At 40.4% G+C, this 115,343-nt stretch carries 103 protein-coding genes, 2 tRNA genes and 5 pseudogenes (1 of these 110 only partly in view); 81 read left to right on the forward strand and 29 right to left on the reverse strand.

Annotated elements, in window-relative coordinates:
• Positions 1-431: 431 nt before the first annotated feature.
• The 7 genes from N1I87_RS03635 to N1I87_RS03665 all read left to right on the forward strand — a co-directional run bounded on the left by N1I87_RS03635 (position 432) and on the right by N1I87_RS03665 (position 6,603).
• Entirely contained in the window at positions 432-1,337 is a 906-nt protein-coding gene (locus N1I87_RS03635; RefSeq protein ID WP_341095252.1) for a LysR family transcriptional regulator, read from the forward strand.
• A 144-nt stretch (positions 1,338-1,481) separates the two neighbouring features.
• Positions 1,482-2,513, forward strand: a complete 1,032-nt coding sequence (locus N1I87_RS03640) for an LLM class flavin-dependent oxidoreductase (protein WP_341095250.1) — start codon at positions 1,482-1,484, stop codon at positions 2,511-2,513.
• Entirely contained in the window at positions 2,503-3,843 is a 1,341-nt protein-coding gene (locus N1I87_RS03645) for an LLM class flavin-dependent oxidoreductase (RefSeq protein WP_341095248.1), read from the forward strand. Before N1I87_RS03640 ends, N1I87_RS03645 begins: the two co-directional genes overlap by 11 nt.
• A gap of 13 nt (positions 3,844-3,856) precedes the next feature.
• Positions 3,857-4,117, forward strand: a complete 261-nt coding sequence (locus tag N1I87_RS03650) for a glutaredoxin family protein (protein WP_341100679.1) — start codon at positions 3,857-3,859, stop codon at positions 4,115-4,117.
• A gap of 331 nt (positions 4,118-4,448) precedes the next feature.
• Entirely contained in the window at positions 4,449-5,288 is an 840-nt protein-coding gene (locus N1I87_RS03655; protein WP_048622751.1) for an amino acid ABC transporter substrate-binding protein, read from the forward strand.
• A gap of 34 nt (positions 5,289-5,322) precedes the next feature.
• Positions 5,323-6,027: an amino acid ABC transporter permease gene (locus N1I87_RS03660; protein WP_327803577.1), complete on the forward strand. Its 705-nt coding sequence runs from the start codon at positions 5,323-5,325 to the stop codon at positions 6,025-6,027.
• Between the two features lie 21 nt (positions 6,028-6,048).
• On the forward strand, positions 6,049-6,603 hold the full coding sequence (locus N1I87_RS03665) for an amino acid ABC transporter permease (protein ID WP_341100681.1): 555 nt from the start codon (positions 6,049-6,051) through the stop codon (positions 6,601-6,603).
• 137 nt (positions 6,604-6,740) lie between these two features.
• Here N1I87_RS03665 and N1I87_RS03670 read toward each other — a convergent pair whose 3' ends face one another.
• The gene (locus N1I87_RS03670) at positions 6,741-7,907 is read right to left on the reverse strand and encodes an IS256 family transposase (protein ID WP_341100373.1); all 1,167 of its coding nucleotides are present in this window, start codon (positions 7,905-7,907) and stop codon (positions 6,741-6,743) included.
• A gap of 291 nt (positions 7,908-8,198) precedes the next feature.
• Here N1I87_RS03670 and N1I87_RS03675 point away from each other — a divergent pair, with 291 nt between their 5' ends.
• From N1I87_RS03675 to N1I87_RS03725, 11 genes and pseudogenes are all read left to right on the forward strand, one after another.
• Entirely contained in the window at positions 8,199-8,969 is a 771-nt protein-coding gene (locus N1I87_RS03675; protein WP_341095243.1) for an amino acid ABC transporter ATP-binding protein, read from the forward strand.
• Positions 8,970-8,992: 23 nt separating this feature from the next.
• Positions 8,993-9,532 (forward strand): GNAT family N-acetyltransferase, encoded by a 540-nt coding sequence (locus tag N1I87_RS03680; protein WP_327803580.1) that lies wholly within the window; start codon positions 8,993-8,995, stop codon positions 9,530-9,532.
• Positions 9,519-10,693, forward strand: a pseudogene (locus tag N1I87_RS03685) (amidohydrolase). The gene N1I87_RS03680 and the pseudogene N1I87_RS03685 overlap by 14 nt, the downstream one beginning before the upstream one ends.
• Positions 10,694-10,907: 214 nt before the next feature.
• A tRNA-Leu gene (locus tag N1I87_RS03690) sits at positions 10,908-10,990 on the forward strand.
• A gap of 613 nt (positions 10,991-11,603) precedes the next feature.
• Positions 11,604-12,867 (forward strand): annotated as a pseudogene (gene ltrA / locus N1I87_RS03695) (group II intron reverse transcriptase/maturase).
• A 334-nt stretch (positions 12,868-13,201) separates the two neighbouring features.
• A complete protein-coding gene (locus N1I87_RS03700; RefSeq protein WP_341095240.1) occupies positions 13,202-13,891 on the forward strand; it encodes a CoA transferase subunit A in 690 nt (229 codons plus the stop codon).
• Between the two features lie 38 nt (positions 13,892-13,929).
• The gene (locus N1I87_RS03705; protein WP_341097250.1) at positions 13,930-14,604 is read left to right on the forward strand and encodes a CoA transferase subunit B; all 675 of its coding nucleotides are present in this window, start codon (positions 13,930-13,932) and stop codon (positions 14,602-14,604) included.
• Positions 14,605-14,999: 395 nt separating this feature from the next.
• Positions 15,000-15,570, forward strand: a pseudogene (locus N1I87_RS03710) (nucleotidyltransferase family protein).
• Between the two features lie 136 nt (positions 15,571-15,706).
• Positions 15,707-16,333, forward strand: coding sequence for an FMN-binding negative transcriptional regulator (locus N1I87_RS03715; protein ID WP_341095239.1), 627 nt, complete (start codon positions 15,707-15,709; stop codon positions 16,331-16,333).
• Positions 16,334-16,483: 150 nt separating this feature from the next.
• A complete protein-coding gene (locus N1I87_RS03720) occupies positions 16,484-17,122 on the forward strand; it encodes a LysE family translocator (RefSeq protein WP_341095238.1) in 639 nt (212 codons plus the stop codon).
• A 317-nt stretch (positions 17,123-17,439) separates the two neighbouring features.
• A complete protein-coding gene (locus N1I87_RS03725; RefSeq protein WP_341095237.1) occupies positions 17,440-18,762 on the forward strand; it encodes an APC family permease in 1,323 nt (440 codons plus the stop codon).
• 258 nt (positions 18,763-19,020) lie between these two features.
• Here N1I87_RS03725 and N1I87_RS03730 read toward each other — a convergent pair whose 3' ends face one another.
• From N1I87_RS03730 to N1I87_RS03745, 4 genes and pseudogenes are all read right to left on the reverse strand, one after another.
• Positions 19,021-19,218, reverse strand: coding sequence for a hypothetical protein (locus tag N1I87_RS03730; protein ID WP_341095235.1), 198 nt, complete (start codon positions 19,216-19,218; stop codon positions 19,021-19,023).
• A 13-nt stretch (positions 19,219-19,231) separates the two neighbouring features.
• Positions 19,232-19,435: pseudogene (locus tag N1I87_RS03735) on the reverse strand (IS1595 family transposase); the annotation flags it as partial.
• A 369-nt stretch (positions 19,436-19,804) separates the two neighbouring features.
• Entirely contained in the window at positions 19,805-20,311 is a 507-nt protein-coding gene (locus tag N1I87_RS03740; protein ID WP_340397121.1) for a GNAT family N-acetyltransferase, read from the reverse strand.
• A 262-nt stretch (positions 20,312-20,573) separates the two neighbouring features.
• Positions 20,574-20,906 (reverse strand): nuclear transport factor 2 family protein, encoded by a 333-nt coding sequence (locus N1I87_RS03745; RefSeq protein WP_340397129.1) that lies wholly within the window; start codon positions 20,904-20,906, stop codon positions 20,574-20,576.
• Between the two features lie 151 nt (positions 20,907-21,057).
• On the opposite strand from N1I87_RS03745, the gene N1I87_RS03750 reads away from it, so the two are divergent.
• The 5 genes from N1I87_RS03750 to nfsA all read left to right on the forward strand — a co-directional run bounded on the left by N1I87_RS03750 (position 21,058) and on the right by nfsA (position 24,986).
• Positions 21,058-21,131: transfer RNA gene (locus N1I87_RS03750), tRNA-Gly, on the forward strand.
• A gap of 114 nt (positions 21,132-21,245) precedes the next feature.
• Positions 21,246-22,379: a tRNA epoxyqueuosine(34) reductase QueG gene (gene queG, locus N1I87_RS03755; protein ID WP_341100683.1), complete on the forward strand. Its 1,134-nt coding sequence runs from the start codon at positions 21,246-21,248 to the stop codon at positions 22,377-22,379.
• 65 nt (positions 22,380-22,444) lie between these two features.
• Positions 22,445-23,308, forward strand: a complete 864-nt coding sequence (locus N1I87_RS03760; RefSeq protein ID WP_341095229.1) for an amidase domain-containing protein — start codon at positions 22,445-22,447, stop codon at positions 23,306-23,308.
• Between the two features lie 56 nt (positions 23,309-23,364).
• Positions 23,365-23,838 carry a tRNA (uridine(34)/cytosine(34)/5-carboxymethylaminomethyluridine(34)-2'-O)-methyltransferase TrmL gene (trmL, locus tag N1I87_RS03765; RefSeq protein WP_327824899.1) on the forward strand — a complete coding sequence of 158 codons (474 nt, stop codon included), beginning with the start codon at positions 23,365-23,367 and terminating at the stop codon, positions 23,836-23,838.
• A gap of 398 nt (positions 23,839-24,236) precedes the next feature.
• Entirely contained in the window at positions 24,237-24,986 is a 750-nt protein-coding gene (gene nfsA / locus N1I87_RS03770) for an oxygen-insensitive NADPH nitroreductase (RefSeq protein ID WP_341095227.1), read from the forward strand.
• A gap of 97 nt (positions 24,987-25,083) precedes the next feature.
• On the opposite strand, the gene N1I87_RS03775 is transcribed toward nfsA, so the two are convergent.
• Entirely contained in the window at positions 25,084-25,290 is a 207-nt protein-coding gene (locus N1I87_RS03775) for a hypothetical protein (RefSeq protein ID WP_412677288.1), read from the reverse strand.
• Between the two features lie 416 nt (positions 25,291-25,706).
• A complete protein-coding gene (locus tag N1I87_RS03780) occupies positions 25,707-27,077 on the reverse strand; it encodes an IS110 family transposase (protein WP_341100685.1) in 1,371 nt (456 codons plus the stop codon).
• 66 nt (positions 27,078-27,143) lie between these two features.
• On the opposite strand from N1I87_RS03780, the gene N1I87_RS03785 reads away from it, so the two are divergent.
• The 4 genes and pseudogenes from N1I87_RS03785 (at position 27,144) to N1I87_RS03800 (ending at position 33,615) form a co-directional block, all read left to right on the forward strand.
• Positions 27,144-28,520 (forward strand): ISLre2 family transposase, encoded by a 1,377-nt coding sequence (locus N1I87_RS03785; protein ID WP_341100688.1) that lies wholly within the window; start codon positions 27,144-27,146, stop codon positions 28,518-28,520.
• Positions 28,521-29,266: 746 nt separating this feature from the next.
• Complete coding sequence (locus tag N1I87_RS03790; protein ID WP_048622773.1) at positions 29,267-31,162, forward strand: PrkA family serine protein kinase; 1,896 nt, start codon at positions 29,267-29,269, stop codon at positions 31,160-31,162.
• Positions 31,163-31,458: 296 nt separating this feature from the next.
• Positions 31,459-32,711, forward strand: a pseudogene (locus N1I87_RS03795) (glycosyltransferase family 4 protein).
• Positions 32,686-33,615 carry a hypothetical protein gene (locus N1I87_RS03800; protein WP_341095225.1) on the forward strand — a complete coding sequence of 310 codons (930 nt, stop codon included), beginning with the start codon at positions 32,686-32,688 and terminating at the stop codon, positions 33,613-33,615. The pseudogene N1I87_RS03795 and the gene N1I87_RS03800 overlap by 26 nt, the downstream one beginning before the upstream one ends.
• A gap of 206 nt (positions 33,616-33,821) precedes the next feature.
• On the opposite strand, the gene N1I87_RS03805 is transcribed toward N1I87_RS03800, so the two are convergent.
• Complete coding sequence (locus N1I87_RS03805) at positions 33,822-34,163, reverse strand: hypothetical protein (RefSeq protein ID WP_341095223.1); 342 nt, start codon at positions 34,161-34,163, stop codon at positions 33,822-33,824.
• Between the two features lie 570 nt (positions 34,164-34,733).
• Here N1I87_RS03805 and N1I87_RS03810 point away from each other — a divergent pair.
• The 9 genes from N1I87_RS03810 to N1I87_RS03850 all read left to right on the forward strand — a co-directional run bounded on the left by N1I87_RS03810 (position 34,734) and on the right by N1I87_RS03850 (position 44,819).
• Positions 34,734-35,639, forward strand: coding sequence for an NAD-dependent epimerase/dehydratase family protein (locus N1I87_RS03810; protein ID WP_341100692.1), 906 nt, complete (start codon positions 34,734-34,736; stop codon positions 35,637-35,639).
• A 673-nt stretch (positions 35,640-36,312) separates the two neighbouring features.
• Entirely contained in the window at positions 36,313-37,689 is a 1,377-nt protein-coding gene (locus tag N1I87_RS03815; protein ID WP_341100688.1) for an ISLre2 family transposase, read from the forward strand.
• A gap of 226 nt (positions 37,690-37,915) precedes the next feature.
• Positions 37,916-38,314, forward strand: a complete 399-nt coding sequence (gene tnpA / locus N1I87_RS03820) for an IS200/IS605 family transposase (protein ID WP_003352529.1) — start codon at positions 37,916-37,918, stop codon at positions 38,312-38,314.
• 11 nt (positions 38,315-38,325) lie between these two features.
• Positions 38,326-39,438 (forward strand): RNA-guided endonuclease InsQ/TnpB family protein, encoded by a 1,113-nt coding sequence (locus N1I87_RS03825; protein WP_003353586.1) that lies wholly within the window; start codon positions 38,326-38,328, stop codon positions 39,436-39,438.
• Positions 39,439-39,570: 132 nt separating this feature from the next.
• A complete protein-coding gene (locus tag N1I87_RS03830) occupies positions 39,571-40,200 on the forward strand; it encodes a DUF1796 family putative cysteine peptidase (RefSeq protein ID WP_341100693.1) in 630 nt (209 codons plus the stop codon).
• 114 nt (positions 40,201-40,314) lie between these two features.
• Positions 40,315-41,265 (forward strand): SDR family NAD(P)-dependent oxidoreductase, encoded by a 951-nt coding sequence (locus tag N1I87_RS03835; protein WP_341100695.1) that lies wholly within the window; start codon positions 40,315-40,317, stop codon positions 41,263-41,265.
• 544 nt (positions 41,266-41,809) lie between these two features.
• Positions 41,810-42,979, forward strand: coding sequence for a sporulation protein YhbH (yhbH, locus tag N1I87_RS03840; protein ID WP_341100697.1), 1,170 nt, complete (start codon positions 41,810-41,812; stop codon positions 42,977-42,979).
• A 1,253-nt stretch (positions 42,980-44,232) separates the two neighbouring features.
• The gene (locus N1I87_RS03845) at positions 44,233-44,529 is read left to right on the forward strand and encodes a DUF2089 family protein (protein WP_327798257.1); all 297 of its coding nucleotides are present in this window, start codon (positions 44,233-44,235) and stop codon (positions 44,527-44,529) included.
• A gap of 2 nt (positions 44,530-44,531) precedes the next feature.
• Positions 44,532-44,819, forward strand: a complete 288-nt coding sequence (locus N1I87_RS03850) for a hypothetical protein (RefSeq protein WP_327798256.1) — start codon at positions 44,532-44,534, stop codon at positions 44,817-44,819.
• A gap of 190 nt (positions 44,820-45,009) precedes the next feature.
• Here the strand turns inward: N1I87_RS03850 and N1I87_RS03855 are convergent, their stop codons facing one another.
• The gene (locus N1I87_RS03855) at positions 45,010-45,156 is read right to left on the reverse strand and encodes an aureocin A53 family class IId bacteriocin (protein WP_327798255.1); all 147 of its coding nucleotides are present in this window, start codon (positions 45,154-45,156) and stop codon (positions 45,010-45,012) included.
• 96 nt (positions 45,157-45,252) lie between these two features.
• Positions 45,253-45,399 carry an aureocin A53 family class IId bacteriocin gene (locus N1I87_RS03860; RefSeq protein ID WP_327798254.1) on the reverse strand — a complete coding sequence of 49 codons (147 nt, stop codon included), beginning with the start codon at positions 45,397-45,399 and terminating at the stop codon, positions 45,253-45,255.
• A 342-nt stretch (positions 45,400-45,741) separates the two neighbouring features.
• On the opposite strand from N1I87_RS03860, the gene N1I87_RS03865 reads away from it, so the two are divergent.
• The 7 genes from N1I87_RS03865 to N1I87_RS03895 all read left to right on the forward strand — a co-directional run bounded on the left by N1I87_RS03865 (position 45,742) and on the right by N1I87_RS03895 (position 53,010).
• Positions 45,742-46,242: a PH domain-containing protein gene (locus N1I87_RS03865; RefSeq protein WP_412677291.1), complete on the forward strand. Its 501-nt coding sequence runs from the start codon at positions 45,742-45,744 to the stop codon at positions 46,240-46,242.
• A 20-nt stretch (positions 46,243-46,262) separates the two neighbouring features.
• Positions 46,263-47,759, forward strand: coding sequence for a PH domain-containing protein (locus N1I87_RS03870; RefSeq protein ID WP_341100702.1), 1,497 nt, complete (start codon positions 46,263-46,265; stop codon positions 47,757-47,759).
• A 231-nt stretch (positions 47,760-47,990) separates the two neighbouring features.
• A complete protein-coding gene (locus tag N1I87_RS03875) occupies positions 47,991-49,172 on the forward strand; it encodes an IS701 family transposase (RefSeq protein WP_003353085.1) in 1,182 nt (393 codons plus the stop codon).
• Between the two features lie 1,083 nt (positions 49,173-50,255).
• Entirely contained in the window at positions 50,256-50,462 is a 207-nt protein-coding gene (locus N1I87_RS03880; protein ID WP_003353240.1) for a DUF1657 domain-containing protein, read from the forward strand.
• Between the two features lie 238 nt (positions 50,463-50,700).
• Positions 50,701-51,714: a stage V sporulation protein AD gene (spoVAD, locus tag N1I87_RS03885; RefSeq protein WP_048622782.1), complete on the forward strand. Its 1,014-nt coding sequence runs from the start codon at positions 50,701-50,703 to the stop codon at positions 51,712-51,714.
• Between the two features lie 195 nt (positions 51,715-51,909).
• Entirely contained in the window at positions 51,910-52,116 is a 207-nt protein-coding gene (locus tag N1I87_RS03890; RefSeq protein WP_048622783.1) for a DUF1657 domain-containing protein, read from the forward strand.
• A gap of 33 nt (positions 52,117-52,149) precedes the next feature.
• Positions 52,150-53,010 (forward strand): DUF421 domain-containing protein, encoded by an 861-nt coding sequence (locus N1I87_RS03895; protein ID WP_341100704.1) that lies wholly within the window; start codon positions 52,150-52,152, stop codon positions 53,008-53,010.
• Between the two features lie 674 nt (positions 53,011-53,684).
• Here the strand turns inward: N1I87_RS03895 and N1I87_RS03900 are convergent.
• The 4 genes from N1I87_RS03900 to N1I87_RS03915 form a co-directional block, all read right to left on the reverse strand.
• Positions 53,685-55,079: a peptide MFS transporter gene (locus tag N1I87_RS03900; RefSeq protein WP_341100705.1), complete on the reverse strand. Its 1,395-nt coding sequence runs from the start codon at positions 55,077-55,079 to the stop codon at positions 53,685-53,687.
• A 374-nt stretch (positions 55,080-55,453) separates the two neighbouring features.
• On the reverse strand, positions 55,454-56,755 hold the full coding sequence (locus N1I87_RS03905; RefSeq protein WP_341100706.1) for an NCS2 family permease: 1,302 nt from the start codon (positions 56,753-56,755) through the stop codon (positions 55,454-55,456).
• 518 nt (positions 56,756-57,273) lie between these two features.
• On the reverse strand, positions 57,274-58,272 hold the full coding sequence (locus tag N1I87_RS03910; protein ID WP_048622788.1) for an inorganic phosphate transporter: 999 nt from the start codon (positions 58,270-58,272) through the stop codon (positions 57,274-57,276).
• Positions 58,273-58,288: 16 nt separating this feature from the next.
• Positions 58,289-58,906 carry a DUF47 domain-containing protein gene (locus N1I87_RS03915; RefSeq protein ID WP_341100707.1) on the reverse strand — a complete coding sequence of 206 codons (618 nt, stop codon included), beginning with the start codon at positions 58,904-58,906 and terminating at the stop codon, positions 58,289-58,291.
• Between the two features lie 196 nt (positions 58,907-59,102).
• Between N1I87_RS03915 and N1I87_RS03920 the strand changes: the two genes are divergently transcribed.
• Both N1I87_RS03920 and N1I87_RS03925 read left to right on the forward strand, forming a co-directional pair.
• Positions 59,103-59,936: an aldo/keto reductase gene (locus tag N1I87_RS03920; RefSeq protein ID WP_341100708.1), complete on the forward strand. Its 834-nt coding sequence runs from the start codon at positions 59,103-59,105 to the stop codon at positions 59,934-59,936.
• A gap of 119 nt (positions 59,937-60,055) precedes the next feature.
• The gene (locus N1I87_RS03925; protein WP_341100430.1) at positions 60,056-61,417 is read left to right on the forward strand and encodes an IS1182 family transposase; all 1,362 of its coding nucleotides are present in this window, start codon (positions 60,056-60,058) and stop codon (positions 61,415-61,417) included.
• A 23-nt stretch (positions 61,418-61,440) separates the two neighbouring features.
• Here the strand turns inward: N1I87_RS03925 and N1I87_RS03930 are convergent, their stop codons facing one another.
• Positions 61,441-63,087: an IS1182 family transposase gene (locus N1I87_RS03930; RefSeq protein ID WP_340397600.1), complete on the reverse strand. Its 1,647-nt coding sequence runs from the start codon at positions 63,085-63,087 to the stop codon at positions 61,441-61,443.
• A 188-nt stretch (positions 63,088-63,275) separates the two neighbouring features.
• Here N1I87_RS03930 and N1I87_RS03935 point away from each other — a divergent pair, with 188 nt between their 5' ends.
• Positions 63,276-64,457 (forward strand): IS701 family transposase, encoded by a 1,182-nt coding sequence (locus N1I87_RS03935; RefSeq protein WP_040037972.1) that lies wholly within the window; start codon positions 63,276-63,278, stop codon positions 64,455-64,457.
• Between the two features lie 253 nt (positions 64,458-64,710).
• Here N1I87_RS03935 and N1I87_RS03940 read toward each other — a convergent pair whose 3' ends face one another.
• Positions 64,711-65,619, reverse strand: a complete 909-nt coding sequence (locus N1I87_RS03940) for an RluA family pseudouridine synthase (protein WP_327824907.1) — start codon at positions 65,617-65,619, stop codon at positions 64,711-64,713.
• 360 nt (positions 65,620-65,979) lie between these two features.
• Between N1I87_RS03940 and N1I87_RS03945 the strand changes: the two genes are divergently transcribed.
• The gene (locus tag N1I87_RS03945; RefSeq protein WP_270584763.1) at positions 65,980-67,539 is read left to right on the forward strand and encodes an IS1182 family transposase; all 1,560 of its coding nucleotides are present in this window, start codon (positions 65,980-65,982) and stop codon (positions 67,537-67,539) included.
• A gap of 125 nt (positions 67,540-67,664) precedes the next feature.
• Here N1I87_RS03945 and N1I87_RS03950 read toward each other — a convergent pair whose 3' ends face one another.
• From N1I87_RS03950 to N1I87_RS03960, 3 genes are all read right to left on the reverse strand, one after another.
• A complete protein-coding gene (locus tag N1I87_RS03950) occupies positions 67,665-68,135 on the reverse strand; it encodes a thioredoxin family protein (RefSeq protein WP_341100709.1) in 471 nt (156 codons plus the stop codon).
• Entirely contained in the window at positions 68,132-68,560 is a 429-nt protein-coding gene (locus tag N1I87_RS03955) for a disulfide oxidoreductase (RefSeq protein WP_340396191.1), read from the reverse strand. The genes N1I87_RS03950 and N1I87_RS03955 overlap by 4 nt, the downstream gene beginning before the upstream one ends.
• Positions 68,561-68,992: 432 nt before the next feature.
• Positions 68,993-69,241 (reverse strand): YhdB family protein, encoded by a 249-nt coding sequence (locus N1I87_RS03960; protein WP_270583374.1) that lies wholly within the window; start codon positions 69,239-69,241, stop codon positions 68,993-68,995.
• Positions 69,242-69,628: 387 nt separating this feature from the next.
• On the opposite strand from N1I87_RS03960, the gene N1I87_RS03965 reads away from it, so the two are divergent.
• From N1I87_RS03965 to N1I87_RS03990, 6 genes are all read left to right on the forward strand, one after another.
• On the forward strand, positions 69,629-71,050 hold the full coding sequence (locus N1I87_RS03965) for a SpoVR family protein (RefSeq protein WP_341100711.1): 1,422 nt from the start codon (positions 69,629-69,631) through the stop codon (positions 71,048-71,050).
• 274 nt (positions 71,051-71,324) lie between these two features.
• Positions 71,325-72,494, forward strand: coding sequence for an IS256 family transposase (locus N1I87_RS03970; protein WP_341100451.1), 1,170 nt, complete (start codon positions 71,325-71,327; stop codon positions 72,492-72,494).
• A 230-nt stretch (positions 72,495-72,724) separates the two neighbouring features.
• The gene (locus N1I87_RS03975; RefSeq protein ID WP_341100712.1) at positions 72,725-73,480 is read left to right on the forward strand and encodes an ABC transporter ATP-binding protein; all 756 of its coding nucleotides are present in this window, start codon (positions 72,725-72,727) and stop codon (positions 73,478-73,480) included.
• Positions 73,477-74,226: an ABC transporter permease gene (locus N1I87_RS03980; protein ID WP_341100713.1), complete on the forward strand. Its 750-nt coding sequence runs from the start codon at positions 73,477-73,479 to the stop codon at positions 74,224-74,226. Before N1I87_RS03975 ends, N1I87_RS03980 begins: the two co-directional genes overlap by 4 nt.
• A 116-nt stretch (positions 74,227-74,342) precedes the next feature.
• A complete protein-coding gene (locus N1I87_RS03985; RefSeq protein WP_341100714.1) occupies positions 74,343-74,918 on the forward strand; it encodes a transposase in 576 nt (191 codons plus the stop codon).
• A gap of 48 nt (positions 74,919-74,966) precedes the next feature.
• A complete protein-coding gene (locus N1I87_RS03990) occupies positions 74,967-76,175 on the forward strand; it encodes an MFS transporter (protein ID WP_341100715.1) in 1,209 nt (402 codons plus the stop codon).
• 241 nt (positions 76,176-76,416) lie between these two features.
• Here the strand turns inward: N1I87_RS03990 and N1I87_RS03995 are convergent, their stop codons facing one another.
• Both N1I87_RS03995 and N1I87_RS04000 read right to left on the reverse strand, forming a co-directional pair.
• Entirely contained in the window at positions 76,417-77,220 is an 804-nt protein-coding gene (locus tag N1I87_RS03995) for an IclR family transcriptional regulator (protein WP_327824910.1), read from the reverse strand.
• Positions 77,221-77,288: 68 nt separating this feature from the next.
• Entirely contained in the window at positions 77,289-78,053 is a 765-nt protein-coding gene (locus N1I87_RS04000) for an IclR family transcriptional regulator (protein ID WP_340396194.1), read from the reverse strand.
• Between the two features lie 267 nt (positions 78,054-78,320).
• Between N1I87_RS04000 and N1I87_RS04005 the strand changes: the two genes are divergently transcribed.
• The 7 genes from N1I87_RS04005 to N1I87_RS04035 all read left to right on the forward strand — a co-directional run bounded on the left by N1I87_RS04005 (position 78,321) and on the right by N1I87_RS04035 (position 85,207).
• On the forward strand, positions 78,321-79,760 hold the full coding sequence (locus tag N1I87_RS04005; RefSeq protein WP_445285680.1) for an aldehyde dehydrogenase: 1,440 nt from the start codon (positions 78,321-78,323) through the stop codon (positions 79,758-79,760).
• Positions 79,761-79,851: 91 nt separating this feature from the next.
• Entirely contained in the window at positions 79,852-81,225 is a 1,374-nt protein-coding gene (locus N1I87_RS04010; protein WP_044899598.1) for an IS1380-like element ISGsp2 family transposase, read from the forward strand.
• A 256-nt stretch (positions 81,226-81,481) separates the two neighbouring features.
• Positions 81,482-82,267 (forward strand): 2-keto-4-pentenoate hydratase, encoded by a 786-nt coding sequence (locus N1I87_RS04015; protein ID WP_341100718.1) that lies wholly within the window; start codon positions 81,482-81,484, stop codon positions 82,265-82,267.
• Positions 82,268-82,287: 20 nt separating this feature from the next.
• Positions 82,288-83,172 (forward strand): acetaldehyde dehydrogenase (acetylating), encoded by an 885-nt coding sequence (locus N1I87_RS04020; RefSeq protein ID WP_327798199.1) that lies wholly within the window; start codon positions 82,288-82,290, stop codon positions 83,170-83,172.
• Between the two features lie 13 nt (positions 83,173-83,185).
• The gene (dmpG, locus tag N1I87_RS04025) at positions 83,186-84,196 is read left to right on the forward strand and encodes a 4-hydroxy-2-oxovalerate aldolase (RefSeq protein WP_341100720.1); all 1,011 of its coding nucleotides are present in this window, start codon (positions 83,186-83,188) and stop codon (positions 84,194-84,196) included.
• 12 nt (positions 84,197-84,208) lie between these two features.
• Positions 84,209-85,000: a 2-keto-4-pentenoate hydratase gene (locus N1I87_RS04030; protein WP_341100722.1), complete on the forward strand. Its 792-nt coding sequence runs from the start codon at positions 84,209-84,211 to the stop codon at positions 84,998-85,000.
• An 18-nt stretch (positions 85,001-85,018) separates the two neighbouring features.
• Positions 85,019-85,207 (forward strand): 4-oxalocrotonate tautomerase, encoded by a 189-nt coding sequence (locus N1I87_RS04035; RefSeq protein WP_341100723.1) that lies wholly within the window; start codon positions 85,019-85,021, stop codon positions 85,205-85,207.
• A gap of 347 nt (positions 85,208-85,554) precedes the next feature.
• Here the strand turns inward: N1I87_RS04035 and N1I87_RS04040 are convergent, their stop codons facing one another.
• The gene (locus N1I87_RS04040; RefSeq protein ID WP_341100725.1) at positions 85,555-86,340 is read right to left on the reverse strand and encodes an arylamine N-acetyltransferase family protein; all 786 of its coding nucleotides are present in this window, start codon (positions 86,338-86,340) and stop codon (positions 85,555-85,557) included.
• Between the two features lie 294 nt (positions 86,341-86,634).
• On the opposite strand from N1I87_RS04040, the gene N1I87_RS04045 reads away from it, so the two are divergent.
• The 19 genes from N1I87_RS04045 to fumC all read left to right on the forward strand — a co-directional run bounded on the left by N1I87_RS04045 (position 86,635) and on the right by fumC (position 109,589).
• Positions 86,635-88,011, forward strand: coding sequence for an ISLre2 family transposase (locus N1I87_RS04045; RefSeq protein ID WP_341100726.1), 1,377 nt, complete (start codon positions 86,635-86,637; stop codon positions 88,009-88,011).
• A 284-nt stretch (positions 88,012-88,295) separates the two neighbouring features.
• Positions 88,296-88,496 carry a twin-arginine translocase TatA/TatE family subunit gene (locus N1I87_RS04050; protein WP_341100728.1) on the forward strand — a complete coding sequence of 67 codons (201 nt, stop codon included), beginning with the start codon at positions 88,296-88,298 and terminating at the stop codon, positions 88,494-88,496.
• A 45-nt stretch (positions 88,497-88,541) separates the two neighbouring features.
• Entirely contained in the window at positions 88,542-89,354 is an 813-nt protein-coding gene (gene modA / locus N1I87_RS04055) for a molybdate ABC transporter substrate-binding protein (protein WP_341100729.1), read from the forward strand.
• Positions 89,355-90,020, forward strand: coding sequence for a molybdate ABC transporter permease subunit (gene modB, locus N1I87_RS04060; protein WP_048622808.1), 666 nt, complete (start codon positions 89,355-89,357; stop codon positions 90,018-90,020).
• Positions 90,021-90,505: 485 nt separating this feature from the next.
• Positions 90,506-92,455, forward strand: a complete 1,950-nt coding sequence (locus tag N1I87_RS04065) for a transglycosylase domain-containing protein (RefSeq protein WP_053083216.1) — start codon at positions 90,506-90,508, stop codon at positions 92,453-92,455.
• Positions 92,456-92,566: 111 nt separating this feature from the next.
• On the forward strand, positions 92,567-92,791 hold the full coding sequence (locus N1I87_RS04070; RefSeq protein WP_341100730.1) for a hypothetical protein: 225 nt from the start codon (positions 92,567-92,569) through the stop codon (positions 92,789-92,791).
• Positions 92,792-93,255: 464 nt separating this feature from the next.
• A complete protein-coding gene (gene ilvE / locus N1I87_RS04075; protein ID WP_003353203.1) occupies positions 93,256-94,158 on the forward strand; it encodes a branched-chain-amino-acid transaminase in 903 nt (300 codons plus the stop codon).
• A gap of 19 nt (positions 94,159-94,177) precedes the next feature.
• A complete protein-coding gene (gene ilvD, locus N1I87_RS04080) occupies positions 94,178-95,845 on the forward strand; it encodes a dihydroxy-acid dehydratase (RefSeq protein ID WP_327824936.1) in 1,668 nt (555 codons plus the stop codon).
• Between the two features lie 355 nt (positions 95,846-96,200).
• On the forward strand, positions 96,201-97,916 hold the full coding sequence (ilvB, locus tag N1I87_RS04085; RefSeq protein WP_341100732.1) for an acetolactate synthase large subunit: 1,716 nt from the start codon (positions 96,201-96,203) through the stop codon (positions 97,914-97,916).
• A complete protein-coding gene (gene ilvN, locus N1I87_RS04090; protein WP_048622812.1) occupies positions 97,913-98,434 on the forward strand; it encodes an acetolactate synthase small subunit in 522 nt (173 codons plus the stop codon). Before ilvB ends, ilvN begins: the two co-directional genes overlap by 4 nt.
• 17 nt (positions 98,435-98,451) lie before the next feature.
• Entirely contained in the window at positions 98,452-99,477 is a 1,026-nt protein-coding gene (gene ilvC / locus N1I87_RS04095; RefSeq protein ID WP_445285681.1) for a ketol-acid reductoisomerase, read from the forward strand.
• Positions 99,464-101,008 (forward strand): 2-isopropylmalate synthase, encoded by a 1,545-nt coding sequence (locus tag N1I87_RS04100; RefSeq protein WP_341100735.1) that lies wholly within the window; start codon positions 99,464-99,466, stop codon positions 101,006-101,008. Before ilvC ends, N1I87_RS04100 begins: the two co-directional genes overlap by 14 nt.
• A gap of 18 nt (positions 101,009-101,026) precedes the next feature.
• Entirely contained in the window at positions 101,027-102,127 is a 1,101-nt protein-coding gene (leuB, locus tag N1I87_RS04105; RefSeq protein ID WP_341100736.1) for a 3-isopropylmalate dehydrogenase, read from the forward strand.
• A gap of 102 nt (positions 102,128-102,229) precedes the next feature.
• Complete coding sequence (gene leuC / locus N1I87_RS04110) at positions 102,230-103,642, forward strand: 3-isopropylmalate dehydratase large subunit (RefSeq protein WP_270583396.1); 1,413 nt, start codon at positions 102,230-102,232, stop codon at positions 103,640-103,642.
• A 13-nt stretch (positions 103,643-103,655) separates the two neighbouring features.
• Positions 103,656-104,258, forward strand: coding sequence for a 3-isopropylmalate dehydratase small subunit (leuD, locus tag N1I87_RS04115; protein ID WP_341100738.1), 603 nt, complete (start codon positions 103,656-103,658; stop codon positions 104,256-104,258).
• An 851-nt stretch (positions 104,259-105,109) separates the two neighbouring features.
• Complete coding sequence (locus N1I87_RS04120) at positions 105,110-106,510, forward strand: anthranilate synthase component I family protein (protein ID WP_341100739.1); 1,401 nt, start codon at positions 105,110-105,112, stop codon at positions 106,508-106,510.
• Positions 106,507-107,106 (forward strand): aminodeoxychorismate/anthranilate synthase component II, encoded by a 600-nt coding sequence (gene pabA, locus N1I87_RS04125; RefSeq protein ID WP_341100740.1) that lies wholly within the window; start codon positions 106,507-106,509, stop codon positions 107,104-107,106. Before N1I87_RS04120 ends, pabA begins: the two co-directional genes overlap by 4 nt.
• Positions 107,103-107,966: an aminodeoxychorismate lyase gene (gene pabC / locus N1I87_RS04130; protein ID WP_048622817.1), complete on the forward strand. Its 864-nt coding sequence runs from the start codon at positions 107,103-107,105 to the stop codon at positions 107,964-107,966. Before pabA ends, pabC begins: the two co-directional genes overlap by 4 nt.
• A 249-nt stretch (positions 107,967-108,215) precedes the next feature.
• On the forward strand, positions 108,216-109,589 hold the full coding sequence (gene fumC, locus N1I87_RS04135; protein WP_048622818.1) for a class II fumarate hydratase: 1,374 nt from the start codon (positions 108,216-108,218) through the stop codon (positions 109,587-109,589).
• 141 nt (positions 109,590-109,730) lie between these two features.
• On the opposite strand, the gene N1I87_RS04140 is transcribed toward fumC, so the two are convergent.
• From N1I87_RS04140 to N1I87_RS04150, 3 genes are all read right to left on the reverse strand, one after another.
• Positions 109,731-109,949, reverse strand: a complete 219-nt coding sequence (locus tag N1I87_RS04140) for an alpha/beta-type small acid-soluble spore protein (RefSeq protein WP_048622819.1) — start codon at positions 109,947-109,949, stop codon at positions 109,731-109,733.
• Positions 109,950-110,254: 305 nt separating this feature from the next.
• Positions 110,255-110,443, reverse strand: a complete 189-nt coding sequence (locus tag N1I87_RS04145; RefSeq protein ID WP_327798215.1) for a hypothetical protein — start codon at positions 110,441-110,443, stop codon at positions 110,255-110,257.
• Positions 110,444-110,672: 229 nt separating this feature from the next.
• Positions 110,673-111,479: a YheC/YheD family protein gene (locus tag N1I87_RS04150; RefSeq protein ID WP_341100741.1), complete on the reverse strand. Its 807-nt coding sequence runs from the start codon at positions 111,477-111,479 to the stop codon at positions 110,673-110,675.
• A 122-nt stretch (positions 111,480-111,601) separates the two neighbouring features.
• On the opposite strand from N1I87_RS04150, the gene N1I87_RS04155 reads away from it, so the two are divergent.
• Positions 111,602-112,252 carry an IS607 family transposase gene (locus tag N1I87_RS04155; protein WP_270584269.1) on the forward strand — a complete coding sequence of 217 codons (651 nt, stop codon included), beginning with the start codon at positions 111,602-111,604 and terminating at the stop codon, positions 112,250-112,252.
• Positions 112,215-113,393 carry an RNA-guided endonuclease InsQ/TnpB family protein gene (locus tag N1I87_RS04160; RefSeq protein WP_341100743.1) on the forward strand — a complete coding sequence of 393 codons (1,179 nt, stop codon included), beginning with the start codon at positions 112,215-112,217 and terminating at the stop codon, positions 113,391-113,393. Before N1I87_RS04155 ends, N1I87_RS04160 begins: the two co-directional genes overlap by 38 nt.
• A gap of 45 nt (positions 113,394-113,438) precedes the next feature.
• Here N1I87_RS04160 and N1I87_RS04165 read toward each other — a convergent pair whose 3' ends face one another.
• From N1I87_RS04165 to N1I87_RS04180, 4 genes are all read right to left on the reverse strand, one after another.
• A complete protein-coding gene (locus N1I87_RS04165) occupies positions 113,439-113,927 on the reverse strand; it encodes a hypothetical protein (RefSeq protein ID WP_341100744.1) in 489 nt (162 codons plus the stop codon).
• On the reverse strand, positions 113,911-114,924 hold the full coding sequence (locus N1I87_RS04170) for a YheC/YheD family endospore coat-associated protein (RefSeq protein ID WP_341100746.1): 1,014 nt from the start codon (positions 114,922-114,924) through the stop codon (positions 113,911-113,913). Before N1I87_RS04170 ends, N1I87_RS04165 begins: the two co-directional genes overlap by 17 nt.
• Before the next feature lie 144 nt (positions 114,925-115,068).
• Positions 115,069-115,287 carry a hypothetical protein gene (locus N1I87_RS04175; protein WP_341100748.1) on the reverse strand — a complete coding sequence of 73 codons (219 nt, stop codon included), beginning with the start codon at positions 115,285-115,287 and terminating at the stop codon, positions 115,069-115,071.
• 47 nt (positions 115,288-115,334) lie between these two features.
• Positions 115,335-115,343, reverse strand: the end of a protein-coding gene (locus N1I87_RS04180) for a YheC/YheD family endospore coat-associated protein (protein WP_341100751.1). Its footprint extends 1,347 nt past the window's final position; only the last 9 of its 1,356 coding nucleotides appear in the window; its start codon lies off the right edge, out of view; it ends in the stop codon at positions 115,335-115,337.

The raw sequence follows: 115,343 nt of genomic DNA on the forward strand, positions 1-115,343 counted from the left end.
TTCATTCGATGACAGATTGGATAAAGGCCTGTTTTTTCTTTTGCAGAGGGCGGTAAAAATCGCTTTTGTAATCGCATGAGGGTTTATTTCTCCTAAAATATACATTTAAGCTCAATTGATGAGGATTTTAAGCTTTTTGGTGAAACGGATATCAGCAAAACATCGGTTCTCGTAATCAAAAAAAGAGCAAAGAGTCAAAGGCGTATGTATTAAAGGGGAAGGTACTTTTATAGGTTGGAATAAAGCACGATCTCTTACGGTTCAATTAACTGAATTCACTTTATTTATGAAATTTTTTAAAATATACTTTACTAATCGGAATAATATGATTAAAATAAAAAAACAAAATAACGTAGAATTGACGTTCAATAACTCCTGATGCATCTATGTTCGGGAGCTTTTTATTTTTTATTAAAAAAGGGGTGGAGAAGATGAACATTGATCATATTGAAGCTTTTATGTATGTCGTCCATTTTAACAGCATTCATAAAGCAGCGAACGCTTTGTTTTTATCACAGCCAACGGTTACGGCGCGGATCAAAGCATTGGAACGAGAATTGGATACAGAACTGTTTGAACGGGAGGGTAGAGGCATCAAGCTGACGGAAAAGGGGGAAATGTTTATTCCGTATGCTGAGCAGATTATCCGCACTTTTCAGCAAGGAAAAAAACTATTGAAAAAAAGAGCGGATCAGGAAGAGGTAGTCATTGGGGCCAATATCATTACATCTCAATATTTTATCCCCATTGCACTGCCGCTTTGGAAAAAAGCACATCCGGAACTCCGGTTTAAATTTATTTCAGCGTCTAACGAGGTGCTAGTAGATAAGCTGCTCCAAAAGCAGATTGATGTGGCGTTCATGAAAGAAGTGTCGCATCAAGCATTGCAGCATCAACCGCTTCTTGACAATTCAATACGGCTTGTCGTAAAGCCGGGACATCCTTTTCAGTTTCAGTCAAAGTTATCCGCACAGCAATTGGCTCTTGAACCAATGGTCTTTTTTGAATGCGGAGCGTTCGACTGGAATCGTGTACACAAAATTTTTGAAGTGGCGAACGTGGAACCGCGAATTGAATTTCACGTGGATCATCTTGAAGTGGCAAAATCACTCATTCAAAGCGGCAACGGGTTCGGATTTCTGCCATATTTATGCGTTAAACATGAACTGGAAACAGGCCAGCTGGTGGAAGTCAATGTCGATCATTTGATGATGCTGAAACAGCATATTCATGGAACATATTATGGACCGGAGCTTCCTTTTTTATGGAATGACATTCTTTTGTCGATTGAACAATTTGAAAAGAATGCTGTTTCATCATTCTCTCAAACAAATTGATAAATTTTATTAATGAATCGCTTAAATCTTTCTATCGCTTGAAGTATTGCTTTTTCGCTATTTCCGATGATAGGATAAATACCAACAAATAAAACAAATTAATCACACCTGTAAACTGAGAATAAAAACAGGAGGAAAATGGATATGAGTTATCAGCTTGGATTGTTAGATCAAAGCCCGATCCTTGAAGGCTTTTCAGCTGTTGAAGCCTTGCAGCAAACCGTTCGCTTGGCCCAAAAAGCAGAAGAATGGGGTTACTCGCGCTTCTGGGTGTCGGAGCATCATCATTCGGAACAGGTAGCGGGGTCGTCTCCGGAAGTTTTAATGTCATATTTGCTTGCCAAAACGAAGTCGATTCGCATCGGATCAGGAGGAGTCATGCTTCAACATTATAGTCCTTTTAAAGTTGCGGAAAATTTTCATGTTTTGTCTACTCTTGCTCCCGGAAGAGTCGATCTTGGGATCGGGAAGGCTCCGGGCGGCCTGCCGTTATCGACAAAGGCGTTGCAGTTTGGCACCGTGAATGACGGACAAGATTTTGAAGAAAGGTTTCTTTTTTTGAAAAAATTAATTGAAAATTCAGTGGATGAAGATCATCCGCTCGCCGGTATTGAAGCGACACCTATACCGCCGGAAAAACCCAACCTTTTTTTACTCGGGGCCAGTCGCAGAAGCGCTCAGCTGGCAGCTGACCTTCAAGTTCCTTTTGTATTCGCCTTGTTTATTAATGGCGACGTAAAGGTGCTTGAAGAATCGGCGCACGTTTATCGCAACGGCTATCCGGACGGACGTTTTCTGCTATCCCTTGCAGCAGTCGCTGCCGATTCGCAAAAAGAGGCCGAAGAACTGGCGAAAGATCAAAAAATGTATAAAGTCCATCTGCAAAGCGGACGTATTGTCACGGTCTCTACATTGGAACAAGCACATGCTTTCGGCAAACAAGCGGAGCAATCTTATGAAGTAGAGGAACAAGCGAGCTATATCATTGCCGGAACCTCCGTCTATGTAAAAAAAATCTTAAATAAATTCCATGCATCCTATCAAGTGGATGAATTTATTTTGCATTCCCCTGTTCAAAAGGTAGAAGAACGGATTCGGTCTTTTCAGCTGTTAAGTCCAAACGGCTCGAATGACAACTCTTTAACCGAAGAAGAGGGTGAAACTTATGTCTCATAAAAAACAGATTCAATTTGGGATTATGTTGCACGGCCCGGGAAGTCATATGAACGCCTGGAAAGATCCAAGTGTTCCAAAAGATGCCAGTGTTAACTTTCAGTATTACAAGTCTATTACTCGACAAGCTGAAGAAGCCGGATTTTCTTTCGCTTTTGTTGCAGATGGACTATATATAAATGAAAAATCCATTCCTCATTTCTTGAATCGGTTTGAACCCATCACCATCTTATCTTCTCTCGCGTCAGTAACATCGAGAATAGGGCTGGTCGGTACGATATCAACCACTTACAGTGAGCCATTTACGGTTGCCCGCCAGTTAGCATCGCTGGATAAAATCAGCGAGGGACGTGCTGGATGGAATGTTGTCACTTCTCCTTTAGAGGGATCTGCAAAGAACTACAATAAAGGTGAACATCCATCGCATTCTCTACGATATGAGATAGCGGCAGAATTTTTACAAGTAGTAAAAGGATTGTGGGATTCATGGGAAGACGATGCTTTTATACGAAATCGGCAAACCGGACAGTTTTTTGATCGAAATAAGGTTCATGTATTGAATCATAAAGGTCGTTTCTTTTCTGTCGAAGGACCGTTAAATATTGAACGTTCGAGTCAAGGGCAGCCCGTCATATTTCAAGCAGGTTCTTCTGAAGCCGGTAAAAATTTGGCTGCAAAAGAGGCGGATGCTGTTTTTACCAATGCAGAAACGCTCGAACAGGCCCAAGCTTTTTATAAGGATGTAAAACTGCGGGCAGAAGCAAACGGACGGAGCAGAGACGAGATTCTCATTTTCCCGGGGATTCATCCGATTGTCGGTGCAACTATAGAAGAAGCGGAAGAAAAATACGAAGCGATTCAAAACCTTGTGTCGATTGAAGAAGCTCTCGATTATTTAGGACGATACTTTGATCACTTCGATTTCAGTGTATTTCCGCTTGATGAGCCGTTTCCTGATATAGGCGATGTCGGGAAAAATAGCTTCCGGTCGTCAACCGATCAAATTAAGCAAAATGCCCGCGAAAAGAACTTAACGCTTCGAGAAGTGGCCTTGCAAGTTACGACACCGAAAAGCGTTTTTTTCGGTACGTATGAGCAAGTAGCCGATCAATTGATTGCCTGGGTGGAAGGAAATGGAGCGGATGGATTTATTTTTGCCCCGCCTGTTCTCGGCAGCGGCTTAACCGATTTTATCCGGCACGTCATTCCGATTTTGGAAGAACGCGGCTACTACAGCAGGGAGTACAGAAGTGAAACATTAAGAGGAAACTTAGGACTGCCGTTTAAAGAAAATCGCTATGTAAACAAAAAAGAAAATCATTTTATTAACTAGGGAGGAACGATAAATGGGAGAGAAAGCGTTATCAGTAGTGGTTTGGGCAAAAGAAGGATGTCGTTATTGTGAAGAAGTAAAACAATTTTTAGAAGAAAAAGGTATTCGTTATCAAACGGTGGATGTAACCAATCATGATGAACTCCGTGATATTTTAGAAATTAAATATGGTATCTGGCATGTACCAATTGTTGAAATCGGTCGTGGAGACGTGTACGAAGGTATCACGCAAATCGGGATCACAAATCTTGAAAAAGCATTGAGTACTCATTAGTAATCATATGTTTCATTTTTGATTTAAAACCGACTAAATGAATTTGTTTAATGATGATTAATAAAAGTTCGCCTGTCTTTGCGATAAAGCTTTATAAGCGTGCCGGCATATTCATGAGTACAATATAAATTTTTTATATCAAACTAGCTTACTATAGTTGGCAATCTATTACTTTTTGATTGCTATTTGTTGAAAAAGGATGTGTGTTCTTTCATCAAGTGTTTTCCGTTTTTTACAACAAACGATACGAGAAAATGAGCTAACACTGCCCTTTTCGGCAAAAATTATTAAGAACCGATTGTGAGCAGAAATGGTGAGTGGAGGAAAGAGGATGAAGAAAAAGATCTGGTTTATTGTGACATTGCTATTTACATTTTTTCTGGGAGCTTGCTCGCCAAAAGAAGGAGCAGTTTCATCAACTGATGCCAATGCAGATTCGAGTTCCAAAGATACAAAAAAAGGGGTACAAACCATCATCGTTGGTACCGGAACACAGTTTCCTAATATATGCTTCCTTGATAAAAACGGAAAATTGACTGGATATGATGTAGAGCTCGTTCGTGAAATTGACAAAAAACTTCCTGAATATCAGTTTAAATTTAAAACGATGGAATTTTCTAATCTATTATTAAGTCTTGAAACAAGAAAAATTGATTTTATTGCCCATGAAATGGAAGTAAATAAAGAGAGGAAAGCCAAGTTCCTGTTTAACAAAGTTCCTTACAATGTTTTCCCTCTAAAAGTAGTGGTTCATAAAGATAATAACGATATTAAATCGATTAAAGATTTAAGAGGTAAAAAAGTCGTCGTAAGTGCCACAAGCAATGCGGCCGTTTTTCTAGAAAAATACAATAAAGATCATAATGCAGGCATTAATATAGTGTATTCTGGCCAGGGATCAGATGATACAGTCAACCAAATACGTACAGGAAGGGCAGATGCGACCATTTCAACACCATTTGCCGTTGATTTCTTGAACAAATCAGCTGATGCACAAGAAAAAGTAGTGGGCAATACCCTTTCCGACTCGAAAGTGTATTTCTTATTTAGAAAGGATGAAACGAAACTTCAAAAACGTGTTGATGAAGCTCTTCGAGAACTGAAGAAGGAAGGCGTTGTGAAAAAATTGAGCCAAAAATGGCTGGGAGCGGATTACTCAGTTGGGTTTTAATTTGAACGATGAAATAAAAGGAGGGATTTAAGGATTGGGTAAAGCATTTGACATTACATTAGTCGGTGATTTTATACCACAGCTTATTCAATATTTGGGTGTCACTCTTCAAATTTTAGCCGTTTCTATTGTACTTGGAATCATTATAGGAATCATAGCCGCTATCTTGCGGCTTTTCCGCATTCCAATTTTGTCGCAGCTGGTGGTCGTCTATGTTTCTTTTATTCGTGGCACACCGATATTAATTCAGCTATTTTTGATTTTTTACGGTATCCCTTCATTATTTCAATTAATCAATATCGATTTGTCAAAAGTGGATCCTTTATATTCTGTCATTGTTGCTTATGCATTCAATAATGGCGCCGTTTTTTCCGAAATATTTAGAGGAGCCGTGCAAGCCGTTGATTATGGACAAACGGAAGCTGCGTATTCTGTCGGGATGAGTGAGTCGCAAAATTTTTTCCGCATCATTGTTCCTCAAGCCGTTGGTATTGCATTCCCGAATATTGCCAACACCGTTATTAGTTCGCTGAAAGATACATCTTTAGCCTTTACGATCGGTGTGATGGATATGGTTGGTCGAGGAGAAACATTGATTGCTTCCACAACTCACGCACTGGAAGTATATATTTCACTTTCAGTTATTTATTACATTGTGGTTGTCCTTCTTGAAAAAATATTCTGTTGGTTTGAAAAACGGGTAAATCGACATAAGTCCGGGGAAGTTTCTTCGGTATAGCCAAAACGGTGTAAAGGAGGGATGGAATTGGTCATTGATATTCCTTTTATATGGACGGCATTGAAGGAAATTATTAAAGCACTTCCGCTAACTTTGATGCTGACAGTCATACCACTTATTGTTGGATTTTTCATTGGACTGGTTGTAGCTCTTATTCGCGTGTATGAAGTAAAGGGGTTGTCTGCTGTTGCAAATGGATATGTTTCGTTTTTACGAGGAACTCCAATTATTATGCATATAATGCTCATTTATTTTGGGCTGCCGATGCTCCTCCAAGCGGCAGCTCCGAAATTAGCCATTTCATCTATTCCCGTTAGTGTATTTGTACTGACAGCTCTTTCATTAAGTGCCGGCGCCTACTTATCTGAAGTCATTCGCTCAGGCATTATTTCTATTCCGAAAGGCCAGGCTGAAGCAGCGTATTCAGTTGGTATGAGCACGTTTCAAATGATGGTTCGCATTATTCTTCCACAGGCTTTGTCGCAATCCATTCCTAATTTTACTAATATTTTTATCGGTTTTTTGCACACAACCTCTATTGCGGTACCGTCAAGAATTTTGTGTAATGTAAGATAGATAGGGTATCTCTGAAATAGATTTAGAATAGAGGGGAAGACTGGTTTCCTCCATACAGGAGACTGAATATTCAGTCTCCTGTATGGAAAGAGAGAATCCCCCTTATAAAATCAACCTCATTGATTTACATTATTTGGTTAATTATAACGTTCTTCAAACATTCGTTGAAGGGCTTCATGTGCTTCGGCAAATCCTCGCAATTTTCGTCCTGCCCATTTCTCATTAAAATCTTGGATGGTCAAATACACGACTTTTTCAGCGGCTTCTAAACTACTCAAACTGTTCATCGGCTTTAGACGTTTCCGAATCTCTTTGATCGTTCGTTCAATGGCATTGGTCGTGTAAATCACACTTCGAATACTGCTTGGATAATCCATAAATGTAAGGAGGACATCCAACTCATTGGCCCAAGATTGAACTTCTCTCGGATACTTGTTCGACCATTTCGACTCAAACTGTTGAAACATCTGTAACGCCATCTCCTTATTCGGTGCGCGATAAATCAGTTTGAGATCCTCTGCCACTTCAAATTGATCTTTTTTCCGAACACGATTTAAGGTATTACGTACTTTGTGAACGACACAGCGCTGCACATCGGCTTTCGGATAAACCGCCTTAAAGGCTTCCTCTAGCCCCGGAAGGCCATCAAATACGCCCAGAAGCACTTCCTGTAATCCTCTCTTGTAGAGATTGTGGAGAATCTCTTGCCACCCATAGGCACTTTCTTGTCCTCCTACGAAGAAGTCGAGAATTTCACGATACCCTTCTTCGTTTACACCTAACACGACATAAATGACCTCTTTTTCTACCGTATCTCGACGAAGTTTCACGTACAACCCATCCAAATATAAGACCGAATAACGCTTGGGTAGGGGGCGATTATGCCATTTCTCGATGTCTTCCCTTACCACATCCGTGATATGGCTAATCGTTGTTGGTGAGTAGGCATTTCCTAAAATTCGTTCGATAAACTTGCCAATTTCACGCGTACTCATCCCACTTTGATACATCTTGATGACGGCTTCCTCGAGCCAGCCGGTATGGCGTTGGTAAGGGGCAAACAGCTGCGTTTGAAATTCCCCGTTTCGGTCTCTTGGAACAGAAAGTCCTTCGATACGACCATACTGCGTGTCTAGGTTTCGATGGTAATAGCCGTTTCTTCTATTCGACGTTCCCTCTTGTTCCATTTCGAGGAAAGTCTGGATTTCTTCCTTCATGATCAGCTCTAATTTTTCCTTTACAAACTCACGAATAACGTTTTCCAGTTGATTCATCCAATCTATATTCGATATACTTTTAGACATAGGTAGGGTACTCCTTTCTCTAAGATTTTTGCCAAATCAGAGAATACCCTACCTTTTTCTTTTGGTCTAGCCAAATGCTTGACACAAAATTTTATACATCATCTCTATTGCCTTTATAGTTTCAGAAAAAGAATTGACGGGAGCAGCAAAAATTGTTGCATCAAATAATTTAAAGTTCCTCGAAGCATACATCGCAGCGGGAATCATTTATTGGGTGGTTACAATTCTAGTTGAATCGATTTCATTGTTATTGGAGAAAAAAGCCACATTCTATGCTAGGGGAGGGGTTCGATGATTTATTTACACGGTATAAAAAAAGCATTTGGGAATCATGAAGTTTTAAAAGGGATAAATTTGACTATCGAAAAAGGAAAAGTCGTTACAATTCTAGGTCCAAGCGGTTCCGGGAAAACGACTCTGTTAAGGTGCATAAATTTTCTTGAAAAACCGGATGAAGGAATCGTTCAGGTAGGTGATGTAAAGGTTGAAGCAGCCAAAGCAAACAAAAAAGAAATTCTTTCATTAAGAAAACAATCAGCGATGGTTTTTCAACATTATAATTTATTCGCTCATAAAACAGTCCTTGGAAATGTAATGGAAGGACTGATTGTGGCTAAAAAAATGAATAAAAAGGAGGCGAGGGAACGGAGCGAACAGGTGCTTGAAAAAGTCGGATTATTGGATAAATTAAATTATTTTCCAAGTCAACTTTCGGGAGGTCAGCAGCAACGTGTCGGCATTGCTCGTGCTCTTGCGTTAAATCCGGAAGTGATTCTTTTCGATGAACCGACTTCGGCGCTTGATCCCGAGCTTGTCGGAGAAGTACTGGCTGTCATTAAAAATATTGCCGATGAAGGGATTACCATGCTTATTGTGACACATGAAATGAATTTCGCCCGCGATGTATCGGATCAAGTGTTGTTTATGGATGGCGGATTGATTATAGAAAAAGGCTCGCCCTATGAGATTTTTACAAAGCCAAAAGAAGAACGGACACGAAAATTTTTAAAGCGGATTTCAGGGGAACCGTCTGTCAGCTGGCTTCAGGAAACAGCACATTAAATAAGAAGGGAAGGATTGTAAACGTGATCCATAATGTACAGATACGTGACATGTTGGTTGAGGAAAAAGAAGTAGTTCGTCAGCTTCTAATTGACAGCTATCGCCAGTATGAGTCTGAATATCAAGATCCCGATGTTTGGACCGAATATTTAGACCATATTGCGTTTTCTGTGGATAATCCGGATGTGGATCGGATTTTGGTGGCGAGAAGCGGGCGGGATATTCTCGGGACGCTGCAGCTGTTCGAGTCCTCGGAAAAGGCGTATGACCGGCCGGAACTGAACATCTTTTCTCCGATCGTACGGCTGTTGGCGGTTCATCCGAAGGCAAGAGGACATGGAATTGCACAAAAATTGTTAAAAGAGAGTATTCGATATGCGCAATCAAAAGGAGCGGCAAATTTGTATTTGCACTCAAGCGATAAAATGCAAAAAGCCATACAGTTGTATGAATGGCTCGGATTTAAACGAGATAAGTCCAAGGACTTTCAAAACCATGATATTTTAGTTAAGTGCTTTCGATTTGATATTAAAAAGGAGGCATCCGTTTATGAGTCCATCTAGTCTGGAAGACCGCTTAATTGCGATCCGACGCCATTTGCATCAATATCCGGAGTTGTCAAAAGAGGAGTTTGAAACGACAAAATCGATCGAGAAGTGGCTTCGTGAAGAGGATATTGACATCAGAGAAACTTCGCTAAAAACGGGTGTTTTTGCGGACATAAAAGGGAAAACACTCGGGCCTACGATTGCCGTACGCGCGGATATCGATGCACTTCCAATTGAAGAAAAGACAGGTTTGCCCTTTTCGTCCAAAATAAAAGGAAAAATGCATGCGTGTGGCCATGATTTTCATACTGCGGCTGCCATTGGTGCCGCTTATTTATTAAAAAAGCATCAGTCCGAATTAAATGGAACAATCCGTCTTCTCTTTCAGCCGGCTGAGGAATCAGGTGCAGGTGCAGATAAGGTAATCAAAGACGGTCAGCTTGAAAACGTCGATGCAATCATTGGTCTTCATAACAAACCGGATTTGCCGGTGGGGACGGTCGGGCTCAAAAATGGTCCATTGATGGCAGCGGTTGATCGATTTCAAGTGGTCATTCGCGGAACAGGATCTCATGCAGCCTTGCCGCATAAAGGAAAAGATCCCATTATCGCGTCCGCACAGCTTATTACCGCTCTGCAAACGATTGTCAGTCGGAACGTATCACCTTTTCAAAGTGCAGTGGTCAGTGTAACAAAATAGAAGGTGGAAGCACATGGAATGTCATTCCGGAGGATGTAACGCTTGATGGCACAATCCGGACATTTGATTCCGTCATTCGTGAAGAAGTGAAAGAGCGCTTTTATACAGTGGTGGAGCATATTGCGAAGGTTTATGCACAGGAATTTGTGATTCGCTGGTTTGCTGGACCGCCTCCGCTCATCAATGATGAAAAGGTGACTGAAACGGCACGCCGATCAGCGCAAAATCTATCCCTTCATGTCATTGATCCGGAACCGTCAACAGCCGGAGAAGATTTCTCTTACTACTTACAGCAAATTCCCGGAACATTTGCCTTTTTCGGGTCAAACGGAAACGAAGATTGGCATCATCCATCATTTACTGTTGATGAAAAGGCCATTATCAAAGCTGCTTATTTTTTATATGAAACAGCTAAAAACCTGCTTATTGAATACAGCCAAGTTAAGGAGAAACAAAAGAGCCATTCAACTTTCTGAAATGGACCGAATCCCCCGACGTAGACTGATAACAAAAAGACATTTTTCATGTTCTTAAGAGTCTGCATAGAGGGGGATTCTTTATAAAAAAAGGGCCATTCTAAAAAATGATATGTCTTTAAAACACTTTTATATTTGTAAAAAAAGATATGGACATTTTATATAAAATGTATTAAGATAGTACTTGTCTGAAAAACAACTATAAAAACATTAGGCCGATGTGGCGGAATTGGCAGACGCGCACGACTCAAAATCGTGTTCCCTTGTGGAGTGTGGGTTCGACTCCCACCATCGGCATCATACTTAACGAAAAGCCTGTAAAGTCAATGCTTTGAGTCGTTCAGAGCATTGACTTTTTTGTGTGCGCCCGGCATGGGTGTAATCTATAGGGTGAAAGTCCCGAGCTGCGAAGGCAGAAGTAGCAGTTAGCTTAACGCAAGGGTGTCCGTGGTGACGCGGAATCTGAAGGAAGCGGGCGGCAAACTTCCGATCTGAGGAACACGAACTTCATATGAGGCTAGGTCACACTGGGTGAGTTTGCACAACAAAACAAAGCCCTTTCTGCCGAAGGTGATACAGAGTAAATGAAGCAGATGGATGGAAGGAAAGATTACACTCTTACCCGGGGAGGTCTGATGGATACGTGAAGTACCCTTCATAACCTACTTAGTGATAAGTAGCTGAGCCATCAGAAGTCAGCAGAGGTCATAGTACGAATTGGTCTAGAACAATTCGGAAGGACTGAACAATTAAGAGAGAATAGCCCTTTGCATTCAGTGTGTCATGTTGAACACAGAAAACGTAGTACCTCACTTGAGGAAGGAAACGGTGAATTCCGTGGGGGACCTCTTGGAGGGTGGAGTGACCACTGGCATAAGAAGATAAGCTATTCACGGAAGGAAGAATAACAATGCTTTTGAATCAAATCCTGTCACGGGAGAATATGCTTTTAGCTTTACAAAGAGTAGAAAAGAACAAAGGTAGCCATGGAGTAGATATGATGCCCGTACAAAACCTACGTCAGCACATAGTCGAAAACTGGATATCCATTAAAGAAGCAATTCTCAAAGGGTACCTATGAACCAATGCCTGTTCGAAGAGTCGAAATCCCGAAACCTGATGGCGGTGTTCGGTTACTAGGTATTCCAACCGTAACAGACCGTTTGATTCAACAAGCAATTGCCCAAGTATTATCGAGGATATATGACCCTATGTTCTCCGAACATAGTTATGGGTTTCGTTCAAATCGAAGTGCTCATGACGCAGTTAGGAAAGCAAAAGGCTATATCAGAGATGGTTATAGATGGGTAGTAGACATGGATTTAGAAAAGTTCTTCGATCGAGTGAATCATGACAGGCTGATGAGTACATTAGCCAAGACTATTAAAGAAAAGCCACTATTGAAGCTAATCCGCAAATATCTACAAGCTGGTGTCATGATTAATGGTGTGGTATCTAGGACAGAAGAAGGGACGCCGCAAGGTGGCCCCCTAAGCCCTTTACTTTCGAATATTGTACTAGATGAACTAGACAAAGAATTAGAGAAAAGAGGGCATAAATTTGTTCGTTATGCCGATGACTGTAATATTTACGTGAAGTCAAAACGGGCTGGTGAAAGAACCATGGCTAGTGTCAAACGATTTATTGAGGGAAAACTTCGTCTAAAAGTCAACGAGAAGAAATCTGCGGTTGACCGACCATGGAAACGAAAGTTTCTAGGATTTAGTTTTACACCTTCAAAAGAGCCAAAAGTTCGGATTGCCAAGCAAAGTCTAAAACGAATGAAGAAAAAGGTGCGAGAAATCACGTCAAGAAAAATACCATACCCAATGGAATATCGGATTAAGAAACTTAACCAATATCTACTTGGATGGTGTGGATATTTTGCATTAGCAGACACAAAGAGTATCTTTGAAGATTTGGATGGCTGGATTCGACGAAGACTCCGGATGTGTTTATGGAAAAACTGGAAGACCTCAAAGACCAGGATACGCAACCTCATAAAACTAGGAGTTCCTGAATGGAAAGCTTATGAATGGGGGAACAGTCGCAAAGGTTATTGGCGAATCTCAAAAAGTCCCATATTACACAGAACCCTTGGAAACTCCTATTGGAGTAACCAAGGGCTTAAAAGTCTACAGAAACGTTATGAATTCTTGCGTCATTTATCTTGATTGAACCGCCGTATACGGAACCGTACGTACGGTGGTGTGAGAGGACGGGGGTTAATCACCCCCTCCTACTCGATTCTAGTCGATGAATGACATAAACGGATGAAGAGTGACAACGTCCACGTCATCCAATTGCTGCTAGCTGACCAAAAAAGTTTGTGCTTAAAAAGAGAGGGGTTTGTCGTTCAAATGAGATGTTGTCATTTTTTCATTCAATGAACCGTAAGATAGAAACAACTGCCAGACCATTTTTTAGTATTCGCGTATTGGCGGGAGTCAAGATGACGCCATCGTTTCTATAAGAGAAGAATCGCAGAAGGAGGAGTCCGGAAAGAACATGAAAACGATATTTAATAGTTTTGAAGAGGCGATTCAAGATATTCAAGACGGCATGACTATTATGGTGGGCGGTTTCGGTCTCGTAGGGATTCCTGAAAATTTGATTAAAGCGCTCGCCGAATCGGGTGTAAAAGATTTAACAGTGATTTCTAATAACTGTGGTGTAGATGATTGGGGATTGGGGCTGCTTTTAAGAAATAAACAGATCAAAAAAATCATCGGTTCTTATGTTGGGGAAAATAAAGAATTTGAAAGACAAGTTTTATCGGGAGAAGTGGAAGTGGAACTGATTCCGCAGGGAACATTGGCGGAAAGAATTAGAGCAGGAGGAGCTGGAATTCCTGCATTCTATACTCCTGCTGGTGTAGGCACCCCCATTGCGGAAGGACGTGAAGTCAGAACCTTCCAAAACAAGAAATATTTATTGGAATACGGGATGACGGCCGATTTTAGCTTGGTTAGGGCTGCAAAAGGAGACAAAATGGGAAATCTTATTTACAACAAGACGGCTAGAAACTTCAATCCTATGATGGCAGCAGCCGGAAAAGTAACGATTGCGGAAGTAGAAGAATTATACGAAATCGGTGAACTCGATCCGGATCAAATTCATACGCCGGGAATTTATGTTCAACATCTTGTAGTCGGAAAACAAGAAAAACGAATAGAACGATTAACCGTCAGCCGTTAAGAAGTGATGGATTTACCTAAAGAGGAGGGATGCAAAACATGGTGGTGAAAGAAGATAAAACGAAAATACGTGAAAGAATTGCTCGCAGGGCGGAAAAGGAAATCCAAGACGGATATTACGTGAATTTAGGGATAGGGATGCCGACGTTGGTCGCGAACTATGTTTCCGAACATAAACAGATCGTATTGCAGTCAGAGAACGGTTTACTAGGAATAGGTCCTTATCCCAAGAAAGAAGAAGTAGATCCGGATCTCATTAATGCGGGAAAAGAAACCGTGACGGCTATAAAGGGGGCATCTTATTTTAGCAGTGCAGAATCTTTTGCCATGATTCGAGGCGGGCATCTTGATTTAGCGATTCTCGGGGGCATGGAAGTTTCTGAAACAGGAGATTTGGCTAACTGGATGATACCCGGAAAAATGATTAAAGGGATGGGGGGAGCCATGGATTTGGTCCATGGTGCCAAGCGGATTGTCGTGATTATGGAACATACGAATAAATATGGTGAACCGAAAATTCTAAAAAAATGCTCCTTGCCATTAACAGGACAAGGTGTCGTCAACCGGATTATTACGGACCGAGCCGTAATCGATGTCACAAAAGAAGGATTAAAGCTAGTGGAAGTCGCAAAAGGATATACAGTTGAGGAAATCATTGAATCTACTGAACCAAATTTAATCGTTCCTGACGATATTTTGCTAAACGCTTTTTAATTGATTGAGGGGTAAAAGGATTCAAAATCGTAAAAATCGAAGAAATGCACGACTGGAACCATTTTCATAAGCCTTCCTTTCTACAGGAAAATGGCAGACGAGGACGATTTAAAGTCATCTTCCCTTTTTGGTGTGCAAGTTGACTCTAAACACCGGCAATCCTATTCCATTCTTTTTTCAAGAGACTTCTACCATTGCAGAAGTCTTTTTTTGTGCGCTTGATATGGGTACAGTAACAGTCTATGGAATTGGAAGGAAAATTTATGATCTCGAGAACCGAAAGTTTTATAAACGGCTAGGTAAATTGAATGGGACTGCATAATAAGGTGTACTGCCGGAGACGTATTTTGCTTTTATAATGATAGAAGTATACGTTTGATGGGAGGGGATGAAGGGTGATGATTCAAAATGAGAAAGAGATCATTCAACTGATAAAAGAAGATGAGTGGATGATGGATATATTAAGAGCAGTAAAATCATTGCATTTACCTGATTGGTGGGTCTGTGCCGGATTTGTTCGTTCGAAAATATGGGATGTGTTACACGGCTTTAAAGAAAGAACGCCTATTTCAGATATCGATGTCATCTATTTTGATGATGGCAATACGGACGAATTAGAAGAAAAGAAGTTAGAAATGAGATTAAGAAATATATCCTCCCTGACATTCCTTGGTCAGTGAAAAATGAGGCAAGGATGCACGTTATCAATAGTATTCTTCCATCGATGCGATATCCAAGTTTCCAGAAACAGCAACCTCTTTAGGAGTAAAATTGGATGAAAAAGAGGACAGCCTCTTGGATGCTCCTTGGGGAATAAATGACGTGGTGAAATTGGAAGTAAAGCCGACTCCCTATTTTAAAGAGTTAAAAGAACTAGCAAAGGTTTACGAAGAACGGATAACGAAAAAGAATTGGAAAGCTATTTGGCATAAAGTGAAAGTTTATCATATTGAAAATTCGAACTAAAGTCTTTAAAAGAACTGAATTTTGAGGTGCGAAGCGATGTATAGGCGGCTATAGCGAAAACAGATCTGATAGAATTATTTTTGCATTTATATTTACCTGTGTGTATAATTATTAAAAATTATGGAGGGAAATTGGAATGTACATACCAACAGCTTTTAGGGTCAATGATCAATCAAGATTAGTAGATTTTATTAAAGGTAACAGTTTTGGAATTTTATTTTCTCAGGAAGAAAGCGGGCCGTCAGCAACGCATTTGCCTTTTTTCCTGGATGAAAAAACGGGGGATAAAGGTGTGTTGATTAGCCATATGGCGAAACAGAATCCTCATTGGAAAAAATTAAACGGCAAAGAGGTTCTTGTCGTCTTTCAAGGTCCCCACGCTTATATCTCCGCTTCTTGGTATAAAGATCCTAACACGGTGCCTACTTGGAATTATGTAGCAGTCCATGTATATGGGACCGTTCAAATCATAGAGAAAAAAGAAGAAATGGTGGAACGGATGGAAAAGACGGTTCATTTTTATGAATCATCTATGCCCGACCCTTGGGACACTCCATTTGATGATGAATTTATAGATGGCTTACTGAATGGGATAGTTGTATTTGAAATCTTAATAAACAAGATGGAAGGAAAATGGAAATTGAGCCAGAATCACTCAATAGAAAGGCAAAAAAATGTTATAAATGGCTTAAAAACAAGCGGCCAATATCAGTCAGCAGAATTGGCAAAAATAATGGAACGGAATATGAAACTGCAAAGATAATATATCAACAAATTGAAGCGTTTGTATAAGTTTTACATACTTTGTTACTCTTAGAACTTGTTTTGGCGGCGAACCAAAAGGTTTTGTTTCTCATCGCTTTCATTGACATTCTAGCGGGGAGATAAAGTTAATGGAAAAGAAGGTGTGCGAATGTTTGGAATAACTGGTTACGGTATTTATTTGCTTACGTCCTTATTATTAAACGTAACTCCCGGGACTGACACCATGTACATTATCAGCCGAAGTACATCACAAGGCAGAAAAGCAGGCTATTACTCTGTCCTTGGAATTTCAACGGGTGCTTTCATCCATACTTTATTAGCCGCTTTTGGTCTATCGATTATTTTGGCAAAATCTATTGTGCTATTCACAGCCATAAAATTAATTGGTGCTGCTTACTTGATTTATCTTGGCATAAGAATGTTGCGTCAAAAATCACCGATGAATTTTGAATCTTCAGCATTACAGAACATGGAATTAAAAAAGATATACATGCAGGGAGTTTTAACCAATGTTACAAATCCAAAAGTAGCGCTATTCTTTATTTCTTTTCTTCCGCAATTTATTCGTCCTGATAATCCTTATGGCCCCGTTCCTTTTATTCTTTTAGGAATTTCGTTTATCATGACAGGCACTATTTGGTGTTTTATCATTGCTTATTTTGCTTCATTCGCGACTAAAAAACTAAGAGAAAATGCAAAGATAGCAGACTTATTAAACAAATTAACGGGGATTGTTTTTATAGGGTTAGGCATCAAACTCTTTCAAACAAAAGCGTCACGATCATGATGATTCCCTTATTCAGCTTCTTTTCATTATTTTAATAAGGTTATCCCAACATAGCGGACATTTCATGAATTTTATTGATGACAATAGTTGAGATAGAAAAAGAAAACTTTCTGCTTAAAAAACGAAATTTTATGAAAAGTACTTATCTTTTTTGTTTCAAACCATAAATAATATTCAGTAAAATGGGGCATTTTGTGTAGAAATGATAATTTACCAAATGCCCTTTTCTTTTAGAGATTTTATGTGTATCATGACTGTTGTTTGTGCAAGTCTTAAAAGTCATATATCTTAAACACAATAAAACAGGAGTGAGTACTTTGTCACAACAGGAGCTAAAAAAAGAAATTGGTTTCTTGGCTGCTTTAACTACAGTTATTGGTACTGTAATTGGAGCCGGTGTTTTTTTTAAGCCAACTGCAGTATATGGTGCCACCGGGACAGCAAGTTTAGGGCTGCTTGCATGGCTGATTGGAGGAGTGTTAACTATTTGTGCAGGATTAACGGCAGCTGAATTATCGGCAGCCATTCCGGAAACAGGCGGCATGATGGCCTATTTAAAGCGTACATATGGCAATTTAACGGCATTTTTATTGGGGTGGGCACAAACGATTATTTACTTTCCAGCCAACATTGCTGCACTTGCGATTATTTTCGGAACCCAAACGGTTAGTCTGTTTGGATTAAATGCGAATGAACATAGAATGATGATTGTGGGAATAGCGATTCTAACAGCCACCTTTATCACCCTTATGAACTTTTTAGGTGCTAAAGCTGCTGGGAGCATTCAGACTGTTTTTACTATATGTAAATTACTTCCTTTAGCTCTTATTTCTATTTTTGGATTGCTGCACGAAGGGAATGTAACTTTTCAACTGTTCCCGATTGAAGCAGGACAAGATAAAGCTTTTATATCGGCCCTTGGATCTGGATTGCTGGCAACCATGTTTGCTTATGATGGATGGATTCATGTAGGGAATATCGCTGGAGAAATGAAAAATCCAAAGAAAGATTTGCCTAAAGCAATTATAGTAGGGCTGTCGAGTGTCATGGTCGTTTATTTATTAATTAATATTGCATTCCTCTTAGTTATGCCGGCAACAGCTCTTGCAGGGACTGATACACCTGCGTCTAATGTAGCAAACGTTCTTTTTGGTACGATGGGTGGAAAATTGGTTAGTATCGGTATCTTAATTTCGGTATTTGGCAGCATTAATGGATATACAATGACCGGAATGCGAATCCCTTATGCAATGGCATTAGAAGATCAATTGCCTTTTAGCAAATGGTTTGCTACGTTATCAAATAAAACGCGAATCCCGTATAATTCCGGAATATTCATCTTGCTGGTTGCGATCATGATGATGCTAATAGGTGGATTTAATACGTTAACGGATATGTTAGTGTTTGTGATATGGATATTCTATACGATGACTTTTCTTGCCGTCATCATTTTGCGCAAAAAAGAACCGAATCTTGTGCGGCCTTACAAGGTGCCGTTATATCCTGTCATCCCTATCATAGCGATTATTGGCGGGTTATTTATCGTGATCAACACCTTATTCACACAAACGATCCTAGCGTTATGTGGTCTCGGTTTAACTGCTTTAGGTCTTCCAATTTATATGCGTAATAATCATTAAACAAAATTAAAAATAATTAAGTATATAACAGACGCAAGAAATGAATATCTTTTGAAAAAACTTCTTAGCCCTCGATGACTTCAGTAGGAATTGTCGAGGGTTTTGTGTTAAAATGGCGTGCAATGAGCCGATGTTTCTCGCGTGCCGGTCCGCTCTGTTTTTTGATCTAAAAATTGAATGGAACCTTTAAAAAAGGGCTTCACTGATGAATGGTTTGTGAGTTAAACAGTGAATATCTTAATAACTTAAAAGTGAAAGTTATTTCTGCCAAATTTTTTTAAATAACTTAGTATATGTTAATGCAAGTACGGATTGCAAAATCAGGAATAAAGATAAACAAAATATTTGTACATTATGGTCTAATACACTTAATATTGCCATAATCAAGCCGACTAAGATAAAATGACCACTTAGGAAAGGCATCACTTTCATTAATATTTCGAATTTTTTGTCCATTCAACCCATTCCCTTTTGTATTTTCCATTTCTTTTAGTCCGAATTTAACCTTGTACTTACCGAAACGCATAACTTGTTTAGAACCACGGTGTACACAAGTATAGCCATCTTTATTTTTGCATACAGTTCGTTTTTGAAAAACAGGTTCACTTGCTGAAAATGACATAAGAGAATGGTTAAAGAACCCTTTTTAACGATGTTGTTCAGACGAATTCAATTTTTAAATTTTGCTATTATAAAACATCCAAATAAATGTTTTATCTTATACCATGTAACGTTAGCTGGTTTATCAAAAATCAACAGAGTTATTCCATAGCCTTTGTTTTAATAAATACATCGGCAGTTCAAGGCTTATCCGTTTTCAATTCTTTGCGCTTATTCGGTGTTTCTGCCAAGGTGGCGTGGATAAGATCAGAGATTTCAATCGTTTCGTTTTATTTATATGATTCTCTAAATGGACCAATATTCCTTTTATATATTAGTGTATCATCTTTTGACCAGTGTCTGAAATGGTTGCTTTACATATTGAGTTTAGCGGTTATTTTGAGAAAATCTATTGCGCTATAAACGGCTAAGCCTTGATGCGTCATGGAGTGACTCTTTTCCCAAGAATGATTAAATCTTTTTCAACGCCGTCTAATTCTGCGACGTTTGGCAGGTGGGCCCATTTTTCAAATTCAAAATGTGAAAAAAGTTGAAGGCTCGGCTTGTTATGTCCAAATATAAACGCAAGCAAGGTTTTTATTTGAAGTCTTGGGCAAGCATCTATTGCTTTTTGGAGCATATATTTTCCAAGTCCTTTTCCTCTGAAATCCGGGTGAAGATAAATGCTGATTTCTGCTGTCGAGTGATAAGCCGGTCTTCCATAAAACGATTGAAAGCTCAACCATCCGACTATTTTTCCTTGATGGTCTATTACCCATAAAGGTCTGGAAGAAGGAGAGTGCTCTTTAAACCACTGTGTTTTGCTTTGAACAGAAACAGGTTCTAAATCAGCCGTTACCATTCTGCTTGGAATGGTAGAGTTGTATATCTCTACAATGGCAGGCAAATCGCTGAATTCGGCATCTCTCACGGTAATATCTGATAACATGAACAACACTCCCACATTACGGACAAATTGATTTATTAGGACAATCTTAGTCACTTGTATTTTATGCTAGAGGATGATATACAGAAAATCAATATGAAACTTGAGCGAGTCAAATGAAATCACGATAAACTCTTTCATACATAGTCCGGGAGTTCAGAAAAATTCTAGTTTGAAAGCAGATATTTTTATTCACAAGGACCTTTCATATTGATATTTCAAAAGAACTCACTCTAATATTTCTGCAACGACTCCACAATCATGATTACGATTTTATTAACGTTCCTTGATGGAAAAACATTTGCCATCTTCCATCACGAAATTTCCAAATCGAGCTGCGTAAAGTATCTTGCATTCTTGTATCATCTTTTACACGAAATGTCGGTAACACGGCATTTTCTGATAAAGGATTTATCTCAAAATCATAAAGAGTCATTTTCCTTATACTAAGTCCGCCCTCATCGACACAATCCTTTTTATGCCAAATATTCCCTGGATTTCCGGATTCAAAAAAATCGTCAGTTGAACGAATTTCCGGTTTTAACAACATTTGTTCTAATTGACATAAATGCTTTTTTAAAGCGGATTTGTTTTCTATTTTTATCCTCCTTTGGATTGATTATTGCATCTCATTATACTTTGTCCGTAATGGGGGTGAAAAAGAAAATCAACGAAAAAGAAAAAAAACGAAAAAAATATTTGCAAAATCTTGTCGGATCATGTACAATAATTATTGTTCGATAGCAATTGCGGGTGTAGTTTAGTGGTAAAACCACAGCCTTCCAAGCTGTTGTCGTGGGTTCGATTCCCATCACCCGCTCCATATACATATTGTGATCAACGCAGTATTTTGTTTGTAAGAAACAAAGTATTGCGTTTTTTTGTTATATGGTTAAAATATAGCCGACTCTCTTTTTCGACTGAAAGGTGATCCGTGATGGATTATAATCAATTAAAACAGGACATTATTGCCTATAGCAAACAGATAGGCATCGATAAAATAGGTTTTGCTTCTGCAGAGCCTTTTACCGAATTGAAAAATCGTCTGATCCGTCAGCAGGAGCTTCAATTCCAATCGGGATTTGAGGAGCCTGATATCGATAAACGCACTAATCCCGCCTTGATATTTGACCAGCCACGATCCATTATCGCGATTGCGTTGGCTTATCCATCAAAAATGAAAGAAACGCCAAAAGGAAAAAAGGGGCTTCGACGTGGAACTTTTTGTAAAGCCTCTTGGGGATTGGACTATCATGTGATTTTAAGAAATCGCCTCGAACAATTGGAGGAATTTATCCGTTCCAAAGTTCCAGAAGCCAGGATGAAATCGATGGTCGATACGGGCGAATTATCCGATCGTGCTGTAGCGGAAAGAGCGGGCATCGGCTGGAGCGGGAAAAATTGTTCGATTATCACCCCGGAATTTGGTTCTTACGTTTATTTGGGAGAGATGATTACCAATTTGCCTTTTGAGCCGGATCAGCCGTTGGAAAGCCGCTGCGGTACATGTACAAAATGTTTGGACGCTTGTCCGACGGGGGCTTTGGTTCAAGGAGGACAGTTAAACGCTAAAAAGTGTATCGCTTTTCTTACACAAACAAAGGATTTTCTTCCGGATGAATATCGAGATAAAATCGGCAACCGCTTATACGGCTGTGATACATGTCAAACCGTCTGCCCTGAAAATAAAGGGATTGATTTTCATTTGCACGAAGAAATGGAACCGGATCCTGAAACAGCAAAACCATTGCTTGAACCGTTGCTTGACATCAGCAATAAAGAATTTAAAGAGAAATTTGGCATGGTTTCCGGCTCGTGGAGAGGAAAAAAGCCAATCCAGCGGAATGCCATCATTGCCATTGCCCATTTTAAAGAAGAAACTGCCATTCCTTCTTTAGTGGAAGTTTTGCAAAAAGATGTTCGTCCTGTGATACGGGGGACCGCAGCTTGGGCGATTGGAAAAATAGGCGGCGATCAAGCAAAGTTAGCGCTTTTGGAAGCGAAACAAACGGAAACGGATCCCGATGTTTTGAAAGAAATCGAGAAAGGGCTGCAATATTTTTCTTCCTAATTAGAGATTTTAGTGGATTCTTCCCTGATATCGCCACATAGGCTTTAACGGGGAGGGATTTTTTTATGGAATCACAGCTTCAAAAACTTTTGCAAAATCGATTGGAACAAGTTGTTGAAAATGAACAGAGGAATGTTTCCGATGAAAAATGGGAAAGAAAGCGAAAGCTTTTGGAACGACGAAACGCGAAAATCTTAAAGGCGAAAGGAAAAGGAAACATTATCCATAAAACAGATCGTGAAGTGTTTTACACTCTTCATTTACAATATTTGATTAAACAAAATCGTTTTTTTTATATGGAAGAAGAAATAGAACATCGAAAAGCTATTTTTTGGGAACAAACGGTGATCAAGGACGAAGAAATCATTCCCTCCTGGGAAACCGAAAGATATTCGATTGAGTCGATGGAAGAATGGGAAGACACAGCAGAGCGGGCGGGATTTGAATATAATCGGCTAAAAGCGGTTCAATATGCGGAAAGATGGTGGAATAGCTATAATCCCGCTTACAAAAAGTTTCATGTCAATTGTACTAATTTTATTTCGCAATGTTTAAAAGCCGGCGGCGCACCGATGAGAGGATATCCGAATCGGGGCCAAGGCTGGTGGATGCAAAACGGTTCGTGGAGTTACAGTTGGTCGGTCGCCCATTCGTTTCGAATGTATTTAGGCCGATCCAAGACGGGGCTAAAAGCGAATGAAGTCCGCAATGCCGCTGAATTGCAGCTGGGAGACGTGATTTGCTACGATTTTCAAGGAGATGGACGGTTTGATCATACGACCATTGTCACCGCTAAAGACGACTATGGAATGCCTTTAGTCAATGCTCATACTTCCAATAGCCGCATGAGATATTGGAGCTATGAAGATTCAACGGCTTACACTCCCAACATTCAATATAAGTTTTTTGCCATAAACGATCAAAGTTGACGGGGAATCGTATATGCTATAATAATGGCAGACTTTATTTTAGAGGTGAAAGCATTGTGGCAAATCATGTAGTATTGTATCAACCAGAGATTCCTGCGAATACAGGAAATATTTCTAGAACTTGCGCGGCTACGGATACAACACTCCATTTAATCCGCCCGCTTGGTTTTTCAACGGAAGACAAAATGTTAAAAAGGGCCGGACTTGATTATTGGAAATATGTCAATATCATTTATTATGATTCACTCGATGAATTTTTTGAGAAAAATCCGGATGGAGAATATTATTATATAACGAAATTCGGCGAGCGATATTATAATTCGTTTGATTTTAGCGATACGAGCAAAAATCATTATTTTATCTTTGGAAAAGAAACGACCGGTTTACCGAAAGAATTGCTGGCAGCCAACAAAGAGCGTTGCTTGAGGATTCCTATGAACGATAAAGTAAGAGCTCTCAATTTATCGAATACGGCGGCTATTTTAGTATATGAAGCGTTAAGACAACAGCAATTTCCTCATTTAACATAAGAAACCGGGCATGTCCCTGTTTCTTTTTTCTGTTTTAAATCATTTGAAATTTTTCCGATAAGGGTTATAGTAATACATAAAGCTGGATAAGGTATGCTCCATTTGATTTCGGGAGGTGAATGGGGATTTGGCTTTTTTTGGTTCGTTATCACAACCAAATGAGAATGGCAAAGATTTCATTCATTCTCCCTTTGTCTCGTGACATTTTGATCGTCCGGTAATCACGAGATTCAACAACAGATTGAAAGAATATGTCCTCTTTGATCGGAAGGATTTTCTTGATTGCGCCGTTTTTTTAAAAACGAGGTTCTGAAAGTGATGTAGCTTTTCATGACTGCAGGAGAGAATCATTTAGGAAAAAGTTTCTATTTTATCTTTAGAGAGGGGATGTAGCAGCGTTGAATACCACTATTGAAACGATCTTGGCTCATCGGTCTGTAAGAAAGTTTAAGAAGCAGCCGCTCACTACGGAACAGATCGAAACGATTGTCCGTTGCGCTCAGTCAGCTTCTACTTCCAGTTTTATTCAGGCGTATACGATTATTGGTGTTACAGACACGGATAAAAAACAAAAGTTGGCCGAACTGTCTGGAAATCAGCCTTATGTAGCGGAAAATGGCCATTTTTTTGTATTTTGCGCCGATCTTTATCGCCATGAGGTTATTGGTGAAATCGAAGGCAGAGACGTCATTCCTTCGCTTGAAAGCACAGAGAAATTTATGGTCAGTTTAATAGACACGGCATTAGCGGCGCAAAACGCTGTGATTGCCGCAGAATCAATGGGCTTAGGCATTTGTTATATCGGCGGACTCCGCAACCGTCTCGAAGAAGTGAAAGCGCTTTTGCAAATTCCTGAAAGGGTGATACCGTTATTTGGATTGGCCGTTGGCTATCCGGATCAGGAAACGGATAAAAAGCCGCGTCTTCCGCTTCATCACGTTTATCAAGAAAATCTTTATAACAGCGATAAAGAAAAGATCCAAAAAGATTTAGAAGAATATAACAAAGTAGTCGCCAACTATTATAAAGAAAGAACGGGAGGGGTTCGAGAAGATACTTGGACGGGCCAAATGTCCAATATGCTTTCCAGAAGAGTCAGAATGTATATGAAAGAATTTGTGGAAAAACAAAAAATGGATTTGCGCTAGGAAAGTTCCCCATTCTGTTGGATGATTATCTTGCCTTTCGGCGCAACTTATATCAGGGTGCCGTATTGATTGTGAAACGGCACCCTTAGTTCAATGATCACCAAAAAATACCGATTAATACGATAGCTCCTAGAACAAAACCGCCGATTTGACCGATGATAGCAGGATTAAGAACGGGTTTGTCTTGATTTTCCCTCAATACAGCAACCTCTTTTTGAAGTTGCTCCACTTGTTCTGAGAGCTTTTGAACAGTATGGTTCAAATCATCGATGATTTGCTCAAGGTTTTTTTGTTCTTCAGTCATCATATTCCCTCCCTCAATAAAGTTTATTTTTCTCCCGAATACTCGCTTTTTCTCAAAATTTCATAGACACTTAATAGAATACACACCTCATTTAATGGATATATGTTGAATTTTTTTAAATAATTTACATGGTAGGGGGCATCCTATCAACCAAATTGTATTTATTTGGTAAAAATAAGGTATAACCGTGCTTCATCATCTCCACATCACTCACGGTCGCTAACCCTCCCACATCTCTCCGGATTGAATTCCATACATTCCTTCGTCCTGCGTATCCATGAGGTGGAGGTTGGATATGCTCCTTTGCTGGGTCACATGCCCGTATGGAATAAATAAGCTCCAACTCTGCACTATTGGTGTTTGTCATTTGAGATAATTACGGTATTCTGAAATGATTTCATGAACTTAATAAAGCCTTAAGCTGCCTGTAATGAATCGATTTGAGGCAAACCTCTCAATAACTTTGAACCATCAAATTCACACTGTTTTTGACCAATGACAAATAAGACACGTAGTAATTTACAACACAAGGCAATCAGTGACTGCTGTTTCTTCAAAGGTCGATCAGGACGCTTTGTGTAGTATTGATGCAGGGCTTTAAACGTTGGATTATGGGCAACGAGTGGACGAATGGCCAAGTATAAAGCTCTTCGCAATCGACTTCGTCCTCGTTTTGTGATCTTGGTTTGCCCCTTAAACTTCCCGGAACTATGTTCACGTAATGACAGCCCTGCCAGATTTACTAATTGCTGGGGATGACTATACTTTGTTATATCCCCGACCTCAGCGAAGAATAGCGCGACTGTTGTAGGACCTAAGCCTTGAATATTGATCATTTCCTTCGCTCCAGGTATCGTTACTACAAGTGCTTCCAGATCCTTATCTAACTGTCCTAATTGCTCTTTGTATAGCTCATATTGATCGAGTAAATAATCCAATTCACGTTTAGCAAACTTGATACCAATTTGGATACCAATGCTCTTTTTCGCTGCTTCTATTAACTTTGTAGCTCGTTTGATTCCTACACCACGGTTTACTTCTTGTTTCCATTTCGCAAGAACTTCTTCTGATGTCATTTCTTTAATCTGAGAGGGGAATGGAAAGTTTCTTAATGTACAAAGAGCTGCCTTTCCTTCCCAGTCTTTAAATACATCGAAAAACTCCGGAAAGTAACGCTGGATGTGATTTTGAATACGACCTTCTGTGATCATAAGCTGCTGGATGAGCTGATCTCTTAATTTGACGCCTTCTCTTAGCTCTGCATAGATGCCATCTAAGAGATTTGGTACGGAGTATCGCCCATCTTTAATCAGCTGTGCAATCACACGTGCATCTTTCGTATCGTTTTTAGTTGGAGAGTTATCATCCAGCTCTTTAGTTTTTTTGACATGCATAGGATTGACCAAGACAAAGTCATAACCTTTAGCAGTCAAGAAATAGGCCAGACTCAGCCAGAAATGACCGGTCGGCTCAACACCAAAAATGACATGTGTTTTTTGGTGTTCCTTTTGATGCCTCGAAACCCAATCAAGCAGTTTTTGATAGCCATGTATGCGATTTTCAAAGATCAGTCTTTTTCCAAATTCGATTCCTCGATCATCCTGAGCTCGAGCGACGTGTTTGTCTTTGGCGATATCAATGCCTACAATTAATGTTGATGGTGTGAGTAAAATGTTTGTGGGAGAAATTCTTAGAATTCCCCGATGAGGGGGTTGGGAACGTAGGTTCGCAATCCCCCTCATCGGGGCCACCAAGCGAAGCGCGGTAGGATCCCAAGCAGGAAACATGAAAAAAGGACTCTCTCCCTGGTAAGATGATCATTGCCAAACCATCAAACAGGAGGAGAGAGTCCCATGAATATTCAACAACATCTTACCACAAATTCGTTGTCATGGAAAGAGATCGAACTTGATTTGTTTCGAGCCTTGCAAAACGCCTTCGCCGAACTGTTTACGGCTTTGTTGGAGGACATCGACCGACAATTGGCGGAAACCCGGGACAAGCGCCGGTACCACTTGAAAGACAAACGACGCATCACGATTCAAACCCTGTTTGGCGAAGTTACCTTTGAGCGGAACTACTATTTAGACCGGGAACAAAACCGTTACACGTTTTTGCTTGATTCCTTTTTAGCGTTTGATGGATCGCAGTCAATCAGCCCTTGTCTAGAAGAAACAGCGGTGGGATTGGCGGTGGAGTGCTCTTCTTATCGCAAAGCGGCTCGTACGCTTGCCCAGATGGTCGGGTATCCGGTGATGAGCCATGAGGCGATCCGCCAGTTGGTGCTCGAAGCTGAAGCTCCGCTGCACTGCCCGGTCAACCAGCGATATGGACGGGTGCTGTTTGTGGAGGCCGATGGACTGTTTGTTTCTCGCCAAGGGAAGGGAAAACGGGCCAAGGAAGACAAGATCCTAACCGTTCACGAAGGGTGGAAGCGCAACGGCTCACGGATCGAATTCGTGAATCAGCGCCATTACGTCCATGAGGGCAAGGGGGAGGTGTGGGAAGGCTTCGAGGAATTTTTGATAAATGAATATGCCTATGATCCGTGTCGGGATCTTCTTGTCATCAACGGGGACGGCGCTCCATGGATTACCGCGTGCCGGGAGTATTTCAAAGGACGGGTCTGCTTCCAATTGGATCGATTCCACGTGGCGCGTGAGTTGCGCCAATGCCTCTCGGGCCATCCACGGTGGCAGGCGATTCGGCAAAAGCTGGCGAAGCAGGATGAAGAGAAGCTGCTTGTGGAACTGAACAGCGCCCTCGGCACGCTGGGGGACGAAGCGAAAGAACAACAGCTGGCTGCCTTGATCCACCGGATCGAATCGATGCCGGGATGCATCCGTGATTACCGGGAATGGCTGAAGGAGCAAGGAGTGGACACAACGGGCATGTATCCGATGGGGAGGGCTGAAAGCGTGATGAGCCAGTTGGCGTATCGGGTGAAATACCGCCGCAGTTGGACAGACAAGGGACTTAGGGCGTTTTTCAAGGCAATGATTGCCCGGATGGATGGGATTCGTCTTTTCGGACGTCGTTTAGGAGAAGAATCGTCGCATCCGGCGGAGGAAACGGTGTCGACGGCATCCACCAAACAGACGATCGTGAACAAGGCGAAACAACGCGTCCGCCGTCTTTGGCCGGAGATCACGCGGAATAACGTGCCATATTTACAGCAATCGTCCGGGACACCGATCTATCATGTCCTGTCTGAACTCAAGGGATGGTAAAAAAAGGTATACATATCGGTCTGTCATGGCAAGGGATGAGAGTCCGAAAGCGCTTACGGATGAAATTTAAAAAAATGGTTCGCTAACCTATGACTTACACCTGTTTTTTAGCGAACCAAAAAAGTTCCCACAAAATCTTGACTGACTCATGTTGATGGTGTAATTTGCGAGATTTTACGATTTTGCGTATAATTCATCTTGAGTCCTCCTTGGTAATTATTAATTCGGGGTCAATGCATTGACACCCTGTACTATACCAAGAGGGCTCTTTTTGTTTCAAACCTCAAATTTCTTCATTACAGGAATAGCTCCTTTATTAAAAAAATATTCGGAATAATTATTGGTGAAAAAAGCTGAGCGTACAAACCGCCCAGCCACTTGTTCTGCCACGTTTCTAGTTGTATGTAAGAGATCAAAACTCCATGATTACTTTTTGTTTACCCCTGGCTTGTCATTGTAGCCGGCAGTAAAAATAGCGGTAAGAAACGAGAGGATAACCACCATAATAAGCAGAAATTTCATAAAATTATAACTCCTCCTTTATTAACGTTCTGACGATTTATCGATATTATATCGTAAAGAATTGGAAAAGTGAATGCGCTTAAAAAATAAGAGAGAGAAATTCGGCAGAGAGACGGGAAACATCATTTGAAACGACAGCGATTTTGTGTTTTGGGCATGTTTAAATATCCGATGGCATAGATTATATTAATCGTTCTCTCAATAAGGACAGGGGGATGTTTATATTGGATATTTTAAAAAAGGTTGAGCAGTATCGGGAGAAAGAAGAAAAGCTAAGATGGGAAGGCACATTTGCTGAGTATTTAGAGATTGTGAAGGAAAAGCCGTGGGTCGCTCAGTCAGCCCATTCAAGAGTGTATAACATGATAAAAGATGCGGGGTTTGAAGAGGTTGGGGGAAGAAAGAGATATAAATTTTTCAGCAATGAATTATTTGGACTGGAGGAAGCGCTGGAAAGATTAGTGGAAGAATATTTTCATCCGGCGGCGAAAAGGCTTGATGTCCGGAAACGGATATTGTTGTTGATGGGGCCGGTCAGCGGGGGGAAATCGACGCTTGTCACAATGTTGAAAAGGGGTTTGGAAGCCTATTCCCGTACTGAAAGGGGCGCGATTTACGCGATTAAAGGATGCCCCATGCATGAAGATCCTCTACACCTTATTCCTCAACATCTTAGAGAAGATTTTTATAAGGAATACGGAATTCGGATTGAGGGGAACCTATCTCCTCTGAATATGATGAGATTGGAAGAAGAATACGGTGGAAGAATAGAAGATGTATTGGTAGAAAGAATCTTTTTTTCAGAAGACAAACGCGTCGGAATCGGCACATTCAGCCCGTCAGATCCGAAATCTCAAGATATCGCCGATTTGACAGGAAGTATTGATTTCTCGACGATAGCCGAATATGGCTCAGAGTCTGATCCCCGAGCTTATCGGTTTGACGGCGAACTGAATAAAGCAAACCGTGGTCTGATGGAATTTCAAGAAATGTTGAAATGCGATGAAAAGTTTTTATGGCATTTGCTTTCTTTGACGCAAGAAGGCAACTTTAAAGCAGGACGTTTCGCTTTGATTTCGGCAGATGAATTAATAGTGGCACATACGAATGAAACCGAATACCGTTCTTTTATTTCCAATAAGAAAAATGAGGCGCTGCATTCACGGATTATCGTCATGCCGATTCCATACAATCTAAAAGTGTCCGAAGAAGAAAAGATCTATGAAAAAATGATCCGCGAAAGCGATGTCGCCGATGTCCATATAGCCCCGCATACGTTAAAAGTCGCAGCGATGTTTACGATTTTAACTCGATTGAAAGAACCGAAAAGGGGAGATATTGATTTAATCAAAAAAATGCGTCTATATGATGGAGAGAATGTAGAAGGCTTTAATGCGGCAGATGTAGACGAATTAAAGAAAGAATATCAAGATGAAGGAATGAGCGGAATTGACCCGCGTTATGTCATTAACCGGATTTCATCCACCATCATTCGGAAAGAAGTGCCATCTATTAATGCGCTTGACGTGCTGCGGTCTTTAAAGGAAGGATTAGATCAGCATCCTTCCATCACGAACGAACTACGGGAAAAATATTTGAATTTTATCTCTTTAGCCCGTAAAGAATATGATGAAATCGCCAAGAAAGAAGTGCAAAAAGCTTTTGTTTACTCATATGAAGAATCCGCTAAAACCTTGATGGATAATTATTTGGATAATGTAGAAGCGTATTGCAATAAAACGAAACTCCGTGATCCGCTTACAGGAGAAGAAATTAATCCGGATGAAAAATTAATGCGCTCTATTGAAGAACAGATCGGCATTTCTGAAAATGCGAAAAAAGCATTTCGAGAAGAAATTCTGATCCGCATTTCGGCTTATGCAAGAAAAGGTAAACGGTTTGATTACAATTCGCATGATCGCTTGCGTGAAGCCATTCAAAAGAAATTATTTTCTGATTTAAAGGATGTTGTGAAAATTACAACTTCCACCAAGACGCCGGATGAGCAGCAGCTCAAGAAAATTAACGAAGTGGTTGCAAGGCTGATTGACGACTACGGTTATAATTCAACTTCAGCCAATGAACTTCTGCGCTATGTAGGCAGCTTGCTAAACCGTTAAACATTTGCGGTTAAATTGGTTATGAGCCTCAATATTTTTTGAAAAAGAATAAAAGATCTGGCCGGACCTTTCAAAGATTTGGAAGGTCCGGCTTTTTTAATGAATAAAGTAAAGTACTGTCTTTCTTTAGGAAAAAGAGTTTTCAAATGTACAAAAGCCCGGCTTTTTTAAATTACTGCAACTCCCTCCAAAGAGGTTGTCAGAAAATATTGTGCAAATAGAAAGATAACTGTCTATACCATAGATTTATTTTCTCAATATGATACGTATAGACCAAAACAGAAGGAGATGTATTTATGAAAATATTGCTTGCTACGTACTGGGCCGTTCCGCACGTAGGGGGAGTATGGGGCTATATGAAGCAGCTTAAAGAAAAGCTTGTGTCTTTAGGACATGAAGTGGATTTGCTAGGTTACAGTGAGAATAATGAGTATGTTTACATTGTGAATGAAGATCGAAGGTTAGAAAAGGATAAGGTGCTTCCTTTGCTTAACGCAAAACTAAACGAACAAGTTTATCCGGCTATTCATATCAATCCATTGATAAAATATACGGAATTTCAACGTTACTTTTTTGAATTAGCTGCTGCCTATTTAGGTTTGGACAAATATGATGTGATCCATACACAAGATGTCATTTCCACTGCAAGTATTCAGAGGGTAGACCTAAAGGACCTGCATTAGTCGCTACCCTGCATGGTTGTGTGGCTCATGAGATTAGACACCAATTAACCACCATTCATAAATCACCGACTTCTCACATGGCTCGGGCATATTTTGATGAGCTCGAACGTACTGGAGCGTCATCTGCTGAATTTACGATTGTAGCCAATAATTGGTTAAAGAATATTTTAACGAATGAGTTTCTTGTTCCTGATGAACAAATCAAAGTATACCACTATGGATACGATGTAGAGAATTTTATAAAACGAATGAAGGAGAAATCTCCTGTAAAACGTCCGGATGACAAAAAAGTGATCATTTTTACAGGGCGGCTTGTGGAACTGAAAGGGGTTCACCATCTCATATCCGCTCTTGGCCAATTGAAAGAAAGTCGAAATGATTGGGTTTGTTGGATTGTGGGAGACGGAGACAAGAAAGCAGAGTTACGAGTCCAAACTAAAGCCTTAGGTTTAGAAGAAGACGTATTGTTTTTTGGAAGTCGAGATGATATTCCTGCTTTATTGGCTAATTCAGATATTTATGTTCTTCCAAGCCTCTTGGAAAACCAACCTTTATCAGTAGTCGAAGCTCAAATTGCCGGAATGCCTGTGATTGTTAGTGATGCAGGGGGATTGCCGGAAATAGTGGAGCATCAAGTGACAGGATTGATATCACCTGCGGGAGACAGTGAAGCTTTATACCAAAATTTAAATTTATTACTAGACGACGAAAAGTTAAGGAAAACTTTAGGGAATAATGCCAGCAAATGGGGAAGGAACCATTGGGCTTTAGATAAAGGGGTTAGCAACGTACTAGATGTTTACCATAGCGCTATATCTAAATTGAGAAAGGACGAAGAGAATGTCTCGGCTAATAGACTTCATTAAACGTTCTTTGCTCACCTTGCTTCCTAAGGAACTTCAGTCGTTTCTTCCAAAGAAATTTCAGGCATGGCTTCAAAGGACTGAGGACAGTACGGAAGAGAAATCAATGGTAGGTTCTTTGCCGCAAGGGTCTGCATCGCCTAGCCTCGTCGCAAAGGATGCCATCCCAAAAATGAGCGGAGAATCTTATAACTCTTTATTTCCAACTCCGAAAATATTTGTGGATCATCGGATTTGGGAAATCATTAAAAATTCTTTGCCGGAAGACTATGTGCTTCCTAACCCAGTGATAAAAGCAATTTTTGAGCCGATGAGCGGAGATTCCTATAACTCATTGTTTTCGACTTCGTTGTCCACTCCGGATGTGTTTGTGGACGATCGTGTTTGGAAGCACATTAAACATTCATTGCCGGAAAACTATGTGCTTCCCAACCCGGTGACAAAAGAAATTTTTGGACCAATGAGCGGAGATTTTTACAATTCATTGTTTTCGACTCCGTTGTCCACTCCAGATGTGTTTGTGGACGATCGAGTTTGGAAGCACATTAAAAATTCATTGCCGGAAAACTATGTGCTTCCCAACCCGGTGACAAAAGAAATGTTTGAACCGATGAGAGCAGATTCTTATAACTCATTGTTTTCGACTTTGCTTTCCACTCCGAACATGTTTGTGGATGATCGTGTTTGGAAGCACATTAAAAATTCATTGCCGGAAAACTATGTACTGCCTAATCCAGTGATAAAAGAAATGTTTAAACCGATGAGCGGGGATTTTTATAATTCATTATTTTCGACTCCGTTGTCCACTCCTGAAGTCTTTGTGGATCACGAAGTTTGGGAATCAATAAAAGCTTCTCTACCCCCAGACTATGAACTCCCTAACTCTGTGATGAGGGACGTCCATTAATTCCATTCGTACTAGTTCTTCATTGGGCTGCTCAAAAAACTTAGGTGAGAAAAGTTTCAAAAAGGATCTTTTCAAGTACGGATTTAAAATCACCAAAAAAGCCCCGCCTCACTTTTATCGTGAGAGCGGGACTTTTTGTATGAAGGATCATCAGTCCCCCAAATGTTAGGAAACTTTTATTGGAGCCAGAAATAAAAATAAGTCTGTTATTGCGCAAGTGTTGGATTGCTTCCGGAGATTTCGTAGTCTGTTTGGTTTTTCGTGATCGTAATCATGCTGTTTATATTCAGAAGATCGTCAAGTTCACTTTCTTTTTCAATGACGAATTGAGTTTTGCTATAAAGGTCTCCTTCGAAAATGGTAAATAATAAAATCCCGTTTAGCAAAGAGTTTATATCATTTCCATAGGTAATGACCTCTGTTTCACCGGGATCAAGTATAAAGGAAACGGTCCCATCTTGGTTTAATGGTTCATCTCCTTCACGAATAAAGAGAGTAATCTGCAAAGTAGCCGGGCTATCATTCACAAATGTCTTTGTACCTGCCATAAATTTATTACCCTTTTTTCCATCATCTTATTCTCACAACAAGGATTTGCAAGGGTAGATATAATAGTTGGATTGATCATTTCAATTCAAGTTGATAGAGGTAGTAGATAATGGCAGGCCAAGCCGTTTAACTAACACAAAAAAGAGAATACTATGGAGAAAAATTCTACTACTGTTTGACTTTGAGAATCTATTGATTTTAAGAGATAGGATCGATACCTTAAGGTAAATCCAATCGGGAAACGGCTATAGAGTTTGCCGATCAGTCCTTATAGAGGGTGTGATCCATTGCAGATAATAGAGATGAAATAAGACTTATGCTAGATTATAAATTTCTCCATTTAGACAATTCTGTAATGTCTTTAGCAGCAAAACGGTTTTCTAAAAAGTCTTTCCTCCATCGCTATCCTTCTTTTTTTTCGATTCCATCCGATTTGTTTGATGGGACTTGTTTTACGCTTTGTACCCCTTTCTTATTCCAAACTATTTTTCTGTACATTAGGCATACTCCTTGTACCCCTTTCTTTAAAGCTTCATACGATGATAAAAAAGTTATAAGGAGCATAAATCATGAAGGCTGTTGTAACCGGTGGGGCCGGCTTTATCGGTTCTCATCTCGTTGAAGAACTGCTTCTTCAAGGTGCGAAGGTGCATGTATTGGACAACTTAGTATCTGGACAATTGAAAAATGTACATCCGCTTGCCGTCATGCATATCGAAGATATACGTAGTCAAGGGGCCAAACAAATCATTATGAGAGAAAAACCGGATGTCGTATTCCATCTGGCGGCTCAGGCAGATGTAGGGCAGTCAATTCGTGAACCAAAATATGATGCTGACATGAATATCAATGGAACCATCAATATCTTGGAAGCTTGTCGTGAGGCTTCTGTGAAAAAAGTAATTTTTGCCTCTACCTCTGGGGTTTACGGGAATTTACAAAAAGATTTGATTTCAGAAAAGGACTTGACAATGCCTATTTCTTACTACGGTTTATCGAAATTGACAGCCGAGTCATATATCCGCTTATTTCATCAGCTTTATGGACTATCCTACACCATTCTCCGTTATGGCAACGTATATGGCCCTAGACAATCCGCAAAAGGAGAAGGAGGAGTCATTGCGATCTTTTTAGACAGAATCAAAAAAGGAATGCCTTTAATGATACACGGTGACGGTGAACAAACACGAGATTTTGTTTATGTAAAAGATATTGTTCGTGCAAATATCGCTGCTGTGGAGAAAGGGGATCAGGAAACGATTCAAGTCAGCACCGGAAAAAGCATCTCCATCAATCACTTAGTGAAAATGCTGACGCAAATTTACGGCTCCCCAATTGAGACGATCTACACACATGCAAGAACGGGCGATATTAAACATAGCTGTCTCGATAATAAAAAAGCGCGTCAATTGTTGCAGTGGAATCCACAGGTTGATATTTTCAACGGATTAACAGAAACTTATACCTTTTCATGATGATGAAAATCGTCAGTCAAACACTTTTGAAAGATAAACATTTTTTGTTTTGCTATAAAAGTTTGCACATAATGTTCACAGAAAATAGGATGATGGACGACCATTAGAAATGATTTTTTATAAAATCTCGTATTCCTCCCTGTTACGGATTAGTCGAATATGGAAAATTTGTTCTATTTCTCATTGAAACCTGGATTAAATACACATTTTTCCATCGTTCGAGTTTCTGCCCTCTCATTTTTTTGTGATGCGGAATTAACTATGGATAGGATATTAGAAAAATATTCGTCTTTTCTGGATTTAAGTTGGATAAGCTTTCATTCGTTTTTGGGAAATTGAGGAAATAAAAAATGTGCTATGCAATGCATAACGGACCTCACATTGGAAATACGTTTTTCATTTTTTTAACGGATTTCCGAAAGAAGTCTCCCATCCTCAAGGAATGTGCAGGGCGTAGCCCAATGAGTAGGTGGGAGATGAGTGTGAGTAAAATGTTTGTGGGAGAAATTCTTAGAATTCCCCGATGAGGGGGTTGGGAACGTAGGTTCGCAATCCCCCTCATCGGGGCCACCAAGCGAAGCGCGGTAGGATCCCAAGCAGGAAACATGAAAAAAGGACTCTCTCCCTGGTAAGATGATCATTGCCAAACCATCAAACAGGAGGAGAGAGTCCCATGAATATTCAACAACATCTTACCACAAATTCGTTGTCATGGAAAGAGATCGAACTTGATTTGTTTCGAGCCTTGCAAAACGCCTTCGCCGAACTGTTTACGGCTTTGTTGGAGGACATCGACCGACAATTGGCGGAAACCCGGGACAAGCGCCGGTACCACTTGAAAGACAAACGACGCATCACGATTCAAACCCTGTTTGGCGAAGTTACCTTTGAGCGGAACTACTATTTAGACCGGGAACAAAACCGTTACACGTTTTTGCTTGATTCCTTTTTAGCGTTTGATGGATCGCAGTCAATCAGCCCTTGTCTAGAAGAAACAGCGGTGGGATTGGCGGTGGAGTGCTCTTCTTATCGCAAAGCGGCTCGTACGCTTGCCCAGATGGTCGGGTATCCGGTGATGAGCCATGAGGCGATCCGCCAGTTGGTGCTCGAAGCTGAAGCTCCGCTGCACTGCCCGGTCAACCAGCGATATGGACGGGTGCTGTTTGTGGAGGCCGATGGACTGTTTGTTTCTCGCCAAGGGAAGGGAAAACGGGCCAAGGAAGACAAGATCCTAACCGTTCACGAAGGGTGGAAGCGCAACGGCTCACGGATCGAATTTGTCAATCAGCGCCATTACGTCCATGAGGGCAAGGGGGAGGTGTGGGAAGGCTTCGAGGAATTTTTGATAAATGAATATGCCTATGATCCGTGTCGGGATCTTCTTGTCATCAACGGGGACGGCGCTCCATGGATTACCGCGTGCCGGGAGTATTTCAAAGGACGGGTCTGCTTCCAATTGGATCGATTCCACGTGGCGCGTGAGTTGCGCCAATGCCTCTCGGGCCATCCACGGTGGCAGGCGATTCGGCAAAAGCTGGCGAAGCAGGATGAAGAGAAGCTGCTTGTGGAACTGAACAGCGCCCTCGGCACGCTGGGGGACGAAGCGAAAGAACAACAGCTGGCTGCCTTGATCCACCGGATCGAATCGATGCCGGGATGCATCCGTGATTACCGGGAATGGCTGAAGGAGCAAGGAGTGGACACAACGGGCATGTATCCGATGGGGAGGGCTGAAAGCGTGATGAGCCAGTTGGCGTATCGGGTGAAATACCGCCGCAGTTGGACAGACAAGGGACTTAGGGCGTTTTTCAAGGCAATGATTGCCCGGATGGATGGGATTCGTCTTTTCGGACGTCGTTTAGGAGAAGAATCGTCGCATCCGGCGGAGGAAACGGTGTCGACGGCATCCACCAAACAGACGATCGTGAACAAGGCGAAACAACGCGTCCGCCGTCTTTGGCCGGAGATCACGCGGAATAACGTGCCATATTTACAGCAATCGTCCGGGACACCGATCTATCATGTCCTGTCTGAACTCAAGGGATGGTAAAAAAAGGTATACATATCGGTCTGTCATGGCAAGGGATGAGAGTCCGAAAGCGCTTACGGATGAAATTTAAAAAAATGGTTCGCTAACCTATGACTTACACCTGTTTTTTAGCGAACCAAAAAAGTTCCCACAAAATCTTGACTGACTCGGGAGATGAATTTCGGTTGGCTTTAGCCAAAGGTTTTGATATAATCAGTCTTATATATAAAAAAGGATTGATATATCAATGAAATTGGATAGTAATAATCATTCAGTGTTCCTATTACATTATCATCTTGTATTAGTTGTAAAGTATCGCAGAGAAGTGTTCACCGATAAAATATCTGATTTTGCAAAAGATATGTTCATTGAGATCGGAAAAAAATACAACATTACTTTGACAGAGTGGAATCATGATAAGGATCATATCCACATCCTATTCAAAGCACATCCTAATTCTGAATTATCGAAGTTCATCAATACTTATAAGAGTGCAAGTTCTCGACTGATAAAGAAAAACTTTCCTCATATCCGAAAAAGACTATGGAAAGAGATGTTTTGGTCAAGAAGCTTTTGCCTGCTTACAACAGGCGGTGCACCAATAGAAGTCATAAAAAAATACATTGAAAATCAAGGTCAGAAGTGAGGTGATTTGATATGGCCAAACAAAACAAAGCCTTCAAATTTCGTTTGTATCCGAATAAAGAACAGAAAATCCAATTAGCCAAAACATTTGGTTGTGTTCGCTTTGTCTACAATAAGATGCTGGAAGAACGTAAGGAAACGTATGAGAAATTCAAAAACGATAAAGAAACGCTTAAACAACAAGCATTCCCGACACCAGCGAAATACAAAGATGAATTTCCATTCCTAAAAGAAGTGGATTCTTTAGCTTTAGCAAACGCACAGATCAATTTGCAAAATGCTTATAAGAACTTTTTTGAAGGTCGTGCGGAGTTTCCTAAATTCAAAAGCAAGAAAAATAAACAATCTTACACAACCAATATGGTCAACGGCAATATTAAGCTAGAAAATGGTCATATCAAACTACCAAAAATCAAAAAGCCAATGAAAATGAACCGACATAGAGAAATACCTGCTGATTATAAAATCAAATCTTGTACTATTTCTAAAACAAAGACAGGTAAATATTATATTTCGATTTTGACAGAATACGAGAAAGATATTCAGTCAGTAAAGATTCAAAAAGTAGTTGGCTTAGATTTTGCTATGGACGGTCTATATGTCGAGAGTGAACAGGGTGAGAAAGCCAATTACCCACGGTACTATCGACAAGCATTAGACAAACTGGCAAAAGCACAACGAATTCTTTCTCGCAGAAAAAAAGGTTCTGCACGTTGGGAAAAACAACGTTTGAAAGTAGCAAAGTTACAAGAGAAAATTGCCAATCAACGCAAGAATTTTCTTCACCATAAATCAAAAGAATTAGCATCAACCTATGACGCAGTTATCATTGAGGACTTAGACATGAAAGGAATGTCTCAAGCCCTCAATTTTGGAAAAAGTGTTCATGATAATGGCTGGGGTATGTTCACTACTTTCTTAGAATACAAGCTAAAAGAACAAGGGAAACAACTTGTAAAAATCGATAAGTGGTTCCCTTCTACTAAGAAATGTTCTTGTTGTGGCAAGGAAAAAGAAATGCCATTATCTAAACGTGTATATGAATGTTCTTGCGGTTTTGTATTAGATCGTGATCACAATTCAGCAATCAATATCAAAAATGAAGGATTACGCATATTAGCATAAAGAATAATAACTTTCGGAACGAGAGGGTAAGCTCGGTCAATTTCTTATCGTTAGATAGGATTACCCGAGAAGCCCCCACTTCAAGCGACCCGCAAGGGTGGTAAGTGGAGGGTAGTTCACGGAGATGGGAATATGAGTTTAGAAGATATTAAAGGAACTTATGATTCCGTATTTAGTTTAGGAGATCTTTGTTTGACATCCATTCAGCTTAAGAAAAATAATTTGAGACCTTTTTCGGGAGTGTTGGATTGGATGGCATCTCCTTCTTTATCAAATGTCAATCGTCTTTTGAAAAACAGATTTGTCGGTTTTATGGACCTGCCTAATTTAAGAATTATAGGTTATGCTTCTGATCAGCTAATTTGTGTATCGGATGACGTCTATCAAATAGTTTCTAATCATGATTTTGAAGTTGGAAAAAATACACTTTCACATTTGGGCGGTTACCCTGAAGTTAGAGAAAAGTTTGATAGACGGATAAAGCGCTTTTTAGAGAAAATGGAGACCAGCAAACGGATCCTTTTTGTTCGAACAGAAGGCACGTTTGAAGAGGTCTTAGAACTTGAGTCCATTTTATCCAAAATGGTGAAACATGATTTTCGAATTCTCATCGTCAATCATACCGATGTCAGCGGCCTGACCGAAAAAAATTGGCCTATTGAAAGAGTCAGCGTGGTTGAACTTCCGAATCGGGACATTTGGAATGCGAATGATCATTTTTGGAAAATGATGTTCGACGGAGTTCAACTGAGCGGAAAATAAAGGACTAAATACTGGACAATTCTACCGTAACAAGAATGGAAGATTCCTAAACGGAACAGTCGCCTGAAACAACAGGTGTTTCATCTAGAATGAATCTATCAGGAGGTCAAGTAGATGTTTCAAAATAAAGTGATTTTGGTGACCGGCGGGACAGGCTCATGGGGGCATGAGCTCATAAACCAGTTATTATCGCTAAACCCTAAAAAAATCATTATTCTTTCCAGAAACGAAGCCAGTCAAGTACAGATGAGTAGAGCGATTGAAGACCCTCGATTGAGCTTTTGCATCGGTGACATTCGAGACAGGGAAGCGTTAGTCAAAGCTTTTGAAGGTGTCGATTATGTGTTTCATTTAGCTGCTTTAAAACACGTCCCCGTCTGTGAAGAACAACCTCTCGAGGCATTGAAAACAAACGTGCTAGGTACTCAAAACGTAATTGAAGCTGCATTAGAAAATAGAGTAAAGAAGGTCATCAACGTATCGACCGATAAAGCGGCAGACCCCATTAACTTCTATGGGATGACAAAAGCCATCGGTGAAAAATTAGTGGTATATGCGAATCAGATCAGTTCGGATACCCAATTTATTTGTATAAGAAGCGGAAATATTCTAGGAAGTAATGGAAGTGTGCTTCAATTATTTATGAATCAAATCAAAAAGAAAGAGATCAAAATTACGGATAAAAGAATGACACGTTTCTTCTTAACCAGGGAAAATGCGATCAAGTTGTTAATAAAAGCTGCAACAATAGGAAAAGGCGGAAAGATTTTTGTCATGAAATCATCCGCATGGAGAATTCTGGATTTGGCTGAAGTGTTGATAGAAGAGTCCGGGGAGAGAGATGTCAAAGTTGTCGAATTTGGAGCTAGACCGGGAGAAAGATTCCATGAAGTTCTGATTTCTGAACATGAAAGCCAAAATACAGTCGTCTATGATGAAGACTTCTTAATCGTTCTTCCTATGATCAACATCCCTGGGTTAAAACAGTTTTATGCTGATTGTTTACCTGTAAAAGGAAATTATTCTTCCAAAGAATTTTTGATGGCAAAAGAGGAAATCAAATAAATGTTGGTGGAAGGCGGATTTTTAAAATAAAGGCATTGGTGCTATTCAAAAAGGGTAGCACCGTTTGCCTTTCAAATTAGAACGATTGAGTATTTGTGTACCAAAATTCTGGAAAGTAAGGATCAACAATAGTCAGTTTTTCTATGGAAAACCAATACGATTTGTTTCCATGAATCTGCGTTTATTCGCAGAATCTTTTTTTCATCAAGCATGTTGGCTAATGGTCATTTTTAAGAATGAGGGGCAAAGATCACTGTACTCTCGATGACAACATCATAAGATTAATGGAATTCAAATGTGCTGATCTATATCAGATGAACCAGAATAAGAGCTGATTATCAAAAGGTGCAGCCCGTTCCGTCATGTTCGATATGCTTGTCCAACCTGGATTTTCTCCTTTTGTATGATCTTTTAGTCAACTCTTTGTGTTTCTTGCATAGGATAAAGTAATCAACCTGTAGGATCAAAGTACATTGATTATGACATTCATCATATTGTATGAAAAATTATGAAAAAAGTGAAAACCATTTTAGGAGGGGAGGAAATGAATCAAATGGATAACCATCAGTTTGCGATTTCAAAAGAAGATTGGTCCCTCCATCGGAAAGGGTATGAAGATCAACAGCGTCATAAAGAGAAAGTGCAAGAAGCTATTCGAAACAACTTGCCCGATTTGATCACAGAAGAAAGCATCATTTTATCCAATGGCAGGGATGTAGTGAAGATTCCGATACGTTCATTAGACGAATATAAAATCCGTTATAATTACGATAAGAACAAGCACGTCGGCCAAGGAAACGGAGACAGTAAAGTCGGAGATGTCATTGCAAGGGATGGCAGCAGCGAACGAGGACCTGGAAAAGGCCAAGGTGCAGGAGATAAACCGGGAGAAGATTATTATGAAGCGGAAGTTTCCATGGCTGATTTAGAAGAAGCATTTTTTGCGCAGCTGGAACTTCCTAATTTAAAGCAAAAGGAACAAGACAATCATACTGTTGAGAAAATTGAATTCAACGATATCCGCAAAACGGGATTGATGGGGAATATTGATAAGAAAAAAACGATGCTCACCGCTTTTAAAAGAAATGCATTAAAGGGTGAGCCAAGATTCCATCCGATTATTCCGGAAGACTTGAAATTTAGAACTTGGAACGAAGTGCAAAAGCCCCATTCCAAAGCAGTGGTGCTGGCCATGATGGACACGAGTGGAAGCATGGGGATATGGGAAAAGTTCATGGCTAGGAGTTTTTTCTTTTGGATGACCCGATTTTTACGAACGAAATATGAAACGGTAGAGATTGAGTTTATCGCCCATCATACGGAAGCAAGAGTAGTCACGGAAGAAGAGTTTTTTTCCAAGGGCGAAAGCGGGGGGACGATTTGTTCTTCTGCTTATCGAAAATCGCTGGAACTAATTGAGGAAAAATACCAACCTTCTCGGTATAATATTTATCCTTTCCATTTTTCTGATGGGGACAACTTGACTTCCGATAACGCAAGGTGCATCAAACTCGTCAAAGAAATCATGGCTGTGTCGAATATGTTTGGTTACGGAGAAGTCAATCAGTACAGTCGCCATTCCACTTTAATGTCCGCCTATAAAAACATCAAAGACGAAAAATTCCGTTATTTCATTTTAAAACAGAAAGAAGATGTCTTCCACGCCATGAAAAGCTTTTTTCATAACGATGATCAGTCCAAAGTGTTGGCTTAAGTCTCATAAACAAAAAAGCTTTGAGTGTATCGGAGAGATCGGCAGAGCTGTGTAGCGAATTGCTATACAGCTCAGAGTGTAGACAAAAGGCATTGAATGTGTGCATTCGGATGCCTTTTGTCATCTTTATGCTTTTAAAGGTTTGGATTAGCCCCCACGAGGGGGCTATTTTGTGTGTGCGTACGGCATTGGTGTAATCTCTAGAGTAAAAGTCCTGAACCGAGAGGGCAGAAGCAGCGCTAACATAACACAAGGATGTCCATGGTGAAGCGGAATCTGAAGGAAGCAAGCGGCAGGCTTCCGGCCTGAGAAACACGAACTTCATAGGAGGCCAGGTATCACTGGGGGAGTGTGTACATTAAAACGAAGTCTTTTCTGCCGGGGGCGAATACGGGTCTTAACACTTGGTCTTGGTTTAATGCATAGGTCTGTCGCAGTCAGGATCCCTAGTTTCTGTTTACTGCCGTTTGGTTTCGGGATGGGGGCCGTTAAGTCCCCTTTTATCTAATATCATGTTGGCCACATTAGACAAAGAACTCGAAAGAAGAAATCTTCGATTTGTAAGAGATACAGATAATTGTAATATCTGTGTCAAGAGTAGAAAAGCCGGAAAGAGAGTCATGGAGAACATGACAAACTTCATAGAGAAAGAGCTATCTCTCAATGTCAACGGGGAAAAGACGACATTAGACCGCAAATGAAAATGGGATCACCTAGGTTTCAGCCTTACTTATCATAAAGAATCAAAGATAAGAATTGCTCAGAAAAGCGTTCAGAAGATGAAACATAGGAACAGGGAACTTATTGGACGGCCCCCACTCGATCTCGATGGAAAATCGAATCAAAAGACTGAATCAGTACCTAATGGGCTCCAAATGATTATCTGGAAACAGTGGAAGAAACCAAAAACGAAGGTGAAGAAGCACATTTAACTCGGAATTCAACCATATTACACCAAATCCTTGGTAACTCTTATTGGTATAGCCAAGGGCTGAAAAGCCTGTATAGGAAATATAGTGAAAAGCGTTATTTATTTGATTGAACCTTCCGTATACAGAACCGTACATACGGTGATGTTGACAAACTACCGATGTATTCATTAAATGTCATAAAAAGTTTTAACGAAATAATGGTCCAATAAGCTAATATATTCCTAAAAAAAGATAAGTTTTCAAATTTATATATATTTTCTTGAAAAATACTTGAATAAAATAAAAAAATAATTTAATATAATTAAAAGAAGGGGTGGTTTTATGGAAAGAGATGAAATTCCATCTTGGGTACTATCTCTAGATAAAGAATCTTTAGAGTTTATAAGAAAATTTATTTTGAATTCAGGTTCTTTAAAAAAAATGGCAAATATTTATGAGGTCTCTTATCCTACTGTACGTACGATGTTAGATAAATTAATACAAAAAATTGAATTGCATAGTAAAGAAGAAGATGTCGAGTTTATAAACATGATTAAAAGTTTTGTGATTGATGAACGTATAAGTTTAGATGTTGCCAAAATAATTATTGATAAATACAAAGCGGAAAAGGGAGAATGAATATGAAATATGGCTTACATTTCTTGGTGGCTGTTTTGGTTTTAGTTTTTCAATATCTTATATCTAAAAGAGGCCATGTACTCGTAGGTGCCATATTGCCTTTACTTTATATCGGATTTTTTATATACGCATATATGAATAATATTTTCCCGGAAAGTTCTGGGAGAGCAATCCTTGCTGCTTTGTTGGGAGGAACAGTGCTTCTTGTTTCAGGATGGATTAAAGGGAGAGAATCTTTATCTAAGAAAAGAAAGAAAGAATTAGAGAAAATAAAAGCCAAGGATCTTTAAAAAAACAGTTACATAAACATTAGATCGAGACGTTGACAATAAGGGTGGGATTATTGCATACTTATAAGAAGGAAAGAAAGAGTGGCAGCTCTTTCTTTCGCTAAAAGTGTCCTATGGGGTGGGGAAATATTCGGAAAATATTTTCCTATCCCAATTACGGAATTTTTCAATGAGATTAAGCATTTTATCATTAACCTACAATGTCATTAATTTTATCAATAATCCAGTCAATTGCTAAACCATCTTTTATCCAATCTAAAACTTTTCCTTTATTGGCCCAAGCCCACTTCGCAGCTTTGGTACCTAATCTAGCAACTATTTTCAAAAAAGTAGCCATTTCTACTCCTCCTTTTAGTATTTTTGACACCTAACCCGATCAAGAATGAATTATTGGTAGTACTTGTACTATTTTACTAACCTAAAAATTTAACAATTAACCTACAATGTCATTAATTTTGTCAATGATCCACTCAATTGCCATGCCATCTCTTATCCAATCTAAAACTTTCCCTTTATTGGCCCAAGCCCACTTCGCAGCTTTGGTACCTAATCTAGCAACTATTTTTAAAAAAGTAGCCATTTTCTACCCCTCCTTTCCTACTATTGCGATTTATGGGTAAGATTGTCAAAAACGAATATTAACATAAGATGTCAAATAAAGTCAATAAAATATTCAAATTTTTACATTTGTTCACAAAATTAGTATGAATTTATTTATTTTCAAAAAAATGGTACACAAAAAATTTTTTTAAACTATAATAGTTAAATGGAAAACTAGTAATATATGCTTAGGAATGGATGTATTAAACTTTTTTTATTATCCATTTTCTTGAAAAGAAAAAAATACCTCTTCTCACTCATTTAAAGTGGTACGGGTCTTTTATTGAATAGTTGATTTTCTAAATACAGAAAGAAGGAGATTATGACTCAAATGATTAAGGAACCAAAACAACAAATTTCACCTAATGCTGTGAAGATGTGGCGAATTAGTGATGCCATCATGTATTTTATTGCACTTTGTATCCTATTAATCCTTCTGTATTTCCAGCAATACTATGAGTGGAAAAGTTGGATACGTTTTATTCTCTGCGTTCTTTTGATACTCCTCATTATTTCCTCCATCGTTGAAATAGTGATTGTACCTATTTATCGACAGCGAACTTGGCGCTACGAAGTCGATGAGAAATACATACAATTGAAGTACGGAGGAGTATTAAAGAAAACTCACTTAATTATACCTATGACGAAAGTGTTATACGTCAATACGAATCAAGGGCCACTATTAAGAAAATATGGTTTGTCAACGATAAAGATAGGAACAATGGCTTCCGTGCATGAAATACCAGCTATTCCTGAAAAGGAAGCAGCGGAATTACGGGAAAAGATTGCTATGTTGGCGGGAATTAGTGAATCAAATGAATAATAAGGAGGTTCTATTCCTTTATGAACACAGGAACAACGTATGACAAAGCTCGTCGAATACATCCGCTATGGATCGTCTATTCGATTGCCAAGTCCATAAAGGAATTGGTTCTTTTTGTAATTACTTTTTTAATTTATATAGGTTCAGATTCTGATTCTATTTTCTTAAGATTCGCAGTTTTATCAGGGGTTTTCTATTTGATTTATAAAGTCGTTTCGATATTGCTCGAATGGATCCATTTCAAGTATTTATTTACAGAAAAAGAAATGTGCATTCATGAAGGGCGATTTATCAAGGAAAGTCGTTATATTCCTTTGGAGCGGATTCAAGGCATTAGTCGAAATACACCTTTTTTTCATCGTTTGTTCGGACTCACATCTCTCTTACTGGATATAGGCGCAGCCGGAAATAAATCCTCCGTCAAACTTGAAATGATCACCTGCAAAGAAGCCGAACGAATACAAAAATATTTTAGTCATGCCGATTACTTGGAACGAGACGTGAATAAACCTAATGAGGGGACATTAAAAGCGAACCTGCCGGAACATTCCTCAAGGAAGAAGCATTATGAAATGACCTCTAAAGAAATATTTGTGGCTTCTGTTACATCGCTTAGTTTTCTTATTTTTATGTCGTTGCTTTATACCCTTTATTCGAATTTAAATGATTTTTTTTCAATAGATCCATATATAGAGGCTGTTCTCTCCTTTTTCCAAAAATCTTGGTTATTAACCACTGTTGGTATTTTTGCCCTTTTGGTGTTATCGATGGCTTATGGTTGGGGAAGGACTTATATTCGGTATAGAAATTTTGAAGTTACTTCTGATCAGCAGCGAATTTTTATTAAAAAAGGTTTGTTTCATCAGTCTGAATTTTCCATTCCAAAAGAAAAAGTTGAAGCCATCATTGTGAATACAAAATTTCTAAAAAAAATGTTGGGGATCGTGGAGGTGAAAATTGTAAGCACAGGTGATGGGGAAGATGAACAGTTGAAAACAGCCAATATACTATTTCCCTTTATAGATAAAAATAGGGCTTTATTACTGATATCTGAGATTTTGCCTACATTTAAAGTGGAAACAGAGATGGTTAATCTTCCTAGAGCTGCTATTTTTGTGAAATTAGTGCGGTCTAGCTATATTTGGATCGTGGCTGGAGTGATATTCTATATCTGGCCAAGACTCTGGTATGTGCCACTTGCTTTGTTAATTCTTGTTCATACTTCCCAATTATTAAGAGGTTTATCTAGTGGCTACAAGCTTAGTGGTCCTTTTATTCAACTTCAAAGTGGATCTTTTTCCACAAAATTATTTATCACAACCCGAATGAAAATTGAAGAATTAAAAGTGACAGAATCAGTGCTACAGCGTAAGTTTGGACTCGCTTCTCTTGAAATTTCTACACGTTCTAAATCTATTCAAGTTTCAAGAATTTCGGATATCCCAAAGAATATGGCAATTCGTTATTATCAATGGTATGCGCAAGCAGAGAAAAGTAAGGAAATAACAGGTATGTAATGGAGTCTCATGTATATTAAGCGTTTAGAAATAGTGTAGTTGCCTTTGTTTAATGGGTTGTATTTTAATTTTATTTAAAAAAACTGGAATAAAATTAAAATATAAATTAATATACTGTAGATGAGCAAATTCGCTAACATAAATTTACAACCAAACAAAAAAGAAGACATGAACCCGATTCCTTGGTTAGAATAGATGTGCCACAACTACTCACAAGGGGGTTCATGTCTCATGAATAGATTAGCACATCACCTAGGAATCCACAAGTTTTTGACGATGTTGGGGTTGGCACTTTATTTCTCAAAACCTGTCATGAAGCATCTCGTTCATATCGTGGATGCGATGATTACAAAGGGCTTTTCGGGAACACTGACCGATCTACATCACGGGAGTTTTCATCCGAACCATCGCACGACACTCAGCCATTTTTTCACGAAAAGCCCATGGGAAGAAGAGACGTTGCTTCGCAAACTCCAGCAGTGGGTGCTTCATCGTGTCGAACGCAGCTCGAAACGAGAGAATCAACCCATTTTTGTTTCGATCGATGATACGATTTGCCAAAAAACGAAGCCCTCGTCACGGGCAACACACGCCATTCAAGGGTGTGATTGGCACTATTCTCACGCAGAGAAAAAGTCGATCTGGGGACATTCTCTCGTTTGGCTCATGGTTCATACGATGACCCAAGCGTTTCCTTTTGCCTTTCGCCTCTACGACAAGACGGCGGGGAAAAGCAAAGGGGAACTCGCGATCGAGATGCTTTCTTCGTTGGATGTGAGTCGACCCGTTTATGTGCTCATGGACTCTTGGTATCCATCGAAAACCCTCGTGGGAGCCTGCTTGAAAAAAGGGTTCCACGTCATCGCGATGCTCAAGACGAATCGGATTCTCTATCCAAAAGGGACGGCCATTCAAGCAAAGGAATTTGCCAAATCTATGGAGCCACGGGATACCCGCCTCGTCACGGTGGGAAAAGAGCGTTATCGGGTGTATCGCTACGAAGGTGCTCTGAACGGTCTCAAGGATGCCGTGGTGCTGCTCGCATGGAAAGCCGATCAGCCGATGACACCGAAACATCTTCATTGCGTCTTGAGCACCGATCGCGAGCTAAGCGATGAAGACATCTTGTGCTACTATGCCGAGCGTTGGTCGATCGAATGTTTTTTCCGTCAAGCGAAAGACCAGCTGAAACTCGATGGATACCGCGTTCGCGGGCGTCGGGCGGTGAAACGGTATTGGATCTTGGTGCAACTTGCGTATGTGTACAGCATGTTCGAGTCGAACAGTGATGTTTCGGATGGGCTCGATCTCCTGCGCAAGAGAAAAGGACATAGCCTCGTGGAGTTCATTTATCGTGCAGCAAAACAAAATATTCCCATTGATGCCGTGAAAAAACAGCTCCACGTGGCATAAGGGGTACCCCGTTTGTCTCTTTTTCGTATGGTAATCATTGTTAATAAAAATGCTCATCTACAGTTAATATATTTAAAGAGGGGTGGATATATAGAAGGGGGAATTTTTCATTATGGGTACTAAGTTTAAACAAAAAAGTCTGTAATGGATTGAAAGGGAGAGGATATTTTTGAAATCTATACTACCACCACTAATTTTCGGGCTCATTTTATCCATAGTCTGGGGGTATTTCTCGGATTTAAGGCAAGGAGAAACACGAACGTTCATTATTAGGATTATTGTTGTGCCTTTGATTCTAATACTATTTAGCAAGATGCGCGAAGCTAAAAAAAAGTAAGTATTTTTAAACTCCCTTCTACGGTCTAAGAATTTTGTTTTGATTTTTAATGGCACCAAATCCTTTTGCATTTCATCATCTTGTACTGAAGAAATTGTCTCCTGACAGCAGGGCATTTTGGACTATTGCTGGCGTAGGGATTTTAAAGTTTTTCAATCAAGCAGTTTTATGATAAAAGGAGATTTCATATACGAAATCTTCTTTTCGATGTCGTTGTCGACGATCCTTTTAAAGGAGAATCTTCGTAACAGCATTTATTTTTCAAGAAAAATCTCTTACCCCCAGGATTTAGTATAGAATCAAAAAGAAAAACGGTGAAAAAGCTGTTTAGAAACGCTAAACAGCTTTTCTCGTTTTTTACGGAATTAAATATCTCCACAGCTTTTCGCTCTATTCCTTATCTTCTTTCTTTGGCTTTCTCATTTTTTGTACCAAAAGAAATAGCTTGTGTTTGGCTGTTCAAAGACTATCCTATTCCTACATACAAATCTTTCCTGTCTTGATAGGCGAATTTTATCTGCGTTGTCAGGATGCTGCCTTCAAATTAGATTCTTTGCCTGTTTTCGTTTTTTCGAATCCATTGCGTTGCCTTTCAGGGAGTTTAAACGGGTTGAACTAAGTTATATAGGATATGAAAGGAATTTAACCCACTATGGATCTTTACATATGGATAAAATTAGAAAACATAAAAAAAGATCTTTTTTATCATTCTAAAAGTGTAACTTAAATTGAAGGAGGAATCACCTGTGACTATCATCAGTCAAGTGAAACAAACTCTAGCCGGATTAAAAAGTGCACAAGCGAGCTTCGAAACCTTTGCACTAGGAACCGATAATCAACAAGCTAAACAACTTTATCAAGATGCTGCCAAACAAACACAGCAACTAGTTGACAGCCTTTCTGCTCGTGTTCAACAAATTGAACAAGAAGAACCTCAATACAAACAACAATAATGTACAAATTAGATAAAAAGGTTGGTTGGATCAACCAACCTTTTTTACACCTTTAAACGAAACGTGATGAGTACATGTATCTAAACGGCAAAACAACAATTGATATAGTTTAGGATATACCGAATATCTGAATCAGATAAAAAGACCAGTACTGAAAGACTGTAATGAAGCTTGCCTTATCGGGCAGGCTATTCCAATGTTTATGATCATGATTCTTAATAAAGCGAGGTGGTTTTTGATGTTGACGGGGCATCGTACTTGGGTTTTCGATCAAAAGCCCGCCATTATTTCTACTGGTACAGTTGGTGGACCTTTTGAAGCGAACGGAATGCTGGCGTTAGATTTTGATCTGCTCCATTCCGATTTATGGCTAGGTCAAGATTCTTATGAAAAAGCCCACAAGATCCTTTTAGAAGAAGCCTGTCAAAAAGCCATCGAAAAAGCCGGTCTTCAAAAAGAGCAAATTCAGTTTTTCCTGGGGGGAGACTTGATTAATCAGCTTACCCCTACCAGTTTTGCTATGCGCACGCTAGGAGTGCCTTTTCTCGGTTTGTTCGGAGCCTGTTCAACATCGATGGAGGGACTGGCTCTTGGTGCTTATATTGTTAATAACAAAGGAGCCGACTATTTGTTAACAGGTGCATCAAGTCATAATGCAGCGGTTGAAAAGCAGTTCCGTTATCCAACGGAATACGGTGGACAAAAACCGCCCACTGCACAATGGACGGTAACCGGTGCTGGAGCTGCTTTGTTAAGCAGTACTGGTGACGGTCCCAGGGTTACGTCTGCTACGATTGGTCGTGTTATTGATATGGGGATGACCGATCCGCTGAATATGGGAGGGGCAATGGCTCCGGCAGCTGTGGATACGATAGAAGCACATTTAAAAGAACGAAATGTTGACCCCTCTTACTATGATTTAATAGTGACAGGAGACCTTGGTCAAATTGGACATGATATTTCACTTGAACTATTTCATAAACACGGCACCCCTATTCGTGAAGAACAGTATCAAGATTGCGGGCTCATGATCTACCGGGAAGATCAGCCGGTCTTATCTGGAGCGAGTGGTGCAGGATGTTCCGCGACCGTCGTTTACGGCCATTTGTTAAACCGAATGAAAAAAGGGGAGTTAAAACGAATGCTAGTGGTCGCAACGGGTGCTTTGTTATCGCCCTTATCCTTTCAGCAAAACGAAACCATCCCTTGTATCGCACATGCGGTGTCGATTGAATACGAAAACGGGCCATAAATGGCATTTTTCTTATCTGAAGAAGCTTTTTTGTTAATTGACTTCTTTTTGGAGAAAAAAAGCTGTCAATAAACGGCTGCGACACCAAAATCTCAATTTTTGTATGGGAAATCATTTTTCGGTTTTTAGAAAATTTTCTCTGTTTATATGTAAATAGGGGATGCCTAAAACTAAAAGGTGTAAGGAGAGGATACGATGACCATTGCATCGGAAGTGAAACAATGTATGGCCAGCCTTAAAGGTGTAGAAGCCAGCCTGTCCAGTTTAGCATTGCGCACCCAAGATGACGAATCAAAACGTACATTGCATGAAACAATGATGATCGTCCATGAAGTGGTGGAAGATATCAAAAAACGTGTTGGAGAGTTGGAACGAGAAGAAACTCAGTACAAAGGGTTTTAAGATCACCTATTCTTTTGATGGAGGTGTTGCGTTGTGCCCAATTGGTTAGATGTTGTGATACGGTCCATATTGTTTATGATTATTCTTTTTTTAATCACAAAATGGCTGGGGAAAAAACAAATATCTCAACTTTCTTTTTTTGAATATGTAAATGGTATCACCATCGGGAGTATAGGAGCAGAGGTTGTGACTGGACTTGAGCAAAAAATCTCATTGGGGATCATAGCGATCATCACTTGTGCGGCTATCCCCTTTTTGGCGGGCCTGTTATCGTTAAAGAGCAAAGGTTTCCGCGGCTTTATTGAAGGAAAAGGGACGATTTTTATCAAAGATGGAAAAATCATGGAAGACAATTTAAAAAAGGAAAGATACTCGACAGATGAGTTGTTGGAATTGCTTAGAAAGAAAAACGTTTTTCAGGTGTCAGATGTGGAATTTGCCGTTTTAGAGCCAACGGGAGATTTATCTGTCTTATTGAAGAAAGAAAATCAACCTTTGACGGCAAAAGATTTGAATATGTCGGTTGCTACGGTGAAGGAGCCTCAGACGGTTATTATGGACGGAAAAATACTGGATGTGCCGCTCACCACGATTGGCCGAAGCAGGAGATGGCTAATCACGGAACTGGAAAAACTGGGAGTGACTATCGATAATGTTTTTCTTGGACAGGTCAATTCCTATGGCGAATTAACGGTCGATCTTTATGATGATAAGCTTAAAGTTCCATCTCCGCAAGAAAGACCATTGATTCTCGCCACTATGAAAAAATGCCAGGCCGATTTAGAGTCATTTGCCCTTGGAACCGAAAATAAAGAAGCTAAGGAACTATACAGGAAAAATAGCGAAAAATTGCAAAAAGCGATTGAGAAAGTATCCCCTATATTAAGAAATTAGAACGTGTGCATGAAGAATCGTTTATTTTGGCTGATTCAATCCTATGTCTTATGGATAAAGAAAAAAATATCGATGAATACAGCAAGAAGCCTGGAAGAGCTGATAACGACCGCTGGATGGTGAATTTCAGTAAATACCGAAGAAGGACTTTTTATCTTGATCAGGATCATCCGTAAGAAAACCATCTTGCCACAACAAGAATACTCTGACACAGAAATGATTCCATCAACTTTTTGAAATACAGGATTTTCTATACGATGTATTATTTAAAGCAAGCCTCCATTCACAAAAGGATACAAAACATCTGCAATTTTAGAGAACTACATTAGCCTGGCAAAGACGGGTATCTCCAATAAACACTACGACCTTCGTATATCGTCATCTCGTTTTTTGAAAGTCAGTATGATTGATATGATTTTTGTCATTTTTTATGTTCACGACAATTTCTTTTTTGAAATGGATCATTTTATTTAACATTTGAATACTTAAGGAAGTTTTCTCATTATATTTAAAGGTGTAAGCAAACTTTAAAAAGAGAGAGAAAAAATAGACATTCATCTTTTTGTCCAGTCAACGATCTCAGATGTTTTTTCCTAAAAAACAAAACCGCCAAGCGATCAGCCGGCGGTTTTGTTTACATACGTTTTTTATTTTCTGATGAAACGTTCGATTCGTTAATCCATCATTTTCGTCAACTTATTAGACAATGTCAGTAAGACTAATCCTAGTAGAATAGCAATTCCTCCGATAAGACTAAATACTTCCAAGTACCCTAGAGAGTCTGTATAAGTGGCGAGTTTTCCAGCTAAAATGTTAGCAAATCCGCTGGCAGAGAGCCAAACACCCATCAATAAGGAAGCCAGTTTGACCGGAGCGATTCGGCTCACGACTGAGAGACCAACTGGTGATAGGAACAGTTCGCCAACCGTATGGAATAAGTACGTAAACACAATAAATAACAAATTGGCTTTATGTTGAATATCATTCGGATCGCTGCCCGTTTTCATCACGGCTAAGACAAGCACAAAAAATCCCAATCCAAGCAGCATCATGCCGACCGCCATTTTCGTCGGGATCTTCCAATCGCCGCGTTTGGATTTGTTTAACTTCATCCAAAAGGCAGAAACAACTGGAGCTAAAAGGACGATAAACAGAGGGTTTACAGATTGAAACCAAGATACAGGAATCGTCCATCCGAAAATTTCCCGATCAATAAATTTTTGAGTGTACAGTGTCATAGAACTTCCGGCTTGTTCAAATCCTGCCCAGAAGAAAACGACAAACGCAGCAAGGATAAAGATCACCGCTGTTCTTTCTTTATCTTTCTTCGTAAGCGGTTGAGATTGTTTGATTCCTTTATTGCTCTTTTTCGGCTTACCAGTCGGTTTTTTACCGATATCGCCTAAAAATCGATTGCCAAGCGCATTGAAGATAATTTGTCCAATGATCATCCCAATGGCCGATACAAGGAATCCATACTTATAACCGTATTGGATAAAACCATTCATCGTTTTAGCAAACAAATCTTCTGACACATAACCAACAATGAGCGGGGAGAAGAAGGCCCCAACATTAATACCCATATAAAAAATGGTAAACGCAGCATCACGGCGGGGATCGTTTTCAGAGTAGAGGTCACCGACAATAGTAGAAATATTCGGTTTGAAGAAGCCATTTCCTATAATTAGAAGGGCTAAACCTGTATAAAGAAAGGTGTGGTTTTGATGGGCAAATAAGGCCAAATTCCCAAGCGCCATTGTCAGTCCACCAATTGTAATGGCCAGCCTTCGACCTAGAAAACGGTCTGATAAATATCCACCGAGCAACGGCATAAAATAGACGGCCCCAGTAAAGAAACCATAGATGAGCATGGCCGATTGTTCTTTCATCCCTAAACCGCCGGCTGCAACAGATGCAGTTAAATATAAAACAAGGATGGCTCTCATTCCATAATAGCTGAAGCGTTCCCACATTTCCGTCATGAATAGCAAATACAATCCAGGGGGATGTTTCGACTTTTTCTTTGGCTCAGGAATGTTATAATCTTGTTGTTGTACAATGGTTCCCATAGACGTCCTCCTATAAATATTTAAATTGTCTAAACTATGTGCAATATATTAATTTAATAATATTTAATAATCAATATATGTAGAAAAAGAAATAATTTTATAAATCAATAAAAAAATAGGAAAATTAAGATAAAAATTGGAAGAATTGCGTAAAATCAATGTTTTCAATAATTTTACATGGACAGATATGGAAAAAGAAAATAAAAGTAAAACTATTTTTATTATTCTTTTTATTTTCTGATAGAAAAGAAACAGAGGTTTGTTGTTTATATTTTCTTAACGGGTATAGTTTGTGAAGGCAATAGATCCCCTTCCCGAAAATGGAGAGGGGATCGTGGGAAATCCTATGTCATGCGATTTTTTCAAGAAAGGACTTAATGGGATGAAAATGCCAGCTGGCAGAAAAATAATACGGCAAACAAGTACATCAAAGGATGTACGGCGCGCCATTTTCCTTGAATGACTTTTAACAAAGGATAAGAGATAAATCCGAAAGCAATTCCCGTTGAAATACTGGATGTAAGGGGCATGCTTAAAATAATGAAAAAGGCCGGAAATGCTTCATCCAGTTCGTTCCAATTGATTTTAGATATATTTTTCATCATCAGGCTGCCTACAATGATTAAAGCCGGTGCAGTAATAGCGGAAATTTCGGAAACGGCGCTTACTAATGGGCCAAAAAATGCTGCAATCGCAAACAAAACGGCGGTAACAACTGATGTTAAACCCGTTCTTCCTCCAGCTGCAACGCCTGTCGATGATTCGATATAAGCGCTAGAAGGGCTGGTGCCGAACACGGCCCCAACAGTCGTTGCGATGGAATCAGACAATAATGCTTGTCTGGCGCGCGGCAAGGTATGTCCCTTCATTAATCCGGCTTGATGTGCGACTCCTATAATGGTTCCCGTTGTGTCAAAAATGGTCACAAGCAGAAATGAAAATACAACGGAATACAAGCTGTAATGGACCACATCACCAAAGGCAGCGATCGGATTACCGATGGCAAGCTTTTCGGGAAACGATGGCATGGAAACGATTCCTTCATGAAAATTTAGCTGACCGGTAAAATAAGCAACGATTCCGGTGAGAATCATTCCGATAAACAAAGCGCCACGCACATTCAACACCATTAACATAATGGTGACGGCTAAACCGAAAAGAGCCAAGAGCGATGAAGGGCTGTGAAGATCGCCTAAGCCTACTAAATTTTCTTTATTATCCGCAATGATTCCTGTCATCCGTAAACCCAGAAAAGCGATAAATAGTCCGATGCCTGCTGTTATTCCATGTTTCAAGTTATCAGGAATCATTTCGATCACTTTTTCACGGAATGAGGTTAGTGATAAAATGACAAATAAAATTCCAGAAACAAATACTGCCGAAAAAGCGGTCATGTAAGTAATATCATGATGAGAGCCAACGACAGAATACGCAAAATAAGCATTTAACCCCATTCCAGGAGCGACTGCAATAGGATAATTGGCCATGAGCCCCATCCATAAAGTACCGACAATGACGGCAATAATGGTAGCAATAAAAACTTGATTAAAAGGCACGCCGGTATTATGAAGAATGACAGGATTCACGACCACGATATAGACCATCGTTAAAAATGTCGTAAGTCCTGAGATTACTTCTGTTTTAACGTCTGTGCCGTTTTCTTTTAGTTGAAACATCGTTGTGAAATCCTCCAATTAGTATACTTTCATCCATCTGTTCGTAGTCCTTCCAATGATCAGGATTAAATACGAACAATTTAAACACACAAATATTATAATATTCGTTTTTATTGGATAAAGCAATAGGAAAACCTTGAAAAATTTTTTATCGATATAGTTTTTTGCTTTTGTTGCGATCCAAACTCTATTATTTGAAAAAACTTTTAAACGAAAACGATTGAGATTTCCTATTGAAAAAAGTGTACGGACATTGGATATCATAAAAAATAAAAGAGGTGTTTGAATATGCCGGGAGATAAAGCCGAAAAGGTGCTTGTCATGATCATGATGATCATAGCGTTTCTTTTGTTGATTACCATTTTGCGAAGATACGTGTTTTCTTAACTGTTTGGGAGACTTAAGAAAGGCAGGTTTGAAACCGAATTTCAAACATATTAGGAAGATTCTTTGAAAGGCCAAAACCTCTCCCTTTCTTCGGCGTTCGCCTAAAAAAGAGAGAGGTTTTTAAGGTTATGTTAAAAAAACGAATTTAAAATAAAGAAAATGATGGCGGCAAGGGCAGCTGAAACGGGCAATGTAATCACCCAAGTAATGACCATTCTTTGGGCCGTATCCCATTTTACTCCGCGAATTCTATGAGCAGACCCTACTCCCAAAATAGAAGAGGAAATAACATGTGTGGTGCTGACGGGTAAGTGTATATAAGTTGCCCCGAAAATAATCAGCGCAGAACTTAGATCAGCAGATACACCGTTGACTGGCTTAATTTTCATTATTTTTCCGCCGACGGTTTTGATGATCTTCCAACCGCCGATGGATGTTCCAAGCCCCATTGCGGCTGCACAGCTGATCTGTACCCAAAGGGGAATATCGGTTGTAGTGTGGTAATGGTTCGTGATTAAAGCCATAGTGATGATCCCCATTGCTTTCTGGGCATCATTGGTACCATGTGTATAGGCTTGAATCGCCGCAGTTACCACTTGAATGAGACGAAATCGTTTATTCGTTTTCGCTAAATTATTTTCTTTGAAAATCACTTTGAAAATGCTGTAAATGATATAACCCACAGTAAATGCAATGATTGGCGAGAAGATTAAGGCTTGAAGTATTTTTAAAAATCCCGAATATTTTATGGCTGTAAAACCCGATGCCGCAATGGCTGCACCTGCAACAGCACCAATAATAGCATGGGAGGAGCTGCTAGGGATTCCAAAATACCAAGTAATCAAATTCCATAAAATAGCAGCGAATAAAGCTGAAATAATGACAACAGATCCGTTATTCAATGTAAAGGGGTCAACAATATCTTTTGTGATAGTTTGAGCGACACCGGTAAAAGTCATCGCTCCCAAGAAGTTCATGATAGCCGCTAAAAAAATAGCTTGACGTGGCTTCAACGCTTTTGTAGAGACTGAGGTTGCAATGGCATTTGCCGTATCATGAAAACCATTGATAAAATCGAATAATAATGAAGCAATGACAATCAAGATTGTTGTAACTAATATATAGTCCATTTAATTGAAACGCTCCTTATGCATTTTTCATTATGATTTGTTCAAGAGTATTGGCAACGTTTTGGCAATGGTCAGCAATATTTTCAAACCCTTGGTAAATATCTTTTAATTTAATCAGTTTAATGGGGTCTTTTTCAACATCGAATAAGTTTTTGGTGGATTTTCGCCAAATACCGTCGCAAAATGTTTCATATTCTTTGATTTTAATGGCGTGTTGGCGGATTTCCGGCAAAGTTTTAGTAGAAAGCAGGCCGACCGCTTTATCGATTTCAACTGCACAATTGCGAAGAGCGTCTATAAATTTCATCATATATTCATCAAAATGAGTAATGGAATACATTTCAAAAAGGCCGGCGGTTTCTTCGTAGCCGTCAAGAACGTCATCCATAGTCATCGCAAGAGCTAAAATATCTTCTCTCTCAATTGGAGTGATGAATACGTGGTTTAATTCGGTAATCACTTGATGAACAAATGTATCACCTTTCGTTTCAAATTTTTTCATCTCTTCCGAAAAAGCTTTCAAATCTTGTTCATTATTCAATTTATAGTCTGCAAAATAATTGGCACTTTCCAGCAAATTGCTTGAAATATTGGCCAAAAGTACATTAAACTTGTCTTTTTTACCTTTAAACATTGTTGGGAACCTCCTATAGATTAAAAAAGTACTGAACATGCATTATTTTAGCTTAAAAAGGAGAAAGAGAAAAGTTAATGTCGAAACTTGTTCGAAAATATTTTTAAGGGGCCTGACCCCTTTTCCACTTTAAAGTACCAAGGGGGTCAGGCACTTGTGTTAAAATAAAAGAAAAAAGGAAAAGTGGGGGTTCTATATGGTAAGCAGTTTACAGGATCATGTGACATTACATAATGGAATAAAAATGCCTTATGTTGGTCTTGGGGTATATAAGATGACTGACAAAGACGAAACGATAAACGCTGTCAAAGTAGCGCTTGATTATGGATATCGAATGATCGATACGGCAGCTTTTTATCAAAATGAGGATGCCGTTGGAAAAGCGGTGAAAGAATCCGGTCTATCTCGGGAAGAAATATTTATTACTTCAAAAGTATGGAACAGCGACCAAGGATATGATTCAACGTTAAAGGCATTTGAGCGTTCTTTAAAAGAATTAGATATGGATTATTTGGATCTTTACTTAATCCATTGGCCGGTAAAAGAAAAATATTTGGAAACATGGAGAGCAATGGAACGTTTATATAATGAAGGAGTTGTAAAGGCAATCGGTGTCAGCAATTTCCAAATCCATCATCTTGAAGATTTAATGGCGAACAGCCAAGAAAAACCGGTGGTCAACCAAGTGGAGCTCCACCCACATTTGAGCCAGGAACCTTTGCGTAAATTCTGCCGTGATCATGAAATCGCAGTGGAAGCTTGGTCTCCGTTAGCTAGAGCACGGATACTTGATCAAGAACCGATCCTTAAAGAAATAGCGAAAAATCATGGGAAAACGGAAGCTCAAGTGATCCTGCGCTGGCATCTGCAAAACGAAGTGGTGATTATTCCAAAATCAGTGCATCCGGAACGAATTAAAGAAAACGCTGAGTTATTTGATTTTCAACTTTCCCAAGAGGAAATGGCGCAGATTAACAGCTTGAATAAAAATCATCGCTACGGGGCTGATCCTGACAATTTTGATTTTTAAAGTGAAAAAGAGAGTCGGAAATCGACTCTCTCAGACTGTCGACAAATCCGAAAAAACCGGATTTGCCGACAGTCTTTTTTTGTATAATTAAGATACCGTAATGAATTGAGGTGGATGAAGTGCTAACAAAAAATACACAGATGAATCGTGATCAAATAGAAATGATAGCTTTAGACCAACTTGTACCTGCAGATCATTTGGTTCGTAAAATCGACGCTGCTATTGATTTTTCATTTATCTATTCGCTTGTTCAAGACATGTATTCATCGGAAAGAGGTCGACCAAGTATTGATCCAGTTGTATTGATTAAAATGGCTTTCATCCAATATACCTTCGGTATTCGTTCCATGCGAAAAACTATAGAGGAAATCGAAACGAATCTGGCTTACCGTTGGTTTCTTGGATTTGGTTTTTATGATAAGGTACCTCACTTTTCAACGTTTGGGAAAAACTACGAGCGACGCTTTAAGGATACAGACTTATTTGAACAGATATTCTATCGCATTTTGAAAGAAGCTGCAGATAAGAAGCTGATAAGCAGTGAGCATGTCTTTATTGATTCTACTCATGTCAAAGCGAGTGCGAATAAGCATAAATTTGTGAAGAAAGTGGTTCGAAAAGAAACGAAAGCCTATCAAGCACGTCTACAAGATGAGATAAATGCTGATCGAGAAGCACATGGAAAAAAGCCATTTCCTCCAGATAAATTTGGGAAAGAAGAATATAAAGAAATAAAAGAAAGTACCACTGATCCGGAAAGTGGTTACTACGTAAAAGACGAGCGAACAAAACAGTTTGCTTACTCATTCCATGCTGCTGCGGATCGAAATGGCTTTGTTTTGGGGGCTATTGTAACGCCAGGGAATATTCATGACAGTTCCGTATTGGAGCCACTTCTTGAAAAAGTCATCGAAAAACATGGAAAACCGGTTGTAGTTGCTGCTGACGCTGGATATAAAACTCCCGCCGTTGCCCAATACATATTTGAAAATGATATGACCCCTGCTTTACCTTATACTCGCCCTCGTACAAAGGATGGTTATTTCAAAAAACATGAGTATGTTTACGATGAATACTACGATTGTTATCTTTGTCCGCAAGGACAAGTGTTAAAATATGCAACTACGACGAAGGAAGGCTATCGTCAATATTTTTCTGATCCAGTCCAGTGTAAAGATTGTCCATTCCTCTCGAAGTGCACCCAAAGTAAGGAGCATAAAAAACTGATTCAGCGACATGTATGGGAATTTTATTTAGAGGAAGCTGATCATCTTCGGCATACACAAGAGAATAAGAGCATTTATGCAAGACGGAAAGAAACTATTGAACGTGTTTTTGCTGATGCAAAGGAAAAGCATGGTATGCGTTGGACAACCTTAAGAGGTCTAAAAAAATTGTCCATGCAGGCGATGCTAACTTTTGCTGCAATGAATTTGAAAAAGATGGCCTGCTGGGCATGGAAAAGTCCAATAATGGCATAAAAGAGGCTGGGACAAAACTAGCTTCAAAATAGGAAAAAGGAGAATTTGAGCCAACTCAAATTCTCCTTTTTCCATTTCTCTCCATTATTTTTGGTCAGTTGATCTTTGTTGGCCGTGTATTTCCGTAAATTCACGGCCATTAAGGCAATCCCCATTTCATTTTCCACCTTCGATTTGCCTCGGACGGAAAATCGAGTGAAACGCAAATTAGCCTTCAAGAATCCAAAAACTGGTTCTACGTCCATTTTACGTTGACGGAAAATAGAACCTGCTTTTTCTTCTGAAAGCTTCGCTCTTACATATTCTTTTTGTCGTTCCCATTTTTCATTCACCATGACTTTTCGGTGGTTGCCTTCCTTTGCTTTTGTACATGAAGAACGGAATGGACATCCCGAACAGTTTTCACATTCATAGATTTTCAATTCTCGTTTGAAACCGGTCTTATCGGTACGTACAGAACGATATCGGAAGGTTACCCGCTGCTGATTCGGACACGTGTAGGTATCACTTTCTTCGTCGTACGTCCAATTGTCTGGATGAAATAGGTTTTGTTTATATTTCTTCTTTTGTTCTTTCTCATACATGGTATATGGAATAAGTGCCTCACATTTTCGATTCGAAAGGATGTCCTCATAGTTCTGTTCACTACCATAACCAGCATCTGCGACAATATATTTTGGCAATGGAAAATAATGCTTCTCAATCTCATTCAAGAACGGAATCAATGTACGTGTATCGGTAGGATTTGGAAAAATGCCATAAGCCAGTGCGTATTGACCTTCTGTTGCGATTTGTACGTTGTATCCAGCCTTCAATTGACCGTTTTTCATATAGTCGTCTTTCATTCGCATGAACGTCGCATCTAAGTCTGTTTTGGAATAACTATTCCGTTCACCCAAGATTTCGAAGTCTTTTTGATACTTTTGTTTACGTAAAATCAAGTCAATCAACTGTTTGTACACTCGCTTCGGATATTTCCGTTCGCTTCTTAATGCTTTTCGTTCTGTGGCATCGGGCGATGCTTCTATCTTTTGGTCATATTCCGTAATCACTTCATCGACTTGTTGCACCATTTGAGCGAGTTCTTCAACGGACAGTTCTCCCTCATTTTCCCGCTCCATTTCAGGGATGATTTCCTTCTCTAACAGTTCGTTGTAGAGCTGATTGGATTTTTCAATTAAGCTTTGGTTGTATTTTTCAATGGATTTCTTCCATACGAAAGTAAATTTATTGGCATTCGCTTCAATCTTCGTACCATCGATAAAAATGGCTTCTTGATCGATTAACTTTTCTTCCACCAGTTGGCAACGGAATTGGACAAAACATTGACGAATTAATTCTTTTACTTCCGGATGCACACGAAAACGATTGATCGTCCGATAACTTGGTTCATATCCTTGTGCCAACCACATCATTCGTATACTGTCCTTTAATAGCGCTTCAATTTTTCGACCTGAAAAGACAGACTGCGAATAGGCACACAAAATAATTTTTAGCATCATGCGTGGATGATAAGCAGGACAACCTGTATTTCGAAGAAACGGCTGGAAGGCTTCATCTGGAATACTTTCAACTAAATGGTGAATGTGGAAGGCAATATCATTTTCTTGTAATTTTATTTCTAAATCTAGAGGCAAAACTAATTGATTCATGTTATAATATTTGAACATAAGGACCCTTCTTTCTGTTAGGTTTTGTGTGCTAACTTAATTTTAACAGAAGAGGTCCTTATTTTTTACTATAGATGAGCAAATTCGCTAACATAAATTTACAACCAAACAAAAAAAGAGACATGAACCCGATTCCTTGATTAGAATAGATGTGTCACCAAAACTATTCACAAGGAGGTTCATGTCTCATGAATAGATTAGCACATCATCAAGGAATCCACAAGTTTTTCACGATGTTGGGGTTGGCACTTTATTTTTCAAAACCTGTCATGAAGCATCTCGTTCATATCGTGGATGCGCTGACCACCAAAGGATTTGCGGGAACATTGACCGATCTTCATCATTGGAGCTTTCATCCGAACCACCGCACGACACTCAGCCATTTTTTCACGAAAAGCCCTTGGGATGAAGAGACGCTGCTTCGCAAACTTCAACAGTGGATGCTTCGTCGTGTCGAACGCATCGCCAAACAGGAGAATCAACCCCTTTTTGTTTCGATCGATGATACGATTTGCCAAAAAACCAAGCCTTCGTCACAGGCAACGCACGCCATTCAAGGGTGTGATTGGCACTATTCTCACACAGAGAAAAAGTCGATCTGGGGACATTCTCTCGTTTGGCTCATGGTTCATACGATGACCCAGGCTTTTCCCTTTGCGTTCCGCCTCTACGACAAGGCGGCTGGGAAAAGCAAGGGGGAACTCGCGATCGAGATGCTTTCTTCTTTGGATGTACACCGTCCTGTTTATGTGCTGATGGACTCTTGGTATCCATCGCAAACGCTCGTGGAAGCTTGTCTGAAAAAGGGATTCCACGTAATCGCAATGCTCAAGGCCAATCGGCTTCTTTATCCAAAAGGCATTGCGGTTCAGGTGAGGGAGTTTGCCCGCTACATCGAACCGAAAGACACTCACCTCGTCACGGTGGGAGAAGAGCGTTATCGGGTTTATCGCTACGAAGGCTCTCTCAAAGGTCTCGATGATGCCGTGGTGCTGCTCGCTTGGAAAGCCGATCAGCCGATGACATCGGAACATCTTCACTGCGTCTTGAGCACCGACCGGGATCTAAGCGATGAAGAGATCTTGCGCTACTATGCCCAGCGTTGGTCGATCGAATGTTTTTTCCGTCAAGCGAAAGACCAGCTGAAACTCGATGGATACCGCGTTCGCGGACGTCGGGCGGTGAAACGCTACTGGATCTTGGTGCAGCTTGCTTACGTGTACAGCATGTTCGAGTCGAACAGCGATTTTTCTGATGGGCTCGATCTTCTGCGCAAGAGAAAAGGACATAGCCTCGTGGAGTTCATTTACCGTGCAGCGAAACAAAATATTCCCATTGATACCGTGAAAAAACAGCTCCACGTGGCATAAGGGGTACCCTGTTTGTCTCTTTTACATGGTAATTATTGTAATTAAAATTGCTCAACTACAGTTTTTTATTGAAAAAATGAAAAACAGCCCATGAAATTTCATTCCAAAATTTCATGGGCTGTTTCCATTTTAGAGGGGGTTTTGTCCCAGCCTCATCCCAACCTTTAAAGTATAAAAATGTCAAAAGGCATCCGAATACACACATTCGGATGCCTTTTGTCTACACTCTGAGAGAGTCGGAAATCGACTCTCTTTATTCGATGATGGGAAAACCGTCAAACACGTTATCCAACGGAGATGCATGACATTGAATGGCTTCGTCTGTAAAAGGGTGAATAAATTCCATTTTTTCCGAGTGCAAAGCAGGCCGATGGAAGACCGGTTTACCGCCGTAGAGAATATCGCCGGCAAGCGGATGTCCAATGGAACTGAAATGAACTCTGATTTGATGAGTTCTGCCTGTTTCAAGCCGGCATCGGATCAAGGTTAATTTTTGTTTTCGATCGACTTCCAAAACTTCATAATGAGTAACCGCTGACTGGCCGGATGGGGAAATCCTTCTTCGTGTTGGGTGATGGCGATCCTTTCCGATCGGCTTGTTGATCGTCCCCTTCGTTTGAAAAAGAATTCCGTGAACGATGGCCACATATGTCCGCTTGATTTCTTTTTTTTCGAGCAAATAAGATAAAGTCGAATAGCTGAGAGGATGTTTTGCAAATAAAATAGCTCCGGTTGTATCTTTGTCCAATCGGTGCACATGTCGTACAAACCCTATATCTCCGTTCACGCACAAGTGCCCTGCCACCATATGTAACAACGTATCAGCATCTTCAGGTGAATTGGGATGAGTGGTGATCCCGGCTGGTTTATTCACAATGATGAGATGATCATCCTCCATTAGAACTTCAATGGGCTGAAAGGAAGGGGGAACGGGCAAGGGGCTTTGATTAAATAAAGGCAGCTGAATGCGGTCTTTTTCTTGTAGTACCACGGACAGTGATACAGGTTTTCCATTTAAAGAAACGGATTGGTTCATACGCCATTCATGAAGCAATTTTTTTGGTATTCTCCATTTTTGCTGTAAAAATTCAGCAATTGTAAGACCGGAAAAGCTTTTAGGGATGGTGATTTCTCCAATTTCCCCTTTTCTGATTGTTTTCATTCTATGGGATCGTCCTTTCTGGTGTGAATTACCGCCCTTAATGATTCAATAATGAGGGTGTCCCAAAAGTATAGCTTTTAGGGACACCCATTTTTTGTGAATGGTTCTTTGAACCTGGTCTGTTGATTTCCGTTCCAGGCGCTTCGCTTTCCGCGGGCGTGCCGGGGAGCCTCCTCGTCGCTTACGCTCCTGCGGGGTCTCCCCTGTCCCGTACTCCCGCAGGAGTCTTCGCGCCTTCCACTCCAATCAACAGAGTGAAAAATTAATCTTGAAACTCTGTACAAAAAAATAAAGAAAATCGTTCTTTTTTGGTATAATTTAGTCACTACAACCAATCTACCGGAAAGGAACGATTTTCTTATGTACATAAATTATACCACGACAGGACAATTAGTTCTACCAATGGATATAGAAGTTCTAATCCCCGAACATCATCTTTGCCGAATTGTGGATTTGGCAGTAGAAAAGATGAATCCAAACATCCTTCTTTCTCTTCATCCTGGTGGCGGCCGCCCGCCTTACCATCCCAAAATGATGTTAAAAATTATCCTTTATGCCTACGTCAATCGAATTTATTCTTCCCGGCAAATTGCTAAACAACTGGGAGAAAACATTTATTTTATGTGGCTTTCGGGAAACCAAAAACCTGATTTTCGTACAATCAATCGATTTCGCTCCAATCGTATGAAGGATGTCATTTATGAAACCTTCTTCGGAATTGTGGATCTTTTATGCCAGGAGGGGTTAGTAAAGCTTGAAGATTATTATTTTGATGGAACGAAAATTGAAGCTAACGCTAATCGATATACTTTTGTTTGGAGGAAGGCGACCGAAAAGTTCGATACAAAGCTGGATGAGAAATACAAACAGATCGTCTTATCGATTGAGGAAGTAATGAAAGAAGATGAGCAAGCTGAAAAAGAAATGGATTTTCAAGAAAAATTGGAGGCAGCTCCTGTTACCTCCGAGAAAATCCAAGAGACCATCAAAAAGGTAGAGAAAAAATTAGAACAGGAACCTACAAATCGAACCCTGAAAAAAGCAAAACGACAATTGGAAAAGGATCTTTTGCCCAGAAAGCAAAAATATGAAGAACAAAAAGCAACATTTGGCGACCGAAACAGCTATTCAAAAACGGATAAAGATGCCACTTTCATGCGCATGAAAGAAGACCACATGAAGAACGGTCAATTAAAGGCTGGTTACAATGTACAAATCGGAACGGAAGGACAATTTATCACAGGGTTCAGTCTACATCAACGTGCCGGAGATCCCGGCTGCCTAATTCCTCACTTTGAATTAATGAAAAAGTATAATCGGCCAAAACCAAAGACACTCATTGCCGATTCTGGTTATGGTAGCGAAGAAAACTATGATTATTGTGAAAAGGAAGAAATGGAAGCACTGGTTAAATACAACACATTCGATAAGGAACAAACAAAAGCTTGGAAAAATCAAATCGGTAAATTGGAGAACATGACTTATGACGAGGAATTAGACGAATGGATCTGTGCAAATAATAAACGACTTACCTTTAGTTACGAAAGAAAACGGAAATCAGAAAATGGGTATGAATCGGTGAAACGAACTTACATGTGCACAGACTGCTATGGATGCCCTTTTCAATCTTCTTGTGCAAAAGGAAAGAACACAAAAAGCATCAGTGTTTCCATGAAGAATCAGAAGCAGCGCCAAGAAGTCCGTGAAAGATTAACCTCGGAGGAAGCGAAAAAGAAGTATAGACAACGAAAAATAGAAGTGGAGCCAGTATTTGCTCAAATTAAGCACAACAGCCACTTCCAACGATTTACATTAAGAGGCCTTTCCAAAACAACGGTGGAATGGGGTCTTATTTGTGTTGCCCACAATTTGAAAAAGTGGGCAACATACACTGAAAAACAACAAAAAGTGAGGGAATAAAACAGGGGAATGATCTTCTGTGCACGAATTACAACCAATAATATCCAATAAATCATTCTAAAGAAAAAGGCTGAGCCCTAAAAAGTCGATTTTATCGACCTTTTGGGTCAGCCTCATCGTGAATTTTATTTTTTGATTGTTTGTTCTAAAAAGCTCCGTAATTTTTCTTTTGGTTGTTCTCCGACAAGACGATATTTTTCTTTTCCTTTTTCATAGTACACAATGGTTGGGGTATATTGAATATGATAGTCATCCCATCCTTGATCAAACTCGAGCAAATTATATTGATAAACGTGTACGTTCATGTCTTTTGCTAAAGGCATTAAAATCGGCGTCGTTTTTTTGCAATGAGGGCATGTTGGACTGTAAAAGTAAACGACCAAACTTTCTTTTTGATCCAGTTTCTTTTTTAGTTCATCAGGCAAAATCAAATTTTGATAATTCGGGTCATGCAATTGGTCAATGGTTTCAGGATGGAGATCGGTCTTGCCATATGGATTGTTTTTAGCTTCTTCATTTTGCTGATATTTGGTGATAAAAAAGATGGCCGCAAATAACACGATCACAATAGCCAGAAATATGATTACCTTTTTCAATGTACTTCCTCCTTCCATTTTTTATATACAATGACGCTTGAAACAAAAATAATGATAAAGGCTACAAGAGCCAAAAAAGGAATGGTGATAAACCCAAACCAATTTATGTATTCCGCCGTGCAGGGGATTCGCCCGCAAGCAGGTGCATGATCAGAGAAAAATGATACTTTTTGTAAAGAATAATGGTATAAAGAAATGGACCCGCCAATGGCAGATAAGACAGAAGAATAGATTGCCATACGATAATCTTTTCTTACCACGGCCATCCCTAAAAATACAGTGAGCGGATACATACAAATTCTTTGATACCAGCAAAGTTCGCATGGTTCATAACCCCTGATTTCAGAAAAGTATAAACTTCCCATCATCGCGATGACAGAAGCTCCCCAAGCGAGAAATAATAGATTTTCTTTCAAATTTTTCATAATATCCTCCCCAGATAAGCTCTTCTCAAAATTATAGTATTGATTGAAGAAAAAGAAAACGTACAAAACATAAAATAATCAAAAGTAACCGCATGTTCACTTTTTTATAACAGGAAATAGTTGAAAAGTATTGGATTGCTTGCGCTGTAGTTTTCTTTCAAAAGATTTTCTTGTTCATACCAAAGGACTGTAAAACGGGAGCAATAGGTTCTTAAAAATAATGAGGAAAAGCAAGGACCAATTTCCAAACCTGCAATATTTTTGTTGCCAATTTGGAAAAGATAGAGCTGTGAAAGAAATAGAATAACTTACAATAACAAGAATATAATCCAAGACGCCCCGAATGAGCAAAATAAAAATATATGTAAGAAAATGGATGACAGAAAGGCTTACCTCGAGAGGCAAGCCTTTGGTTTGGTGGAATTCTCAGTACTAATAAAATGCTTCTTCAAAGGGATGTGTAACGCTATACGTGTTGTTCGCATGCTCAATATAGTGAAGCAATGCATATAAACGACGCTCTATCACAAAATAATCATGGGAATAGTAATTCGCATGCAAGAAATGTTCAATTTTTTTAGCTAAAAAATGGTCTTTTGTGCGCACCATTAAAATTAGCAAATTATCCCATTCTGACCGGTGGATATAGAATAAAGCACGATCGTAATCGACTTTGTCCAAGCGGCTTTCCCTCCTTGTATAGGAGTTGTTATTAGTGTATGTGATTTTCGTCAACATCCACAAAGCAAATGTTGGTCGGTCTGTAAAACAAATTGGATATGCAATCGGCTTTTGTTGACTAGATGCTTTTTTTATGGCGACGATCAAAAGAAGTGACATTGCTGCTGTCTCATTTATATGAGCTGTTCAAATTGATTCGCTTCACCTTTTGCGCCCTTCACATTTCGCTTTTTTGGCAAAGGCGTTCAAACAAAATAAGAACGACAACCATTCAGGATGAAATTTGAGAATTGACATAAATGGCCAGCTTCGCCACTTTCTTATTCTATTTTCATCAAACCTCCTTTGTTCTCATAAATTGTTATAAGAACAAAGGGGGGAAAGCGAATGCTGGAAAATGAACAAAAACAGTTGGAATACGCCATCGAGGAAATTACGGAAATCGCCAGCGGTTTTGGACTGGACTTTTACCCGATGAGATACGAGATCTGCCCTGCTGAAATTATTTATACATTTGGTGCATATGGGATGCCGACTAGATTTTCTCATTGGAGTTTTGGAAAGCAATTTTTTAAAATGAAGCTTCATTATGATTTAGGTTTAAGCAAAATTTATGAGCTTGTCATCAATTCCAATCCTTGTTACGCTTTTTTGCTTGATACCAATTCTCTTATCCAAAATAAATTAATCGTTGCCCACGTATTGGCACACTGCGATTTTTTCAAAAACAATGTTCGTTTTCAAAATACCAATCGAGATATGGTCGAAAGCATGGCAGCGACCGCAGAGCGGATCCGTCATTATGAAATTCAGTACGGAAAAAAGGAAGTGGAGCAATTTATTGATGCCGTTTTGGCGATAGAAGAACATATCGATCCGTCTCTCATGAGACCTCAACTAGCGTGGAGTATGGAAGATTTAGAGGAGTGGGAGGAGGAAGAAGATTCAAAACCGGCCTCTCCATACGATGACTTATGGTCGCTGGATGAGAAAAAGCCGGTAAGGAAAGATGGCGGAAAAAAGAAGAAAAAATTTCCTCCTCAACCTGAAAAGGATTTAGTGTTGTTTATTGAACAGTACAGCCGGGAATTAACAGAATGGCAGCGAGATATTATGACGATGATCAGAGAAGAAATGCTTTATTTTTGGCCGCAGTTGGAAACGAAGATTATGAATGAAGGTTGGGCTTCGTATTGGCATCAACGAATTATGCGGGAATTAGATTTAACTTCAGATGAAGCCATTGAATTTGCCAAATTAAATGCCAGTGTCGTTCAGCCATCTCGAACAAGCATTAATCCGTATTACCTCGGTTTGAAGATTTTTGAAGACATTGAAGAACGTTGGAACCATCCTAGTGATGAAATGAAAAAACACGGTGTCGTTCCTGGTTCCGGCCGGGATAAGATATTTGAAGTACGAGAAATTGAATCGGATATTTCATTTTTGCGCAATTACTTAACAAAGGATTTGGTGATGCGCGAAGACATGTTTCTTTTCCAAAAACAAGGCCATGATTACAAGATTGTGGATAAAGAGTGGAAAAATGTTCGCGATCAGCTGGTGAATATGCGGGTAAATGGCGGATTTCCCTATATAACCGTCAACGATGGCGACTATTTAAAAAATGGGGAATTGTATTTAAAGCACTGGTATGAAGGGATTGAACTTGACTTGAATTATTTAGAAAAAGTGCTTCCTTATATTTATCAATTATGGGGCCGCCCCGTTCACATGGAAACAGTCGTCGAAGAACGGGCCATGCTGTTTACCTACAACGGCCGAAGCATTCAAAGAAAATATTTATAGGGGCCTGACCCCCTTGATGCTTTAAAGTATAAAAGAGGTTAACAAGATAGATTCAAAATAAAGAATTTGTGCAACTTAAATGGTATGACGTGTGTTGATTGGCGTTATACCTTTTTTACTGTGAATTTCTAAAAAGGATAAAATAAATTTTTGAAGATAAGGCGAAAAAGATGATGTATAAAATTTTGTGTAAAGCATTTTACTAGATCAAAAGAAAAAAGGTAGGGTATTCTCTGATTGGACCAAAAATCTTAGAGAAAGGAGTACCCTACCTATGTCTAAAAGAAGTATACCGAATGTCGACTGGGCAAATCAACTGGAAAGTGTCATTCGTCAGTTTGTAAAGGAAAAATTAGAACTGATCATGCGGGAAGAAATCAAGAATTTCCTCGAAATAGAGCAGGCCGGAACATCGAATATGAGAAACGGCTACTATCAACGAAATCTAGATACGCAATATGGCCGGATTGAAGGTCTTTTGGTCCCTAGAGACCGAAACGGAGAATTTCAAACCCAATTGTTCGCTCCTTACCAACGCCATACGGGCTGGCTCGAGGAAGCCATCATCAAGATGTATCAAAGTGGTATGAGTACGCGTGAAATTGGCAAGTTTATTGAACGAATTTTAGGCAAGGCCTATTCTCCTTCAACGATCAGTCGTATGACCGATATCGTGAAAGAAGACATTGAGAAATGGCACAAACGTCCCCTGCACAAACGTTATTCTGTCTTATATTTAGACGGCTTGTATGTAAAACTTCGTCGCGATACCGTGGAGAAAGAAGTGGTTTATGTGGTGTTAGGGGTGAACGAAGAAGGATATCGCGAAATTCTTGATTTCTTTGTGGGAGGACAAGAAAGCGCCTATGTATGGCAGGAAATTCTTCAACACCTCTACCAAAGAGGCGTCAAGGAAGTGCTTCTTGGCGTCTTCGATGGCCTTCCGGGGCTGGAGGAAGCCTTTAAGGCGGTGTATCCGAAAGCCGATGTGCAGCGCTGTGTCGTGCACAAAGTCCGCAACACCCTAAATCGTGTTCGGAAAAAAGATCAATTTGAAGTGGCAGAGGATCTCAAACTGATTTATCGCGCACCGAATAAGGAGATGGCGTTACAGATGTTTCAACAGTTTGAGTCGAAATGGTCGAACAAGTATCCGAGAGAAGTTCAATCTTGGGCCAATGAGTTGGATGTCCTCCTTACATTTATGGATTATCCAAGCAGTATTCGAAGTGTGATTTACACGACCAATGCCATTGAACGAACGATCAAAGAGATTCGGAAACGTCTAAAGCCGATGAACAGTTTGAGTAGTTTAGAAGCCGCTGAAAAAATCGTGTATTTGACGATTCAAGATTTTAACGAGAAATGGGCAGGAAGAAAGTTACGAGGATTTGCCGAAGCGCATGAAGCTCTTCAACGAATGTTTGAAGAACGTTATTGTTAACCAAATATTGTAAATAAACAAAATAAGGGGATTCTCCCTTTCCACGCAAGAGACTGAATATTCAGTCTCTTGTGTGGAGAAAATCAGTCCCCTATCAATTCAAATCCATTTCAGAGAAACCCTACCCCATTTACATTACACAAAATTCTTGACGGTACCGCGAAAAATATCGTAAGATGGAATTGAATTCAATATTTTTTAAAAATGTATAAAAGTGGGATTGAGAAAAGATGGAGAATGCAGGCAATCCAATAATCACAGAGGTTGAATTGAAAAACGTCCATAAAACTTTTATGAATCATAATGAGGCGATCCATGTATTAAAGGGAATAAGCGGGAAAGTTCCAAAAGGATCTATTTTAACGATTATAGGACCTTCAGGATCAGGAAAAAGCACGATTTTATCATTATGCAATTTGCTTATCACTCCTGATGAAGGGGAGGTTCATATTCAGGGGAAAGAAGTGCGGAAGTGGGAAGTCCAAGAACTTAGGCGTCAAGTTGGTATTGCCTTTCAAAATGCACCTATGCTGACAGGGACTGCATTAGAAAACCTTACACTGCCTGCTCGTTTGCAAGGTAGAACTTTGGACAATCCTGAAAAATATATGGAATACGTTGGATTATCGAAAGATCTTTTAACAAGGGAAGCAAAAGAGCTTTCAGGCGGACAGCGGCAAAGATTGTCATTAGCTAGAACATTGGTCAACAATCCTTCCGTTTTATTGCTTGATGAAGTCACTTCCGCACTTGATTCCATCTCTGGACATGAGATTGAAGAACTCATTTTAAGACTGAATCGTGAACAGCAAACGACGATTCTTTGGGTCACTCACGATTTAGCGCAAGCGGAACGTGTCGGCGATCAAACTTGGTTCATTATGGATGGAAGACTAATTGAAGCTGCCCCGACCAAACAATTTTTTGCTGAACCTAAAGAAGCCAAAACCAAACAATTTTTAGACATGAAGAGGGAAAATAAATGAATTTGCTTACCGTTTTGTTAAGTTTTAGCTTCGTGATTATCTCGCTTTTTCTATCAACCGCTTTTAAATTAGGGCTTGGCCGTGACTTGGTGATCACCAGTATCCGGGCTACTATACAATTGTTTTTGATTGGATATATTTTAAAAGCTGTGTTCGGTTTTCATAATCCACTTGTCATCATCGTGATGCTTCTGCTCATGATTATAGTAGCGACAAAAAATGCAGCGAAACGTGGACAAGGTTTACCTTATATTTTTTGGAAAATTTTCGTAACGATTTCTATCGTTGAAATCATTACACAAGCGTTCTTGCTTGGATTACATATCGTGCCGGCAACTCCGCCGTATATTATTTCGATCAGCGGCATGATTATCGGAAACTCCATGGTCATCGCGAATCTTTTCTTAAATCGTCTAAAAGGTGAGCTGGAGATGCGAAAAGAAGAAGTCTTGCTTGTGCTGTCTCTTGGAGGCAGTATAAAACAATCCATCTATCCCATTTTAAAACAGTCTATTCGTTCAAGCCTCATTCCAACTATCGAAAGTCAAAGAACCATTGGACTTGTTCAACTTCCCGGTATGATGACTGGGCAAATCGTAGCCGGAGCCGACCCTGTCCAAGCGGTCCGCTTTCAACTATTAATTGTATTTATGATCATGTCCGCCGCCACTCTCACTTCTATTATTTTAGGATTCCTCACCTATCCAGGCCTATTTAACAAACATCAACAATTAAAAGGGGCCTGACCCCTTTTTCGCTTTAAAGCTACAAAGGGGTCAGGCCCCTTTTTTTTCTTGCTTTTAAGTTTGAAAAGTCATTATAATGGAAATGTACGAAATATTCAAATGAAATAGAGGTGGTTATGATAGCAAGAAAGCCGCGTGTGTGGTATCCTGGGGCTATTTATCATGTTACGGCTCGTGGAAACCGAAAAGAAGCAATTTTTCGAGATATAATCGATTATCGAACCTACTTAAAGTATCTCCGAATTGTCCGCAACCGTTACCCCTTCATCCTTCATTCCTACTGTTTAATGAAAAACCACGTTCATCTTCAACTAGAAACGATTCATGATCCCCTTCACTTCATCATGAGAGACTTTCATTCAGAGTATGCCATGTATTTTAATCGTCGCTATGATCTTGTCGGCCATGTATTTCAAGGTCGCTATAAAGCCCAACTCATTGAAAATGATCATTATTTCCTTAAAGTAAGCCAATATATTCATCTTAATCCAGTCAGAGCAAATTTAGTAGAAAAGCCGGAAGATTACATTTGGAGTAGTTACCATTCATATATTACAGGGAAAGATAATCCCAATATCGACAAACAAAAAACATTGTCCTATTTCACAAAAGATCGCTCACGAATCACCTATCAGCAGTATGTGGAAGAGCATATGAAAGAAAATCCATTCTCAAATATTCAAAATCTTTAAAGTATTAAAATATTAAAGGGGTCTGACCCCATTAGAAAGGATGTTTATATGCTCAGGAATCGTTGGCAGATTTTAATTTTGGCTACTTGGATACAAATGACGGCCGCAATGATTACTCAAGGGATGGGTCCGTTATCCACTTATTGGGGAAAAATGGATCTTTTAACTCCAACGCAAACAGCCATTTTAGTGTCGGCTATCAATGTCGGTCCTTTGTTTTCGATGATGTTTTTAGGAAAAGCCATTGATCTATACGGAGAACGGTGGATTTTAGGGATTAGCAGTTTGTTGCTTGGACTCACGATGGGGGCGACGTTGCTTTCTCATCATTATATCTACTTAATCATGATTTTAATGATCGTGGGGGCGTGGTATGGCGCTTCGCAACCGGGGGGAAGCAAGGCCATCGTCCACTGGTTTCCGGTAAAAGAAAGGGGACTGGCACTGGGAATCAGACAAACAGGCATTCCATTAGGCGGAGCCATTGCGGCTGCCAGCATTCCATGGCTGTCCATTCATTTTGGAGTGTCAACGGCCATTTTAGTCCAAGCGGGTCTAGCTATTGTCAGTGGATTTTTATTTCTATTACTCTATCAAGATGCGGAACCGGCAAAAAGTGAGAGTGAAAATCAAAAAGATCCTGAAGAAAAAGAAAACTGGAAATCGATTTGTTTTAATAAAACTCTTTACCCTGTTTTCTTTGTAGGAGTTTCACTTGTATCTCTCCAATTTATATTGGTTGCTCATTTTATGGGATTTTTAACAAACGAATTAAAAGTTTCCCTTACAAAAGCAGGATTGTATTTAGCTGTGGTGCAAATTTCCGGAATGTTAGGAAGAGTGGTATTGGCGTGGGTAAGTGACAATTGGTTAAAAGGAAATCGAGTTCGTCCTCTCATTCTTTGTATTGTCATGGCCATAGCATCTATTTTCTCTCTTTTGTGGCTGGATGAAGGAGTGTCTAGCTGGCTCCTTGTCGGAATCAGTATTGTATTAGGTTTCTTTGGAATGGGCTGGTACAGTCTCTATATCGTTTATGTTTCCGAAAACGGACCGGAAGATCAAATCGCCTACACCGTGAGCATAGGTCTTACTTTAAACCAAATTGCCATTATAGCAGCTCCCGTTCTATTCGGATTGATCGTGGACTGGCAAAAAAGTTATACGATAGCGTGGATTTTCCTAATGGTGATCATCGCTTCAGGAGGGCTTATGTTATTACCAAGCAAATCCGGTTTAAAGAAAATAGATATATGAAACTAAGTTTATCGAAAATACATAAAGGGCAACACCGTAGGTATTCTTATACTCTGCCTAATCATTGAGCGGGATTGGGATTTTGACGGACAAAAAATAACCGATTCACTTTAGTTAAAAGAACACCGCCATAACATCTTTGATCTAAATAAATGAAATAGTCATTTATCTAAGCGAATCGTTGCGCTCTTAAGGTAATTTTTATGGACAAATCCGAAGTGAATTTAAAAAATTTCTCCTCTCAATTCCGCTCTAATGAAGCTGCTTTTTGCTTTGTTTCATAAAATCCGAGATTTTCGGAAATTTCAGCGGCTGCCTTCATTATTTTATCTACTAGAAAGCCAGTTTTCATTTTCTTTATTCGATCTAATGGCCCCACTACGCTGATACCCGCAATGACTTTTCCGGTATAATCTTTGACGGGTGCTCCAATACTCACAATTCCTTTACTTATTTCTTCTTTGGCGATTGAATACCCTTGTTTTTTGATTTGGTCCAGTTCTGCCCGAATTTGTGCTTCTGTTTTTTCACAATGGTATGGTCCGCTTTTCGCGATCACATGTTGGATATATTCTTCAGGTTGATAAGCCAATATCACTTTTCCCACTCCGGTTTTAAGAGCAGGATTTCGTTGACCGATACTGGACATAAGAGAAACAGGATGGCGGCATTCGATTTTATGAAGATAGACGATATGTTGATCTTCCAATATGGCAAGGTGAGCCGTTTCTCCCAACTCATCAACGAGTGGTTTGAGCACGTGCAAAGACACTCTGTATATTTCATAATGAGTGGTGACCAGTCCGCTTAAACCGAGGATGGATAAACCAAGATGATATCTTTTCGTATGGGGATTTTGTTCTAAAAAGCCTTTGCTGCAAAGTTTGGTGACGAGCCGATGGACGGTGGTTTTATGGATGTCCAACTGGTGGGCGATTTCTGTAATTCCATATTCTTGTTTTGGACGTGAATATAATTTTAAAATTCTTATAGCATTTTTGACCGATCCTAAAAAATATTTTTCATTGGCACCATCCTTTTGCACTTTGGTCACTCCTTTTTCAAAAATGGAATCATATTCAGATGTAGTGAAGGCAGATAGGATGAAGGGAGCTATAACGTTTTTAATTTGTGAGAAATTTGATCCGCTGCTTGAATCACTGATTTCGTCAGCGAATAATAGTTGGTAGGATGAATTCGTTTGATCGATCCGACGATACTGACAGAAGCAGCCACTTGCTGATTGACCGTTATGGGAGCAGCGATGGAAGTGATTCCTTCATGAAGCTCTTCTTTACTAATCGCATATCCTTGCTGTTTGATCTGTTTTAATACGCGTAAAAATTCTTCCGGATGAGTGATCGTATATGGTGTATAAGGATGAAGACCGTGTTCTTTTATATAGTTTTCTATGAAATCTTTAGGCTTGTAAGCAAATATGACTTTGCCTGCGCTTGTGCAATGAGGAGGATTTTTACGGCCAATATGCGTCAGCATTTCAACGGGGTGTTTGCAATCTTCTTTGCAAAGATAAAAAACTTCCCCGTTTTTTAAAATGGCAATATGGGCACTTTCTCCGGTTTTTTCGACTAATTGCTGTATAATAGGTCGGCCTACTTCCAATATCTTCAAACGGGAACTTACAAGATTTCCTAACGCCAATAAGGGAACTCCCAAGTGATAACGACTCGTTTCCCTATTTTTCATAACGAATCCTTCGCTTTCCAATGTAATAAGGAGTCGATAGGCAGTACTCTTGGCAATGCCCAGCTTGTTGGCGATTTCGGTTACTCCAAGCTCTGATACATCCATTGAAAATAAGTCCAATAATTTTAAAGCATTATCTAAAGAATTGGACTTGTTCTTGGTTTTTGCCATTCGATTAGCTCCTTTCTAAATATGGGTAACGAGGACGATCAAGACTTTAAGATGATTAAAAGCGATATCATAACAGTTAGCAACTTGTTCGGTACCTGAACGAGAGGAGTGATATTATTTTATCACATAATTTTTGAATATTAAATAAATTTAAAATTTTCATCTTTGTTTCGCATAGAAGAACAACCAAGTTGTTGGCGTTTCCCCCATTTTCTACCCTTATGTTAAAGCAACTGATTTTCAGAAAATAAACAGGGGGTATGAATGATGACATCCATAACAGCCGAAACAAAAACGATGGATTGTTTGCATTTTATCAATGGAAAGTATTGTTCTTCTGTGGATCATAAAACGTTTGAAAATATTAATCCGGCAACAGAGGAAGTAATCGGGACGGTGGCGGAAGGCGGAAAAAAAGAAATTGATCTTGCCGTCGCCGCCGCAAGAAAAGCATTAAATGGACCCTGGAAGGAAATATCCACACAAGAAAGATCGAAAATCATCCGCAGAATTGGCGATATTATTTTGGAAAGAATCGATGAACTAGCTATGTTGGAAACGTTGGATACCGGAAAACCGCTTTGGTTGGCCAAACAACTGGATATCCCGAGAGCTGCTTATAATTTTCATTTCTTTGCCGACTATATGATTTCAGTAGGGACGGAAGCCTATGAACAAGACAATATAGCGATCAATTATGCCGTTCGCCGTCCGGTAGGAGTTGTTGGATTGATTAATCCTTGGAATCTGCCGTTGTTATTGCTGACTTGGAAATTAGCTCCTTGTTTGGCTGCCGGAAATACAGCTGTTATGAAACCGGCAGAATGGACGCCGATGACAGCGACTTTATTGGGGGAAATTTGTAAAGAAGCAGGCGTTCCGGATGGAGTCGTGAATATAGTGCATGGTTTTGGTCCCGATTCAGCAGGCGCAGCTCTTTCCGAACATCTGGATGTAGATGCCATCAGTTTTACCGGTGAAACGTCAACGGGGACCGTCATTATGCAATCAGCTGCCAAAACGTTGAAAAAATTGTCTTATGAACTGGGCGGGAAAAACCCCAATATTATTTTTGCAGACTCGGATTTGGATGAAGTCATTGAAACAACCATCAAATCCAGTTTTATCAATCAAGGTGAAGTTTGTTTGTCTGGCTCTCGCATTTATGTCGAACGTCCGGTTTTGGATGCATTTATGGAGAAGTTTGTTCAAAAAACAAAAGAACTTATGGTCGGTGATCCTTTAGATCCTAACAGCAAAGTGGGAGCATTGATTTCGAAAGAACATTATGAAAGAGTATCGAGCTATCTTAAAATTGCCCAAGAAGAAGGCGGAAACATTGTGATAGGCGGAAAACGTCCGGCGGGATTGGACAAAGGTTATTATTTAGAGCCAACTATTATCGCTGGATTGGATCGGAATTCCCGCTGTGTCAAAGAGGAAATTTTCGGTCCGGTTGTTACCGTTCTCCCCTTTGACAAAGAAGAGGAAGTGATTGAACAGGCGAATGATACCCACTATGGATTAAGCGCAACCATTTGGACGAATGATCTGCGCCGTGCCCACCGGGTGGCCAGGCAAATAGAAGCAGGAATCATCTGGGTCAACACCTGGTTTTTGCGCGATTTACGTACACCTTTTGGAGGCATGAAAAGAAGCGGAATTGGCAGGGAAGGCGGAATGCACAGCTTTGAGTTTTACACCTGAATCCGTGACAAAACATCTTTACAATGGTCGCAAACCGTTGATACGATAAGGAAAAACGACGTTGACGATTCTTCATCAAGTAGGTGATGTGATGAAAGATTTCCCGATTCGGTTTGTATTGACAGATGAAGCGATTACCCCAAGTGCTGGGCTTGCTCTCGTTGGCTACTTACTCCATCGAACGAAACTGGATAAACGGGTAAACGCACTTCGGCTTCCAACGGTTCGTCGAGAAGTGCACATTTCCCATAGCGATGTCATTCGCTCGATGATTGGCTTGCTTGCCACAGGAAAAACGGATTTCGATCATATCGAAGCGTATCGTCAGGACGATATCTTTTCGGCATCGATGGGGATTCAGCACGTGCCTTCCTCTCCAACCTTGCGACAACGACTCGATCAGCTCGCTTGTCTTCCGATGACCGAAACGATTCTTTGGGAGGAGTCCATACGTCTGTTGATTCAACGACATGCCACTTTGTCCCCTTGTTGGACCAAAGGAAAGACGACATGGCTTCCCCTTGATATAGATGGTTCCCCATTTGACAACTCCGATACGAAAAAAGAAGGAGTCAGTCGAACGTATAAAGGATTTGACGGTTTTACACCGTTGTTTGCGTATGCAGGGAAGGAAGGGTATCTCGTTCATGCCGAGTTGCGTCCAGGGAAACAACATGTGCAAGACAACATGCCCTCGTTTTTAGTCACCGCTATCCGTCGAGCTCGTCAACTGACTTCATCTCGTCTGCTTGTTCGCATGGATGCAGGAAACGATGCAGAAGCGAATGTGCACGTATGCCTAAAGGAAGACGTGGACTTTGTCATCAAGCGAAACTTACGCCGAGAATCGAAAGCGCTTTGGTTCCAGATCGCTTCGCAAAAGGGCAAACGTGTCGATGATGGACAAAGCGAAGGAGTACAAACCTATGAGCTATGCCTTCCACAGAAGGCAGCGATCGATGGAAACACGTATACGTACGTTCAAGTCACCCAAGTGACGGAACGGACGATGGAACGCAATGGACAGCTGATGCTCGTTCCTGATTATGAAGTGGAAAGCTATTGGGTGCGGCTCAAAGGATACGAGCATGTTCGAATGAGCGATGTGCTCGCGTTGTATCATGACCATGCGACATGCGAACAGTTTCATAGCGAACTGAAGAGCGACTTAGATTTAGAGCGGCTTCCATCTGGGAAGATGAAAACGAATGCGCTCGTGTTGGTCATGGGAGCCTTCGTTTACAATCTTCTTCGTCTGATTGGACAAGATCTATTAAGCGATCCGAGACATCCGTTGCACCACAAAGTGAAACGCCGCCGCATCAAGACGATTATTCAGACGGTGATCACGATGGCAGGGCGACTCGTCCGTCGATCACGACAGATCTGGATGAAACTGACGCGAAGGAGTGGTTATAGCGAGCCCCTACTGAACGTCTATCAGAAATGGAGAGAGGCAAGATAACGAACGAATGTTCGGTCGCTGATGTCCAACGTCACTCCCTGTGCTTTTTTGTCTCTTTTTTTGGTTCGTATACCTAAAAAAGAGATTGGTTCCATTTTCGGAAATAGAGATGACATAGGTCATAAGCATAAAAAGGGTTTTATGGATTATCAATCCATCAAAATTACAACAAAATCAAAGTCGATTTCAATTCATCACGGATTCAGGTTTTACACTGAATTATCCAATATTTGTATAAAATTATAAGGGTGATAAAATGACACAAAATCAGATTCAACTGCTGTCACAGCAATTGTTGGATGCAGAGAAAACAAGGAAAGGGATCGAGCCGTTCACCAAGACATATCCACAACTGACGGAAGAAGAAGCTTATCAGATTCAGCTGCTGAACATACAAAAAAAGCTCAATGCCGGCGAGAAGATTGTTGGGAAAAAAATTGGGTTGACGTCTCTTGCTATGCAAACGTTATTGGGGGTCAACGAACCTGATTATGGGCATTTGCTGGATGGAATGATTTTAGAAAACCATGGGATACTTTCATGGCAAAAAGTTTGCCAGCCGAAAGTCGAGGCAGAAATTGCTTTTGTGCTAAAGAAAGACTTAACAGGACCAAATGTGACGGAAGTAGACGTTTTGCTGGCCACTGATTATATAGTGCCGGCATTAGAAATTGTCGATAGTCGAATTCGCGATTGGGATATTCAATTAGTAGATACAGTAGCAGACAACGCTTCCTCCGGGTTTTTTGTGATTGGTGGAAGCCCGACTTCCATAGCAGATCTTGATTTAACAATCATTGGGATGGCTCTGTATAAAAATGGTGAATTGATAAATACAGGTGCAGGTGCAGCTGCCATGGGCCATCCGGCAAAATGCGTTGCCTGGCTTGCCAACAAATTGCATGATTATGGCATTTCATTAAAAGCAGGCGAAGTGATTTTATCGGGAGCTTTGTCCGAAGCGGTAGCGGCTGAGCCTGGAGATTATTTTCACGCCAAACTGGCCCACATAGGCGAGGTTAGTATGAAATTTGGTGATTAAAAAACAAAGGGGGCTTTCAAGTGAACAAAGTGAAGGTTGGAATTATTGGCTCCGGAAATATTGGAACTGACTTAATGTATAAGATCGAAAAAAGCGATGTTCTTGAAATGTCCACTATGATTGGAATCGATCCGGATTCAGAGGGATTGAAACGAGCCAAAACACGCGGCTACACCGTTTTTAGCAATGGAATTGAAGGGTTTTTGCAGCATCCAGAATTGGCGGATATTCTTTTTGATGCTACAACGGCTAAAGCTCACGATTACCATAATCAAGTATTAGGGAAGCTTGGAAAACAGGTGATTGATCTAACCCCTGCTGCTATAGGTCCGTTTGCTGTTCCTGCCGTAAATTTAACCGAGCATTTAGATCAGCCGAATGTCAATATGATTACATGCGGAGGACAGGCAACCATTCCTATTGTCCATGCCATTTGCCGCGTTGTTTCTGTAGAATACGCAGAAATTGTCGCGACGATCGCCAGCAAAAGTGCGGGTCCGGGAACACGAGCCAATATTGATGAGTTTACGAGAACCACGGCAAGAGGAATCGAAGTGATTGGTGGAGCGAAAAAAGGCAAGGCGATTATTATCTTAAATCCGGCAGAACCGCCGATCATGATGCGCGATGCCATTCATGCATTGGTAGAGGAAGAAGGAAAAGAAAAAGAAATCACTGAATCGATTAAAAAAATGGTAACCAAAGTTCAAGAGTATGTCCCGGGTTATAGACTGAGAACCGAACCGATATTTAAAGGCAAACGAGTATCTGTATTTATTGAGGTGGAAGGAGCGGGAGACTTCTTTCCTCCGTATTCAGGGAATTTGGATATAATGACGGCATCTGCTCGGAAAGTGGCGGAAGAATTTGCTAGAAAAAAACTGTCGCAGTTGCAGAAACAGTGAAGGGGGATTGAAAATGGCACATTTAACGGTTGTGGATGTGACGTTAAGGGACGGAAGCCACTCTATGAAACATGCTTTTACCGAAAAACAAGTGCGGTCGACAGCTCGTGCACTGGATGAAGCGGGAGTCCCATATTTTGAAGTATCCCATGGGGATGGTCTTGGCGGATCTTCTTTGCAATACGGATTTTCAAAAGTGAACGAAATGAAATTAATTGCAGCAGCAAAAGAAGAATGTCAGCAATCGAAAATTTCTGTTTTGCTTTTGCCGGGAATTGGCATTAAAGAAGATTTAAAAGAAGCGGTTCAAGCAGGAGCAGATATGGTTCGTGTGGCGACACATGTGACAGAAGCCAATGTTGCCAAGCAACATATTGAATTAGGGAGGAATCTTGGTTTAAAAACAGTTGGGTTTTTGATGATGGCTCATTCGGCGCCTACTTCCAAACTGGTGGAACAGGCGAAATTGTTTGAAAGCTATGGAGCTGAAGTCGTTTATGTAACAGATTCGGCGGGGGCATTGCTGCCTCACGAGGTAAAAGAGAAAATTGCCGCGTTGCGAAGCGAGCTGGGAGTGGATATTGGTTTTCACGGACATAATAATTTGTCGTTGGCTATGGCGAATACATTAGCCGCTATAGAAGAAGGAGCGACATATATTGACGGCAGTTTGAGGGCGTTGGGAGCGGGAAGCGGAAACACACAAACAGAAGTAATGATCGCAGTGCTAAATCGACTGGGTCATCAAACCGGCATTGATCTGTATAAGATTATGGACGCAGCGAATATTGTGGCAGACTATATGCCTCGTCCTCAAGAAATTACCGGAGCCAGTTTAATTTTAGGTTATGCCGGGGTATACTCCAGCTTTTTATTGCATGCTAAGGAAGCGGCAGAGCGTTTTCAAGTAGACGAAAGAGACATTTTGGTGGAGCTGGGCAAAAGAAAAGTGGTTGGGGGACAAGAAGATATGATTCTACAAGTGGCTTCGGAACTAGCATCAAAAGTGAAAACATTCATCTAGGGGGAAAGGAATTTGGATAGGAAAAAATATCAGGAATTGGCGGAATTTTTAATCAATGCTGAAAAAGAAAAAAGAGAAGTCGTCCGGCTGACTTCTGAACTTCCTGATTTGACGCCTGAGCAAGCGTATCGAATTCAGGAAGAGCTGGTCAATTTGAAATTAGCAAACGGACATCGGATAATCGGGCCCAAAATGGGGCTAACGAGCTTTGCTAAAATGCAGCAAATGAAAGTCAATGAGCCGATTTATGGCTATGTTTTGGATGATATGTTGATTGAAAGCGGAGAAACCGTCTCTTTTTCCGAATTCATCCATCCTAAAGTGGAAATCGAAATCGCCTTTTTCCTTGGAAAGGATATAGAAGGCCCTGGCGTCACAAGTGCTCAAGTGATGTCGGCAACGGCTTATGTCGCACCGGCTCTTGAAATTATAGACAGCAGATATAAAAATTTTCAATTTACACTTCCTGATGTCATTGCCGATAATGCATCCGCTTCCCGTGTGGTCATTGGAAATAAGTTGACGCCTGTTTCTTCCTTGAAAACGGACTTGGAGCTGACCGGGGCTGTATTGTACATTAATGGGGAATTAAAAGCGAATGGTGCGGGTGCCGCGATATTAAATCATCCGGCCAATTCCATCGCTGCCCTTGCCAATATGCTGGCCCGCTCCGGCAAAAAGCTGCAAGCAGGCGATATCATTTTGGCAGGAGCGATAACAGAGGCGATTATGCTTGCAAACGGAGATGTTGTCCATGGAAAATTGGATCAATTAGGGGACGTTTCCTTCGCTGTCCGCGACTAATTTTGAGGAGGAATTCAAATGCCATTTATTCACATTCATTTACTTGAAGGCAGATCAGAAGAGAAAATCAAAGACGTGATTAAAAATGTCACAGACTGTGTCGCTGATACTTTAGATGCGCCGCTGGAAAGTATACGTGTCGTTGTGACGGAGATCTCTCCCACACATTGGGGCACCGCAGGCAAAACAAAAGCGGAAAGCAAATAAAGAACCGCAAGAGAAAGTATTCTTTTGTTCCATATCATAAAGACCCTATTGTCTTATTCAGATAAAAATGGATCGTTTTCTTTTTTAAAAGGGGACTTTACAGTTTCTTAAGCAGCTGATTTGTAGTGAATATCAATTTCATGATGATAACCATCTGCTGCCTGTATTTATTAAAAAGCGGTTGCATGTAATTAAAAGATCATGTTTTAACCAATATACGAATCAATAAAAAGACCGAATCGGAAATCTTGCTGAGAAAAAGCAATAATGGAAAACGACGATGAGAAGACGAGGTAACAATGAATGGATTTCTAGAAAAAGTTGACAAAGCGGAAAAATGTCAGTTTCTAACTATGTTTTTCCGCTTTTTTCATGTATTCTGAAGTTTTTTCAAAAATGGAATTTGAAAAAAGTGTCTTCACGGCTTTCATGAATTCTATTGGATCGTTGAATTTAACCAGTTTTTGCTGTCCTGTTTTGGAAAAGCGGACTCTCATCTGTTTATCCGTGACGGAAAGAGTTTGATCGCTAAAACATTGGGCGATTAATGGAGAACTATTAAACGGGGATTTTTCATGAAACGTAATTTGTTCTTTGATATCCGTCAATTTTTCCCAAGGGAGCTCCTTCAACGAAAATGCATATTTGATGATCCAGTGTTCTTCCGATTTCATTTCGAGCACATGTGTACCCTTTGGAGTTTGTAAACGGCGAGCTCGAAAACTTCCTGCTGCCGAGGATACAGCCATCCCGTCAATCTGAATGGGGGATAGAGCAAGTTGATTGCCAAATCCGGCATCTACCAACCATAAAGAATCTCCGAGATCGAGAAGAATTAAAACATGAGTGCCATCAAGGGCCCAATGGTTTCCGTTCGAAATGGTGCCGGAAACTAATTTTACATTGTATCCTTCTTCCTTCAGTTGCAAATAAAGATATGGGTTTAGCTCATAGCACAACCCGCCCCGATATTGGGAAAATTTTTGAAAAAGAAAAGTCTCTGTGATTGGCATCGTATTTTGAGTGACGACATCAAGATTTTCGAAAGGATATTGGCTGGCGAACTGTCTCAGTGTACAGCTTATTTTCTCAACAGTGCTGTTGTTTTCAGCCCCCGGTTTTGCTGTTGCCATGTGGATCACCCCTGAACTTATTGTAGTCTTTTCAGTTTTAAACCTGCAACCATTTCACTGTTTCGTTGTTCAGACATTATTTGAAGACATGTCATCATGGTGTGTGAGTAAAATGTTTGTGGGAGAAATTCTTAGAATTCCCCGATGAGGGGGTTGGGAACGTAGGTTCGCAATCCCCCTCATCGGGGCCACCAAGCGAACCGCGGTAGGATCCCAAGCAGGAAACATGAAAAAAGGACTCTCTCCCTGGTAAGATGATCATTGCCAAACCATCAAACAGGAGGAGAGAGTCCCATGAATATTCAACAACATCTTACCACAAATTCGTTGTCATGGAAAGAGATCGAACTTGATTTGTTTCGAGCCTTGCAAAACGCCTTCGCCGAACTGTTTACGGCTCTGTTGGAGGACATCGACCGACAATTGGCGGAAACCCGGGACAAGCGCCGGTACCACTTGAAAGACAAACGACGCACCACGATTCAAACCTTGTTTGGCGAAGTTACCTTTGAGCGAAACTACTATTTAGACCGAGAACAAAACCGTTACACGTTTTTGCTTGATTCCTTTTTAGCGTTTGATGGATCGCAGTCAATCAGCCCTTGTCTAGAAGAAACGGCGATGGGATTGGCTGTGGAGTGCTCTTCCTATCGCAAAGCGGCTCATACGCTTGCCCAGATGGTCGGGTATCCGGTGATGAGCCATGAGACGATCCGCCAGTTGGTGCTCGAGGCTGAAGTTCCGCTGCACTGCCCGGTTGACCAGCGATATGGACGGGTGCTGTTTGTGGAGGCCGATGGACTGTTTGTCTCTCTCCAAGGGAAGGGAAAACGGGCCAAGGAAGACAAAATCCTGACCGTTCACGAAGGATGGAAGCGCAACGGCTCACGGATCGAATTCGTGAATCAGCGCCATTACGTCCATGAAGGCAAGGGGGAGGTGTGGGAAGGCTTCGAGGAATTTTTGATGAACGAATATGCCTATGATCCGTGTCGGGATCTTCTTGTCATCAACGGGGACGGCGCTCCATGGATTACCGCGTGCCGGGAGTATTTCAAAGGACGGGTCTGCTTCCAATTGGATCGATTCCACGTGGCGCGTGAGTTGCGCCAATGCCTCTCGGGCCATCCACGGTGGCAGGCGATTCGGCAAAAGCTGGCGAAGCAGGATGAAGAGAAGCTGCTTGTGGAACTGAACAGCGCCCTCGGCACGCTGGGGGACGAAGCGAAAGAACAACAGCTGGCTGCCTTGATCCACCGGATCGAATCGATGCCGGGATGCATCCGTGATTACCGGGAATGGCTGAAGGAGCAAGGAGTGGACACAACGGGCATGTATCCGATGGGGAGGGCTGAAAGCGTGATGAGCCAGTTGGCGTATCGGGTGAAATACCGCCGCAGTTGGACAGACAAGGGACTCAGGGCGTTTTTCAAGGCAATGATTGCCCGGATGGATGGGATTCGTCTTTTCGGACATCGTTTAGGAGAAGAATCGTCGCATCCGGCGGAGGAAACGGTGTCGACGGCATCCACCAAACAGACGATCGTGAACAAGGCGAAACAACGCGTCCGCCGTCTTTGGCCGGAGATCACGCGGAATAACGTGCCATATTTACAGCAATCGTCCGGGACACCGATCTATCATGCCCTGTCTGAACTCAAGGGATGGTAAAAAAAGGTATACATATCGGTCTGTCATGGCAAGGGATGAGAGTCCGAAAGCGCTTACGGATGAAATTCAAAAAAATGGTTCGCTAACCTATGACTTACATCTATTTTCAGCGAACCAAAAAAATTCCCACAAAGTCTTGACTGACTCCATCATGGTCAAAGTAGTGCAAAGATGTAAGTGGTATTGTATAATAAAAATAAATGAAAATTAATAAAAATTGTGTCACATAACAACTTCATTAGGTCCCCTCTTTAAGGGGATCATGAGGCAAAGGGGAGTCATACATGAACCTGGGATTTGGTGAGATTGCTCTTATTGTTATTGTTGCGTTGTTGATTTTTGGACCTGCTAAACTCCCTCAATTAGGAAAAGCCGCCGGACAAACCCTTCATGAATTTAAAAAAGGCATGAAAGGTATTTTGGATGATGAGGAGGAAGGGAAAGAAAAAGAAAATGCAGTCGTGAAAAATGAAAATTCCCGATAAATCGGGATTTTTTTCTGGATGGAAAGGATGAGAATGAGGATGAGGATGAAAAGAATTTTTAGTCTCTTAACTGTAGCTGTACTGCTGATTGTAGCAGGTTGTTCCGGAAAGTCGTCAGGAGGAGCGCAGGATACGGCGGGAACACAAGATAAAGCAGAAACGAAGAACATTACCGTCTCAGCAGCGGCCAGTTTGCAACCCGTTCTTGATGAGCTCATTGCCGAGTTTGAAAAAAAACATAAGGATTTTCATGTTACTGTAAACTACGGTGGTTCTGGAGCGTTAGCGCAACAGATTTCTCAAGGAGCTCCGGTAGACTTGTTTTTATCGGCATCCGCAGATAACGTTGATCAATTAAAGGAAAAGAACCTTGTCAGCAAGGACGTTTTGTTATTAAAAAATGAACTTGTTGTAGCTGTGCCAAAAGAGGGAGCGCAATCGATTTCTGATATCAAGGACTTGACGAGCAAAAATGTGAAAAAAATCGCCCTTGGAACTCCGGAGACTGTTCCCGCTGGCAAATACGCCGAACAAACGTTGAAATCTTTAAAATTATGGGATGATTTAGACGATAAAATCGTTTATACGAAGGATGTCAGACAGGCTCTGAATTATGTGGAAACCGGCAGCGTTGATGCAGCGTTCGTATATAAAACAGATGCTCTATCTTCCAAAAAAGTGAAAACGGCTATAGTAGCAGATCCAAAACTGCATGATCCTATTGATTATGAAATGGCGGTTATTAAGCATAAACATGAACAATGGGCGGAAGATTTTGCTAGCTTCTTACAGGACAAGCATTGCCAAGACGTGTTTAAAAAATACGGTTATTTAATCCCTTCCAAGGAGCATTCATAAATGGCAAGTTCTTTATGGGAACCGATTTTTTTATCCCTAAAGCTCGCTTTTGGAGCAACGATTATCGTGCTTATTTTCGGGCTGGCGGCGGCAAAATGGATGACTGCCTATTCTTTTAAAGGAAAGTTGCTGGTCGAGCTATTGTTTCTTTTACCGATTGTTTTACCACCAACCGTTGTAGGGTTTATATTAATCGTATTGCTTGGCGGGGATTCTATACTTGGGCGGGCGGTTGAGTCGATTTTCGGCCAACCGCTTATGTTTACGCAGTGGGCTGCTTTAATTTCTGCTACGGTTGTATCTTTTCCGCTCATGTACCAATCGCTAAGCATCGGATTTCAAGAAATTAATCAAGAAATCATTCAAGCTGCCCGATTAGACCGTGCATCTTGGCTGCAAATATTAATCTATATTGAACTGCCGCTTATATGGAAAGCGGTAATGGCGGGAATCTTTTTAAGCTTTGCAAGGGCATTGGGCGAATTTGGCGCTACGCTTATGTTCGCAGGCAATATCCCTGGAAAAACTCAAACCACCGCCATCGCCATTTATATGGCGATGGAAAGCGGGGATATGAAAACAGCGTGGACGTTGGTTATCGTGTTGATGTCGATTTCATTTGTATTACTGTTTGTCGTCCAGATGCTGAAGAAGAAATCATCTTAATAGAATCGGAGAATCCTAGGTCGAATGATTTCTTGTTCCTTACTGAGTTTCCGCTTTCCCCCTCGTTCCCCTGAGATTTTGCTTTCGGCTTTTCCCTTTCCCTTTTACAAGTTTCCTGGCAGAAGTTTGATTTTTCCACACGGAATGGGAAATAATCATCTAGACAAAAAAACAGGAACAAGAGTAAAATCAATGAGACATAAATCTCAAACGGGCCGTTAAGGAGAGGAAAATCATGTCGTTATCGGAATTTTTTCTCTCGAAAAGAACGACTTTTGTTGAAATTCATTATGTTATAATGTTTCTCAGCGTAAGGTGCTTTCATTGCTCCATGGACTTTTGTTTACGGCTGTAAAAAACAGCCTTGAGCAAATGAAATCCGTTTGGCAGAAACATGTCACTAAAAAGAAGTGGAATCAAGTAATCAAAGCGGATTTAAAATCCTTTATGGACTAGTGTAAACAACAGGGGGAACCAAAAAAGACATGGGAACATCTTTAGATACAATGAAGAACATTTGGAGAAAATTCCATCTAACCCAAGTGTTTATTTTGCTTCTTTCTATTTGCGTTCTTTTATTACTGGGATTTGTGATCTATTTTATGAAATCAGCAGATGTCGAGTCTTTAAAAAAAGGTCTATCCCAGCAAACGATTATTTATGACAAAGACGGAGACGTTGCCAGTAAATTATCAGCTAATCGCTCAGATAGTGTGCCGATCAAGAAAATACCGGATTCTTTGCAAGACGCTGTGGTTGCGATTGAAGACCATCAATTTTACAACCATAACGGATTTTATTTAAAAGGAATGCTGAGAGCGTTTGTGCAAGATATACTGCATGGAGGAGCGGTCCAAGGTGGAAGCACGATTACGCAGCAGCTGACGAAAAACGCGCTGCTTTCACCGGAAAAAACGTTAAAGCGAAAAATTGAAGAACTCTTTCTTGCGATCCAAATCGAAAAAGTGTACAAGAAAAAAGAAATACTGGAAATGTACTTAAACACCATTTACTTTGGGCAAGGTGCATGGGGAGTACAAAATGCATCGGAAAAGTATTTTGGAAAAAATGTGCAAGATTTGAATTTGAGTGAATCAGCTTTGCTTGCCGGTCTCATTAAGGCTCCGTCCGCCCTTGATCCGTACAATCATTACGAAGCGGCCATCAAACGCCGCAACGTCGTACTGGACCAAATGGTCAAATATGGGTACATCACACAAGATGAAGCGAATAAAGCCAAAAGTACGACCATCGTATTGAAAGACGGAAGCAAGGACCCGCTAAAAGAAAAATATCCTTATTTTGGCGATGCCGTTATTGAAGAAGCTGTCAATCGCTATGGCCTTTCTCAAAAAGATCTTTTGGAGAAGGGATATAAAATTTACACTACGATGGATCAAAATATCCAATCTCAATTGGAAAAAGTGTATAAGGAGGATTGGCTTTTTCCAAAAGGTGTACATGGCGGGGATGTTCAAAGCGCGGTCGTTATGTTAGATCCACATAATGGAGGGGTTTTAGGGGTTGTAGGAAGCCGTGGAGAACATGTATTCCGTGGTTTCAGCTATGCTACGCAAATGAAAACTTCTCCTGGATCTACGATTAAGCCTCTCGCTGTTTATACACCGGCTTTAGAAGAAGGATATGAACCAACGAGCATGCTGAAAGATGAAAAAATGAAATTCGGCGATTATGAGCCTTCCAACTATGACGGAGTGTACAAAGGAGAAGTTCCAATGTACGAAGCGGTTGAAAAATCGCTGAATGTACCGGCTGTTTGGCTTTTAAACGAGATTGGACTGGATAAAGGCGTGGATGCTTTAAAACGTTTCGGAATCCCTCTTGAAAAAGAAGACCGGAACTTGAGCATCGCTCTTGGCGGAATGTATAAAGGGGTCTCGCCATTGCAAATGGCGTCCGCCTATTCGACGTTTGCCAATGGTGGGGTTCGCCAAGAAGGACATTTTATCAGAAAAATTGTGGACCCTGACGGCAAGGTGGTAGCAGAGTGGAAAGGCGAAGGAAAGCGCGTTACAAGTAAAAAAGTAGTTGATGAAATGAATTCTATGCTGTTGAACGTAGTCGCAGAAGGAACTGGAAGAAAAGCATCGATTCCAGGGTATAAGATTGCCGGAAAGACAGGCTCTACTCAGGTGCCGATTGAAGGCGTGGATGGAACAAAGGACCAATGGTTTATTGGGTATACGCCAAACGTGGTGGGAGCTGTCTGGCTTGGCTTTGACAACAACAACGATTACTTGACCAGCAACAGTTCTGATGGAGTAGTCCCAGTATTTCGGGAGGTCATGGAAAAAACGCTGCCGTATATAAAAAATGAATCATTTGATGTAACGCCTATTCAAAAACAAGTAGAGAAAAAGAAGAAAAAAGATTGGAAAGAAAAACTCATCGAAGAATGGAAGAAGCTTTTTTAAAGGCCATAAAGGCCCCTTTTGAACAAATAAATCCGACGAGATAAAACCTTTCTCTCGTCGGGTTTTTTCTGTTTTCGGGAGTTTTATTTTGAAGCGGGCGGAGTGTTAGGGTTGGCGCTTGCTAATGGAAAAGACGTTTTTTTGCTTTTGTCTAATTGGGATGATCGCGGAATGGGAGAGGCTTCTGCAGGAAAAGCAAGCCGAGCGAGACACCGCAGCGAGGTTCAAGCAAGGGAGGTCGTGTATCGCCTGGGAAAAACGAGTGAATTTCGCGATCACCAGCTTGTCCGATATAAAGCTTTACATGAAAACAGGGATGCTCCTAGGTCATTTTGACTTTTGGGACGGCAAAAAAGAAACAGTCACGGAAATTACTTTTTTTCAGATGTGGGGAAGTGATTGGTTGGGATCGTTCGTTTTGAAAGGAGAGAGAAAAGCGGATTTATCTGTCATCCCAATGGAAAGTTGAAATTTTTTAAAATGGTTTTTCCAGCTGTCCGGCAGTTTTGTTGGAGTGCTCTCTTAAAGGAAAGGATATAAAAAAATAGAGGAACAGGATTGAGAGAAAAAAATTGAAAACGAGCGAAAACAAGAGAATAGCGCATTTGTAAGCGGTAACAAAATAAACGGATGATTCAAAAAAGTCAAAAAATTAACCATAAAGGTATTGACCAGAACGAAAAACAGCTGTATTATTTACCTCAATTAAACAATATTCTGATACGGCAGATAAATAAAATTATTCAAAAATTTTTCCGCCATTTAATTTCTATTTTTTAACTATCAAGGAGTGAACAAAAGTGAGTGAGCAATGGATCTATTTAAACGGCAAATTGGTAAAAAAAGAAGATGCGGTCATTTCAGTGTACGACCACGGCTTTTTGTACGGAGATGGCGTATTTGAAGGCATCCGGATGTATAAGGGAGTGGTATTTCGATTAAAAGAACATATTGATCGGCTTTACGACTCCGCCAAATCCATTATGTTGAATATCCCTAAAACAAAGGAAGAAATGACTCAAATCATTGTGGATACGCTAAAAAAGAATGAGTTGGAAGATGCGTATATTCGGGTGGTCGTTTCGAGAGGGGTCGGTGACTTGGGTCTGGATCCGAACAACTGTAAAGGACCTCAAATTATTGTCATAGCTGAACCGCTTGCTCTTTATCCTAAAGAATTATATGAAACTGGAATTGAAATTGTGACGGTAGCAAGCCGACGAAATCGTTCGGATGTGCTTCCACCTCAAGTAAAATCTTTAAACTATCTAAATAATATTCTTGTAAAAATTGAAGCACAGTTGGCAAACGCCAGTGAAGCGTTGATGTTAAACGATCAAGGTTATGTGGCGGAAGGTTCGGGGGATAATATTTTTATCGTAAAGAACGGAGTCGTAAAAACACCTCCTGCTTACGTCGGTGCACTGGAAGGAATTACAAGAAATACAATTATTGAGATTGGAAGAAAATTGGGCTTTGATGTCAGGGAAGAAACGATGACGCGTCACGACGTATATTCGGCGGATGAAGTCTTTTTAACAGGTACGGCAGCGGAAATCATTTCGGTAGTGAAAGTGGACGGAAGAGTGATCGGGGACGGAAAACCTGGTGAATATACGAAGAAATTGTTGGATGCATTCCGTGAGTATGTAACAACGGACGGAGTAAAAGTGTATTCAGAAACAAGCGTTCATGCTGGTTGAGGCTTCGGAGGAGATATGGATGCGCAGTGACATGATAAAAAAAGGGATTGATCGAGCCCCTCATCGCAGCCTTTTATACGCGGCAGGGGTCAAAACAGAAGATTTAAACAAACCATTTATCGGTGTGTGCAATTCGTATATCGATATTATTCCGGGACATGTCCATTTAAAAGAATTTGCGGAAGTGGTCAAAGATGCCATAAGAGAGGCTGGCGGTGTCCCGTTTGAATTTAATACGATCGGGGTAGACGATGGAATCGCCATGGGGCATATCGGAATGCGATACTCCTTGCCCAGCAGGGAACTGATCGCCGATTCGGCAGAGACTGTCATTAATGCCCACTGGTTTGATGGAGTATTCTTTATTCCCAATTGCGATAAAATAACACCCGGTATGCTAATGGCGGCGGTTCGGACGAATGTTCCTTCCGTTTTCGTATCCGGAGGGCCGATGGAAGCGGGCAGAACAAAAGCAGGAAAACCGCTGTCGCTTTCCTCGGTGTTTGAAGGAGTCGGAGCACGATTATCCGGAAGAATTTCGGAAGAAGAATTTGAGGAAATTGAAAGAAACGCTTGTCCGTCTTGTGGTTCTTGTTCGGGGATGTTTACTGCTAACTCAATGAATTCATTGATGGAAGTGCTTGGCATGACGCCTCCGGGCAATGCAACGATTGTCGCCACTTCTTCGGAGCGGCGCAAGCTTATCAAGGAAGCGGTCCAATATTTAATGGAGTTGATCGAAAAAGACATCCGACCGCGAGATATTATTACACCTGAAGCTATTGATGATGCGTTTGCTCTGGATATGGCAATGGGCGGTTCCACTAATACGGTTCTTCACACGTTGGCCATCGCAAATGAGGCCGAAATTGAGTACGATTTAAAGCGAATCAACGAGATTGCCAAGAAAGTTCCTTATTTAGCCAAAATCAGTCCTGCCTCTGACTATTCGATGCAGGATGTTCACAGGGCAGGGGGCATTAGCGCAATCATTAAAGAATTGTGTGAAATGGATGGAGTAATCCATAAAGATAGAATCACGATTACCGGAAAAACTTTGTATGAAAATGTAAAAGATGCCGAAATATTGGATGATCAAGTCATCAGAAGAAAGGAAAATCCATACAGTGCTGTCGGCGGACTTTCCATCTTGTATGGAAATATTGCTCCGGATGGAGCCGTCATTAAGGTAGGGGCTGTAGATCCTTCCATCAAGACTTTCCTTGGAGAAGCGATCGTGTTCGATTCGCAGGATGAAGCGTTGAAAGGAATTCACAGCGGATTGGTCCGAGAAGGGCATGTTGTTGTCATTCGATATGAAGGACCAAAAGGCGGACCGGGGATGCCGGAAATGCTTGCTCCTACTTCAGAGATTGCCGGAAGAGGGCTCGATAAAAAAGTGGCTCTCATAACGGATGGAAGATTTTCAGGTGCTTCCCGTGGCATTTCTATAGGTCATATATCCCCTGAAGCTGCTGAAGGCGGTCCGATTGCTTTCATTGAAAATGGAGATCAAATCTTGATCGATCTGGAAAATCGAACGATCAATGTGTTGCTGACAGAAGAAGAAATGACAGAACGAAAGAGACGTTGGGTTCAGCCTGAACCGAAGATTAAAAAAGGCTATTTGGCGAGATATTCCAAACTTGTCACTTCCGCCAGCACAGGCGGGATCATGAAAATTTAATCGATGCAAATCGATGACGAGGTAAAAGTTGCAGGAATTCCGTATTCACAGAGAGCCGGTTGTTGCTGAGAGCCGGTAATACTACCTGCAGCGACATCCCCTCTGAGTGCCGATCTGAACGGAAACTATTAGGATTGGCCGAGTATAATATACTCGTTATCAAAAAGAACAATGTGTCAGTCATTGTTCATGAGGTGGCATTCGTGAGAATGTCATGAATCAGGGTGGTACCGTGGAAAGAATACAGCCTTTTCACCCCTGCGCTATAGGATTGGTAGGCGCAAGGAGTGAAAAGGCTTTTCTTTTTGAGTCAAAAAGTCTAAAGGATGAAACCAACCAGTTGGAGGGAGAATCAATGAGGGCTAATGCAAAAGCGGAAACGGAATCTGTAACGGGGACAATGACAGGTGCAGAAATTCTGATTGAATCATTAAAAAGAGAAAACGTGGAAATCATTTTTGGATATCCTGGTGGAGCTGTATTGCCAATATATGATGCGTTATATAAAAATCCGATTCGCCATATACTGGCAAAACATGAGCAGGGAGCCATTCATGCCGCTGAAGGATACGCGAGAGTATCAGGTAAACCAGGAGTTGTCATCGCTACATCGGGACCTGGTGCAACCAATTTAATTACGGGAATTACAGATGCCATGATGGATTCGTTGCCGCTTGTTATTTTTACAGGTCAAGTCGCCACAAATGTAATCGGCTCAGATGCCTTTCAAGAAGCAGATATTATCGGCATCACGATGCCAATTACTAAGCACAATTATCAAGTTCGTAACTTGAATGACTTGCCGAAAATCGTAAAAGAAGCCTTCCATATTGCGACCACTGGCCGACCGGGGCCTGTATTGATCGATATTCCAAAAGATATCGCCAACAATGAAACACGTCCTTCTTTTGATCATACAGTGGAGTTGCCGGGATATCAGCCTACAATCGTTCCGAATATTTTGCAAATCAGAAAATTGACGGAAGCGATTGCAACGTCGCAAAAACCAGTGATTTTGGCAGGGGCTGGTGTGCTTCATGCTCAAGCTTCCGATGAACTGTTGGCATTTGCTGAGGAAACCAATATACCGGTTGTTAATACACTGCTTGGTTTAGGATCATTTCCGGCTGATCATCCTTTGTTTCTTGGAATGGGGGGGATGCACGGAACCTATACGGCCAATATGGCCATGTATGAATGTGATTTGCTCATTAATTTTGGCGCAAGATTTGATGACCGCTTAACGGGAAATTTAAAGCATTTTGCTCCAAAAGCGAAAGTGGCGCACATTGATATTGATCCAGCAGAAATCGGAAAAAATGTTGAAACGCATATCCCGATAGTAGGCGATGTAAAAGAAGCCTTGAGCCAATTGTTGAAAGAGGATAAGGAAATTCCGGAAATCAATGAATGGCTTCTTCACTTGGAAAAATACAAACGTGATTTTCCGCTTTGGCTTTCAGACGATGAGGAGGGAATTTCACCACAGCGTTTAGTGAAAATGATCCATAAATTTTCGAAAGGTGAAGCGATTGTTTCAACAGATGTGGGCCAGCATCAAATGTGGGTTGCCCAGCATTATGGATTTGTCCGTCCGAACCGTTGGATCACGTCTGGAGGACTGGGAACGATGGGATTTGGTCTTCCGGCGGCCATTGGAGCGCAGTTTGCTGAAGAGGAAGAAACGGTGGTGGCGATCGTTGGAGATGCCGGATTTCAAATGACGCTTCAAGAATTAGCGGTCATAAAAGAATTCGATTTGCCTATAAAAATTTTCATTTTTAACAATCAGGCGTTAGGAATGGTTCGGCAATGGCAGGAAGCCTTTTATGAAGAACGTTATTCCCAATCCTTAACTCCTGTGCAGCCTAACTATGTGAAGCTCGCTGATTCATATGGCATTCGCGGATTTAAGGTTTCAACCGAAAAAGAAGCGGAAGAAGTCATTCGCGAGACATTCAATGATCGTCAACCGGTATTAGTCGACTGTCGAATCAAGCCGATGGAAAAAGTATTTCCTATGATAGCACCGGGAAAAGGACTACATGAAATGATTGGGGTGAAACCATGAGGCGCATTGTGACCGTATCAGTGCTAAATCAAAGCGGAGTTTTGAACCGGATCACCGGTCTGTTCACAAGAAGGCAATTTAATATTGAAAGTATTACGGTTGGACCGACAGAGGCAGAAGGAATTTCAAAAATGACTTTTGTCGTTCATGTAGAAGATGACAGAAAAATGGAGCAATTGACCAAACAGCTGAATAAACAGATTGATGTTTTGAAAGTTTCCGATATTACTGATCAAGCGATCGTCATTCGAGAACTGGCATTAATCAAGGTTATCAGCACTCCTCAAACACGAGGAGAAATCAAAGGAATTATTGAACCTTTCCGGGCAACGATCGTCGATGTAGCAAAAGACAGTGTTACCGTACAAATTGCCGGAAATTTTGAAAAAGTAGAAACGATCATTGATTTGCTTCGCCCATATGGGATTAAAGAAATATCCAGGACCGGGATCACGGCATTGCCGAGAGGTTCACAAAAATCAGTCACTGATTTCAAGCAATATACCATCTTAAATTAAACAGGAGGATGAAAAAAATGGTAAAAGTATATTATAACGGAGACATTCAAGAATCAGTTTTAAATGGAAAGAAAATTGCTGTCATTGGATATGGTTCCCAAGGCCATGCTCACGCTCAAAACCTTCGAGACAGCGGCTATCAAGTGGTGATCGGACTTCGTCCAGGTAAATCATGGAAACAAGCGGAACAAGATGGTTTTGACGTAAAAACGGTGAGAGCCGCAAGTGAAGAAGCCGATCTTATTATGATTTTACTTCCTGATGAGCGCCAGCCGGAAGTATACAAAAATGAAATTGAACCGGCTCTGTCTGCTGGAAAATCGCTTGTATTTGCTCATGGATTCAATATTCACTTTCGTCAAATTGTACCGCCGAAAGATGTAGATGTCTTTTTGGTTGCGCCAAAAGGGCCTGGACATTTAGTGAGAAGGACATATGAAGAAGGCGCTGGTGTTCCGGCTTTGATCGGCGTTCACCAAGACGTAACAGGGGATGCTAAAAATTTAGCGCTTGCCTACGCAAAAGGAATTGGTGCGGCTCGTGCCGGGGTTTTGGAAACTTCCTTTAAAGAAGAAACAGAAACAGACCTTTTTGGAGAACAAGCAGTATTATGCGGGGGAATGACTTCATTAGTGAAAGCTGGATTTGAAACGCTTGTAGAAGCTGGATATCAGCCGGAAATTGCTTATTTTGAGTGTTTGCATGAATTGAAGCTCATTGTGGATTTAATGTATGAAGGCGGATTGGAAAATATGAGGTACTCCATTTCGGATACGGCACAGTGGGGGGATTTTGTCTCCGGACCACGAGTCATCAATGAAGAAACGAAGAAACGGATGAAAGAAGTATTGAGCGATATTCAAACCGGGAAGTTTGCGAAAGGATGGATTTTGGAAAATCAATTGAACCGTCCTGAATTCAATGCCATTAACGAACAGGAAAACAATCATCTGATTGAAGTAGTGGGCAGAGAACTTCGAGAAATGATGCCATTTGTTAAAAAACCATCAAAGAAGGAAGTGGGAGCCGGTGCGAAAAATTGAAATCTTTGATACGACATTAAGAGATGGCGAGCAATCAGCTGGAGTGAATTTGAACACATTAGAAAAAATAGAAATTGCTAAACAATTGGAAAAGCTGGGAGTCGACTGCATTGAAGCAGGCTTCCCGGCTGCTTCTAAAGGAGACCTGGAAGCAGTAAAATTGATTGCCGATACGATCCGCGACAGTTCCGTTACCGGATTGGCTCGATCTACAGAAAGTGATATCGATGCTGCTTGGGAAGCCCTCAAGGATTCTGAAGAACCTCGCATCCATATTTTTATTGCCACTTCACCCATTCATATGAAGTATAAACTGAAAATGTCTCAAGACGAAGTAGTGGAAAGAGCGGTTCGGGCTGTTTCCTATGCGAAGAAAAAATTCCCGAAAGTTCAATTTTCGGCAGAGGATGCCTGTCGCTCAGACCGCGAGTTTTTAGTCCGTATTCTCAATGAGGTTATTCAAGCCGGGGCGGAGATCATTAACATTCCAGATACGGTTGGCTACATTACGCCGCAGCAGTATGGAGAATTGTTCCAATTTTTAAGAAAAAATATACGGAATATTGAAAAAATTACTTTGTCCGCTCATTGCCATGACGATCTCGGAATGGCCACAGCTAATTCGCTTGCCGCGATTGAAAACGGAGCTAGTCAAATCGAAGGAACGATCAACGGCATTGGGGAACGAGCCGGTAATGCGTCTCTTGAAGAAGTAGCTGTGGCTCTTCATATACGAAGCGACTATTATCAAGCGAAAACGGGTCTTGTCTTAAACGAAATAAAGCGAACGAGCGATCTTGTCAGCAAATTGACCGGAATGATCGTGCCGGCCAATAAAGCGGTAGTGGGTGATAATGCCTTTGCTCATGAATCAGGCATTCATCAAGACGGGGTATTAAAAGAAAAAACAACGTATGAAATCATTACTCCTGAACTTATTGGCGTGAATTCAAACCGATTAGTTCTTGGCAAACATTCCGGCCGCCATGCTTTCAGAAATAAAGCCATTGAATTGGGCTTTGAATTGACGGATGAAAAATTGAATGAAGCCTTTACAGTATTTAAAGATTTGGCGGACAAAAAGAAAGAAATTACAGATGCTGATTTATTTGCCATTCTTACGGATAAACAAACGGAAACGGAAATGAAATATACATTGAGCAGCGTTCAAGTACAATACGGCACTGACAATATTCCAACAGCGACGATTGCTGTCACGCTGGCGGACGGTTCACAAGTGAGCGAAGCCTCTACAGGATCGGGAAGTGTGGAAGCGATCTATAACACGATTGAACGGATTTTCGGCCGGTCAGTAAAGCTATTAGACTATAAGATCAACTCGGTTGGAGGGGGACGCGATGCTCTTGCCGATGTCTATGTCCGAATTTCTTGCGATGGACTGGAAACAAGCGGAAGGGGAACAGCACAAGATGTGTTGGAAGCCTCAGCCCGTGCATACTTAAATGCCGTCAATAGAATTCTTTCGCTTGAAAGTTTAAAAGCGATCCAAAAAGCAAATGTGTCGATTTAATTTACTGGAGGGGTTGAAATGAAAAAGAAAATTGCGGTTCTGCCGGGTGATGGAATCGGCCGAGAAGTGGCAAAAGGAGCAGTCGAAGTGTTAAAAGCGGTTGGCGGTCGGTTTGGACATGAATTTGAAATGGAATTTGCCAACATCGGAGGGGCTGCAATTGATCAAGAACAAACACCTCTTTCGGAAAAAACGATTGATCTCTGTAAACAGAGTGACGCAGTATTGCTGGGAGCGGTGGGAGGTCCTAAATGGGACACCCTCCCCGGCCATCTGCGACCGGAAAAAGGACTGTTAAAGATTCGGAAAGAACTTGGTCTATTTGCTAATTTACGCCCGGTAAAAGCCTTTCAAAGCCTTCTTTCTTCTTCTCCTCTGAAAAAGGAAATTGTTGAGGATGTCGATTTAATGATTGTCCGGGAACTGACAGGCGGATTGTATTTCGGAAAACCGAGCGAGCGGCGGGGAGAAAATCAAGAAGTGGCTGTTGATACTTTGCTTTATACAAAAGACGAAATAAAAAGAATTGTAGACAAAGCGTTTCAAATCGCTAAAGTAAGAAGGAAAAAAGTTGTATCCGTTGATAAAGCAAATGTGTTGGAATCAAGCCGAATGTGGAGGGAAGTAGTAGAAGAAACAGCTGTCCGCTATTCGGAGGTGGAATATGAACACATGTATGTTGATGCAGCCGCAATGAAGCTTATTCATAACCCGAAAGACTTCGATGTAGTGGTCACGGAAAATATGTTTGGAGATATTTTAAGCGATGAAGCGTCTATGATTACCGGCTCTTTAGGCATGCTGCCGTCGGCCAGTCTAAGGGAAGACGGATTCGGGCTTTATGAACCGGTTCATGGATCAGCACCTGATATTGCAGGACAGGACAAAGCCAATCCGCTAGCGATGATTTTATCTGCGGCTATGATGCTGAAATATACTTTTGGATTCAATCATGAAGCAGAAGCAATAGAACAAGCGGTGGACGATGTATTAAAGGATGGATATCGAACGTTTGATTTACGCCATACGGGAAGCCGTGTAGTGGGAACGGAAAAAATGATTGATCTGGTTGTGAAGCGAGTTCAAGAAGATCGTGCGATTGCTTCTACCATGGCTTAACAGATTATGAATCGATAGCAATTGTCCATGTACATTGAGACTGTGGAAAGAAGCGTTTAATTGACCTAGTTTCCATACCAATTCATAGAGGAGGGACAGCCATTGCAGCCGAAGACAATTATTGAAAAAATATGGGAACAGCATGTGGTGCATCGTGAGGAAGGAAAACCGGATTTATTATATATTGATTTGCACTTAGTACATGAAGTCACATCTCCTCAAGCTTTTGAAGGGCTCCGCATGAAAAATCGAAAAGTGAGACGGCCCGATCTGACATACGCTACGATGGATCATAACGTTCCTACGATGAACAGACATATTGTAAACGATCCTATTTCAAAAACGCAGATGGAAAAATTATATGAAAACTGTAAAGAGTTTGGCATTGAATTAGCAGATATCAACCATCCGGATCAAGGAATAGTCCATGTGATCGGTCCTGAACTTGGGTTGACGCAGCCGGGGAAAACCATCGTATGCGGTGACAGCCATACTTCTACTCATGGAGCATTTGGCGCTCTCGCATTTGGAATCGGGACAAGCGAGGTCGAACATGTATTGGCGACTCAAACTCTTTGGCAAGCAAAACCAAAGACGCTGCAAATCAAAGTGAACGGGAAACTTGGATTTGGCGTGACGGCCAAAGATTTGATTTTGGGTATCATATCCAAATTTGGAATTGATGCCGGAACCGGCTATATTATCGAATATACGGGTGAAGCCATTCGCAAACTTTCCATGGAAGAACGGATGACTGTTTGCAATATGTCCATTGAAGCAGGAGCCCGTGCCGGTCTCGTTAGTCCGGATGAAGTGACATTTAATTATTTAAAAGGTAGAAAGTATGTTCCAAAAGGCGAGGAATTTGAAAAATTAGTGGAATATTGGAAGACATTGGCGACGGATGAAGGGGCTGTTTACGACAAAACGCTCGAAATTGATGCTTCAGAAATTGAACCACAAGTGACGTGGGGAACAAATCCTTCGATGGGTACAGGAATAAGTGGAATTGTTCCTTTTCCCGAAAAATTCGAAAGAGCACAAGACCGTGAAGCGGCGGCAAGAGCGATCGAATATATGGGGTTAAAGCCGGGAACGAGAATGGAAGACATTCCGATCGACTATGTTTTTATCGGATCCTGTACTAATTCCAGGCTGAGCGATTTGCGGGCAGCAGCAGAGGTTGTCAAAGGGCGGAAAGTCCATAATGGCGTGAAAGCGATAGTTGTACCTGGTTCTCAGACTGTCAAAAAAGCAGCTGAAGAAGAAGGGTTAGATCGAATTTTTACAGAAGCAGGATTTGAATGGCGTGAATCCGGATGCAGCATGTGTTTGGCGATGAATGAGGACATTGTTCCAGCAGGAAAGCGTTGTGCTTCCACTTCTAACCGAAATTTTGAAGGGCGCCAAGGAAATGGTTCTAGAACCCATCTAGTCAGCCCTCCTATGGCAGCGGCTGCAGCCATAGCGGGAAGATTTATGGATGTTCGCAAACTAACTGGAATTTATCAATAGGAGATGTAGCCATATGGAACCAATCAATAAGTATAATGGGATTGTTTGTCCTCTGAATAGAACGAATGTCGATACGGACCAAATTATACCGAAACAGTTTTTAAAGCGAATTGAGCGCAAAGGTTTTGGCCAGTTTTTATTTTATCATTGGCGTTTTGACGACGACGGCAATGTGAGGGAAGATTTTATTTTAAACGATCCTCAATATAAAGACGCCAGTATTTTAGTGGCAGGAGAAAACTTTGGCTGCGGCTCTTCCCGTGAACACGCTCCGTGGGCTTTAATGGATTATGGCTTTAAAATCATTATTGCCCCCAGCTTTGCTGATATTTTCTATAATAATTGTTTGAAGAACGGACTATTGCCGATAAAATTAACGGCAGAAGAGGTGTCTCTGCTGTTGGAAAAAGCATCAGAACCTGGCTACCGTCTCTTTGTGGATTTGAAAAACCAGCTTGTGACGGATCGAAAAGGATTTTTGGCTACGTTTATGATGGATCCTTATTGGAAGGAAATGCTGTTAAACGGATGGGATGAAATTGCTGTCACTCTTAATTTAGAAGATGAAATTCGAGCTTATGAGGAGAGAAGGGATAAAACAGTACAGGCGAAATAGGCCTAATCTTCATCGAAGTGATGACTAGAAAAGCTGCCGGGGGTTGGCTCCGGCAGCTTTTTCGTTTATGTGCGCCCGGCATGTACATGAACTATAGGGTGTAAGTCCCGAACCCCGAAGACAGAAGTAGAGGTTAGCTCAACGAAAGGGTGTCCGTGGTGACGCGGAATCTGAAGGAAGCTGGAGGCAAAACACCGGTCCGAGGAACACGAACCTCATATAAGGCTAGGTATGATTGAGTGAGTTTGCATAACAAAACAAAGCTCTTTCTGTCGAAGGTCATATCGAGTAAATGAGGCGGATAGATGGTGTGAAAGTGCATGTACTTACCCGGGGAGGTCTGGCGGATATGTGAAGTACTCTTCATAACCTACTTAGTGATAAGTAGCTGAACCGTCAGAAGTCAGCAGAGGTCATAGTATTAGTTGGTCTAGAACAACTAAGAAGGACCGAACAATTAAGAGAGAATAGCCCTTGGTATTCAGTGAGTCATGATGAACACAGAAAACGTAGTACCTCACTTGAGGGAGGAAGCGGTGAATCCCGTGGGAGACCTCTTGGAGGGTGGAGTGACCACTGGCATAAAGAGAACAGCTATTCACGGAAGTTATAAAGACTTGCGTCAATGATCTTAATTGAACCGCCGTATACGGAACCGTACGTACGGTGGTGTGAGAGGACGGGAGTTAATCGCTCCCTCCTACTCGATTCCATGAGAAAATAAGATTCTTTCTTAAATCATGATGAGCCTTTTTTCAATTGTTATCCTATTTGCATGTATAATAAATGGAATAAGGGCTCTTTTTATGTGAAAGAGGCCGAATGCAAAACAGAAAGAAGGTTGCAAACGAATGAAATTGTTTTATGACACTATCCCTTATTCAAAGGAACGGTTTTTTCGGAAATTTTGCCAATTAGTAAAGGGAAAGTCGCATTATGCTTTGCTGGAAAGTGGACGATCCGGCCGATACAGCATCGCTGGAATTGAACCTTTTGCCGTGATTGAAGGGCAACAAAATGGGATTCAGGTGACAATGAATGGCCGCGATAAATGGATGGAAGGTCAACCGCTTCGAATGATTGAACAATGGCTGCGACCTTATAAACTGGATCCGGCTCCGGGACTGCCTGAATTTCAAGGCGGATTAATAGGCTTTATAAGCTATGATTATGCTCGCCTTATTGAAAAATTGCCCCATTTAGCGCAAGATGATCTGGACCTTCCGCTTCTATATTTTTATTTTTTTCGAGAATGGGTTGTTTTTGATCATGAAACGAATTGTCTGTGGGTGATGACATTAGCTGAATCTGAGGATAGTCGATATGGTTTGGATACGTGGAAGGAAATGTGGCAATCCGAACTGAAGGAAAGCGAAGAGATCGAATCACCTGTTCCTGCTATTTCGGGAAAAGATCTTGAAGTGTCGCTGTCGGAAAAAGAATTTATTCATGCAGTGGAAAAAATTCAAGAATACATTGCCAGCGGGGATGTCTTTCAAGTCAATTTGTCCGTTCGCCAAGCGAAAACGCTGCATGTCCCGGCTCTTGAAGTGTACAAAACATTACGCAGCATCAATCCTTCTCCGTATATGGGATATATACACTCCAACGATTTTCAAATAGTATGCGGATCTCCGGAGTTGTTGGTGAAAAAGACCGGACAAAGGGTAAAAACGCGTCCGATTGCAGGCACCCGTTCTCGAGGAAAGAACGAGGAGGAAGATCAGATTTTGGCGAATGAATTGCTCGGAAACGTGAAGGAACGAGCGGAACATGTCATGCTGGTGGACTTGGAACGAAACGATTTAGGACGGGTATGTCAGTACGGCACTGTTCGGGTCAATGAATTGATGACGATCGAAAAATATTCCCATGTCATGCATCTAGTATCTGAAGTCGAAGGGATATTGGCAGAAGAAAAAAATGCTTTTGACGTGATTGATGCCGTTTTTCCGGGAGGGACGATCACAGGTGCACCGAAAGTTCGGACGATGGAAATCATAGAAGAATTGGAGAATGTTCGCCGAGGAGTTTATACAGGATCGATCGGCTGGATCGGGTTGAATGGCGATATGGATCTTAATATTGTGATCCGGACAATGATTGCCAAAAATGGAAAAGCCTATGTGCAGGCTGGGGCAGGTATTGTTCTGGATTCCCGACCTCAATATGAATACAAAGAATCATTGAAAAAAGCGGCGGCACTATGGAAGGCAAAAGAAATGGCAGAAAAAAAGGAGGCGCTCACATGATTTTAATGATCGATAATTATGATTCCTTTACTTATAATCTCGTTCAATACATAGGGGAGTTAGGAGAAGAGATCATTGTAAAAAGAAACGATTGTCTCTCGATTGGCGATATAGAAAACCTTTCTCCTGATTTTTTAATGATTTCACCTGGGCCCTGCACTCCAAATGAAGCGGGGATAAGTTTGGAGGCTATCCGCTATTTTGCAGGCCGTATTCCCATTTTTGGAGTTTGTCTCGGCCATCAAGCGATAGCGCAGGCTTTTGGCGGAAACATTATTCGGGCCGAAAAACAAATGCACGGAAAAACATCTGCCATTTTTCACGACGGCCGCACCATCTTTGACGATGTTCCTAATCCGTTTCGAGCCACTAGATACCATTCGCTTATAGTGGATAAAGACTCTCTTCCGCACTGTTTTGAAATCTCGGCTTGGACGGAGGAAGGGGAGATTATGGCGATACGTCATCGATCCTATTCGATAGAAGGTGTCCAATTTCATCCAGAATCGATTTTAACGGAATTCGGTAAGCAGCTTCTGTCCAATTTTTTCAATACTTATCGGAAGCAGGAAGCGAACGGGGGACTGACAAGATGATCGTCTATCTCAATGGTCAGTTTATAGAAAAAGAAAAAGCGATGATCTCGCCGTTTGATCATGGATATTTATATGGTCTCGGCGTTTTTGAGACCATTCCCACATATTCTGGTCATCCTTTTCTTTTAGATGACCATCTTGAACGCCTTAATGAAGGATTAAAAGAATTGCGTATTCGTGCATCGATTACGCGGAAAAAAGCGTTGGACATTATTCAGGAACTTTGCCGACGCAATGGGCTGCCGGATTCGTCGGTGCGTTTGAATGTTTCGGCGGGACTCGGAGAGATGGGAATGCAAATCGAACCATATCATCGACCTACTATTTTCGTTTTCCAGCGGCCCTTCAAGCGTCTCCATGCCATGAAAGAAAAAGAAGCAGTCTTATTAACATTGCCGAGAAACACGCCGGAAACGGGAAAACGATTAAAATCTCACCACTTTCTGAATAATGTGGCCGCAAAATGGGAAATGGGAAGCAATGGAGAACAAGAAGGCATTTTTTTGACGAAAGAAGGGCATTTAGCGGAAGGCATTGTATCCAATTTTTTTTGGGTAAAAGAGGGAACGATTTTTACTCCTTGTTTACAAACAGGAATTTTAGATGGCGTCACAAGACGATTCATTATGAAATTGGCAGAGCGACTTCATATTCCGGTGCAAGAGGGATATTTTTTTCCGGAAGAATTGGATCATGCAGAAGAAATCTTTTTAACCAATTCCATTATTGAAATTGCTCCAGTTCGAAAAATGGGAGATCGTTTTTATCCGGGAATCCGAGGAAAATACGTGCGTACACTTTGGGAGGAATATCAGCGTTATTGCTCTTATTTATGGTCAGCAAAAGCATTGTCCGTTTAAGTAGTAGAATAATCTTTTTCGACATTTGAACACAAGGCTAGGGGAAAGAAAGATCGGGTTTTGGAAGCTGTGTTTAAGAATAGCGTATCTTGAAAGATCTGATAGAAAATTTGCAATTGCATAAAGGGAGCCAAAAACAGAATTTGATGAAATTTTTTAAAACCAAAAAATTGACAGAATTCTTATGATAAGACTATGATAAAAATGGTTTAACAGTTAAAAAGAACGGTCATGTTAGGAGGATGGGAAATGGAGTATCGTATTGAAAAGGACACCCTTGGCGAAGTGAAGGTTCCGAAAGACAAATATTGGGGTGCGCAAACAGAAAGAAGTCGAAATAACTTTAAAATTAGTATAGAAAAAATGCCTCTTGATCTCATTTATGCTTATGCTCATTTAAAGAAAGCAGCGGCTGTTGTGAATCATGAATTAGGAAAATTAAGCGCTGCCAAAAAAGAAGCTATTGTGCAAGTATGCGATGAGATTTTAGAAGGAAAATGGGATGAACATTTTCCGTTGTCTGTTTGGCAAACAGGAAGCGGCACTCAGACGAACATGAATGTCAATGAAGTTATTTCTCATCGCGGAAATGAACTGTTGCATAATGAAGAAACGATTCATCCAAACGACGATGTCAACATGTCTCAAAGTTCAAATGACACATTTCCTACAGCCATGCATATTGCCGTGTACAATGCCTTTCAAAAACGGCTTGTCCCTGCGTTGCAGCAATTAAAGGCCACACTGAAAGACAAAGAAGTTCAATACATGAAATTGATTAAAATCGGAAGAACTCACTTACAGGATGCTACACCATTAACGTTAGGGCAAGAAATTTCAGGTTGGCGGACCATGTTGGAGCGGACGGAACAAATGCTGAAAGATTCCAGTGCCTACATTCTAAATCTGGCTATTGGGGGAACCGCAGTTGGAACAGGAATCAACGCCGACCCCACATTTGGCCCCAAAGTGGCAAAAGAACTGGAGAAACAGACAGGATATCCGTTCCGATCTTCTGATAATAAATTTCATGCTTTGACAAGCCATGATGAAATCGTTCACTTCCACGGTGCATTGAAAGCGTTGGCGGCGGATTTAATGAAGATCGCCAATGATATTCGTTGGCTTGCAAGCGGGCCGAGAAGCGGACTGGGAGAATTGACGATCCCGGCTAATGAACCGGGAAGTTCGATTATGCCAGGAAAGGTAAATCCTACTCAATGCGAAGCAATTACCATGATAGCGGCACAAGTTTTTGGCAATGATGCTACAATTGGATTTGCCGCCAGTCAGGGAAATTTTGAATTAAATGTTTTTAAACCGGTTATTATATATAATGTTCTCCAATCCATCCGATTATTGGCAGACGGAATGGTTTCTTTTGAAGAGAAATGTGTCCGTGGTATAGAAGCCAATCAAGAAGTGATCGATAAATTAATGAATCAATCTTTAATGTTGGTCACGGCCTTAAACCCATATATCGGTTATGAAAAAGCAGCCGAAATTGCAAAATTGGCGTTTAAAGAGGGGACGACATTAAAAGAAGCCGCATTAAAAACTGGATATGTAACAGAAGAACAGTTCGATGAATGGGTGGACCCATCCAGAATGATTCATTTGTAGGCGAAAGCCTTAAGCTAGTTATGTTCTTTTTTTAAAAGAAGGTCTATGATTTAGTGAAAGGTTACTTAGTTGACTTTAATCGTTAATGGAAGAAGGAGAGGCATCAGAAAAGATGCCTCTCCACAGCCATATCCTATTCAGTTATTGTTGTTGACCTTGGTAACCGCTGATTTGTTGTTGAGCTAAAGAAACCAAACGTTTTGTAATTTCTCCCCCTACAGAACCGTTAGCGCGGGAAGTCGTATCTGCTCCAAGATTGACTCCAAATTCTTGAGCGATTTCGTATTTCATTTGGTCGATAGCTTGTTGAGCGCCTGCTACTACTAATTGGTTGCTGCTATTGCTTCTATTTGTTGCCATTTTAAGTTCATCTCCTTATTGTATTTTTTGGGTTAGGCTGGAATTGCACCAGACTAAAGGAATCAATTTTCCTTTTCCGCTTGGCTAACCCGAGATGTTGTGAATGAATGTTATGATTGGCTGGCTGTACTAGTATTATGTTTCGGTTTTTTTGTATTATTCGAAGATCGGCAAGGTAGTTATTTCCTTTTATAAAGGAGAAACCCGCTTCTTTATCAAAACGTGCCGACTCCTGAAACGAAGATCCCTCCTACAATAGAGTTGCCGACGACTCGTCTATTGCGGCGGGATCTTCTTTGTTAAAATTATTGGTTCGGAGGATCTTCTTCTACGAATGGATGGGCTTCTTCGATATTCGCCCTATTTCCATGCAAATGAACTGATCCTCCGGAAAGCCCTTCATTTATCATGCGATCCACATCCAAAAATAATTCATCTTTTCCTTCAAAGTTGGTATCCGGCAAAAAGGATGCTTCCTGTTTTTTTATTGCCATTTTCATCTCCTCCTTAGTTTTTATTTTTCCGAAGAAGAAGGAAGAATATTCTTTTGACCGGACAAACCTATTTTTTTCCGGTACTTCGATCTTCATGTTTCGCGCATAAGCAGCTGTTGGCTGCAGCGATCTATAGATGCGCAGAAAACAGAAATAAGGCACTTTTCGACAGATAAAGTGCCTTAATAAATGGAAGATGCGTTTTTCTTATCGTGGGAAAAAACTTCAATCATCCTTTTGCGTCTTCAAAATTTGTTTTTTCGAAAAATAATTGCGTTATATGTTCTAATCGTTTCTTTTCAATTTCGATTTCGTCAAAACTCATCGGTTTTGCATTGACTTCAAATAATACTAATTCTCCTGTCTTTTTTTTGCCGATATCCATTGAAAATTCCCCGAAAAAATCAAACTCTTTAGAAAGTTGATGGCCGCAGGCGTTGGCCAGATTTGAAATTTGTTTTTCTAATGCCGGGGAGGCAAGATGTTGAAAGGGTATTCGTTTTCCGCCGTTTGTCGTATGTGTGGTAATCTGCTGCTTGGTTGATACTCTGACTCCGATGCCAGTAACGATGTAGTTTTTGTTTTGATAGTGGACAAGAACGCGAAAATCGTATTTATTTCCATTTATTTTTTCTGTTTCCACCGCTTCTTGTAGAATATATTGTCCTGTCCATTCCTCTTTTCTGTCAGCATAGCACGATTCAATGGAAGGATATTGACGTTTTTGATGTACATTTTGGCAAGTGACGGCTCCGTTTTCCCCAAGTATTAACAAATCAATTCCATTTCCTTGAGAAAGGGATCGATGTTTTGCGTACAACCGTTTTTTTTCTGACAAAAAGGATTGAAACGAGTCCAAATTTTGAAAGGGACGGGTTTCTGGTAAATAGTCGGATAAAAATTTATCTTTCTTAAAGGCCTGGTATACTTCCCATTTATTAAGATAAGAAGGATTAAAAAAAGGAATGCCTTTATTTCCCAGAATGCGAACGAAATTTTGAAAGGAGCGACTTTTTTCTTTTGCTCTGCTCGGCATTCGATTGTAGACTAAATCGGGAAAGGGGGCTTAAACAGTTTTAAATAACTTATAAAAAGTTATAAAATTTTTATTGACTTTATAATTTTTCATGCTATATTTAATTTAAGGAGGAATATAGCATGAGATATTATAGCATTCATGAATTTTCCAAATTAATCAATCGAACGCCACAAACTTTAAGAAATTGGGACAAAAGTGGAAAATTAAAACCACATCATACTGGCTCAAACGGCTATAGATATTATTCTCACGATCAACTTAAAGAGGTACTTGGTATTAAAGAAACCAGTCAAAAAGTGGTTGGTTATTGCAGAGTTTCTTCTAATAAACAAAAAGATGATTTGCAAAGACAAGTTGAAAATATGAAAAAATATTTAGAATCGTTAAATGTTGAATATGAAATCATTCAAGACATTGGTAGTGGGATTAATTACAAGAAAAAAGGTTTGCGTCAACTAATCAAAATGATAAATAACAAAGAAGTAGATAAAATAGTAGTATTCCATAAAGATAGGCTTCTTAGATTTGGTTTTGAATTGGTTGAGTATATGGCAAACCTTAATGGGTGTGAGATTGAAGTTTTAGATAGCACTGAAAAAACAGATGAACAAGAACTTGTAGAAGATTTAATACAGATTGTTACAGTATTTAGTTGTAGATTACAAGGAAAACGTGCTAATAAAACTAGAAAGTTAGTAGATGAATTAATTGAGGAAAATGAGGAGTTGCTAAATGATAAAGTCAATAAAAGTGATGTTGAAACCAAATAATAAGCAAAAAACTAAATTATTTCTATATGCGAATACAGCTAGATTTGCTTATAATTGGACAATTGCAAAGCAACAAGAAAATTATCAAAATGGTGGTAAATTCATCAATGATTCAACTTTGAGAAAACAGTTTACTCAAATGAAAAATCTTGATGAATTTAATTGGCTGAATAATGTAAGTAATAATGTAACGAAACAAGCTATTAAAGATGCTTGTGATGCTTACAAACGATTTTTTAAAGGACTATCAAAATATCCAAAATTTAAGAGTAAAAAGAAATCTACACCCAGTTTTTATCAAGACAATGTGAAAATTAAATTCACAAAAACACATGTAAAAGTAGAAGGATTTGCTTCAAGTAAGAAGTCGAATAAACAAAAGATAAATTGGATTCGATTAGCAGAAAAAGGACGTATTCCATTTGGTGAAAATGTTAAGTATATGAATCCTCGATTTACATTTGATGGTTTGAATTGGTGGGTATCTGTTGGGATAGAAACAGATAGTGGTTATTCTCCTTCAAAAACAGAAGGAATAGGTATTGACTTAGGAATAAAAGATTTAGCTGTTTGTTCTGATGGTAAAGTTTATGGAAATATTAATAAAACAAAAAGAATTAGGCAATTAGAAAAGAAAAAGCGCAGGTTGCAACGTAAAATTTCAAGAAAATATGAAAAAGGAAGGGAGGGAAACCGTTACAGGAAAACCAACAACATTATAAAAAGTGAAAAGCAACTTTTAAAAGTTTCACGAAGACTAACGAATATTCGTCATAACTACATACATCAAATCACTTCTGAAATCGTAAACAGAAAACCAATGTTTATTGTTTTAGAAGATTTGAATGTAAAAGGTATGATGAAAAATAAACATTTAGCTGAATCTGTTCAACAACAATGTTTCCATGAATTTAGAAGACAAATTGAATACAAGTCGAATTGGAATAATATTCGCTTCATTTTGGCTGATAGATGGTTTCCAAGTTCTAAGTTGTGTTCTTGTTGCGGAAAAGTTAAAAAAGACTTGAAGTTATCTGATAGAATTTTTGAGTGCGAATGTGGAAATATTATTGATCGAGATTATCAAGCGTCTATTAATCTTAAAATATATGGTGAAAATGTTTTAGAATCTGCATCTTAACAATGCAAGTTAATACAGATATGTACCGATTCGTTAGTCGGGAATTTACGACTTTGGAGTGTTACACCAAATGCAAGTAGCGATCTGTTTAATAGATAGACGTGAAAGCAGACACGATGAAGAAGTAATGAAACATAAAAGTTGTAGGAAATTATAACTTTTTATAAGTTTTCTGTAACGGAACCTGGCATCGACCCAAGTTTCTGATTCTATGTGATAAATGGAGCCGTCGATAAAATTATCGTTGATTCCATCGAGGCAAAAAATAAAAGAAAGCCCCCCTTTTGCCTGCAGTGCCATTTGTATGTTTTTAAAAAGCGGAATGTTTCCATAATAAGTGCCGTCCGCTGCACAACCGGTTAAAATTCCAACCAATGGCCCGATTTTTCCTTTTTTTGGAGTAACGGTAAACTCTTTTTCCGTTTTATTGCCATTTTTAAGAGGATGCAACTCGTCGGAACCAAAAATAAAAAAGGTGTGATCGGAATTATTGTGGTACCATTTTTGATGATCGGCATCATAATAAATGTTCATAGGAAAGCTCCTCTTCATCCAAAATGGATTTTTCCATCAAGTAAACACTAAACAGTAAAGACATTTTGCGAGTTAATTGCTCGAATTTTTTTAAATCTGGATGAATAAAAATGGATCTTCCAGGTTTGGAATTGGCTTCAAAAAACCATACTCGTCCTTCTCGATCAATTCCAAAGTCGAATCCGATTTCGGCTACGATTCCGTCTATTTGAGTGTCCACCGCTTGAGAAAGCGTTAGGGCGGCCTGTTCTAATTTTGACTGGTAAGTTTCCAATAAAGCTGGTTCCGGAAAAATTTCTTCTAAGCTTTTTACTTCTCCGCCGTTTTTTAAATGGGTTGTCACGCTTCCTTTTCCGGCTACTTTGGCGGCCATTGCGGTCACTTTCCATTGTCCGTCCAAATCCTTATTGGTGTGGACGCGAAAATCAAGCGGTCTATTGTCATGGCGTAAAAGAGAAATTCCTTGCTGTAAAAGCATTTGCGGGAAAGTCCGTTTCGAAAAACGAGAAGAAACAAATTCATGCAAATTCTTGACTTTTAGCAAATGGTTGCCTTTTTGGTCATGAAAGCGGCAGTAATAAACTTGGTCCTTATCCTGTATAAATTGGTAGATCCCTTTTCCTGAACTGCCGTTCATTGGCTTCAAATAAATATTTTTCCAACGATTTAGCATGGCTTTTAATTGGTCTATGGATGTGAAAACTTCTGTTTCCGGCAGATATGGCTTGGCATCCTTATTTTGTTTCAAATATTCAAAAATTTCGTGTTTATTGAAGAACCCCGGGTTATACCAAGGAATTAAATAATCCCTTTGCAGTTTTTTCTTGGCTTTTCGGTAAGAAGGATTTTTTTCGCTTCTACGGTTCGGCAGCCGGTCATAGATGACGTTTGGAAAGGGAAATTGGTTGATCTTCCATTTATTTTCCGAAAAGTAATAGCCGGAAATGATCCCGCTGTCCCAGTCGATTTGCTGTTCCCCGAAAACATACGTAATCACACCCAAGGAGTCTTGCAAGGAGAGCAGTTTTGCAAAAAACTCTGTTCTCTTGCCTATTGGCCGAAGAGGGAAAGGGGTGAATCCAGATGAAAAAATGCCGATTAAAGGACCAATGATATACGTATCTCCGGATATAAATAAGTGCTACGATTTTGCTTGAGATGGGACCAACAGCTTTTCTGCAAGAGCAGAACTAATGGATAGGATATTCCGTCTGTTCATATGGATGTTGGACAAATTTTCTTCTACTTTCGTACCAAAACAAATTCTGATTTTTTCAGACGGAGGTTTTTGCAAATCTTTTGGGAGATAAATAAATTCTTTCTCATCTTCTACGATTTCGAGTCGATAGAATTTTTTCATTAGACCACCTCATGAAGAAATTTTCGTATAACGAACGAAAGTTTGCTTCAGTCATT

Origin of the sequence: Bacillus sp. FSL W8-0102, from assembly GCF_038007225.1 — a bacterium.
In the GTDB taxonomy this organism is placed as follows: Bacteria; Bacillota; Bacilli; order Bacillales; family DSM-4216; genus Bacillus_O; species Bacillus_O smithii.

Coding starts and splice junctions, on each gene's coding strand:
- leuD (WP_341100738.1), top strand. CDS start 103,656: ATGGAACCAATCAATAAGTATAATGGGATTGTTTGTCCTCTGAATAGA.
- N1I87_RS03955 (WP_340396191.1), bottom strand. CDS start 68,560: ATGAAAAATTTGAAAGAAAATCTATTATTTCTCGCTTGGGGAGCTTCT.
- N1I87_RS04165 (WP_341100744.1), bottom strand. CDS start 113,927: ATGAACATTTATTATGATGCCGATCATCAAAAATGGTACCACAATAAT.
- N1I87_RS03860 (WP_327798254.1), bottom strand. CDS start 45,399: ATGGCTACTTTTTTAAAAATAGTTGCTAGATTAGGTACCAAAGCTGCG.
- pabC (WP_048622817.1), top strand. CDS start 107,103: ATGATCGTCTATCTCAATGGTCAGTTTATAGAAAAAGAAAAAGCGATG.
- N1I87_RS04145 (WP_327798215.1), bottom strand. CDS start 110,443: ATGGCAATAAAAAAACAGGAAGCATCCTTTTTGCCGGATACCAACTTT.
- N1I87_RS03845 (WP_327798257.1), top strand. CDS start 44,233: ATGGAAAGAGATGAAATTCCATCTTGGGTACTATCTCTAGATAAAGAA.
- N1I87_RS03780 (WP_341100685.1), bottom strand. CDS start 27,077: ATGTTTCCTGCTTGGGATCCTACCGCGCTTCGCTTGGTGGCCCCGATG.
- N1I87_RS03650 (WP_341100679.1), top strand. CDS start 3,857: ATGGGAGAGAAAGCGTTATCAGTAGTGGTTTGGGCAAAAGAAGGATGT.
- N1I87_RS03740 (WP_340397121.1), bottom strand. CDS start 20,311: ATGTTATCAGATATTACCGTGAGAGATGCCGAATTCAGCGATTTGCCT.
- N1I87_RS04150 (WP_341100741.1), bottom strand. CDS start 111,479: ATGCCGAGCAGAGCAAAAGAAAAAAGTCGCTCCTTTCAAAATTTCGTT.
- N1I87_RS04005 (WP_445285680.1), top strand. CDS start 78,321: ATGACATCCATAACAGCCGAAACAAAAACGATGGATTGTTTGCATTTT.
- N1I87_RS03645 (WP_341095248.1), top strand. CDS start 2,503: ATGTCTCATAAAAAACAGATTCAATTTGGGATTATGTTGCACGGCCCG.
- N1I87_RS03810 (WP_341100692.1), top strand. CDS start 34,734: ATGAAGGCTGTTGTAACCGGTGGGGCCGGCTTTATCGGTTCTCATCTC.
- modA (WP_341100729.1), top strand. CDS start 88,542: ATGAAAAGAATTTTTAGTCTCTTAACTGTAGCTGTACTGCTGATTGTA.
- N1I87_RS03670 (WP_341100373.1), bottom strand. CDS start 7,907: ATGTCTAAAAGTATATCGAATATAGATTGGATGAATCAACTGGAAAAC.
- N1I87_RS03945 (WP_270584763.1), top strand. CDS start 65,980: ATGTACATAAATTATACCACGACAGGACAATTAGTTCTACCAATGGAT.
- N1I87_RS04050 (WP_341100728.1), top strand. CDS start 88,296: ATGAACCTGGGATTTGGTGAGATTGCTCTTATTGTTATTGTTGCGTTG.
- N1I87_RS03825 (WP_003353586.1), top strand. CDS start 38,326: ATGGCCAAACAAAACAAAGCCTTCAAATTTCGTTTGTATCCGAATAAA.
- N1I87_RS03730 (WP_341095235.1), bottom strand. CDS start 19,218: ATGGACAAAAAATTCGAAATATTAATGAAAGTGATGCCTTTCCTAAGT.
- N1I87_RS03935 (WP_040037972.1), top strand. CDS start 63,276: ATGAATAGATTAGCACATCATCAAGGAATCCACAAGTTTTTCACGATG.
- ilvC (WP_445285681.1), top strand. CDS start 98,452: ATGGTAAAAGTATATTATAACGGAGACATTCAAGAATCAGTTTTAAAT.
- queG (WP_341100683.1), top strand. CDS start 21,246: ATGGATTATAATCAATTAAAACAGGACATTATTGCCTATAGCAAACAG.
- N1I87_RS04000 (WP_340396194.1), bottom strand. CDS start 78,053: ATGGCAAAAACCAAGAACAAGTCCAATTCTTTAGATAATGCTTTAAAA.
- N1I87_RS03980 (WP_341100713.1), top strand. CDS start 73,477: ATGAATTTGCTTACCGTTTTGTTAAGTTTTAGCTTCGTGATTATCTCG.
- tnpA (WP_003352529.1), top strand. CDS start 37,916: ATGAAATTGGATAGTAATAATCATTCAGTGTTCCTATTACATTATCAT.
- N1I87_RS04045 (WP_341100726.1), top strand. CDS start 86,635: ATGAATATTCAACAACATCTTACCACAAATTCGTTGTCATGGAAAGAG.
- fumC (WP_048622818.1), top strand. CDS start 108,216: ATGGAGTATCGTATTGAAAAGGACACCCTTGGCGAAGTGAAGGTTCCG.
- N1I87_RS03700 (WP_341095240.1), top strand. CDS start 13,202: ATGAAAACGATATTTAATAGTTTTGAAGAGGCGATTCAAGATATTCAA.
- N1I87_RS03720 (WP_341095238.1), top strand. CDS start 16,484: ATGTTTGGAATAACTGGTTACGGTATTTATTTGCTTACGTCCTTATTA.
- ilvD (WP_327824936.1), top strand. CDS start 94,178: ATGCGCAGTGACATGATAAAAAAAGGGATTGATCGAGCCCCTCATCGC.
- dmpG (WP_341100720.1), top strand. CDS start 83,186: ATGGCACATTTAACGGTTGTGGATGTGACGTTAAGGGACGGAAGCCAC.
- ilvN (WP_048622812.1), top strand. CDS start 97,913: ATGAGGCGCATTGTGACCGTATCAGTGCTAAATCAAAGCGGAGTTTTG.
- N1I87_RS03705 (WP_341097250.1), top strand. CDS start 13,930: ATGGTGGTGAAAGAAGATAAAACGAAAATACGTGAAAGAATTGCTCGC.
- leuB (WP_341100736.1), top strand. CDS start 101,027: ATGAAAAAGAAAATTGCGGTTCTGCCGGGTGATGGAATCGGCCGAGAA.
- N1I87_RS03975 (WP_341100712.1), top strand. CDS start 72,725: ATGGAGAATGCAGGCAATCCAATAATCACAGAGGTTGAATTGAAAAAC.
- N1I87_RS03715 (WP_341095239.1), top strand. CDS start 15,707: ATGTACATACCAACAGCTTTTAGGGTCAATGATCAATCAAGATTAGTA.
- ilvB (WP_341100732.1), top strand. CDS start 96,201: ATGAGGGCTAATGCAAAAGCGGAAACGGAATCTGTAACGGGGACAATG.
- N1I87_RS03635 (WP_341095252.1), top strand. CDS start 432: ATGAACATTGATCATATTGAAGCTTTTATGTATGTCGTCCATTTTAAC.
- N1I87_RS03830 (WP_341100693.1), top strand. CDS start 39,571: ATGAGTTTAGAAGATATTAAAGGAACTTATGATTCCGTATTTAGTTTA.
- N1I87_RS03775 (WP_412677288.1), bottom strand. CDS start 25,290: ATGACTGAAGAACAAAAAAACCTTGAGCAAATCATCGATGATTTGAAC.
- N1I87_RS03890 (WP_048622783.1), top strand. CDS start 51,910: ATGACCATTGCATCGGAAGTGAAACAATGTATGGCCAGCCTTAAAGGT.
- pabA (WP_341100740.1), top strand. CDS start 106,507: ATGATTTTAATGATCGATAATTATGATTCCTTTACTTATAATCTCGTT.
- N1I87_RS04155 (WP_270584269.1), top strand. CDS start 111,602: ATGAGATATTATAGCATTCATGAATTTTCCAAATTAATCAATCGAACG.
- N1I87_RS03970 (WP_341100451.1), top strand. CDS start 71,325: ATGTCTAAAAGAAGTATACCGAATGTCGACTGGGCAAATCAACTGGAA.
- N1I87_RS03930 (WP_340397600.1), bottom strand. CDS start 63,087: ATGTTCAAATATTATAACATGAATCAATTAGTTTTGCCTCTAGATTTA.
- N1I87_RS03865 (WP_412677291.1), top strand. CDS start 45,742: ATGACTCAAATGATTAAGGAACCAAAACAACAAATTTCACCTAATGCT.
- spoVAD (WP_048622782.1), top strand. CDS start 50,701: ATGTTGACGGGGCATCGTACTTGGGTTTTCGATCAAAAGCCCGCCATT.
- N1I87_RS03875 (WP_003353085.1), top strand. CDS start 47,991: ATGAATAGATTAGCACATCACCTAGGAATCCACAAGTTTTTGACGATG.
- N1I87_RS03835 (WP_341100695.1), top strand. CDS start 40,315: ATGTTTCAAAATAAAGTGATTTTGGTGACCGGCGGGACAGGCTCATGG.
- N1I87_RS03760 (WP_341095229.1), top strand. CDS start 22,445: ATGGAATCACAGCTTCAAAAACTTTTGCAAAATCGATTGGAACAAGTT.
- N1I87_RS03815 (WP_341100688.1), top strand. CDS start 36,313: ATGAATATTCAACAACATCTTACCACAAATTCGTTGTCATGGAAAGAG.
- N1I87_RS03665 (WP_341100681.1), top strand. CDS start 6,049: ATGGAATTGGTCATTGATATTCCTTTTATATGGACGGCATTGAAGGAA.
- N1I87_RS03805 (WP_341095223.1), bottom strand. CDS start 34,163: ATGGCAGGTACAAAGACATTTGTGAATGATAGCCCGGCTACTTTGCAG.
- N1I87_RS03990 (WP_341100715.1), top strand. CDS start 74,967: ATGCTCAGGAATCGTTGGCAGATTTTAATTTTGGCTACTTGGATACAA.
- modB (WP_048622808.1), top strand. CDS start 89,355: ATGGCAAGTTCTTTATGGGAACCGATTTTTTTATCCCTAAAGCTCGCT.
- yhbH (WP_341100697.1), top strand. CDS start 41,810: ATGAATCAAATGGATAACCATCAGTTTGCGATTTCAAAAGAAGATTGG.
- N1I87_RS04065 (WP_053083216.1), top strand. CDS start 90,506: ATGGGAACATCTTTAGATACAATGAAGAACATTTGGAGAAAATTCCAT.
- N1I87_RS03910 (WP_048622788.1), bottom strand. CDS start 58,272: ATGGACTATATATTAGTTACAACAATCTTGATTGTCATTGCTTCATTA.
- N1I87_RS03900 (WP_341100705.1), bottom strand. CDS start 55,079: ATGGGAACCATTGTACAACAACAAGATTATAACATTCCTGAGCCAAAG.
- N1I87_RS03920 (WP_341100708.1), top strand. CDS start 59,103: ATGGTAAGCAGTTTACAGGATCATGTGACATTACATAATGGAATAAAA.
- N1I87_RS04140 (WP_048622819.1), bottom strand. CDS start 109,949: ATGGCAACAAATAGAAGCAATAGCAGCAACCAATTAGTAGTAGCAGGC.
- N1I87_RS03905 (WP_341100706.1), bottom strand. CDS start 56,755: ATGTTTCAACTAAAAGAAAACGGCACAGACGTTAAAACAGAAGTAATC.
- N1I87_RS03785 (WP_341100688.1), top strand. CDS start 27,144: ATGAATATTCAACAACATCTTACCACAAATTCGTTGTCATGGAAAGAG.
- N1I87_RS03855 (WP_327798255.1), bottom strand. CDS start 45,156: ATGGCTACTTTTTTGAAAATAGTTGCTAGATTAGGTACCAAAGCTGCG.
- N1I87_RS04160 (WP_341100743.1), top strand. CDS start 112,215: ATGATAAAGTCAATAAAAGTGATGTTGAAACCAAATAATAAGCAAAAA.
- N1I87_RS04035 (WP_341100723.1), top strand. CDS start 85,019: ATGCCATTTATTCACATTCATTTACTTGAAGGCAGATCAGAAGAGAAA.
- N1I87_RS04040 (WP_341100725.1), bottom strand. CDS start 86,340: ATGGCAACAGCAAAACCGGGGGCTGAAAACAACAGCACTGTTGAGAAA.
- N1I87_RS03870 (WP_341100702.1), top strand. CDS start 46,263: ATGAACACAGGAACAACGTATGACAAAGCTCGTCGAATACATCCGCTA.
- N1I87_RS03850 (WP_327798256.1), top strand. CDS start 44,532: ATGAAATATGGCTTACATTTCTTGGTGGCTGTTTTGGTTTTAGTTTTT.
- N1I87_RS03940 (WP_327824907.1), bottom strand. CDS start 65,619: ATGAAAACAATCAGAAAAGGGGAAATTGGAGAAATCACCATCCCTAAA.
- N1I87_RS03800 (WP_341095225.1), top strand. CDS start 32,686: ATGTCTCGGCTAATAGACTTCATTAAACGTTCTTTGCTCACCTTGCTT.
- N1I87_RS04010 (WP_044899598.1), top strand. CDS start 79,852: ATGAAAGATTTCCCGATTCGGTTTGTATTGACAGATGAAGCGATTACC.
- N1I87_RS04175 (WP_341100748.1), bottom strand. CDS start 115,287: ATGAAAAAATTCTATCGACTCGAAATCGTAGAAGATGAGAAAGAATTT.
- N1I87_RS03915 (WP_341100707.1), bottom strand. CDS start 58,906: ATGTTTAAAGGTAAAAAAGACAAGTTTAATGTACTTTTGGCCAATATT.
- N1I87_RS03985 (WP_341100714.1), top strand. CDS start 74,343: ATGATAGCAAGAAAGCCGCGTGTGTGGTATCCTGGGGCTATTTATCAT.
- N1I87_RS04015 (WP_341100718.1), top strand. CDS start 81,482: ATGACACAAAATCAGATTCAACTGCTGTCACAGCAATTGTTGGATGCA.
- N1I87_RS04120 (WP_341100739.1), top strand. CDS start 105,110: ATGAAATTGTTTTATGACACTATCCCTTATTCAAAGGAACGGTTTTTT.
- N1I87_RS03965 (WP_341100711.1), top strand. CDS start 69,629: ATGCTGGAAAATGAACAAAAACAGTTGGAATACGCCATCGAGGAAATT.
- N1I87_RS03675 (WP_341095243.1), top strand. CDS start 8,199: ATGATTTATTTACACGGTATAAAAAAAGCATTTGGGAATCATGAAGTT.
- N1I87_RS03655 (WP_048622751.1), top strand. CDS start 4,449: ATGAAGAAAAAGATCTGGTTTATTGTGACATTGCTATTTACATTTTTT.
- N1I87_RS03640 (WP_341095250.1), top strand. CDS start 1,482: ATGAGTTATCAGCTTGGATTGTTAGATCAAAGCCCGATCCTTGAAGGC.